This is a genomic window from Tardiphaga robiniae (assembly GCF_013359755.1).
Lineage (GTDB): Bacteria > Pseudomonadota > Alphaproteobacteria > Rhizobiales > Xanthobacteraceae > Tardiphaga > Tardiphaga robiniae.
Map to the genome: position 1 here is coordinate 112,649 of NZ_JABMCJ010000090.1, position 114,118 is coordinate 226,766.

At 62.5% G+C, this 114,118-nt stretch carries 110 protein-coding genes and 1 other RNA gene (2 of these 111 cut by a window edge); 71 read left to right on the forward strand and 40 right to left on the reverse strand.

What is annotated here, in order from left to right; genetic code table 11:
- Nucleotides 1-125, reverse strand: the 5' end (the start) of a protein-coding gene (locus HP556_RS20330) for a flagellar motor protein MotA (RefSeq protein ID WP_089265399.1). Its footprint begins 886 nt before the window's first position; the window shows 125 of its 1,011 coding nt (coding positions 1-125); its start codon is at nt 123-125; its stop codon lies beyond the left edge, outside the window.
- Nucleotides 126-166: 41 nt separating this feature from the next.
- Between HP556_RS20330 and HP556_RS20335 the strand changes: the two genes are divergently transcribed.
- The 3 genes from HP556_RS20335 (at nt 167) to HP556_RS20345 (ending at nt 5,149) form a co-directional block, all read left to right on the forward strand.
- On the forward strand, nt 167-529 hold the full coding sequence (locus HP556_RS20335; protein WP_175368319.1) for a hypothetical protein: 363 nt from the start codon (nt 167-169) through the stop codon (nt 527-529).
- Nucleotides 530-765: 236 nt separating this feature from the next.
- A complete protein-coding gene (locus HP556_RS20340) occupies nt 766-1,980 on the forward strand; it encodes an efflux RND transporter periplasmic adaptor subunit (protein ID WP_089265398.1) in 1,215 nt (404 codons plus the stop codon).
- 10 nt (nt 1,981-1,990) lie between these two features.
- The gene (locus HP556_RS20345) at nt 1,991-5,149 is read left to right on the forward strand and encodes a multidrug efflux RND transporter permease subunit (protein WP_175368320.1); all 3,159 of its coding nucleotides are present in this window, start codon (nt 1,991-1,993) and stop codon (nt 5,147-5,149) included.
- Nucleotides 5,150-5,214: 65 nt separating this feature from the next.
- Here the strand turns inward: HP556_RS20345 and HP556_RS20350 are convergent, their stop codons facing one another.
- The 9 genes from HP556_RS20350 to tkt all read right to left on the reverse strand — a co-directional run bounded on the left by HP556_RS20350 (nt 5,215) and on the right by tkt (nt 15,068).
- Nucleotides 5,215-6,006, reverse strand: a complete 792-nt coding sequence (locus HP556_RS20350) for an inositol monophosphatase family protein (RefSeq protein ID WP_089265396.1) — start codon at nt 6,004-6,006, stop codon at nt 5,215-5,217.
- Between the two features lie 102 nt (nt 6,007-6,108).
- Entirely contained in the window at nt 6,109-7,179 is a 1,071-nt protein-coding gene (locus HP556_RS20355) for a tetratricopeptide repeat protein (protein WP_175368321.1), read from the reverse strand.
- A gap of 7 nt (nt 7,180-7,186) precedes the next feature.
- On the reverse strand, nt 7,187-7,870 hold the full coding sequence (locus HP556_RS20360; RefSeq protein WP_175368322.1) for a thiamine phosphate synthase: 684 nt from the start codon (nt 7,868-7,870) through the stop codon (nt 7,187-7,189).
- A 2-nt stretch (nt 7,871-7,872) separates the two neighbouring features.
- On the reverse strand, nt 7,873-8,898 hold the full coding sequence (locus HP556_RS20365) for a class I fructose-bisphosphate aldolase (RefSeq protein ID WP_175368323.1): 1,026 nt from the start codon (nt 8,896-8,898) through the stop codon (nt 7,873-7,875).
- Between the two features lie 166 nt (nt 8,899-9,064).
- Nucleotides 9,065-10,132 carry a class II fructose-bisphosphate aldolase gene (fba, locus tag HP556_RS20370; RefSeq protein WP_175368324.1) on the reverse strand — a complete coding sequence of 356 codons (1,068 nt, stop codon included), beginning with the start codon at nt 10,130-10,132 and terminating at the stop codon, nt 9,065-9,067.
- A gap of 180 nt (nt 10,133-10,312) precedes the next feature.
- Nucleotides 10,313-10,570, reverse strand: a complete 258-nt coding sequence (locus tag HP556_RS20375) for a hypothetical protein (RefSeq protein WP_175368325.1) — start codon at nt 10,568-10,570, stop codon at nt 10,313-10,315.
- A 62-nt stretch (nt 10,571-10,632) separates the two neighbouring features.
- Entirely contained in the window at nt 10,633-11,826 is a 1,194-nt protein-coding gene (locus HP556_RS20380; RefSeq protein ID WP_175368326.1) for a phosphoglycerate kinase, read from the reverse strand.
- Between the two features lie 117 nt (nt 11,827-11,943).
- Complete coding sequence (gene gap, locus HP556_RS20385; protein ID WP_092144873.1) at nt 11,944-12,954, reverse strand: type I glyceraldehyde-3-phosphate dehydrogenase; 1,011 nt, start codon at nt 12,952-12,954, stop codon at nt 11,944-11,946.
- A gap of 128 nt (nt 12,955-13,082) precedes the next feature.
- Nucleotides 13,083-15,068, reverse strand: coding sequence for a transketolase (gene tkt / locus HP556_RS20390; protein WP_175368327.1), 1,986 nt, complete (start codon nt 15,066-15,068; stop codon nt 13,083-13,085).
- A 308-nt stretch (nt 15,069-15,376) separates the two neighbouring features.
- On the opposite strand from tkt, the gene HP556_RS20395 reads away from it, so the two are divergent.
- The 5 genes from HP556_RS20395 (at nt 15,377) to HP556_RS20415 (ending at nt 17,861) form a co-directional block, all read left to right on the forward strand.
- The gene (locus HP556_RS20395; RefSeq protein WP_120291703.1) at nt 15,377-15,706 is read left to right on the forward strand and encodes a DUF4164 domain-containing protein; all 330 of its coding nucleotides are present in this window, start codon (nt 15,377-15,379) and stop codon (nt 15,704-15,706) included.
- A 6-nt stretch (nt 15,707-15,712) separates the two neighbouring features.
- On the forward strand, nt 15,713-16,096 hold the full coding sequence (locus tag HP556_RS20400) for a cell division protein ZapA (RefSeq protein ID WP_068735170.1): 384 nt from the start codon (nt 15,713-15,715) through the stop codon (nt 16,094-16,096).
- 61 nt (nt 16,097-16,157) lie between these two features.
- A non-coding RNA gene (gene ssrS / locus HP556_RS20405) (6S RNA) lies at nt 16,158-16,317 on the forward strand.
- A gap of 130 nt (nt 16,318-16,447) precedes the next feature.
- Nucleotides 16,448-17,035 carry a 5-formyltetrahydrofolate cyclo-ligase gene (locus HP556_RS20410; protein ID WP_175368412.1) on the forward strand — a complete coding sequence of 196 codons (588 nt, stop codon included), beginning with the start codon at nt 16,448-16,450 and terminating at the stop codon, nt 17,033-17,035.
- A gap of 1 nt (nt 17,036) precedes the next feature.
- Complete coding sequence (locus HP556_RS20415) at nt 17,037-17,861, forward strand: TIGR00282 family metallophosphoesterase (RefSeq protein ID WP_175368328.1); 825 nt, start codon at nt 17,037-17,039, stop codon at nt 17,859-17,861.
- Between the two features lie 6 nt (nt 17,862-17,867).
- Here HP556_RS20415 and HP556_RS20420 read toward each other — a convergent pair whose 3' ends face one another.
- The 4 genes from HP556_RS20420 to ppk2 form a co-directional block, all read right to left on the reverse strand.
- Complete coding sequence (locus HP556_RS20420; protein ID WP_175368329.1) at nt 17,868-19,214, reverse strand: c-type cytochrome; 1,347 nt, start codon at nt 19,212-19,214, stop codon at nt 17,868-17,870.
- Entirely contained in the window at nt 19,211-21,415 is a 2,205-nt protein-coding gene (locus HP556_RS20425; RefSeq protein WP_246297831.1) for a xanthine dehydrogenase family protein molybdopterin-binding subunit, read from the reverse strand. The genes HP556_RS20420 and HP556_RS20425 overlap by 4 nt, the downstream gene beginning before the upstream one ends.
- Nucleotides 21,416-21,424: 9 nt before the next feature.
- Nucleotides 21,425-21,886, reverse strand: coding sequence for a 2Fe-2S iron-sulfur cluster-binding protein (locus HP556_RS20430; RefSeq protein ID WP_175368330.1), 462 nt, complete (start codon nt 21,884-21,886; stop codon nt 21,425-21,427).
- A 296-nt stretch (nt 21,887-22,182) separates the two neighbouring features.
- Nucleotides 22,183-23,109: a polyphosphate kinase 2 gene (gene ppk2 / locus HP556_RS20435; RefSeq protein ID WP_092144861.1), complete on the reverse strand. Its 927-nt coding sequence runs from the start codon at nt 23,107-23,109 to the stop codon at nt 22,183-22,185.
- Between the two features lie 238 nt (nt 23,110-23,347).
- Here ppk2 and HP556_RS20440 point away from each other — a divergent pair, with 238 nt between their 5' ends.
- On the forward strand, nt 23,348-23,614 hold the full coding sequence (locus HP556_RS20440; RefSeq protein WP_089265382.1) for a hypothetical protein: 267 nt from the start codon (nt 23,348-23,350) through the stop codon (nt 23,612-23,614).
- Nucleotides 23,615-23,713: 99 nt separating this feature from the next.
- On the opposite strand, the gene HP556_RS20445 is transcribed toward HP556_RS20440, so the two are convergent.
- Nucleotides 23,714-25,465 (reverse strand): methyl-accepting chemotaxis protein, encoded by a 1,752-nt coding sequence (locus HP556_RS20445; RefSeq protein ID WP_175368331.1) that lies wholly within the window; start codon nt 25,463-25,465, stop codon nt 23,714-23,716.
- Nucleotides 25,466-25,476: 11 nt separating this feature from the next.
- Here HP556_RS20445 and HP556_RS20450 point away from each other — a divergent pair, with 11 nt between their 5' ends.
- The 7 genes from HP556_RS20450 (at nt 25,477) to HP556_RS20480 (ending at nt 29,576) form a co-directional block, all read left to right on the forward strand.
- Complete coding sequence (locus HP556_RS20450; RefSeq protein WP_158596842.1) at nt 25,477-25,623, forward strand: hypothetical protein; 147 nt, start codon at nt 25,477-25,479, stop codon at nt 25,621-25,623.
- A gap of 27 nt (nt 25,624-25,650) precedes the next feature.
- Nucleotides 25,651-26,397 (forward strand): YebC/PmpR family DNA-binding transcriptional regulator, encoded by a 747-nt coding sequence (locus tag HP556_RS20455; protein ID WP_089265380.1) that lies wholly within the window; start codon nt 25,651-25,653, stop codon nt 26,395-26,397.
- Between the two features lie 85 nt (nt 26,398-26,482).
- Entirely contained in the window at nt 26,483-27,010 is a 528-nt protein-coding gene (ruvC, locus tag HP556_RS20460; RefSeq protein ID WP_093756789.1) for a crossover junction endodeoxyribonuclease RuvC, read from the forward strand.
- A complete protein-coding gene (gene ruvA, locus HP556_RS20465) occupies nt 27,007-27,624 on the forward strand; it encodes a Holliday junction branch migration protein RuvA (RefSeq protein WP_089265378.1) in 618 nt (205 codons plus the stop codon). The genes ruvC and ruvA overlap by 4 nt, the downstream gene beginning before the upstream one ends.
- Nucleotides 27,621-28,121 carry a hypothetical protein gene (locus HP556_RS20470; protein ID WP_246297832.1) on the forward strand — a complete coding sequence of 167 codons (501 nt, stop codon included), beginning with the start codon at nt 27,621-27,623 and terminating at the stop codon, nt 28,119-28,121. The genes ruvA and HP556_RS20470 overlap by 4 nt, the downstream gene beginning before the upstream one ends.
- Nucleotides 28,118-29,161: a Holliday junction branch migration DNA helicase RuvB gene (ruvB, locus tag HP556_RS20475; RefSeq protein ID WP_175368332.1), complete on the forward strand. Its 1,044-nt coding sequence runs from the start codon at nt 28,118-28,120 to the stop codon at nt 29,159-29,161. Before HP556_RS20470 ends, ruvB begins: the two co-directional genes overlap by 4 nt.
- A 4-nt stretch (nt 29,162-29,165) precedes the next feature.
- Nucleotides 29,166-29,576: an NUDIX hydrolase gene (locus tag HP556_RS20480; protein WP_175368333.1), complete on the forward strand. Its 411-nt coding sequence runs from the start codon at nt 29,166-29,168 to the stop codon at nt 29,574-29,576.
- A gap of 211 nt (nt 29,577-29,787) precedes the next feature.
- Here the strand turns inward: HP556_RS20480 and rocD are convergent, their stop codons facing one another.
- Nucleotides 29,788-31,005, reverse strand: coding sequence for an ornithine--oxo-acid transaminase (rocD, locus tag HP556_RS20485; RefSeq protein WP_175368334.1), 1,218 nt, complete (start codon nt 31,003-31,005; stop codon nt 29,788-29,790).
- Between the two features lie 239 nt (nt 31,006-31,244).
- Between rocD and HP556_RS20490 the strand changes: the two genes are divergently transcribed.
- From HP556_RS20490 to HP556_RS20500, 3 genes are all read left to right on the forward strand, one after another.
- Nucleotides 31,245-34,028 carry a UPF0182 family membrane protein gene (locus HP556_RS20490; RefSeq protein ID WP_175368335.1) on the forward strand — a complete coding sequence of 928 codons (2,784 nt, stop codon included), beginning with the start codon at nt 31,245-31,247 and terminating at the stop codon, nt 34,026-34,028.
- A 165-nt stretch (nt 34,029-34,193) separates the two neighbouring features.
- Complete coding sequence (gene ybgC, locus HP556_RS20495; RefSeq protein WP_175368336.1) at nt 34,194-34,640, forward strand: tol-pal system-associated acyl-CoA thioesterase; 447 nt, start codon at nt 34,194-34,196, stop codon at nt 34,638-34,640.
- 82 nt (nt 34,641-34,722) lie between these two features.
- Entirely contained in the window at nt 34,723-35,190 is a 468-nt protein-coding gene (locus HP556_RS20500; RefSeq protein ID WP_175368337.1) for a nuclear transport factor 2 family protein, read from the forward strand.
- Here the strand turns inward: HP556_RS20500 and phnF are convergent, their stop codons facing one another.
- Nucleotides 35,191-35,925: a phosphonate metabolism transcriptional regulator PhnF gene (gene phnF, locus HP556_RS20505; protein WP_068735417.1), complete on the reverse strand. Its 735-nt coding sequence runs from the start codon at nt 35,923-35,925 to the stop codon at nt 35,191-35,193. It lies immediately after the preceding gene.
- A gap of 125 nt (nt 35,926-36,050) precedes the next feature.
- Here phnF and phnG point away from each other — a divergent pair, with 125 nt between their 5' ends.
- The 10 genes from phnG (at nt 36,051) to HP556_RS20555 (ending at nt 43,573) form a co-directional block, all read left to right on the forward strand.
- Nucleotides 36,051-36,512, forward strand: coding sequence for a phosphonate C-P lyase system protein PhnG (gene phnG / locus HP556_RS20510; protein WP_175368338.1), 462 nt, complete (start codon nt 36,051-36,053; stop codon nt 36,510-36,512).
- A gap of 2 nt (nt 36,513-36,514) precedes the next feature.
- A complete protein-coding gene (gene phnH / locus HP556_RS20515) occupies nt 36,515-37,123 on the forward strand; it encodes a phosphonate C-P lyase system protein PhnH (RefSeq protein WP_175368339.1) in 609 nt (202 codons plus the stop codon).
- Nucleotides 37,124-37,125: 2 nt separating this feature from the next.
- The gene (locus HP556_RS20520; RefSeq protein ID WP_175368340.1) at nt 37,126-38,232 is read left to right on the forward strand and encodes a carbon-phosphorus lyase complex subunit; all 1,107 of its coding nucleotides are present in this window, start codon (nt 37,126-37,128) and stop codon (nt 38,230-38,232) included.
- On the forward strand, nt 38,229-39,113 hold the full coding sequence (locus HP556_RS20525) for an alpha-D-ribose 1-methylphosphonate 5-phosphate C-P-lyase PhnJ (RefSeq protein ID WP_175368341.1): 885 nt from the start codon (nt 38,229-38,231) through the stop codon (nt 39,111-39,113). The genes HP556_RS20520 and HP556_RS20525 overlap by 4 nt, the downstream gene beginning before the upstream one ends.
- A gap of 22 nt (nt 39,114-39,135) precedes the next feature.
- A complete protein-coding gene (gene phnK / locus HP556_RS20530) occupies nt 39,136-39,930 on the forward strand; it encodes a phosphonate C-P lyase system protein PhnK (RefSeq protein ID WP_175368415.1) in 795 nt (264 codons plus the stop codon).
- A 7-nt stretch (nt 39,931-39,937) separates the two neighbouring features.
- A complete protein-coding gene (gene phnL / locus HP556_RS20535) occupies nt 39,938-40,636 on the forward strand; it encodes a phosphonate C-P lyase system protein PhnL (protein WP_120291666.1) in 699 nt (232 codons plus the stop codon).
- An 11-nt stretch (nt 40,637-40,647) separates the two neighbouring features.
- Nucleotides 40,648-41,802, forward strand: coding sequence for an alpha-D-ribose 1-methylphosphonate 5-triphosphate diphosphatase (locus tag HP556_RS20540; RefSeq protein WP_093756775.1), 1,155 nt, complete (start codon nt 40,648-40,650; stop codon nt 41,800-41,802).
- Complete coding sequence (gene phnN / locus HP556_RS20545; RefSeq protein WP_175368342.1) at nt 41,799-42,377, forward strand: phosphonate metabolism protein/1,5-bisphosphokinase (PRPP-forming) PhnN; 579 nt, start codon at nt 41,799-41,801, stop codon at nt 42,375-42,377. Before HP556_RS20540 ends, phnN begins: the two co-directional genes overlap by 4 nt.
- A 23-nt stretch (nt 42,378-42,400) precedes the next feature.
- Complete coding sequence (locus HP556_RS20550) at nt 42,401-43,021, forward strand: pyridoxamine 5'-phosphate oxidase family protein (protein ID WP_175368343.1); 621 nt, start codon at nt 42,401-42,403, stop codon at nt 43,019-43,021.
- Nucleotides 43,022-43,273: 252 nt separating this feature from the next.
- Nucleotides 43,274-43,573: an HU family DNA-binding protein gene (locus HP556_RS20555; protein WP_068735221.1), complete on the forward strand. Its 300-nt coding sequence runs from the start codon at nt 43,274-43,276 to the stop codon at nt 43,571-43,573.
- A 148-nt stretch (nt 43,574-43,721) separates the two neighbouring features.
- Here HP556_RS20555 and HP556_RS20560 read toward each other — a convergent pair whose 3' ends face one another.
- The 3 genes from HP556_RS20560 to HP556_RS20570 form a co-directional block, all read right to left on the reverse strand.
- Nucleotides 43,722-44,069 (reverse strand): 5-carboxymethyl-2-hydroxymuconate Delta-isomerase, encoded by a 348-nt coding sequence (locus tag HP556_RS20560; protein WP_175368344.1) that lies wholly within the window; start codon nt 44,067-44,069, stop codon nt 43,722-43,724.
- 143 nt (nt 44,070-44,212) lie between these two features.
- Entirely contained in the window at nt 44,213-44,998 is a 786-nt protein-coding gene (locus HP556_RS20565; protein ID WP_175368345.1) for an IclR family transcriptional regulator domain-containing protein, read from the reverse strand.
- 16 nt (nt 44,999-45,014) lie between these two features.
- A complete protein-coding gene (locus HP556_RS20570; RefSeq protein WP_175368346.1) occupies nt 45,015-46,235 on the reverse strand; it encodes an NAD(P)/FAD-dependent oxidoreductase in 1,221 nt (406 codons plus the stop codon).
- Between the two features lie 243 nt (nt 46,236-46,478).
- On the opposite strand from HP556_RS20570, the gene HP556_RS20575 reads away from it, so the two are divergent.
- The 9 genes from HP556_RS20575 to HP556_RS20615 all read left to right on the forward strand — a co-directional run bounded on the left by HP556_RS20575 (nt 46,479) and on the right by HP556_RS20615 (nt 57,380).
- Nucleotides 46,479-48,179, forward strand: coding sequence for an amidohydrolase (locus HP556_RS20575; RefSeq protein ID WP_175368347.1), 1,701 nt, complete (start codon nt 46,479-46,481; stop codon nt 48,177-48,179).
- Between the two features lie 36 nt (nt 48,180-48,215).
- Nucleotides 48,216-49,583, forward strand: a complete 1,368-nt coding sequence (locus tag HP556_RS20580; RefSeq protein WP_175368348.1) for an aromatic ring-hydroxylating dioxygenase subunit alpha — start codon at nt 48,216-48,218, stop codon at nt 49,581-49,583.
- Nucleotides 49,584-49,614: 31 nt separating this feature from the next.
- Nucleotides 49,615-51,051: a glutamine synthetase family protein gene (locus HP556_RS20585; RefSeq protein ID WP_175368349.1), complete on the forward strand. Its 1,437-nt coding sequence runs from the start codon at nt 49,615-49,617 to the stop codon at nt 51,049-51,051.
- A gap of 108 nt (nt 51,052-51,159) precedes the next feature.
- A complete protein-coding gene (locus HP556_RS20590; RefSeq protein ID WP_175368350.1) occupies nt 51,160-52,335 on the forward strand; it encodes an ABC transporter substrate-binding protein in 1,176 nt (391 codons plus the stop codon).
- 79 nt (nt 52,336-52,414) lie between these two features.
- A complete protein-coding gene (locus tag HP556_RS20595; RefSeq protein ID WP_175368351.1) occupies nt 52,415-54,049 on the forward strand; it encodes an amidohydrolase in 1,635 nt (544 codons plus the stop codon).
- Nucleotides 54,050-54,057: 8 nt separating this feature from the next.
- Nucleotides 54,058-54,927 (forward strand): branched-chain amino acid ABC transporter permease, encoded by an 870-nt coding sequence (locus HP556_RS20600; protein WP_175368352.1) that lies wholly within the window; start codon nt 54,058-54,060, stop codon nt 54,925-54,927.
- Nucleotides 54,924-55,925, forward strand: coding sequence for a branched-chain amino acid ABC transporter permease (locus HP556_RS20605; protein WP_175368353.1), 1,002 nt, complete (start codon nt 54,924-54,926; stop codon nt 55,923-55,925). Before HP556_RS20600 ends, HP556_RS20605 begins: the two co-directional genes overlap by 4 nt.
- Nucleotides 55,922-56,686, forward strand: coding sequence for an ABC transporter ATP-binding protein (locus HP556_RS20610; protein WP_089265353.1), 765 nt, complete (start codon nt 55,922-55,924; stop codon nt 56,684-56,686). The genes HP556_RS20605 and HP556_RS20610 overlap by 4 nt, the downstream gene beginning before the upstream one ends.
- Nucleotides 56,667-57,380, forward strand: coding sequence for an ABC transporter ATP-binding protein (locus HP556_RS20615; RefSeq protein WP_175368354.1), 714 nt, complete (start codon nt 56,667-56,669; stop codon nt 57,378-57,380). Before HP556_RS20610 ends, HP556_RS20615 begins: the two co-directional genes overlap by 20 nt.
- Nucleotides 57,381-57,408: 28 nt before the next feature.
- Here the strand turns inward: HP556_RS20615 and HP556_RS20620 are convergent, their stop codons facing one another.
- A complete protein-coding gene (locus HP556_RS20620) occupies nt 57,409-57,582 on the reverse strand; it encodes a DUF1328 domain-containing protein (RefSeq protein ID WP_175368355.1) in 174 nt (57 codons plus the stop codon).
- 353 nt (nt 57,583-57,935) lie between these two features.
- On the opposite strand from HP556_RS20620, the gene HP556_RS20625 reads away from it, so the two are divergent.
- From HP556_RS20625 to HP556_RS20645, 5 genes are all read left to right on the forward strand, one after another.
- Nucleotides 57,936-60,248: a GumC family protein gene (locus HP556_RS20625; protein ID WP_175368356.1), complete on the forward strand. Its 2,313-nt coding sequence runs from the start codon at nt 57,936-57,938 to the stop codon at nt 60,246-60,248.
- Nucleotides 60,248-61,402, forward strand: coding sequence for a glycosyltransferase family 4 protein (locus HP556_RS20630; protein ID WP_175368357.1), 1,155 nt, complete (start codon nt 60,248-60,250; stop codon nt 61,400-61,402). Before HP556_RS20625 ends, HP556_RS20630 begins: the two co-directional genes overlap by 1 nt.
- Nucleotides 61,403-61,472: 70 nt before the next feature.
- Complete coding sequence (locus tag HP556_RS20635; RefSeq protein WP_175368358.1) at nt 61,473-62,972, forward strand: lipid II flippase MurJ; 1,500 nt, start codon at nt 61,473-61,475, stop codon at nt 62,970-62,972.
- 54 nt (nt 62,973-63,026) lie between these two features.
- Nucleotides 63,027-64,049 carry a polysaccharide deacetylase family protein gene (locus tag HP556_RS20640; RefSeq protein WP_175368359.1) on the forward strand — a complete coding sequence of 341 codons (1,023 nt, stop codon included), beginning with the start codon at nt 63,027-63,029 and terminating at the stop codon, nt 64,047-64,049.
- Nucleotides 64,042-65,208 (forward strand): glycosyltransferase family 4 protein, encoded by a 1,167-nt coding sequence (locus HP556_RS20645; protein WP_175368360.1) that lies wholly within the window; start codon nt 64,042-64,044, stop codon nt 65,206-65,208. The genes HP556_RS20640 and HP556_RS20645 overlap by 8 nt, the downstream gene beginning before the upstream one ends.
- Before the next feature lie 15 nt (nt 65,209-65,223).
- Here the strand turns inward: HP556_RS20645 and HP556_RS20650 are convergent, their stop codons facing one another.
- Together HP556_RS20650 and HP556_RS30505 are read right to left on the reverse strand one after the other, a co-directional pair.
- Entirely contained in the window at nt 65,224-66,402 is a 1,179-nt protein-coding gene (locus tag HP556_RS20650) for a glycosyltransferase family 4 protein (RefSeq protein WP_175368361.1), read from the reverse strand.
- A 452-nt stretch (nt 66,403-66,854) separates the two neighbouring features.
- On the reverse strand, nt 66,855-67,778 hold the full coding sequence (locus HP556_RS30505) for a helix-turn-helix transcriptional regulator (RefSeq protein WP_175368362.1): 924 nt from the start codon (nt 67,776-67,778) through the stop codon (nt 66,855-66,857).
- 149 nt (nt 67,779-67,927) lie between these two features.
- Between HP556_RS30505 and HP556_RS20660 the strand changes: the two genes are divergently transcribed.
- The 6 genes from HP556_RS20660 to HP556_RS20685 are packed head-to-tail and all read left to right on the forward strand — an operon-like array spanning nt 67,928 to nt 73,938.
- On the forward strand, nt 67,928-69,154 hold the full coding sequence (locus HP556_RS20660; RefSeq protein ID WP_175368363.1) for an amino acid ABC transporter substrate-binding protein: 1,227 nt from the start codon (nt 67,928-67,930) through the stop codon (nt 69,152-69,154).
- A gap of 30 nt (nt 69,155-69,184) precedes the next feature.
- Complete coding sequence (locus HP556_RS20665; protein WP_092144790.1) at nt 69,185-70,054, forward strand: branched-chain amino acid ABC transporter permease; 870 nt, start codon at nt 69,185-69,187, stop codon at nt 70,052-70,054.
- Nucleotides 70,051-70,998: a branched-chain amino acid ABC transporter permease gene (locus tag HP556_RS20670; RefSeq protein WP_120291626.1), complete on the forward strand. Its 948-nt coding sequence runs from the start codon at nt 70,051-70,053 to the stop codon at nt 70,996-70,998. The genes HP556_RS20665 and HP556_RS20670 overlap by 4 nt, the downstream gene beginning before the upstream one ends.
- A complete protein-coding gene (locus HP556_RS20675) occupies nt 70,995-71,738 on the forward strand; it encodes an ABC transporter ATP-binding protein (RefSeq protein ID WP_120291624.1) in 744 nt (247 codons plus the stop codon). Before HP556_RS20670 ends, HP556_RS20675 begins: the two co-directional genes overlap by 4 nt.
- Nucleotides 71,731-72,453 carry an ABC transporter ATP-binding protein gene (locus tag HP556_RS20680; protein ID WP_120291622.1) on the forward strand — a complete coding sequence of 241 codons (723 nt, stop codon included), beginning with the start codon at nt 71,731-71,733 and terminating at the stop codon, nt 72,451-72,453. The genes HP556_RS20675 and HP556_RS20680 overlap by 8 nt, the downstream gene beginning before the upstream one ends.
- A 33-nt stretch (nt 72,454-72,486) precedes the next feature.
- Entirely contained in the window at nt 72,487-73,938 is a 1,452-nt protein-coding gene (locus HP556_RS20685; protein ID WP_175368364.1) for an aldehyde dehydrogenase, read from the forward strand.
- Nucleotides 73,939-73,960: 22 nt separating this feature from the next.
- Here HP556_RS20685 and HP556_RS20690 read toward each other — a convergent pair whose 3' ends face one another.
- Nucleotides 73,961-74,767, reverse strand: coding sequence for an IclR family transcriptional regulator (locus HP556_RS20690; protein WP_170849559.1), 807 nt, complete (start codon nt 74,765-74,767; stop codon nt 73,961-73,963).
- 141 nt (nt 74,768-74,908) lie between these two features.
- On the opposite strand from HP556_RS20690, the gene HP556_RS20695 reads away from it, so the two are divergent.
- From HP556_RS20695 to HP556_RS20725, 7 genes are read left to right on the forward strand one after another with little or no spacing between them, the layout of a single operon-like run.
- Nucleotides 74,909-75,787, forward strand: a complete 879-nt coding sequence (locus tag HP556_RS20695) for an FAD binding domain-containing protein (protein ID WP_175368365.1) — start codon at nt 74,909-74,911, stop codon at nt 75,785-75,787.
- Entirely contained in the window at nt 75,784-76,281 is a 498-nt protein-coding gene (locus HP556_RS20700) for a (2Fe-2S)-binding protein (RefSeq protein WP_175368366.1), read from the forward strand. Before HP556_RS20695 ends, HP556_RS20700 begins: the two co-directional genes overlap by 4 nt.
- Entirely contained in the window at nt 76,278-78,572 is a 2,295-nt protein-coding gene (locus tag HP556_RS20705; protein WP_175368367.1) for a xanthine dehydrogenase family protein molybdopterin-binding subunit, read from the forward strand. The genes HP556_RS20700 and HP556_RS20705 overlap by 4 nt, the downstream gene beginning before the upstream one ends.
- 9 nt (nt 78,573-78,581) lie before the next feature.
- The gene (locus HP556_RS20710; RefSeq protein ID WP_175368368.1) at nt 78,582-79,586 is read left to right on the forward strand and encodes an amidohydrolase family protein; all 1,005 of its coding nucleotides are present in this window, start codon (nt 78,582-78,584) and stop codon (nt 79,584-79,586) included.
- A gap of 52 nt (nt 79,587-79,638) precedes the next feature.
- Nucleotides 79,639-80,667, forward strand: coding sequence for an ABC transporter substrate-binding protein (locus HP556_RS20715; RefSeq protein WP_120291610.1), 1,029 nt, complete (start codon nt 79,639-79,641; stop codon nt 80,665-80,667).
- A gap of 34 nt (nt 80,668-80,701) precedes the next feature.
- Nucleotides 80,702-81,520: an ABC transporter ATP-binding protein gene (locus HP556_RS20720; RefSeq protein ID WP_175368369.1), complete on the forward strand. Its 819-nt coding sequence runs from the start codon at nt 80,702-80,704 to the stop codon at nt 81,518-81,520.
- On the forward strand, nt 81,517-82,290 hold the full coding sequence (locus tag HP556_RS20725) for an ABC transporter permease (protein WP_175368370.1): 774 nt from the start codon (nt 81,517-81,519) through the stop codon (nt 82,288-82,290). Before HP556_RS20720 ends, HP556_RS20725 begins: the two co-directional genes overlap by 4 nt.
- On the opposite strand, the gene HP556_RS20730 is transcribed toward HP556_RS20725, so the two are convergent.
- From HP556_RS20730 to hemP, 7 genes are all read right to left on the reverse strand, one after another.
- Nucleotides 82,287-83,645, reverse strand: coding sequence for an FAD/NAD(P)-binding protein (locus tag HP556_RS20730; RefSeq protein WP_175368371.1), 1,359 nt, complete (start codon nt 83,643-83,645; stop codon nt 82,287-82,289). The two genes, HP556_RS20725 and HP556_RS20730, sit on opposite strands and share 4 nt — an antisense overlap.
- Before the next feature lie 36 nt (nt 83,646-83,681).
- Nucleotides 83,682-84,971 (reverse strand): amidohydrolase family protein, encoded by a 1,290-nt coding sequence (locus HP556_RS20735; protein ID WP_175368372.1) that lies wholly within the window; start codon nt 84,969-84,971, stop codon nt 83,682-83,684.
- A 115-nt stretch (nt 84,972-85,086) separates the two neighbouring features.
- Complete coding sequence (locus tag HP556_RS20740) at nt 85,087-85,452, reverse strand: response regulator (RefSeq protein ID WP_175368373.1); 366 nt, start codon at nt 85,450-85,452, stop codon at nt 85,087-85,089.
- Between the two features lie 144 nt (nt 85,453-85,596).
- On the reverse strand, nt 85,597-86,418 hold the full coding sequence (locus HP556_RS20745; protein WP_175368374.1) for a heme ABC transporter ATP-binding protein: 822 nt from the start codon (nt 86,416-86,418) through the stop codon (nt 85,597-85,599).
- Nucleotides 86,419-86,423: 5 nt separating this feature from the next.
- On the reverse strand, nt 86,424-87,521 hold the full coding sequence (locus HP556_RS20750; protein ID WP_175368375.1) for a FecCD family ABC transporter permease: 1,098 nt from the start codon (nt 87,519-87,521) through the stop codon (nt 86,424-86,426).
- Between the two features lies 1 nt (nt 87,522).
- A complete protein-coding gene (locus HP556_RS20755) occupies nt 87,523-88,503 on the reverse strand; it encodes a heme/hemin ABC transporter substrate-binding protein (RefSeq protein WP_175368376.1) in 981 nt (326 codons plus the stop codon).
- A complete protein-coding gene (hemP, locus tag HP556_RS20760; protein ID WP_068735289.1) occupies nt 88,500-88,694 on the reverse strand; it encodes a hemin uptake protein HemP in 195 nt (64 codons plus the stop codon). The genes HP556_RS20755 and hemP overlap by 4 nt, the downstream gene beginning before the upstream one ends.
- A 255-nt stretch (nt 88,695-88,949) precedes the next feature.
- Here hemP and HP556_RS20765 point away from each other — a divergent pair, with 255 nt between their 5' ends.
- The 3 genes from HP556_RS20765 (at nt 88,950) to hutX (ending at nt 92,322) form a co-directional block, all read left to right on the forward strand.
- Complete coding sequence (locus HP556_RS20765; protein WP_175368377.1) at nt 88,950-91,331, forward strand: TonB-dependent hemoglobin/transferrin/lactoferrin family receptor; 2,382 nt, start codon at nt 88,950-88,952, stop codon at nt 91,329-91,331.
- Nucleotides 91,332-91,429: 98 nt separating this feature from the next.
- Nucleotides 91,430-91,768 (forward strand): heme-degrading protein HmuQ, encoded by a 339-nt coding sequence (gene hmuQ, locus HP556_RS20770; RefSeq protein WP_068735293.1) that lies wholly within the window; start codon nt 91,430-91,432, stop codon nt 91,766-91,768.
- A 47-nt stretch (nt 91,769-91,815) separates the two neighbouring features.
- Complete coding sequence (gene hutX, locus HP556_RS20775; protein WP_175368378.1) at nt 91,816-92,322, forward strand: heme utilization cystosolic carrier protein HutX; 507 nt, start codon at nt 91,816-91,818, stop codon at nt 92,320-92,322.
- A gap of 5 nt (nt 92,323-92,327) precedes the next feature.
- On the opposite strand, the gene HP556_RS20780 is transcribed toward hutX, so the two are convergent.
- Complete coding sequence (locus HP556_RS20780; protein WP_175368379.1) at nt 92,328-93,233, reverse strand: LysR family transcriptional regulator; 906 nt, start codon at nt 93,231-93,233, stop codon at nt 92,328-92,330.
- A gap of 239 nt (nt 93,234-93,472) precedes the next feature.
- Between HP556_RS20780 and HP556_RS20785 the strand changes: the two genes are divergently transcribed.
- The 6 genes from HP556_RS20785 to cnbZ all read left to right on the forward strand — a co-directional run bounded on the left by HP556_RS20785 (nt 93,473) and on the right by cnbZ (nt 98,763).
- A complete protein-coding gene (locus tag HP556_RS20785) occupies nt 93,473-94,609 on the forward strand; it encodes an amino acid ABC transporter substrate-binding protein (protein ID WP_246297833.1) in 1,137 nt (378 codons plus the stop codon).
- A gap of 80 nt (nt 94,610-94,689) precedes the next feature.
- On the forward strand, nt 94,690-95,556 hold the full coding sequence (locus tag HP556_RS20790; protein ID WP_068735300.1) for a branched-chain amino acid ABC transporter permease: 867 nt from the start codon (nt 94,690-94,692) through the stop codon (nt 95,554-95,556).
- On the forward strand, nt 95,553-96,503 hold the full coding sequence (locus HP556_RS20795) for a branched-chain amino acid ABC transporter permease (protein ID WP_175368380.1): 951 nt from the start codon (nt 95,553-95,555) through the stop codon (nt 96,501-96,503). Before HP556_RS20790 ends, HP556_RS20795 begins: the two co-directional genes overlap by 4 nt.
- Nucleotides 96,496-97,257, forward strand: a complete 762-nt coding sequence (locus HP556_RS20800) for an ABC transporter ATP-binding protein (protein ID WP_175368381.1) — start codon at nt 96,496-96,498, stop codon at nt 97,255-97,257. The genes HP556_RS20795 and HP556_RS20800 overlap by 8 nt, the downstream gene beginning before the upstream one ends.
- Nucleotides 97,258-97,264: 7 nt before the next feature.
- Nucleotides 97,265-97,981 carry an ABC transporter ATP-binding protein gene (locus tag HP556_RS20805; RefSeq protein WP_175368416.1) on the forward strand — a complete coding sequence of 239 codons (717 nt, stop codon included), beginning with the start codon at nt 97,265-97,267 and terminating at the stop codon, nt 97,979-97,981.
- 26 nt (nt 97,982-98,007) lie between these two features.
- Nucleotides 98,008-98,763, forward strand: a complete 756-nt coding sequence (gene cnbZ / locus HP556_RS20810; protein WP_120291590.1) for a 2-amino-5-chloromuconate deaminase CnbZ — start codon at nt 98,008-98,010, stop codon at nt 98,761-98,763.
- 5 nt (nt 98,764-98,768) lie between these two features.
- On the opposite strand, the gene HP556_RS30510 is transcribed toward cnbZ, so the two are convergent.
- The 6 genes from HP556_RS30510 to HP556_RS20840 form a co-directional block, all read right to left on the reverse strand.
- A complete protein-coding gene (locus HP556_RS30510) occupies nt 98,769-100,982 on the reverse strand; it encodes a SulP family inorganic anion transporter (RefSeq protein WP_175368382.1) in 2,214 nt (737 codons plus the stop codon).
- A 130-nt stretch (nt 100,983-101,112) separates the two neighbouring features.
- Nucleotides 101,113-102,534, reverse strand: a complete 1,422-nt coding sequence (gene glgA, locus HP556_RS20820) for a glycogen synthase GlgA (protein WP_175368383.1) — start codon at nt 102,532-102,534, stop codon at nt 101,113-101,115.
- A 198-nt stretch (nt 102,535-102,732) separates the two neighbouring features.
- Entirely contained in the window at nt 102,733-104,124 is a 1,392-nt protein-coding gene (locus tag HP556_RS20825; RefSeq protein WP_175368384.1) for an MFS transporter, read from the reverse strand.
- Between the two features lie 179 nt (nt 104,125-104,303).
- Nucleotides 104,304-105,710, reverse strand: a complete 1,407-nt coding sequence (locus tag HP556_RS20830; protein ID WP_246297834.1) for an MATE family efflux transporter — start codon at nt 105,708-105,710, stop codon at nt 104,304-104,306.
- Nucleotides 105,707-106,210, reverse strand: a complete 504-nt coding sequence (locus tag HP556_RS20835) for a helix-turn-helix transcriptional regulator (RefSeq protein WP_175368385.1) — start codon at nt 106,208-106,210, stop codon at nt 105,707-105,709. Before HP556_RS20835 ends, HP556_RS20830 begins: the two co-directional genes overlap by 4 nt.
- 260 nt (nt 106,211-106,470) lie before the next feature.
- Entirely contained in the window at nt 106,471-108,033 is a 1,563-nt protein-coding gene (locus HP556_RS20840; protein ID WP_175368386.1) for an AMP-binding protein, read from the reverse strand.
- A gap of 188 nt (nt 108,034-108,221) precedes the next feature.
- Between HP556_RS20840 and HP556_RS20845 the strand changes: the two genes are divergently transcribed.
- The 3 genes from HP556_RS20845 to HP556_RS20855 are packed head-to-tail and all read left to right on the forward strand — an operon-like array spanning nt 108,222 to nt 110,233.
- Complete coding sequence (locus HP556_RS20845) at nt 108,222-108,830, forward strand: LemA family protein (protein ID WP_089265314.1); 609 nt, start codon at nt 108,222-108,224, stop codon at nt 108,828-108,830.
- Nucleotides 108,831-108,854: 24 nt separating this feature from the next.
- A complete protein-coding gene (locus HP556_RS20850) occupies nt 108,855-109,736 on the forward strand; it encodes a TPM domain-containing protein (protein WP_175368387.1) in 882 nt (293 codons plus the stop codon).
- Nucleotides 109,736-110,233, forward strand: a complete 498-nt coding sequence (locus tag HP556_RS20855; RefSeq protein WP_175368388.1) for a TPM domain-containing protein — start codon at nt 109,736-109,738, stop codon at nt 110,231-110,233. The genes HP556_RS20850 and HP556_RS20855 overlap by 1 nt, the downstream gene beginning before the upstream one ends.
- Before the next feature lie 2 nt (nt 110,234-110,235).
- Here HP556_RS20855 and HP556_RS20860 read toward each other — a convergent pair whose 3' ends face one another.
- Nucleotides 110,236-110,847: a glutathione S-transferase family protein gene (locus HP556_RS20860; RefSeq protein ID WP_175368389.1), complete on the reverse strand. Its 612-nt coding sequence runs from the start codon at nt 110,845-110,847 to the stop codon at nt 110,236-110,238.
- 174 nt (nt 110,848-111,021) lie between these two features.
- Here HP556_RS20860 and HP556_RS20865 point away from each other — a divergent pair, with 174 nt between their 5' ends.
- The 3 genes from HP556_RS20865 (at nt 111,022) to HP556_RS20875 (ending at nt 113,770) form a co-directional block, all read left to right on the forward strand.
- A complete protein-coding gene (locus HP556_RS20865) occupies nt 111,022-111,996 on the forward strand; it encodes a hypothetical protein (protein WP_175368390.1) in 975 nt (324 codons plus the stop codon).
- A 94-nt stretch (nt 111,997-112,090) separates the two neighbouring features.
- Nucleotides 112,091-113,599: a hypothetical protein gene (locus HP556_RS20870; protein ID WP_175368391.1), complete on the forward strand. Its 1,509-nt coding sequence runs from the start codon at nt 112,091-112,093 to the stop codon at nt 113,597-113,599.
- Nucleotides 113,600-113,611: 12 nt separating this feature from the next.
- Complete coding sequence (locus tag HP556_RS20875; protein ID WP_175368392.1) at nt 113,612-113,770, forward strand: hypothetical protein; 159 nt, start codon at nt 113,612-113,614, stop codon at nt 113,768-113,770.
- A gap of 71 nt (nt 113,771-113,841) precedes the next feature.
- Here the strand turns inward: HP556_RS20875 and HP556_RS20880 are convergent, their stop codons facing one another.
- A protein-coding gene (locus HP556_RS20880; protein ID WP_175368393.1) for a fasciclin domain-containing protein crosses the window boundary here: on the reverse strand, nt 113,842-114,118 show its 3' end. The gene runs 290 nt beyond the window's last position; 277 of the gene's 567 nt are visible here — the last part of the coding sequence; its start codon lies beyond the right edge, outside the window — the gene reads right to left on this strand; the stop codon is at nt 113,842-113,844.

Below are 114,118 nucleotides of genomic sequence, written 5' to 3' on the forward strand. Positions count from 1 at the left end.
AGCACGGTCATGATCAGACCGCAGAGCACCAGAAACACCAGCATTCGGACCAGGAAGATCCGGGGCGATGAGAGCTTGGTCAGTTCGATTTCCATCGCGGAGCGGGAGGAGGAGCCAGGCGCCATGTGCTGATCATCTGCATGCGAGGAAAGGTTCGACGCGCAATATGGCACAGCCCCGCGACAAAAAAAGATCGGATACCGCCGGAATCAGCGATGTCACCGGGAACTTCCAGTTGAAACCTGGCGCGATCTGCCGCGTATTTAGAAAAGACCTTTTTGTTGAGCCCTTTGTGGAGAAGGAGTGGCGCTGGAGCGGCACGCGCTACGCACGCATGGCGAATGACTGGCTCGACAATTTCGATCGCCATCGCGATGAGATCGAACGGATCCTACGTCTGGTCCATGAACGCAACTCTGCATATGGACGCGGCGCCGGCCGCTGGCTTTCTGCGACCGCGGGGTTGTTTGTCCATGCGGATGGAAGCAAATGGGGCGTGAGTCACTATCGAACGGCCGCCGTTAACTAAACATGTGCCGGTTCCATCTGATTCACGTTCGCGTGAGCCTCGAAAGCCTTTGTGAGTTCAATACGATAGGCCGTGTGGCAATGCGCCGCCTCGATATGTATTGCGCCGCAGCACCGCGGTTTTTATTCTAAGCTATCAAAGAAGTTCGATGAATCCGGCTACGCGCATGAAGACCACAGAGGTCCGGCGTATTCGTTGATGCATGTTCGAATTCGCAACTTGGGATATCAAAGTAAATGACGATGTTGAACGCACGCTCTGCAGGCTTCGCGCTTCTGCTGGCGGGACTCGCGCCCGTGCTCGCAGGATGCAACGAACCCAAGGACGCGGTGGCGTCAGCGCCGCCGCAGGTGAGTGAGCCTGAAGTCAGCATCATTTCCGTCACGCAACAGCGACGTGCGCTGGTTCGCGAATTGCCCGGACGTATCGCGCCGACGCGCGTTGCCGATGTGCGGTCGCGTGTGTCGGGCATTATCATCGAGCGCGCGTTTCATCAGGGCACCGAGGTGAAGGCGGGCGACACGCTGTATCGCATCGATCCGAAGCCGTTCGAGGTGGAATTGCAGTCCGCAAAGGCGTCGCTTCACAAGGCGGAAGCTGCCTATGATCTCGCGTCGATGCAGGCCAAGCGCGTGTCGGGTCTTGCACTGCAGAAAGCAGTCTCCGAAGCGGAAGCCGAGAAAGCAGTCGGTGCGCAGCGTCAGGCTGAAGCCGAGATTGCATCCAAGAAAGCCGACGTCGCGCGTGCGCGCCTCAATCTGGACTATGCAACCATCCGCGCGCCGATCGACGGCATTGTCGGAGCCGCTCTGGTGACCGAAGGTGCGCTGCTTGCGCAGAACGACAATACGAATCTCGCCACCATTCAGCAGCTCGATCCGATCTATGCCGATTTCACGCAGTCGGTGTCCGAATTGAATAACTTGCGCCGCTCTTTCGAGACCGGCGATCTCGAGCGGATCGCGCCTGGCGCGGCCAAGGTGAGACTGATGCTTGACGACGGCACGCTCTATTCGCTGCCGGGCAAGCTGCTGTTCTCCGAAGCCAAGGTCGACACCTTCACGGGTCAGGTAACGCTGCGCGGCGAATTTCCGAACCCGAAGCGTGAGCTGTTACCGGGCATGTATGTCCGCGTGCAGATTGAGCAGGGCATCGACACCGATGCCATTGCGGTTCCGCAGCAGGCAGTGCAGCGCAATGGTGGCGGCGGAGCCGAAGTATTCGTTGTCAAGGATGACGGTCATGTTGCGGTCCAGATGGTACGAACAGGTGCCGTGCAGGATGGTCAGTGGTTCGTGACCGAAGGCCTGAAGGGCGGCGAGCGCGTCGTGGTCGAGGGCTTCCAGAAATTCGCTGCTGGCGACAAGGTCAAGGCGACCGCCTGGACTGACGCGAATGCCACTGCGGGCCTTCCGCCCGAGGGGCAGAAAACCACTCAAGCGCGTCCCTGAGTAAATCGACATGGCTAGTTTTTTCATCGACAGGCCGATTTTTGCCTGGGTCGTCGCGCTTTTCATTTGTCTTTTCGGCGCCATCGCGATTCCGCAGCTGCCGATTGCGCAGTATCCGATCATCGCGCCGCCATCGATTTCGATCTCGACGAGCTATCCGGGCGCGTCGCCAGAGAATCTCTACAACAGCGTGACGCGGCTGATTGAAGAGGAGCTCAACGGCGCTGCGGGCATCCTGAACTTCGAATCGACGAGCGATTCGCTGGGTGCCGTCGAAATCATCGCGAACTTCCAGCCCGGCACCGATACCAGCCAGGCGTCGGTCGAAGTGCAGAACCGCCTGAAGCGCGTGGAAGCGCGTCTGCCGCGTGCCGTGATCCAGCAGGGCATCCTGGTCGAGGAAGCTTCTGCCGCGGTGCTGAACATCATCACGCTGCGCTCCACCGATAACAGCCTCGATGAAGTCGGCCTCGGCGACTTCATGATCCGTAACATCCTCGGTGAAATTCGTCGTATTCCCGGCGTCGGCCGTGCCTCGCTGTATTCCACCGAGCGCTCGCTGCGCGTCTGGGTCGATCCCGCCAAGCTGGTTGGCTACAATCTGACCTCCGACGACGTCAACAAGGCCATCACCGCACAGAACGCCCAGGTTGCCTCCGGCAGCGTCGGTGCCGAGCCCTCGACAGCGACCACCAAGACGTCGTCACTGGTGCTCGTCAAAGGCCAGCTCTCCACGCCGGAAGAATTCGGCGCCATTGTGCTACGCGCCAATTCCGATGGCTCGACCGTGCGGCTGCGCGACGTCGCCCGGATCGAGATCGGCGGCCTCAGCTACCAGTTCACCACGCGCCTGAACGGCCAGCCGACGGCCGGCCTGTCGGTGCTGATGTCCCCGAAGGGCAACGCGCTGGCGACGGCCTCGGCTATCGAAGCCAAGATGAAGGAGCTATCGAACTTCTTCCCTGCTAACATCGCTTACGACATTCCGTACAACGTCACGCCGGTGGTCAAAGCATCGATCATGAAGGTGGTGATGACGCTGATCGAGGCGGTTGTCCTCGTCTTCATCGTGATGTTCATCTTCCTGCAGAATTTCCGTTACACGCTGATCCCTACCATCGTCGTACCCATCGCGCTGCTCGGCACCTGTACGATGCTGTTGTTGGCCGGCTATTCGATCAACATGCTGACCATGTTCGGCATGGTGCTGGCTGTCGGCATCCTCGTCGACGATGCAATCGTGGTGGTCGAGAACGTCGAGCGGATCATGAGCGAGGAGGGACTTCCGCCGAAGGAAGCCACCAAGAAGGCGATGGGCCAGATCTCCGGCGCCATCATCGGTGTCACGCTGGTGATGATCGGCGTGTTCGTGCCGATGGCGTTCTTCCCCGGCTCAGTGGGCATCATCTACCGCCAGTTCTCGGTCACCATGGTCGCCTCGATCGCGTTCTCCGCGCTGCTGGCGCTGTCGCTGACGCCGGCGCTTTGCGCAACCTTCCTGAAGCCGATCAAGGAAGGACACGGCCATGCCAAGAAGGGCGTGTTCGGCTGGTTCAACCGCAAGCTCGACGCTACCCGCGACGGCTATTCGAGGACGGTGAGCTGGTCGATTCAGCGCACCGGACGCTTGCTGATCGTCTATGTCGCGCTGCTCGTCGGACTGACCTGGGGCTTCATGCGGATGCCCGGCGGCTTTCTGCCGATCGACGATCAGGGCTTCATCACCACTGACGTGCAGACGCCGTCGGACTCCTCGTTCGCTCGCACCGAGGGCGCCATCGAGAAGGTCGAGGCATATCTGAAGAAGCGTTCCGGCATCGAGAGCGTCGTGTTTCTCACCGGCTTCAGCTTCCTCGGCCAGGGCATGAACACCGCGCAGGCCTTCATTACCCTGAAGGACTGGGCTGAACGCCCGCCCGGCGATTCCGCCGCGGCGCTTGTCAACGATATCAATCGGGAATTGTCGTCGATCCGCGACGCCAAGATCTCCGCTTTGCAGCCGCCGCCGATCGATAACCTCGGCAACTCTTCAGGCTTCAGCTTCCGCCTCCAGGACCGCGGCCAGAAGGGGTTCGTCGCGCTTAATGCTGCATCCGACAAGCTGATTGCTGACGCCAATGCCAGCCCGGTGTTGCAGAAGGTGTTCGTCGAAGGTCTGCCACCAGCGCCATTGGTCAATCTGATGATCGACCGCGAAAAGGCAGGCGCCTTCGGCGTCACCTTCGAGGATATCAACAGCACGATCTCGACCAATCTCGGCTCGAACTACATCAACGACTTTCCCAACCGGGGCCGCATGCAGCGCGTCGTAGTGCAGTCCGAGGCCGCCAACCGGATGAACGCGGCCGACATCCTGAACTACAATGTCAAGAACAGCCGCGGACAACTGGTGCCATTCTCGTCATTTGCCACAGTGGAATGGGCAAAGGGACCGACCCAGATCGCCGGCTTCAACTTCTATCCGGCAGTTCGCATTTCCGGCGAAGCACGGCCCGGCTTCACGTCCGGCGACGCCATCAAGGAGATGGAGCGTCTGTCGGGCCTGTTGCCGCGCGGTTTCGGTTTCGAATGGACCGGCCAGTCGCTGCAGGAGAAGCTGTCCGGCTCGCAGGCGCCGTTCCTGCTCGCGCTTTCGGCGCTGGTGGTGTTCCTGGTGCTCGCAGCGCTTTATGAGAGCTGGACGATCCCGGTGGCCGTGCTGATGACGGTGCCGCTCGGCATCGTTGGCGCCGTGCTGGCGGCGAATTTGCGTGGCCTGCCGAACGACGTGTACTTTACGGTCGGTCTGATTACGATCATCGGTCTCGCGGCCAAGAATGCGATTCTGATTATCGAATTCGCCAAGGACCTGCGCGCGCAGGGCAAGTCACTGGTGGATGCCACGATGGAAGCCTGCTTCCTGCGCTTCCGCCCGATCGTGATGACCGGCCTCGCCTTCATCTGCGGCGTGTTGCCAATGGTCGTTGCATCGGGCGCCGGCGGTGCCAGCCAGCAGGCGCTTGGTACGTCGGTGACCGGCGGCATGATCGCGGTGGTGATCCTGGCGCTGCTGATGGTGCCGGTGTTCTTCGTGTCGGTGCAGCGGCTGTTCTCGCCGGACAAGGCGCCGAAGACGGAAGACGCAAAGCAGGACGCGCCGACCGCATCGCCGTCCGTGTCGCACAGCTAAGGCAATCAAACGAAAAGCCCGGATGGCGCAACGCCATCCGGGCTTTTCTATTCGAGCGATCAATCTTACTTCGTCAGCGGCCGCAGGATCTTCGTCAGAGCGCCGTGGACGAACTCGTTGCCGGCAACGACGTTGCCGGTCGTCAGCACATCACCACCATTGATATCGCCAACAGTACCGCCGGCTTCCTTGATCAGGATCAGGCCGGCAGCGATATCCCAAGGCTGCAGGTTGCGCTCCCAATAGCCATCGAGGCGACCGGCTGCGACGAAGGCCAGATCGAGCGAAGCCGCGCCGAAGCGGCGCAGGCCGGCGACCTTCGGCTGCAACGCGGCCATTTCGTTGCGTGACAGTTCGAAGTCGCCGCGGCCGATATGCGGCAGGCCGCAGGCGATGACGCATTCGTTGAGCTGCTTGCGGCCGGCGACGCGCAGGCGGGTGTCGTTGAGGAACGCGCCCGAGCCCTTCTCGGCCATATAGAGCTCGTCATTTGCCGGATTGTAGATCAGGCCGGCAATCACCTGACCTTCGCGCGCCAGACCGATCGAGACTGCGAATTGCGGGATGCCGTGCAGGAAGTTGGTGGTGCCGTCGAGCGGATCGACGATCCAGGTATGGCTCTTGTCAGTACCCTCGCGGTTGCCGCCTTCCTCGCCGAGGAAGCCATAGCCCGGGCGGGCTTTGTTGAGGTCCGTATAGAGCATCTCCTCGGCCCGCTTGTCGGCGAGGCTGACGAAATTGGCGGGGCCCTTCATCGAGACTTGCAGGTTCTCGATCTCGCCGAGGTCGCGCTTCAGGCTGCGGCCGGCGCGGCGCGCGGCTTTCACCATCACGTTCATAAGGGCTGAATTGATCATGCGTTCGTCTCACGACGACCTGACGGCAGGTCTGATTGGGGGTTGCTGAGGCGATGGGTGCCCTGCGGGCGGCATCTCGTCAAGGCAAGATCGCTACAGGGGTCATTTCTGGGTCGTGCCCAGCCACTTCTTGGCGGCTTCCTGGGCCTTGGTCTTTTCCTCGGGGGTGGCCTGGGCCAGAAGCTCGTCGAGCATCAGGTCCCCCTTTCCGGCGGTTTTGGCGACGATGTGCCATTTCAGACCTTCCAGCCGGTCGTCTGTATTGGTGCGGAGCGCCAGCACCCGGGCGAGGCGATTCTGGGCGATCGGGCTGTTCTGTTTGGAGGCTTTGCGGAGCAGGGCGATGGCCGCAGCCTCGTTCTTGGGGGTTCCCGTGCCGTTATAGAGCGCAATGGCATATTCGACCTCGGCGTCGACATTGTCGGCCAGCGACGCCGCTTGGAGCAGGCGGACCGCCTTGTCGATGCTTTTCTCGACGCCGGTGCCTTCCTTGTAGAACGTCGCCAGCGCGTATTGCGCTTCGGGGTTACCGGCATCGGCGGCAACGCGGAGCAGTTCGGCCGAGCGCTTGACGTCCTGTGGCAGCGTCTGCCCATCGAGATAGAGCAACGCCAGATTATAGGCGGCCTTGGGATTGCCGAGTTTGGCGGAGGACGCTAGCAGCTTCACGGCCTCATCGCGTTTGCCGACATTGCCGCGATCCGACAGTCGCAGCATCGCCAGCGCGAACATGGCCTCGCGGTCGCCGCGCTCCGACGCGCGCTGATACCATTCTGCAGCTTTCGCATAGTCGCGTTTGACGCCCAATGCATTGGCATAGAGTTCACCAAGCATGGTCATCGCCTTCGGGTCGTTGTTCTCCTGCGCGCGCTTGCTGGCGAGGTCGAAGGCGGTCTTGTACTGGCCGCGCTGATAGGCGCCATAGACCAGGTCGGCATTGGGGTCGGTTGGTGCGGCTTCTGCAGGCTGCGCGGGCTTTTCAGCAGGCGGCGTAGGAGCTTTCTTCGCTGCTGTTGGCGCTTTCGCCGGTGCCGGCGCCTTTTTTGGAGCTGCCTTGCTTGCAGCCGGTGGTGGCGTTTGCACCCCCGGCGGTGTCAGCGAAATCTGCGCGGTCGCGCTGGCTGCCCAGGTCAGGCAGCCGGCAATTACAGTGAGGGAACGCAGAATTTTCATTCCGGCGTTATTCCTGTTCGACCTTGGACTGCCCCGAGACGAGCGTCGCGTATCCCTGCTGGATTGCCTTCTCTGCGTCCATCAAGGCTGCAGCAGCACCGCGCGCGTCGTTCCAGATGACGTCGCCGACCAGCACGAAGTCAGCGCCGGCAGCTGCGAATTCCCTGGCCTCATCGAGCGTTGTGGCAAAGCCTACGCAAGGCGGTTCGAACAATTCGGCCCACCACTGAAGGCGCTCGACAATGGCGTCAGCCGATGGGCGCTGGCCGTTCGGGTCGGGTTCGCCGAATAGCACGTAATCGGCACCGGCCTCGCCCGCTGCCATCGCATTATGGCGCGTCGACAATCCGCCGCAGCCTGCAATGCGATCAGGCTTCAGCGAGGGGAGTGCATCCTGCAGGGGAGCGAGACCGGGCAGATGCGCGCCATCGGCGCCGCCGCGTGCGACGAGCTCGACATTGCCTTCGACCAGCATCGCGGCGCCGTTGGTCTGGATGACAGGCGCCAGCGCCTTGATGCGCGTGATCATGGTGCGCTGGTCGGTCGTCGCCAGTCGCACCAGGACGGCAGCGACATCTGCTTTCTCAAGAAGAGTAGGCAGGTTCGCGGCCAGCGCTGACGGATCCTCGACGACGGGAGTCGCGAGATAGAGGCGCGGCATCGGCGGCGGCGGGACGGGTTTGGAAGCCAAGATTATAGCGCCTTCTGTTCTTGATCAGTCGTCCACTCGCCCTTGCTGGCGAGTGAATTCATGTGTGCACGATGGGTGAAGGCCTGCTGACCGGCTGGCACATTGTTGGCTTTGCCGGACCATGCCTTTTGCGGCGCTGCCTGAAGCGCGCGGCCATAGGAGAATGTCAGTGGCCAGGGCAGGCTACCGATCCTGTTCATGGCGTCGAGATGCGCGGTCGCATCTTCGTCAGATTGGCCGCCGGAGAGGAATGCGATGCCGGGCACCGATGCGGGCACGCAGTTCTTCAGCATGTGCACGGTCTTCTCGGCCACTTCAGCCACACCAGCGTGCGTCTTCGACTTCTTGCCAGAGACGGCCATGTTCGGCTTCAGGATCATGCCTTCCAGCGCGACGCGTTGGATCCGCAATTCCTGGAACGTCTTGTTGAGTACGCGCTGCGTCACCTCAACGCAGCGGTCGATGTCGTGATCGCCGTCCATCAGCACTTCGGGCTCGACGATCGGGACGATCTGTGCGGCCTGGCATAGCGCGGCATAGCGGGCGAGCGCGTGCGCGTTGACGGAGATTGCGGTCATCGAGGGAATCCCGGCACCGATATCGATCACCGCGCGCCATTTCGCAAAGCGCGCGCCGCGCTCGTAATATTTGGCAAGACGCTCGGCCAGCTTGTCGAGGCCCGCTGTGACGAGCTCACCGGGACAGTTCGGCAAGGCCTGCGTGCCCTCATCGACCTTGATGCCGGGAATGGCGCCGGCTTCCTCGATAAGCCGCACCAGCGGCGTGCCATCCTTGGCGTTTTGCCAGATGGTCTCGTCGTAGAGGATCACGCCGGAAATGTAGCTGCTCATCGCCTCGCGCGAGCGAAACAGCATTTCACGATAATCGCGGCGGTTGTCCTCCGTCGACTCGACGCTGATCGCATCGAAGCGCTTCTTGATCGTGCCTGACGATTCATCTGCGGCAAGCAAGCCCTTGCCCGGCGCGGTCATGGCGCGGGCGATTTTGTTGAGTTCGGCGAGATTCATGGGCATGTCCTGAGCGGGCTAGTCCTGCAGGTCAATCTAGACCGTTCTCGGGCAAAATCCGAGCATCTGGCCGGCCAATGAGCCCGTCCGCATCCGATTCCGGCAAAAATTCAGCCTGCCATAGGCTGTATGGCAGGCTGAAACACAGTCAATTGGCAGTTTGGGCTCAGGCGATCTTCGCGTTCAGCTCGCCCGATGCGTAACGCTTGGCCATTTCGGCCGTGGTCAGCACCTTTTTGATCTTGCTGGCCTGGCCGGCGGTATTGAATTCCTGCAGGCGCTGCTTGCAGAGCTTCACCATCGCTTCCATCGCCGGCTTCAGATATTTGCGCGGGTCGAATTCGCTGGGGTTCTCGCTCAGCACCTTGCGGATCTGGCCGGTCATGGCCATCCGGTTGTCGGTGTCGATGTTGATCTTGCGGACGCCGTGCTTGATGCCGCGCTGGATCTCGGCCACCGGCACGCCCCAGGTCGGCTTCATCTGGCCGCCGAACTTGTTGATGATGTCCTGCAGGTCCTGCGGGACCGAGGACGAGCCGTGCATCACCAGATGGGTGTTCGGCAGCTTGCGGTGGATTTCCTCGATCACGTTCATGGCGAGAATGTCGCCGTCCGGCTTGCGGGTGAATTTGTAGGCGCCATGCGAGGTGCCCATGGCGATCGCCAGCGCGTCGACCTGGGTTTCCTTGACGAACTTCACGGCCTCGTCGGGATTGGTCAGCAACTGGTCATGGCTGAGCTGGCCCTCGGCGCCGTGGCCGTCTTCGGCTTCGCCCATGCCGCTCTCCAGCGAGCCGAGCACGCCGAGCTCGCCTTCCACCGAGATGCCGCCGAGATGCGCCATGTCGGTCACAGTCTTGGTCACGCCGACATTGTAGTCCCAGTCCGCCGCTGTCTTACCGTCCGCTTTGAGCGAACCATCCATCATCACCGAGGTGAAACCGGCCTGGATTGCGGTCATGCAGGTTGCTGCTTCGTTGCCGTGATCGAGATGCACGCAGACGGGAATGTGCGGATAGATTTCGGTGACCGCGTCCATCATGTGCTTGAGCATGATGTCATTGGCGTAGGAGCGGGCGCCGCGGGAGGCCTGGATGATCACCGGCGCATCGACGGAGTTGGCCGCGTCCATGATCGCCAGCGCCTGTTCCATATTGTTGATATTGAAGGCCGGCACTCCGTAATCGTGTTCTGCCGCGTGATCGAGCAGTTGACGCAACGTAATACGGGCCATGCAGGAAGCTCCTTGTAAATTGGGACAGGCGCAAACGCCGCGCCGAGGGATATATGGCTCTTAGCGCGAGGAGACGGCGAATCCAAGACGCCATCAGTCGCGCATACAGCCGACGTTAATCGCCACGATGGCCCAGCGTTCCAGCTAATGGAATTCCCAACGCGTTAGTACTTCCGAACGTCAGTGCTCGCTGGCGTCTAGCAAAGCGATCTGCTGCTCTACGGCTGCAAGCCGCTCTTCGAAATCACCGGCTGCTGAACGCATCATGACCAGCATCGCAGCGCCATCACGGCGTTGTTTGCGCACTAACGTCTCGACGCGCTCCAGACGGCTATCGACTTGCTCGAAACGTTTATCGGCCGCCCCGCGAAACGCAGCAACATCACCCTGAATTTTCTTCAGGATCTCGAACATTGCTGTTTGCACATTCTCGCTCATAGAAAGAACATACCATAAACATTGCGGTACCCACAAGTCTTGCGGGCAAAAATGTACCGCTGCTACTTCTTCAATACTTCCACGCCCGGCAGCGGCTTGCCTTCCATCCATTCGAGGAAGGCGCCGCCGGCGGTCGAGATGTAGGAGAAGTCATCGGCGACGCCGGCGTGATTGAGCGCGGCCACCGTGTCGCCGCCGCCGGCGACTGAAATCAGCTTCTTCGCCTTGGTGCGCGCTGCGGCATGTTTGGCGCCGGCAACCGTGCCGCGGTCGAACGGTGTCATTTCAAACGCGCCGACCGGACCGTTCCAGACCAGCGTGGCGGCATCGTCGATGGCCGAGTTGATGCGTTCGATCGACTGCGGACCAACGTCGAGGATCATGCCCTCATCTGGGATCGCATCAAGGCCGTAGGCGTGAGACGGGGTATTGGCGGCGAAGTGGAATGCGACGATGGCGTCCACCGGCAGGATGATGGCGCAGCCGGAGGCTTCGGCCTTGTCGATGATCCGCAGCGCGGTGGCGGCGAGCTCTTTCTCGCACAGCGACTTGCCGACCTTGACGCCTTGCGCATGCAGGAAGGTGTTGGCCATGCCGCCGCCGATGACAAGTGCATCGACCTTGGTGACGAGGTTTTCGAGCAAGTCGATCTTCGACGACACTTTGGCGCCACCGACGATGGCGATCACCGGCTTGGTCGGCGCGTCCAGCGCCTTGCCTAGGGCGTCCAACTCGGCCTGCATGGTGCGGCCGGCATAAGCGGGCAGCTTGTGGCCGAGGCCTTCGGTGGAGGCGTGGGCGCGATGTGCAGCCGAGAATGCATCGTTGACCCAGATATCGCCAAGCTTGGCGAGTTCGGCGACGAAAGCCGGATCGTTCTTTTCCTCAGCGGAATGGAAGCGCGTGTTCTCAAGGCAGAGAATGTCGCCGTCCTTCATGGCGCCAACGGCCTTGGCTGCGACGTCGCCAACGCAGTCGTCGGCAAAGGCGACCGACTTCTTGATCACATCGGCAAGTGCCGCAGCCACGGGCTTCAGTGAGTTCTTGTCGTCGCGGCCCTTGGGGCGGCCGAAATGCGCGAGCAGGATGACCTTGCCGCCCTTGTCGGAAATTTCGGTGATGGTCGGCGCGATGCGTTCAAGCCGCGTTGCGTCGGTAACCTTGCCACCATCCATGGGCACGTTGAGATCGACGCGCACGAGAACGCGTTTGCCCTTCACATCGACGTCGTCGAGGGTGCGGAAAGAATTGGTCATGATGTTGTGTCCCAAACGCAGGTCAGCGCAGAGCGGCGCGCCGCGAAGCGGGGACCGCTACATTCGTTGGCTCCCGGACGCGGCGTCTTATGCTGCGCCCGGGATAACGCTCTTGCCTTAGAGCAGCTTGCCCATCGCGACGGCGGTGTCGGCCATGCGGTTGGAGAAGCCCCACTCGTTGTCGTACCAGGAGAGTACCCGCACAAGCGTGCCGTTCTGCACCTTGGTCTGGTCGAAGGCGAAGGTCGACGAATGCGGATCGTGATTGAAGTCGATCGACACGTTCGGATGCGAAGTGGTGCCGAGCACGCCCTTCAGCTCGCCGGCCGCAGCCTTCTTGATGGCTTCGTTGATCTCTTCCTTTGTGGTGCTCCTTTTGGCGATGATCTTGAGATCGACCACCGAGACGTTCGGGGTCGGTACGCGGATCGAAACGCCGTCGAGCTTGCCGGCCAGTTCGGGCATCACGAGGCCGATGGCCTTCGCGGCGCCGGTCGAGGTCGGAATCATCGACATCGCAGCGGCGCGGCCGCGATAGAGATCGCTATGCAGCGTGTCCAGCGTCGGCTGGTCGCCGGTGTAGGCGTGGATCGTGGTCATGAAGCCGGTTTCGATACCGACGGTCTCGTTCAGCACCTTGGCGACAGGCGCCAGGCAGTTGGTGGTGCACGAACCGTTGGAAACGACCAGATGCTCCTTGGTCAGGGTCTTGTGGTTGACGCCGTAGACGATCGTGGCATCAGCACCATCGGACGGAGCCGAAACCAGCACGCGCTTGGCGCCTGCAGTCAGATGCGACGTCGCCTTCGCCTTGGCGCTGAAGATGCCGGTGCATTCGAGAGCGATATCGATGCCTAGATCCTTCCACGGCAGCGTGTTCGGATCGCGCACCGCAGTGACTTTGATCTTGTTGCCGTTGCCAAGCTGGATGCTGTCGCCGTCGACGGTGACGTCGCCGGGGAAGCGTCCATGCACGCTGTCGAAGCGCAACAGGTGAGCGTTGGTTTCAACCGGCCCCAGATCGTTGATGGCGACGACTTCGATGTCGGTGCGTTTGGACTCGTAGATCGCCCGCAGGACGTTGCGGCCGATGCGGCCAAAACCGTTGATCGAAACCCGGACTGCCATTCAACTTCTCCCTTTTATTAGGCTCAAACCTCGCGTGAGGGCCTTCATATAGTGACGTGTGACGGGCGTTTCATGCCCTGAATGGAACGCTGGTGCAATGTGTCAAATTTACCAGCGTTCCGATAGAGTTAAGCCGCGTTGTGCTTGCTGGTTGCAGCCTCGACCACGGCCTCGGCCGTGATGCCGAACAGCTTGTAAAGCTCCTTGGCTGGCGCGCTCGAGCCGAAGCCCTTCATGCCGATGAAGGTGCCGTCGTGTCCGATCACGGCATCCCAGCCGAACCGGACCGCGGCTTCGACGGCGATCTTGATCGGCGCGTCGCCAATGATCGCCTTCTGGCGCTCTTCGGGCTGCTCCAGCAGTAGTTCGAGCGAGGGGACCGATACGACCCGCGTCGCGATGCCCTTGTCGGCCAGTTGCTTCTGCGCTGCGACGGCGATCTCGACTTCCGAACCCGAGGCGAAGATCGACACGGCGGCTTTGCCCTTGGCCGCGATCAACTCATAGCCGCCGGTGGCGCAGAGATTGTCGTCATGATGCGTGGTGCGCACCGGCGTCAGGTTCTGGCGCGACAGGGCCAGCATGGTTGGGCCGTTGGTCTTCTCCATGGCGAGCTGCCAGCATTCGGCAGTCTCGACCGTGTCCGCGGGGCGGAACACGCGCATGTTCGGCATCGCGCGCATCGCGGCCAGATGCTCTACCGGCTGGTGGGTCGGGCCGTCTTCGCCGAGACCGATCGAGTCATGGGTCATGATGTAGATGACCGGGATCTGCGCCAGCGCCGAGATGCGCATCGCCGGTCGCGCATAGTCGGTGAAGCACATGAAGGTCGCGCCGGCCGGGATGAAGCCGCCATGCAGCGCGATGCCGTTCATGGCTGCGGCCATGCCCATTTCGCGAATGCCGTAGTGAATGTAGCGGCCCTTGAATTCGCCAGGCTTCACTTCGATGGCGCCCTTGGTGCGGGTGTTGTTCGACGGCGTCAGGTCGGCTGAGCCGATCACCATTTCCGGCACGACCTGGACCAGCGCTTCGAGCGCGAGCTCGCTCGCCTTGCGGGTCGCGACGGTCTGCGGCTCGGCGATCAGCTTCTTCTTCAGCGTGAGAATCGCATCCGCCATGGCTGTCGGTCGAACGTGATCGTTGCGGCGGGTGAACTCGCTGCGCTTGTCGTCCGGAAGGGCATCGAAACGCTTCTGCCAGTCCGCATGCGCCGATGCGCCCTGCTTGCCGACGTTGCGCCAGGCCTGCAGGATATCATCGGGCACCTCGAACGGGCCGTAATTCCAGTCCAGTGCCTTCTTGGCGCCTGCAAGTTCTTCCGCGCCGAGCGGTTCGCCGTGGGCCTTCGAGGTACCAGCGCGGGTCGGTGCGCCAAAGCCAATCTTGGTCTTGCAGGCGATCATCGACGGACGGTCGGAGGCCTGCGCCTGCTTGATCGCTGCGGCGATAGCGGCCTGGTCGTGGCCATCGACATGCACGGCATTCCAGCCATGGGCCTTGAAGCGTGCGACCTGATCGACGCTGTCGGCAAGCGACAGTGGACCGTCGATGGAAATGCCGTTGTCATCATAGAGGAAGATCAGCTTCGACAGCTTGAGATGACCGGCCATGGCCAGCGCCTCGTGGCTGACACCTTCCATCAGGTCGCCGTCGGAGCACAGCACGTAAGTGTAGTGATCGACCACGTCGCCGTATTCGGCGGCCAGCATGCGTTCGGCGAGCGCGAAGCCAACGGAGGTGGCGACGCCCTGACCGAGCGGGCCGGTCGTGGTCTCGACGCCCGAGGTGTGGAAATTCTCGGGATGACCCGGAGTTTTGGAATGCAGCTGGCGGAAGTTCTTCAGCTGGTCGAGCGTCATCTCCTTGTTGCCCGTCAGATAGAGCAGGGCATAGAGCAGCATCGAGCCGTGACCGGCCGAGAGGATGAAGCGATCGCGATCCGGCCACTTCGGATCGGCTGCGTCAAATTTAAGGAACTGTGTGAACAGCACGGTGGCGACGTCGGCGGCGCCCATCGGCAGCCCAGGGTGACCGGATTTGGCCTTTTCCACGCCGTCCATGGCGAGGGCACGAATCGCGTTGGCCATTTTCGAGTGATCAACCTGCGCCATGTCGGTTTCCGTCTAAATTGAAGGGAATGGAATATTCTGCGTCCGCGAGAGGGGCGGTCTGCAGCGAGATGTTGGGATCGCTTAGGAGAAACTGGTGGATAGCATCTGGGTTCCTGGGAGTCCAAGGTCTCCCGGACAGTTCTGGTCTGTGGATATCTACCGGCGGTTTTTGTCGGCTTTGCGGTGCATAGCTTTTAAGCTTTGTTGCGTCTGGCTCGCTTGCAACCTAAGTTTCAGGGCCTAAAGGCTTGCGGAGCCGTGGTTTTTGAGCTCCGGTCGCATCACACCCAAGGTCCGCGTAACCCAGTATGATCGAACGCCCCGCCCATCTCACAGCCTCCGATCCCGCCAATGGCGCTGCGGCCGAGATCGACGCTGCCACGCGGCGGTTGATGGCGGCGCTGGATGCTCTGGAAAGTGCGGTCGAGCGCCGTCGTGAGGCGGATCGCGACGAGGATGAGCTGGCCACCCGCATTCAGGCGCTTGGCGCCGACCGGTCCCGGCTGGCGGATGAGCTTGATGGCACGCTGGTGAAATCGCGCCGGCTGGAGCGTGCTAACCGCGAGATCGCCGACAAGCTCGACACCGCCATTGGCACCATCCGTGCGGTGCTGGCGACTGACAATGCGCATGAGTAAAGCGAGATGAGCCACGTCAACGTTACAATCAATGGCCGGCAATATCGAATGGCCTGCGAGGAGGGGCAGGAGACCCGCCTGCTGCGGCTGGCGGAAAGTCTTGAATCCCGCGTCGAAAACCTGCGTGGCAAATTCGGTGAGATCGGCGATGCGCGGCTGACGGTGATGGCGGCGTTGACCATTGCCGACGAACTGGTCGATGCCAATCAGCAGATCCGTGCCCTGCAGGAAGAACTCGCCGCATTGCGCGATGTGCGCGTTGTCGCCGCAGATCGCGCACGGGCGACGCAGACGGCGGTTGCCGCGGCCCTGAATGCTGCGGCAGAGCGGATCGAGAAGACCACCCAGGTGCTCAACCGCACCATCGGCGGCGGCGTTGCTATTGGATAACGCAGGCTTTGATGCCAAGCGGGCACTGGCGCATCCGTCTCATAACCCCTACATTGCTCAGGCGAGGCTGCGTCGCGCGTCAGGAGCCATATATCCCCGGGGCCTTATCGATCCTTCAGGGAACTGTCCCTGACCAGGTCCGTGGACCTGGTCACATGGTGCCCACCTACTTTCGTAGGTGCTCCGGGATCGAGTGCTTCAACGGCCATCGTGGCTTCGCACTTTCACTTTCTTGACGGGGGCGGCCCTTTGCGTGGCGTTTGCCGTGCAATCTTGGCCTCGCTCGCCAAAGATGATCGCGAAGACCGGTCCTGCGCTTCCGCAGGCTCTGCGGACAGCATATCGTGCGGCATGTCCGACACGCCGCCCACTCCGACAAAGATTGAGCTCCGCATCGCCGCGCTGGCACGCCGCACGGCGCTAAGCGAGGCCGAACGGTCGGCAGCCGCACAAGCCGTCGCAGCGCGGAGTCTGCCTTTCCCGGTCAGGGCCGGTAGCATCGTCGCCGGCTATTCTCCCATCCGCAGCGAAATCGATCCGATCCCGCTGATGCAGCATCTCGCCGCTCAGGGGGCGCGACTGGCGCTCCCGGTGATCATCGCCCGTGATGAGCCCCTGATGTTCCGGATCTGGAGCCCGAGTGATGCGCTGGTGCGCGGTTCACTGGGCATTCCGGAACCAGCACCGGAAGCGCCACCACTGATTCCCGATATCCTGCTGGTACCACTCGCGGCATTCGACCGCGCCGGCCACCGCATTGGCTATGGCGCGGGGCATTACGATCGCACCTTCGCGCAACTGCACGCCATCAAGCCATTTATCGCCGTGGGCGTGGCCTTCGACACCCAGGAAATCGAGGCCATTCCCATGCAACCACACGACGTGGCGCTGGATTATGTGCTAACCGAAACCCGGACGATCGATTTTCGGAGCATCTGACTTGCGTATTCTCTTCATCGGCGACGTGGTCGGCAAAACCGGCCGCGTGGTGATCCTCGAAAAACTGCCGGGCCTGATCCGCGACTGGAAACTCGATCTTGTCATCATCAATGGCGAGAACGCCGCCGGCGGCTTCGGTATCACCGAGACGATCTATAATGATCTTATCGACGCTGGCGCCGATGCGGTGACGCTCGGCAATCACGCCTGGAATCAGAAAGAGGCGCTGGTCTTCATCGAACGCGCGCCGCGTCTGATCCGTCCGTTGAACTTCCCGCGCCACACCCCGGGCCGCGGTGCTGCGCTGATCGATGCCAAGAACGGTGCGCGTGCGCTGGTGATCAATGCCATGGGCCGCGTCTTCATGGAGCCGCTCAACGATCCGTTCAGCGCTGTCGGCAAGGAGATCGATGCCTGTCCGCTGGTGGAAGCCGCGGACGCCATCGTGGTGGATTTCCATGGCGAAGCCTCGAGCGAAAAGCAGGGCATGGGTTACTTCTGCGATGGCCGCGTGAGCCTCGTCGTCGGCACGCATACGCATGTGCCGACCGCCGATCATCAAATCCTGTCCGGCGGCACAGCTTACATGACCGATGCCGGCATGACCGGCGACTATGATTCCGTGATTGGCATGCAGAAGGAGGAGCCTGTCAGGCGCTTCACGACCGGCATTCCCTCCGGCCGTTTCGAGCCCGCCTTCGGCCCGGCGACCTTGTCGGGCGTTGCGGTCGAAACCGATGACAAGACCGGCCTCGCATCACGCATCGCGCCGGTGCGGCTCGGTGGCCGACTGTCGCAGGCCGTGCCCGAGTTCTGGCTGAACTAGTTCGGCCTACTGCTCCGTCTGTTTGCGCAAATCCGCGACATCGCTTGCCGTGATCTGCGATCCCTTGCTGCCGAAGCGCGCGGTCACGTAATTCGCGACAGCCGCGATCTCCGTATCTGAATGGCTCTTGCCGAAAGCTGGCATCGACAGTGCGCCTTGCGGCGTATGCCGCTTGGTGCCGGAGATCACGATCTGCGCGACGTTCGTCGCGCCGGGATCGTTAACGGCCCACGCGCCAGTCAGCGTGGCCATGGGCGAGAGTGCGCTCTCGCCTGTCCAGCCATGGCAGCTCACGCAGGCGCCCTGGAAGACCGTCTTGCCAAGCGCGTTCGCCGTCATGCCGTCCCTGTGCGAAGGCGGTGCGGGTGGCGCGAGTTTCGCGGGCAGATCAGGTGAGGGCACCGCCGGCACCGTGCGCAGGAATGCGACCATCGCCTTGATATCCGTCGGCGCCATCTTGCTGAAACTGTGGTCCACCGCTTCGCCCATCGGCCCCGACGCGGTGCCGTGACCCTTGGCATGCCCGATCGACAGATAGGAAACGACATCGTCGTCGCTCCAGCTGCCAAGGCCTGTCGTCTTGTCCGAAGTGATATTGAAGGCCCGCCATCCGGCGGTCAGGGCGCCAGCGAATTTCTTACGGTTGTCGAGCGCGAAGCCGAGATTGCGCGGCGTGTGGCATTCGCCGCAATGCGCCAGCGCCTCGACGAGATAGGCGCCCCTGTTCCATTCCGGGCTTTGCGACGTATCGGGTTCGAAGCGCGTATCGGGATTGAAAAGCGCCGACCAGAATGTCATTGCCCAGCGCTGATTGAACGGAAAGGCCAGCGTATTCTCAGGCGGCGCTGCGCGCACCGGTGCGAGGCTGAACAGATAGGCCTTGACCGCGAGCGTATCCGCATCGGTCATGTAGGTGTAGGACGTATAGGGCATCGCCGGATAGAGCCGGGCGCCGTCGTGGCGCTTGCCGCTTCGAACGGCGTCGAGAAACTGCTGATCGGTGTAGTTGCCGATGCCTGTCTCTTTGTCCGGCGTGATGTTGGTCGAGTAAAGCGTGCCGAACGGCAGTTTGAACGCGAAGCCGCCGGCATATTCCCTGCCGCCGGGTGCCGTGTGGCAGACCATGCAATCCGCCGCACGCGCGAGATATTCACCGCGCTCGATCGGGCTGGCGCTGGTCATGTTGGCGGGAACGCCGGTGGGATTGGGACCCTTGTAATCGGCCAGCGCCACCTTCGGGCCGCCCGAGAAGGCCATGGGTCCGGGGCCGCGCACATAGAGCGCAGCGCCGGCGGCGCCGACAACACCGATAAGGATGACGCTGCCGAGAATGCGACGTGCGGCGGGCGTCATGACTTCTTCCTTTCGGCGATCGCATCGCGGTCGATTGGCATCCTCCTCAGCGCAACGCCAGTCGCAGCATAAATTGCATTGCGGAGTGCCGGCGGTCCGCCGATCACGCCGCACTCGCCTATGCCGCCAGGCGCTTCGCCGCTCTTGATGAGGTGGACATTGATTTTCGGCATCTGGTCGATCCGAAGCATGCGGTAGTCATGGAAATTGGACTGCTGCACGCGTCCCTTCTCGATAGTGATGTCGCCATAGAGCGCGGCGGTGAGGCCGAACACGATGCCGCCTTCGATCTGCGCCACGATGGTGTCAGGATTGACAGCGATGCCGGTATCGACCGCCACGTTGACCTGACGCAGACGAATTTCTCCCTGTGAATCGATCTCCGCTTCGACCACAGTCGCGATCGAGGTATCGAAGGTGGGCTGGATGCTCACGCCGCGTCCGACGCGCGCTGGCAGCGGCTGACCCCAGTTGGCCTTCTCCGCCGCGAGATTGAGGGCCGCCAGCATCCGCGGCGCCTTGCCGAGCAATTCACGCCGGAACACGACGGGATCCTTGCCGGCCTTGCGAGCGAGCTCATCCATGAAGCTCTCGATCGCGAACACGTTATTGTTCGGGCCGACGCCGCGCCAGAAGCCGGTCGGCACCGCCGGCGGTTCGACACGGACATATTCACACTGGAAATGCGGGAAGTCGTAGGGCTGGTCCGCGGCACTATCGATGGCGTCGATGTCGATGCCCTTCTGGAACGCAGGCGGCAGCCAACGTGCGATCACGGCCGAGCCTGCGATCTTGTACTTGAAGCCGACCACTTTGCCGTTGGACAGTGTCGCCGAAATGTTGTCGCGATAGACGGGGCGATAAATGTCGTGCTGGATGTCCTCTTCGCGGGTCCACACCACCTTGACCGGTCCATTGACCTGTTTGGCGATGCGCACCGCCGCCACGACCATGTCGGGCTCAAGCCTGCGGCCGAAGCCGCCGCCAATCATGTGCTGATTTACTGTGACCTTGTCGATCGGCAGGCCCGCGGCCCTGGCGGCTTCGGATTGCACCCGCGACATGATCTGCGTGCCCGTCCAGACCTCGCAGGAATCTCCCTTGAAGTGCACCGTGCAATTCAAGGGCTCCATGGTCGCGTGCGCAAGGAACGGCATCTCGTAGGACGCGTCGATCCGTTCGCCGGTGGCGAGACCCTTGGCGATGTCGCCGACGGATTTGGCGATTACGCCGTCCGTCTCGCTGGCCGTGCGCAAATGCGCCCAGATGTCCTTCGAACTGATCTTGGCGTTGGGACCTTCATCCCAGGTGATATCGAGCGCTTCGAGCCCGGACTTGGCGGCCCACATGTGATCGCCGACCACGGCCACGAGGTCGTCGAGCACCACGATCTGCCGCACGCCCGGAATCTTCTTCGCCGCGCGGTCATCGGCCTTGGCGAGTTTGCCGCCGAACACCGGGCATTGTGCCAGCGTCGCGAATGACATGCCCGGCACCATCGCGTCGATACCGTAGATCGTCTTGCCGTTGACCTTGTCCGGTGTGTCGAAGCGCTTCAGCGGCTTGCCGATCACCGAGAAGTCTTTCGGGTCCTTAAGCGCGACCTCCTTCGGCGGCGTAAGTTTGCCGGCGGCGTCGCACAACTCGCCATAGGACAGTTTGCGTCCGCTGGCCGCATGCATCACTTGCCCGTTCGACGCCGTGCAGCTCGCAGGTTCGACCTGCCACTGTTCAGCTGCGGCTTGCACCAGCATCGCACGCGCGGTTGCACCGGCATTGCGCAGAGGTTTCCAGAATGCGCGCACCGAAGTCGATCCGCCGGTCGCCTGGATGATGAAAATTGGATTGCCGTAAAGCTTGTCGCTGGGCGGCGCATGTTCCAGCGTGATCTGCGCATAGTCGGCGTCGAGCTCTTCGGCGAGGATCATGGCGATGGCGGTATAGATGCCTTGCCCCATCTCGACTTGCGGCATCACCAGCGTCGTCTTGCCGGTAGTGTCGATGCGGATGAACGCGTTGGGGGCGAATTTGCCCTCCGTCGTATCGGGAGGCTGCGTCGGCTCATTGGCCGCGCGGACCGGAAGCTGGAAGGCGAACATAAAGCCGCCGGCAAAGGCGCCAGCGAGCAGATTGCGCCGTGAAAGGCCAGAAGGCTTGTTTGCAGGACTGGCCGCAACAAGCATGTTGTCTGCAAGTTTCATGGCCGACTCCTAGGTTTGCCGTTCGGAGGCAGCATGTTTGATGGCTTCACGCACCCGGACATAGGTGCCGCAGCGGCAGATATTTCCGGCCATGGCGGCATCGATGTCAGAATCGTCGGGGGTCGGCGTAGCAGCGAGGAGCGCCGCCGCCGACATGATCTGCCCGGACTGGCAGTAACCGCATTGAATGACTTCGAGATCGAGCCATGCCTTCTGAACCCTGGCGCCGACCGGTGTGGTGCCGACGCCTTCGATCGTTGTGATGGCGCGCCCGCTCACCGCACTGACCGGCAGCAGACAGGAGCGCACGGCCTTGCCGTCGATATGCACGGTGCATGCCCCGCATAGCGCAACACCGCAGCCGAATTTTGTGCCGGTCATGCCGAGAATATCGCGCAGCACCCAGAGCAGAGGCATGTCTTCTGGTGCGTCGAAGGACTTCTGCTCGCCGTTGATATTGAGATTTGCCACAGTGAGACCCCCGTTTGCTCGACTCGATGATGCAATGGCGAATGGTTCGTCATCGACCAACAACGGTACTATAGGCGTACGATCATCATTTCAAAAGCAGCAATAAGATGCAGCAGGACTATACATTGGTTTGTATGTCGCGCGAGCGTGTCTGTCGGATAAATCGCGGTAAAATCTGCGCGACGTCATCCGACGCCCTCTTCGTGGGCGTCGGATGACTTTTATTCAAAAGAATATTGCGGTTGCGTTAGGCTCGGCCTGCCCGAAAAACGTTACGCGATCTGCCGACTGTGGGGCTAGTACCGCTCCGGCACATACATTTCGGCTGGCACCGGCGTGCGGTGATAGTCGGGATTGCGCACGCGTGCAGGCAGGACCACAGGCGGATGCTCGACCTCCTGATAGGGAAGCTGTTCGAGCAGATGCGCGATGCAGTTCAGGCGGGCCTTCTTCTTGTCGACGGCCTGCACCACATGCCACGGGGCTTCCGGAATATGCGTATGCTCAAGCATCGCTTCCTTTGCCTTGGTGTATTGCTCCCAGCGGGTGCGCGCCTCGACATCCATCGGGCTGAGCTTCCACTGCTTGAGCGGATCGGCGATGCGCATCGAGAAGCGCAGGTGCTGCGCTTCATCGGTGATCGAGAACCAGTATTTGACCAGGATGATGCCCGAGCGCACCAGCATGCGTTCGAATTCCGGCACCGAGCGGAAGAATTCCTCCACGTCATCCTCGGTGCAGAAACCCATCACGCGCTCGACGCCGGCGCGGTTGTACCAGCTACGATCGAACAGCACGATCTCGCCGCCGGCGGGGAGGTGCGAGACGTAACGCTGGAAGTACCATTGGGTGCGTTCGCGCTCATTCGGCGCGGGGAGTGCGGCAACGCGGCAAACGCGTGGATTGAGCCGCTGGGTGATCCGCTTGATGACGCCACCCTTGCCAGCGGAATCGCGACCCTCGAAGATCACCACGACCTTGAGCTTGTTCTGCTGCACCCAGCTCTGCAACTTCACCAATTCGCCCTGCAGGCGGAAGAGTTCCTTGAAATAGAGGCGTCGCTCGATGGTCTCCGCCGGGCTGTGGTCGGACATTTCGTTGGTCAGGGCGTCGAGACGATCGTCATCGATCTCGAGCTCGAGTTCTTCGTCGAAGCCGTCCAGCATCTCTGCACGAATGCGGTCGTGGATTGCTTGCGCGTCGTCGAGGGAATGTTCGGTCATGGCAGCTCCGCTTGTATCGAATGGGTCCACGGTTATGGACCGATGCAAATGTCAGCGGTGTGACACTGCCTCCCATGCCCGGAGCGAATGGGCAAATGGCCCCAATGGGTCTCGCCGCCGCTGTCCATGCAGGACGGGGTACCGCAAGCCGAAATTCAACTACGCGTGATTGGCGCTACCTTGAGAGCCAAACGTGCGCATCTGAGGTCGCGGGGCTCGTTGACCAAGGAAAAATGTGATGAATAAATTCATTCTGTTGGGCGCCGCTTTACTGATCGCCGGCACTTCGAGCTGGACCGCGCAGGCCAAAGACGGGCATAGCGCTGCCAGCAAGCATCGACGGATCATGTCCTCTCACGCGCGGTATGAGGGAAGCGCCCCCGTAACGGTCTATCGCGGATTTGGTGCCGGCCCCGGTTCATATGGATACAGCGCGCCATATGGATATGGCGGCGGTTCATACGGCGGAGATGACAATGCGGAGGGCCGAACGAGCGGCGGCTAGGACGCCTTGGCAGTTTCGGCTGCTAGCCCACTCGCAGACGGAATAGGCGGCGCTGCGCCAGGTCTCAGGTGGCAGCGCAGCGCCGTTTACAAACCCAAATCATAATTTGTATGCCGTGCGGAAGCCGCCCCAATGGCGTCCCTGTATGCGCACAGGCACGTCTATCTCGCGCATCATCACGGTCTGACCGTTGCCCATGTCGCGGGCATAACTCTGGATCAGGTAGGAACGTGTATTGCGACCGGCGGCCAATCCAGCCGGATCGTTGAAGATGCGGCGGTTGCGGCAGTTGGCAGTGTTCCAGCTCACATCGCCCGGGCGCTGCGGCTTCGAATAGATGCTGTTATGCACCGGTAGATAGCCGTTGCGGTCGATCATGGCGCAGAATGCCATACGGGAGTCCTTGGCCAGAAAGGCATCCTGGAATTCGGGCAGCGCGCGGTCGGCCCAGCCGAGAATCTTCGTCCGATATTGCACCGGATTGGAGCCGGGGATCTCGACGTAGTTGTCGTCGAACATGTCGTCGATGCTGATAGCGCCGGATGCAATACCGTCGGCAAAGATCTTGTTGAGCACGGCGCCGGCGTCGATGGCGCGGGTGACGAATTCGGTATTCTCGTCGTGGATCGCCCATAGTCGGTCTTCGATCCGGCTGATGAGAGCGCCGTCGGGCGCGACGAACAGTGCCTGTGCGCCGGCGGGGGAATGTTCGGCAATGCGCAGGCGGCAGGGGCCGACCTCGCTGAGTTCAGCAGCAACGATGTCGTGCAACGGAAGCCGGGTCGCGTCCGGTCCGCCGATGAGAATGCCGTCCATCGAGATTTCATAGACCGGCGCGCCGATCTGGCCGGCGCGCGCCTGAAGATCGACGTTGAGGTGACATGGCAGCTTTTCGCGTCGTCGCTCGTCTTCCCGCTCGCTTTGTTTGAGCAGCACCGCGCAACGCGACTTCAGCCGCGAGGCAAACATCGTCACGGCCTGGCCGGCCTGCGCGACATGCTCGCCATGGGCAGCCGCTTCCTTCGCAGCGCTATCGATTTCCGCGGCGCTGTCGCCGACCGAGACGATGAACTGCGAGGCGGTGGTGGCATTGTGCGACATCTCGCTGGTCGTCGCGTTCTGCTCGGCGACTGCGCCATTCACATTGGCAAACACCGGGCGGATCGCGTCGATGGCGGTGGAGATGCGATGCACCGCATCGACCGAACTCGCAGCGTCGCGCTGCAGGGTGTCGATCTTCTTCCTGATCTCTTCGGTGGCGTTCTGCGTCTGCACCGCCAGCGCCTTGACCTCGGTGGCGACGACCGAGAAGCCGCGGCCTGCAGCGCCGGCGCGTGCTGCCTCGATGGTCGCGTTCAGTGCGAGCATCGTTGTCTGCCGGGCAATCTGCGCGATCAACTCCAACACATTGCTGATTGCAGCGGAGGAGTCGCGCAGGCGGTCCACATTGGCGCTGGCTTCATGGGCGGCGGCGCCGGCCTCGTCCGCAAGCCGGCTGGCATCGCGCACCTGGGTGCCGATACCCTCGGCCGAGTGGGTGAATTTGTCGGCGGCCTGCGCGAAGGTCGTGGCCGTGGATTGCGCGGCGCTGCTGCGGTCGGCCAGTACGTCGGTGCGGGCGCGGATGGCAGATAGGGTGGCGGCGGTCGATTCGGCGCCTCCGGCCACCGAAGTTGCCGCGCGCTCGAGCTGGCGGATAAGCGCGCCCAGCTCGAGTTCCAGCAACTCCAGGATGTCGCGAGCGGTATCTGGTTCAGGATGCTGCGGTGCCACAGAAGGTGCTGTGTTTTCAGCAATCACCACCACTTCAGCCGCTTCCGGCTGCCGCTTGCGGAACAGTCCAAACGCCATCGGTGACCCCAATGAATACAATCTATGCGGGTAACCTTGCACCTCGGCGTGAAGTGATGGTTAAGGTCGGTCGCGGTATTGCGAAGATCTGCCGGATTCGGCTGCAAATTTTTGATTTTGCCGATTTCGCGGCCTATAACCCCGCGCCGCAGCCCTAACTACCCTGACGCTTCAAGAGAGACCGCATGGCCGGACATTCCCAATTCAAGAACATCATGCACCGCAAGGGCCGGCAGGATGCCCAGAAGTCCAAGCTGTTCAGCAAGCTGGCGCGCGAAATCACCGTCGCTGCCAAGATGGGGACGCCGGACCCGTCGATGAATGCCCGGCTGCGCTCCGCCGTGATCGCCGCCCGGCAGGAGAACATGCCGCGCGACAACATCGAGCGCGCCATCAAGAAGGCGATCGGCAGCGACGGCGAGAACTACGATGAAATCCGCTACGAGGGCTATGGCCCCGGCGGCGTCGCCGTCATCGTCGAGGCGCTGACCGACAACCGCAACCGCGCCGCGTCCGACATCCGTTCCTACTTCACCAAATCCGGCGGCAATCTCGGCGAAACCGGCTCGGTTTCCTTCATGTTCGACCATGTCGGCGTGATCGAATATGACGCCGACAAGGCCTCGGCCGATGACATGCTCGAAGCCGCCATCGAGGCTGGCGCCGACGACGTCGTGTCGGGCGAGGGCGGCCATGAGGTCTATGCCTCGCAGGAGACGTTCCGCGAGGTTGCCAAGGGACTGGAAGCCAAATTCGGCGAAGCCCGCAAGGCGGCGGTGATCTGGAAGCCGCAGAACACGCTCTCGGTCGATGACGAGACCGGCGAGAAGCTGATCAAGCTGATGGACCTGTTGAACGAGCATGACGACGTGCAGAACGTCTATGCCAACTTCGAGGTATCGGACGCGCTGATGGCCAAGATGGGCGGCTGAGCAGGGACTCAGCTTCCCTCTCTTTCCTTTGGGACGGCTCCGCGTTTCTATTTCGTTCCCTGCCGTCCGGCGTTATCCCTGTGGGATGACAAACCCTCCGATTCGCCCTCCTGTCCGCATCATCGGCATCGATCCGGGCCTGCGCCGCACTGGCTGGGGCGTGATCGAGATCGATGGCAACCGGCTGACCTATATCGGCTGCGGTTCGGTGGAACCGCCGGACAATCTGCCGTTGGCAAGCCGGCTGCTCGGCATTCATGAGGGGCTCGCCAAGATCCTCGGCGATTTCCAGCCGGCAGAGGCAGCGGTGGAGCAGACCTTCGTCAACAAGGACGGCGTCGCGACGCTGAAGCTCGGCCAGGCGCGCGGCATCGCCATGATGACGCCGGCGATGTTCGGCATTGCCGTCGCCGAATATGCGCCCAATCAGGTGAAGAAGACCGTGGTCGGCGCGGGCCACGCCGACAAGAACCAGATCCAGATGATGCTGAAGATACTGCTGCCGAAGGCCGAGCCGAAATCCGCCGATGCGGCCGACGCGCTGGCCATCGCCATCACCCATGCGCATCACCGTCAGAGCACGGCACTGCGCCTCAAGGTCGTCGGCGCGTGATCGGCAAGCTCAAAGGCCTGATCGACAGCTATGGCGAGGACTATGTGATCCTCGATGTACAGGGCGTCGGTTATCAGGTGCATTGTTCCGCTCGCACGCTGCAGGCACTGCCGCAGGCGGGCGAAGCTGCGGTGCTCGCCATCGAAACCTATGTCCGCGAAGACCAGATCAAGCTGTTCGGATTCCGCAGCGATATGGAGCGCGAATGGTTTCGTCTGCTGCAGACCGTGCAGGGCGTCGGCGCCAAGGTCGCGCTTGCCGTGCTCAGCACGCTGCCGCCGGCCGACCTCGCCAATGCCATCGCGCTGCGCGACAAGACGGCCGTGGCGCGCACGCCGGGCGTCGGTCCTAAAGTGGCCGAACGCATCGTCAGCGAATTGAAGGACAAGGCGCCGGCCTTTGCGTCCGTCGATCCGGTGGTCGCGCAACTCGCCGGCGCGATGGACGACAACCGCGCACCAGGCGCCGTCAGGGATGCGATCTCCGCGCTGGTCAATCTCGGCTATGGCCAGCCACAGGCGGCGGCCGCCGTCGCAGCGGCGTCGCGCAGCGCAGGCGAGGGTGCGGAAACGGCGCAACTCATCAAGCTCGGGCTGAAGGAATTGGCGAAGTGAGCCTTGCCAGAATCGCCCGCGTGATCGGCATTGTCGCGATCTTCGGTATTGTCGGTTCGCTATCCGTGGCTGCACTTGTGTCGTTGCTTGTGGTCGGTCTGGGTGCGTCGATCCTGCAATTGATCTTCTTTGTCGCCGATCTCGATGGTTTCAGATCGCTTGTGTCGATTGCACTGTGGTTGCTGGCATTCGTTGCTGCATTGGCGGCGCTGCTGCCGTCGCTCGGTGCCGGCGTCGTCTTTGCGCTGCTCGCCGTCTATGCCGGGCAAAACACGATCTGGATGGCGTGGCTCGCTGCGGGCGTCGGCATTGCCGGCTTCATCGGGTTTGGAATGTTCGTTCAGCCCTCGGAATCGTCGGCGGTGATTTTGCCAGGCGTTCGATCGTTTACGCAGGCGCTGTCGCTCTCGATATTGCTCGCGGGTATTGCCGTGATTCCAGCCAGCCTGTGCTGGTGGTTCGCGCGGCCGTTGCACCGTGGTAACGTCGCATCATGAATACGCCACCCGATCGCATGGTTACACCTGAGCGCCGCTCTGACGATGTCGGCGACACCACGCTGCGCCCGCAGTCGCTGTCCGATTTCGTCGGCCAGGCACAGGCGCGCGCGAATCTGCAGATATTCATCGATGCAGCTCGTAAGCGCGGTGAGGCACTGGATCACACATTGTTTGTGGGCCCGCCCGGCCTCGGTAAGACCACGCTGGCGCAGATCGTGGCGCGCGAGCTCGGTGTCGGCTTTCGCGCGACATCGGGGCCGGTGATCGCCAAGGCCGGCGATCTAGCGGCATTGCTGACCAATCTCGAAGAGCGCGATGTGCTGTTCATCGACGAGATCCACCGTCTCAGCCCTGCAGTCGAGGAAGTGCTCTATCCCGCGATGGAGGACTTCCAGCTCGATCTCATCATCGGCGAAGGCCCTGCGGCGCGCTCTGTGAAAATCGAGCTGTCGAAATTCACGCTGGTCGGCGCGACAACCCGTGCGGGTCTGCTGACCAATCCGCTGCGCGATCGTTTCGGCATTCCGCTGCGGCTGAATTTCTACACGATCGACGAGCTCGAAAAGATCGTCACGCGCGGCGCCCGCGTGCTGGACATCGGCATGACCCCTGATGGCTCTAACGAGATTGCGCGCCGCGCCCGCGGCACGCCGCGCATCGCTGGGCGTCTTTTGCGCCGTGTGCGCGACTTTGCCTCTGCTGCGGATGCGTCTGCGATCGATCGCAAAATCGCCGACCACGCGCTGTCCGCGCTGGAAGTCGACAGCGCGGGTCTCGATGCGATGGATCGCCGCTATCTCACCACCATCGCCATGAACTATGCCGGTGGTCCCGTTGGTGTCGAGACCATGGCGGCCGCGCTGTCCGAGCCGCGTGATGCCATCGAGGACATCATCGAGCCCTATCTGATCCAGTGCGGCTATCTGCAGCGCACCCCGCGTGGGCGCTTGCTGACGTCGAATGCATTCAAGCATCTAGGATTGAGTGAGCCGAAGCGAGATGCGAGCCAGATCGGATTGTTTGGCGAGGAGGAGTAGCGCAATGACCGACAAGATTATCGGCGTGGTCGCCGCGCTGATCCGTGACGATGCAGGGCGCATGCTGGTGGTGCGCAAGCGTGGCACCGAGGCCTTCATGCAGCCGGGCGGCAAGCGCGATGCCGGCGAAGACGATCTGGCCGCGCTGGAGCGCGAGATCAGCGAAGAGCTGGGCTGCCGGATGGTGCCGGGTTCTGCGCAGGCGCTCGGGCAATTCAACAGCGTTGCCGCGAATGAACCGGGGTGGCAGGTGCAGGCCAGTGTCTATGCGGTGAAGGTGGATGGAGCGATCGCACCCCAGGCCGAGATCGCCGAAGCGATTTGGATCAATCCAACTGCGCCTGAGGCTATCGTCTTGGCGCCATTGACGCGTGATCACGTGCTGCCACTCGCAGCTCACGGCTTTTCGTTATGACCGGTTCTACGACCTTCCATCTCGACGGCGCCATCGCCGACGGCCTGCATCGCATGCAGGTGCGGCGCCATGGCCTTTGTGGGGTCTTTTAAGAGCCAAGAGATCGAAGGGGTGCTCGGACGGACGCCGGCTTCGCGAGCGCTTTGATCTCGTCCTTAGCACAGGCGCAATTGTCGCCGCGCGGATCAGCCTTGCCCAACATTGGTGGCCGCTAGGCCTGAACCGTCGATGCGGCGATCTCGTCCAGTACTTCGGTCAATCGGTCTACGGCCCAATCCACCTGTGACTCGTCGATAATCAAGGGGGGCGCAAAGCGTATCGTGTTCCGGTGAGTATCTTTGGTCAGCACTCCCGCCTGAAGCAAGCGGCTGATCACCGTACCGGCACTAGCCATGTTACGGTGTAACTCGACCCCCGCAAACAAACCGCGACCGCGCACCTCGCGGATGATTGGATTTTTGATCGCAGAGAGCCGATCGAGGAGATGCGCGCCGACAGTCGCGGCACGTTCAATCAATCGCTCGTCGATTAGTGTGTCGAGGGCGGCTAATCCAACCGCTGATGCAATCGGGTTGCCTCCGAATGTGCTGCCGTGGTCACCGGGAGTGAAAACCTGCATGACCTCGCGACGGGCGAGGAAAAGCGAAACCGGTAACATCCCGCCGCCGAGCGCCTTGCCGAGCATCAGACCGTCGGGTGTTACTCCTTCATGCTGACACGCGAGCAGACGTCCGGTGCGTCCCAGACCGCTCTGGATCTCGTCGCACAGCAGCAGCACGTTGTTCGCCTTGCAAATGCGCGCGGCCTCAGCGAGATATCCAGGGGGCGGCACATTGATCCCGCCTTCGCCTTGAATTGGTTCGACCAGAAAGGCCGCGGTGTCAGGGGTAACGGCCGCGGCGAGCGCCGACGCATCGCCGAACGGCACGCGCGTGAAGCCGGGCGGGAACGGCCCGAAGCCGTCGCGATATTGGGTTTGCGAAGAAAAGCCGACGATCGAGATGGTACGGCCGTGGAAATTTCCCTCCGCGACGATGATTTCGGCCCGGTCAGTCGGCACTCTCTTGACCCTGTAGGCCCATTTACGTGCCGCCTTGAGCGCCGTCTCGACGGCTTCCGCGCCGCTGTTCATCGGCAACGCGGCGTCCATACCGGTAAGTGCACAAGCCTTCGCGAGGAAAGGCCCCAGCCGATCGCTGAAATAAGCGCGCGAAATCGTATCCAGGCGTTGTGCCTGTTCTGTCAGCGCCTTGACGAGGCGCGGATGGCAATGGCCGAAGCTCGCCGCCGAATATGCGCCCATCATGTCGATGTAGCGTCTGCCAGCCTCGTCCCACACGTAGACACCAGCCCCGCGGACGATCGTGACCGGCAACGGTGCATAGTTTCCTGCGCCAAAACGGGCTTCGAGACCGGCGAAATCAGTCATGACAAGCGCTCCTGCCGCGTTCCTCCCCCGCACCGGTTCGGCATGCCATCCCGACCGTTGGTGAGGGCGCACAAGCAGAACTACATCGTGAGATCACCGCTCATGGCGCGCTCTCCCGATTGGGCGCGCGTAAGGCGATGCGCACCTCAGTTCTGATGTAGGAAGGCCGACGCAGAAAAAACAGGTGCGAGGGCTCAAGACAGGCACCGCCACCTCTCCCATTCTGCTATAATCCGTTCATGACGATCGGGATTACCGGGCCCGAACGGAAGACGCCAGGGCGAAACGCCGTGGTCGGGGTGATTGTGACTGCCATCTTCTCCGGAATTTGCCTGATCCTTCTCGCGATTGTCGGCGACTTCTTGGTCGACTGGATGTGGTTCTCCGCGGTCGGCTATTCGCAGGTTTTTTGGACATCGATCGGCGCGAAAGCCGCAGTCTTTTCTGTCGTCTTCGCGGCAACTGCCGTCATTGCGTGGGCAAACGCCCGGCTGGCACTTTTTCTTGTCCGACGGCGGCGAGGCCGGCTTCCCGTCGACTTCGACTGGAAGCTCGCGGCCACCGCGGTGTCGCCCGATCCGTTCGAATTCATACGCGATCGGTTGCCATGGCGCCTTGCCATCGCTGGCGGCGCCGGATTCCTCGCTCTGCTTGTTGCATGGGAGGAGGTCGGCAATTGGAGCATCATTCTGCAGTTCCTCTATCAGGTGCCATATGGCGCGAATGATCCGCTGTATGACAAAGATATTGGATTCTATCTGTTTTCTCTGCCCGCCTATATCGGCATCAAGAATTGGGCATTGCTAACGCTGTTCATGAGCGCGCTTCTCGCCGCAGTGATCTATTGGCTGCATGGTCAGATCGAATACCAGGTCCAGCGGTGGTCGATATCACCGCCAGTGGTTGCTCACGGCTCGGCGCTGCTCGGCTTGCTCTTTGTGGTGAAGGCATGGTCCTACGGACTCGACCGCTATTTGCTGCTCTACGGAGACAATGGCGTAGTGGTCGGCGCGAGCTACACCGATGTCCACGTGCAGCTACCCGTTCTCTGGTTGCTGCTCGGGCTTTCGATCGTTGCGGCATGCGCCGCGTGGGCGAACCTGTGGGCGCGTACCTACTGGCTCCCCACTGCCGCGACGTTGCTCGTCTTCGGGGGCGCTTTCCTGCTGTCCGGCGTGATCCCGATGCTGTTTCAGCGGTTCTACGTGAAACCGAACGAACTGGAACTGGAGCGGCCCTACATCGAACGCAGCATCCGTCTGACCAGGGAAGCCTATAATCTCGACAACATCGCCGCCAAGCCCTTTCCTGCCGAACAGGACCTTACCTTCGCGACACTCGAAGCCAACAAGGCGACCATCGAGAACATCAGATTGTGGGACGGGCAGCCGCTAGCCGATACCTACGCCCAGCTGCAGGAGATACGCACCTACTACAAATTAAGTGACCTGGATGTCGACCGCTACTGGCTTCGCGGCACCTACCAGAGCGTGATGCTGTCGGCACGCGAGCTCAGATCCTCACTGCTACCGCCGAACGCCCAGACGTGGGTCAACCTGCATCTGCTGTTCACCCACGGCAATGGAGCGGTGATGAGCCCGGTAATGCACAAGAGCTCTGAAGGGCTCCCGTTGCTTTACCTGCGGGATATTCCTCCCGTTGCGGACGGAGGCCCCGAAATCCGCGAACCGCGCATTTATTATGGACAAGAGGAGAGCAACTACGTTGTCGTCAGGACGACCACGCCGGAATTCGACTATCCGAAGGGGAGTGAAAACGCATACACGGTCTACGACGGTGCCGGTGGCGTACCGCTGACGGGTATGGTGCGAAAAATCATCTTCGCTCACCACTTTAACGACATGAATCTGCTGCTCTCCAGCTACATCACCGACGACAGCCGGATCATGATCCGGCGCAATATCGGGGAACGGCTACGCACGATCGCCCCGTTCCTCAGCCTCGACCACGATCCCTATCTGGTCATCAGCGAAGGGCGGATGTTCTGGATCCAGGATGCCTATACAACCAGTAACTATTTTCCCTCTGCGCAGCCTGCGCCCGGCCGCAATCTGAATTACATCCGCAATTCCGTGAAGGCCGTCGTCGACGCCTATAACGGCAGTGTCGACTTTTATCTGATGGACCAGGAGGATCCGATCGTAGCCACCTACCAACGAATCTTTCCGGGGCTATTCAAGCCGTTTGCGGCAATGCCGTCCGATCTGCAAAAGCACATTCGCTATCCCGAGGACCTCTTCCTGATTCAGGCGCAGCTTTACCAGACCTATCACATGGCATCTGCCGACGTTTTCTATAACCGGGAGGATCTTTGGCAGTTTCCGCGCCAGCCGGCCGGCGACGGCGTCGCGCCGATGGTCCCTTACTACATCGTGATGCGGCTGCCCGGCGAAACCCAGGCCGAGTTCTTTATCATGATCCCCATGGTGCCAAGCCGACGCGACAACATGATCGCATGGCTGGCAGCGCGCTGCGACGCTCCCGACTATGGAAAATTGATCGTCTACGAATTTCCCAAGGAGAAGCTCGTCTACGGACCGTTCCAGATCGAGGCGCGCATTCATCAGAACACGGAGATCTCCCAGCAAATATCGTTGTGGAACCAGATGGGTTCACGGGTGATCCGCGGAAACCTGCTGGTGATCCCGATCGAGAATTCGATCCTGTACGTATCGCCGCTGTACCTGCGCGCGGTCCACGGGCACTTGCCGGAGCTCAAGCGTGTGATCGCCGCCTACGGCGAGCATGTCGTCATGAAAGAGACGCTTGCCGAGGCCTTGTCCGCGCTTTTCATCGAAACTAACGCGTCACCGACATCGCTGGGTGCTGCGACGGAAATGCCACGTGCGAGCCCTGCGGAAAACAGGGCGCAGGAGGCGTTTGATCGCTATAACGAGGCAATGAAGCTGTTGAGGTCTGGGGATTGGGCAGGCTTCGGTGTGCAGATCGACGGGATGCGCGGTCTTTTGGAGAAAATGAGCCGGGAATCGGCCGGGCACTGACCAGCGCCGGCTAATTGCCATTCGACAAAGAGATGCGCGTCCCCGCAACCAAGATTCCAGGTGCATCCCAAGCAAGGTTCCAGCCCAAAGCGATTGGCGCTTGCTGAGGAAGGTGCCTCTGTGCAAGACGATTACTCCCCGGAGTGTGATAAGAGGAATCTCCCTGTGACAGCCTCTCTTGATGGCGAAATTCGCGACGGTCGTCATCATATGCGGGTTCGCGTTTATTTCGAAGATACTGACGCCGGCCAGATTGTTTATCACGCAAACTTTCTGCGTTTCATGGAACGCGGCAGAACGAATTACTTGCGTTTGCTCGGAACCAGTCAACAAGAGCTGCTGAAAGAAGCGCGAGAGGATGCGCCCGGCTTTGCCTTCGTTGTTCGTTCGATGAAAATTGATTTTCTAAAACCGGCAGTCCTGGACGATCTGCTTGACGTCGTCACGGTTCCACAAGAGGTGAGGGGCGCCTCGATCATGCTGGGTCAGGAAGTGCGCCGCGGCGATGAGTTGCTGCTTGAGGCCAAGGTCAAGGTGGCCTTTGTCTCCGGCGGCCGCGCCAAGCCGATCCCGAAAGCGCTGCGGATTGCCATGAAGGCCGATCAGATTTAGCAATCGCCCAATAGGCGGAATGGCATCGACTCCGCATGCGGCAGGGCTACAATCCCTGCAACATCGCAAAGCCGAGGGTCCCATGTCGCGTCCACCGTTTCCGCCCTTCACCCGAGAGAGCGCCGCCCAGAAGGCCCGCATGGCCGAGGATGCCTGGAATTCACGCGATCCGGTGAAAGTGTCGCTCGCCTATACCGAGGACTCGACCTGGCGCAATCGCGGCGAGTTCTTTCAGGGGCGCCCGGCGATCGTCGAATTCCTCACCCGTAAATGGGCGAAGGAGCACGAATACCGGCTGATCAAGGATTTGTGGGCGTTCGACGGCAATCACATTGCCGTGCGCTTTCAATATGAATGGCACGATGACGCCGGCAACTGGCATCGCTCCTATGGCAATGAGCAATGGGAGTTTGACGAGGCCGGCCTGATGCGCCGCCGCGAGGCGAGCATCAACGATGTGGCCATTGCCGAGAAGGATCGCCGTTTCCTGTGGCCGGCGCCGGGGCCGCGTCCGGCCGATGTGCCGGGTCTCGGCACCGACCCGTTCTAACTAAAGCGAACCGCTATCGACCACGAATTCGACGCGCTCGGCGACGAAGCGCGAATGCGTAGCGCTGAGCGGCGTGCCGTCGGCATCCACATCGATGGAATCGACAATCAAGATCGGACGCCCGAGTGCGACACCAAGCCGTGTCGCATCGGTCGCGTCGATGATCCCCGCGGTGACCTTCGTCGAGGCGCGGCGATAGTCCTTGATGCCGTAATGCGCCAGGGCCTTGGTCATCGAGCGCACGCGCTCATAGACCTTGCCGAAATCGGGAAAGCGTTCGGCCGACAGCCAGTTGGTGCCGACGCAGATCGGCGTCTTGTCCGCCAACCGCAAGGCTTCAATGCGGATCAGCGGAGCGCCGGCTTTGAGGCCAAGCTGCCTTGCGAGATCGCGTGTTGCCACATCGTCCCAGGCTCCGATCAATTGCGCTTGCGGCTCGCGCCCGCCGGCACCGGCAATTTCCGAGAAGCGCGTGCGTGATCGCAGGGGATATGCAAGCTTTGGCGATTCCACATAGGTGCCGCTGCCGCGCTCGGCGCGCACCAAGCCGCGTTCGGCCAGGGTCGCGAGGGCGCGGCGCACGGTGTGGCGATTGACGCGGTAGATGTCAGCCAGTTCGGTCTCGCCGGGCAGCTTTTCGCCAGCGCCATAGCGGCCATCTGCAATGCCGCGCTCGATGCCGTCGGCGACGTGCCGCCACAATGCAACGCCTGTTGGCTTGTCCTGAATGGTCACAAAATCGGTCCCGGAATGATGTCGACCACGCATTAGCGAAAAATCGTGCCGCTGTCACGAAACGGTCATTGCCTCCGCCTATAAAGTTGTCTAGTAAATCATACAACTTGTTGAGCGACGGTGACATGACTTCATCCTCCCTGAACCACCAGCAGGCCCGGCGCCGTGAGGCGATGGGGGTGCTTGGGCACTGCGCCACGGCGGATATCGCCGGTTATCTCGATGCAGTGGCTGTTCCCGCCTATGAACAACTGCGTCAGCCGGAGAATGGCCTAGTGATGCTGCGCGGCCGGATCGGCGGCGATGGCGCGCCATTCAATCTCGGCGAAGCGACGGTGTCGCGTGCCGCTGTACGGCTTGCCAGCGGCGAGGTTGGCTTCGGTTACACACTCGGTCGTGACGGCGCGAAGGCGCAGCTGATCGCGCTCTGCGATGCACTCATCCAGACCAGTGAATTTTCAGATGCTGTCGAGACCAAGGTGCTCGCGCCGCTGCGCGCGCGCGTCGTCGCCGATAGCAAGCGCAAGGCCGCAGAGACGGCGGCAACCAAAGTCGATTTCTACACGCTCGTGCGCGGGGAGGGCTGATCATGACGACAGTTGCGGAAATGCCGGCCGGTTTCGCGGATAAGGTGCTTGCAGCGCAATCGACCTTCCGTTCGGTGATGGATGCGATGGCGCGTCCCGGCACCGTGCAGCGGATTCAGGCTGTTTCGGGCGTACCTGCGCCGATGATGCGCGGCGCGGCCGCTATCGCGCTCACGCTGTTCGATCAGGACACGCCGGTGTGGCTCGATAGCAAGTTGGCGGCGACGATGGATGTTGCCAAGTGGATCAAGTTTCACACCAGCGCGCCGGTCATCGCCGATCCCGCCGTGTGTGCCTTCGCCGTGGTGGCTGATGCTGCCGCGCTGCCGTCCTTCGAGCACTTCGCCTTCGGCACCGGCGAATATCCGGATCGCTCCACCACGATCATTCTGCAGGTGGCGAGCCTGACTGAAGGCCCTGCCTATGAGCTGCGCGGCCCCGGTATCGATGGTGCCACAATCCTGCGTGCTGCGATCGGCGTGCCGGATCTGCTGGATCGCCTTGCGCTGAATGCCTCGCTGTTTCCCCGCGGCATCGACCTCGTGCTGGTGTCCGGCGAATCCATTGTCGCGCTACCGCGTACCACGCGTCTTGTCGCGAAGGAGGGCTGAGCATGTATGTCGCCGTCAAGGGTGGCGAACGCGCCATCGAGAATGCGCATCGTCTGCTCGCTCATGAACGCCGCGGTGATCGCGATGTGCCGGAAGTATCGCTGGCACAGATCTCCAATCAGCTCGGTCTCGCCGTCGATCGCGTGATGACCGAAGGCTCGCTCTATGACCGCGAGCTCGCGGCGCTGGCCATCAAGCAGGCACGCGGCGACATGATCGAGGCGATCTTCCTGCTGCGCGCCTTCCGCGCGACGCTGCCGCGGTTCGGTTCGAGTGAGCCCGTCGATACGTCGCAGATGCAGGTGCGTCGCCGCGTCTCCTCGACCTTCAAGGACATGCCGGGCGGCCAGGTGCTTGGCCCGACCTTCGACTATACGCATCGTTTGCTCGATCCGGTGCTGACCGGCGAATCCTCGCCCGAGCAGCCGGCCATGACCGATGCAGAGCCGGGTGTGATGCCGCGCGTCACCGATATTCTTGGCCGCGACGGCCTGATCGAAGCCTCGCCCGCAGAAGATCCCGAAAAGCCTGTCGGCGATCTCACGCGCGACGCGCTGAGCTTCCCGGCAGACCGTGATCTGCGCTTGCAGAATCTCGCGCGGGCCGATGAAGGCTTTCTTCTGTCGCTCGGCTATTCATCGCAGCGCGGTTATGGCCGTAACCATCCTTTCGCCGGCGAGATTCGCCTCGGTGAAGTCGAGGTCGAATTCATGGCCGAGGATGTCGGCTTTGCCGTGCCGCTTGGCTCGATCACGCTGACCGAGTGCCAGATGGTCAATCAGTTCAAGGGCTCGGATACCGAGGCGCCTTGCTTTACCCGCGGTTACGGTCTCGCCTTCGGCCAGTCTGAGCGCAAGGTGATGTCGATGGCGCTGGTCGATCGCACGCTGCGTGCACGCGAACTCGGCGAGGACATCAAGGCGCCGGCACAGGACGAGGAATTCGTCATGTCGCATTCCGACAATGTGCAGGCGACCGGCTTCGTCGAGCATCTGAAGCTGCCGCATTATGTCGACTTCCAGTCCGAACTGGGCTTGCTCCGCAAGCTGCGCAAGGAATTCGCCGACGCCAACGAGACGCCCGTTGCTCTTCAGGAGGCCGCGGAATGAACGCGCCGACATATAACTTCGCCTATCTGGACGAGCAGACCAAGCGGATGATCCGCCGCGCCATTCTCAAGGCGATCGCGATCCCCGGCTATCAGGTGCCGTTCGCCAGCAGGGAAATGCCGATGCCCTATGGCTGGGGCACCGGCGGCGTGCAGGTCACGGCGGCGATCCTTGGCCCCATCGACAAACTCAAGGTGATCGACCAGGGCTCTGACGACACCACCAACGCGATCTCGATCCGTAAATTCTTCGAGAAAACTGCCGGCGTTGCCGTGACCACGAGCACGGGCGATGCGACTGTGATCCAGACACGGCATCGCATTCCCGAAGCGATGCTGCAGGCGCATCAGGTGCTGGTCTATCAGGTGCCGATCCCCGAGCCGCTGCGCTTCCTCGAGCCACGTGAGACAGAGACGCGGCGGATGCATGCGCTCGCCGAATACGGCTTGATGCATGTAAAGCTGTATGAAGACATCGCGCGCTTCGGCCATATCGCCACGTCCTATGCCTATCCGGTGAAGGTCAATGCGCGTTACGTGATGGACCCGTCGCCGACGCCGAAATTCGACAATCCGAAGATGGACAATTGCGCGGCGCTGCAACTGTTCGGTGCCGGCCGCGAGAAGCGCATCTATGCGATCCCGCCTTACACATCGGTGGTGTCGCTGGATTTCGAGGATCATCCATTCGAGCCCTACAAGCACAAGGCCTGCTGCGCGCTGTGCAATGCCGAGGATAGCTATCTCGACGAGATCGTCACCGACAACAAGGGCAGCCGGATGTTCGTCTGCTCCGACACCGACTATTGCGAAACGCGGCAATCACAGGGGCATCGCGGCAGCGAGAATGCTGCGCCTTATGCGGAGAGCGCAAATGCTTGATGTGACAGTGAATTCGATTGAGATGAACACGCGTAGTTCTGCGAGTGCTGAGCCGTTGCTTGTTGCGGCAAACCTGGGAAAATCTTATGGCCGTCTTGCGGCATGCCGCGATGTGTCGTTCGGATTGTACTCCGGCGAAGTGCTGGCCATCGTCGGCGAGTCCGGGTCCGGCAAATCGACACTGCTGCAGATGCTCTCCGCCCAACTGGCGCCGACCAGCGGCCGCGTCTCCTACCGGATGCGCGACGGCGTGACCCGCGATCTCGCGACGATGGGCGAAGCCGAGCGGCGCTTCCTGTTTCGCACCGACTGGGGCTTTGTGCATCAGGACCCGGCGATGGGGCTGCGCATGGCGGTCTCGGCCGGAGCCAATGTCGGCGAGCGGTTGATGGCTGTGGGCCAGAACCACTACGGCAAGATTCGTGACACGGCGACCTCGTGGCTCGAGCGTGTGGAAATTTCGCCCGAGCGGATCGACGATGCGCCGCGGACTTACTCTGGCGGCATGCGGCAGCGGTTGCAGATCGCGCGCAACCTCGTCACCGAACCGCGTCTCGTCTTCATGGACGAACCGACCGGCGGTCTCGATGTCTCCGTGCAGGCGCGCTTGCTGGACATGATGCGCACGCTGGTCAGCGAGCTCGGTCTCTCGGCCATCGTTGTGACGCACGATCTCGCGGTGGCGCGGTTGCTGTCGCATCGCGTGATGGTGATGCAGGGCGGCCGCGTGATCGAAACGGGGCTCACCGATCAGGTGCTCGACGATCCCAGAGAGCCCTATACGCAATTGCTCGTTTCCTCGATCCTGCCGGCGTGAGGTCCACATGATTCCGATGATCGATATCCGCAACGCCGAAAAGACCTTCGTGATGCACCTGCAGGACGGCATTCGCCTGCCGGTGGTGCGCAACGTCTCGTTCCATGTCGCGCCCGGCGAATGCGTGGTGCTGTCCGGTCCCTCGGGGGCGGGCAAGTCGTCGATCCTGAAGATGATCTTCGGCAATTATCGCTGCGACGGCGGCACCATCGGCGTACGCCACAACGGTGATGTCATCGATATCGCCACCGCCGAGCCGCGCGAGATCCTGGGTGTGCGCCGCGACACCATCGGCTATGTCAGCCAGTTCCTGCGCGCGGTGCCGCGTGTCGCCGCCATCGATGTCGTGGCCGAGCCGCTGCTCGCTGCCGGCGTAACGCGCGAGGAGGCGCGTGCGCGTGCGGGGGCGTTGCTCAAGCGCCTCAACATTCCCGAGCGGCTGTGGAAGCTGCCGCCCTCGACCTTTTCCGGCGGCGAGCAACAACGCGTGAATATCGCGCGCGGTTTTATCTCCGATCTGCCGATCCTGCTGCTGGATGAACCGACTGCGTCGCTCGATGCCGCCAACCGAGCCGTGGTCGTTGAACTGGTCGCCGAGAAAAAACGTGCCGGCGTCGCCATGGTTGCCATTGTGCATGACGACGAAGTGCGGCACTTGATCGCCGACCGGCTGGTGGACGTCGCATCCTTCGCCGCTGCTGCCTGAGAAAGAGAACCATGACCGCATCATCGACCGAAACCGTCATCGGCAACGCCAGGATCGTTCTTGCCGACCGCGTCATCGACAAGGGCTGGATCGCCTTCGCTGGTGGACGCATCGCCGAATTCGGCGAGGGTGATGCGCCACGCGGTAGCGACGATGCGCGCGGCGATCTGATTATGCCCGGCCTGATCGAATTGCACACCGATCATCTCGAAGCCCATTTCATGCCGCGGCCGAAGGTGTTCTGGGATCCCATCGCTGCCGTCGTCTCCTATGACGGTCAACTTGCCACGTCCGGCATCACCACGGTGCTCGACTCGGTGCGGGTCGGCTGCGAGGACTCAAGCCAGGGCATCGACAGCTACGCCGGCCTGCTGGTGGATTCGATTGCCTCTGCCGGCGAAGCCAGTCTCCTGCGGGTCGATCACTTCCTGCATCTGCGCTGCGAGATTCCGATGCCAACCGTGGTCGAGGAAGCGAAGGCGCTCTTGGCGAAGCCGAACGTCCGGCTGATGTCGCTGATGGATCATACGCCCGGGCAGCGCCAGTTCCGCGACGAAGAAAAGCTGCGCACATACTATCGCGGCAAGGGTGGCAAGAGCGATGCCGAGCTTGATGTGATGTTCGCGCAACGTCTGGCCTGTCAGCAGCAATATGCGGCCGGCAATATGCGTGCGATCGTGGCGCTGGCTCACGGGCGCAATATTCCGCTGGCGAGCCATGACGACACTACGGAAGACAACGTGACCGAAGCCGTTGGAGACAAGGTCTCGGTGGCCGAATTCCCGACGACGCTGGAAGCGGCCCAAGGCCTGCACAAGGCCGGCATCGGCATCCTGATGGGGGCGCCGAATGTCGTCCGCAACGGCTCGCATTCCGGCAATATCGCGGCTATCGATCTCGCCCGCGAAGGCATGCTGGATATTCTGTCGTCGGACTATGTGCCGTCGAGCCTTCTGATGGGAGCCCTGCAGCTCTCGAGCAAGGTGCCCTCCATCGATCTCGCCAGCGCGATCCGAACCGTGACCAAGCGGCCCGCGGAAGCCGTCGGGCTCATGGACCGCGGCGAGATTGCGGTCGGCAAGCGCGCCGACGTGATCCGCGTCCATGTGGCGCATGAGGTACCGGTGGTGCGCAATGTCTGGCGCGAAGGACATCGGGTGGCATGACCGACACCGCGGCGATATCCGAAGCGCAAGCAGGCCGGATCGGCCCCGGCCGGTTGGTGCTGGTGGTCGGCCCGTCGGGTGCCGGCAAGGATACGCTGATCGGTCTGGCGCAGGCCGCCTGCGCGGATGACGACAATGTGGTGTTCACGCGCCGCGTGGTGACTCGCGAGGCGTCGGAATTCGAAAATAATGCGCAGGTCACGCCGGAGGCGTTCCGTCACGCCCAGGCCAGCGGCGCCTTCGCCGTCCACTGGGAAGCGCATGGTCTTTGTTATGCGCTTCCGCGCTCGATCGATGATGCGCTTCGCGCCGGCCGCAATGTCGTTGCCAATATCTCGCGGACGGTTATCCCGGCGCTACGTGCCGCTTATGAAGATGTCGTCGTGGTGTCGATCACGGCGCCGCCGGACGTGCTTGCGGCGCGACTTGCGGCGCGGGGACGCTCAAGCGATGGGCCGATCGGCGATCGGCTCAAGCGCAGCGTCGAGACATCAGGTGCGGACGTCACGATCAACAATATTGGTGTCGCGGAAGATCATGCGGATGACCTGATACGGGTCATCAGGGGTCAATAGATACGGCGGAGGGGAGTGCGGCCATGTCGGTGATCGAAACCATCGAGCAGCTCGAGGAGATCTACGGCCGTCTCGATGACATCGGCGAAGCATCCACCGCCAAGGTAGCCGACTGCGTAACGGCGCAGTATCGGCGGCTGATCGAGGTCTCGCCCTTCGCCGCACTGGCGACCACCGGCCCCGAGGGGCTGGATTGCTCACCGCGCGGCGACAAACCGGGCTTCGTCCGGATCCATGACGAGCGCACCTTGATGATGCCGGACCGCCGCGGCAACAATCGCGTGGACTCTCTGCGCAACATCGTGCGCGATCCCAAGATCGCGCTGCTGTTTCTGATCCCTGGTGCCGGCACCACGCTCCGCATCAACGGGACGGCGCATCTCTCAACGGACCCGGACCTGCTGGCGTCCTTCGCCGTGGAGGAGAAGGCGCCCCGCACGGTGATTGTGATGACGGTCGGAGAGATCTATTTCCAATGCGCCCGCGCCATCGTGCGGTCCGATCTCTGGAACCCTGATAAACGCGTCGATCCGAAGACTCTGCCGACGCCCGGCGAGATCCTGGCGGAGATGAGCGAGCGCCGGGTCGGCGGTCCGGAATACGATCGGCAATGGCCGGAAAGGGCGCGCCAGACCATGTGGTGAGGGGGCGAATCTGGGGGTGATTTTTGCAGTGCGTTTCTGTCGCCTGCCGCGACTCCGTAGGCCCCTTGTTTCAAGTATTTTGCGCTTGCGAGGGTCCTGAAACCCTGCCGTACAAGTCGAATCGGGGTTTGATGGTCAAAAAACATCATTTTTCCCGGCAAAATCTGTGAAAATTTCATTGAGCACGGGTTTTTTCCCGTAATTCCTCATAGTGTCTGTCTCACCGAATCACGGCAAACCAAAAGGTGCAAAATGGCAGACCAAATGACGAAGTCGCAGCTCATCGAGAAAATCGCTGAGACCACTGAGCTCTCGAAGAAGGACGTCAAGGGCGTTATCGAGACCATGGCGACCCTCGGCTATAAAGAGCTGAAGAAGAGCGGCGTGTTCCTCGTTCCCGGCTTCGCCAAGTTCGTCGTCATCAAGAAGCCCGCCACCAAGGCACGCAAGGGCACCAACCCCTTCACCGGCGAAGCAATGACCTTCAAGGCCAAGCCGGCCCGCAAGATCGTGCGCGCCCGCCCGGTCAAGGCTGCGAAGGACGCGGTCTAAGCGGACCCTCGGCGCGGTCGCCCATGAGGTGACCGCAGCCGACCTGAATTGAGAACGGCGCGGCATTCCCCAGGGGATGCCGCGCCGTTTTCGTTTTGGGAGTGCCTTACCTCTCCCCGCCTGCGGGGAGAAGGCAGTCAGCGCGGCTCTAATCGTTCACGCGCTTCTTGTAGGCGACCGCGTCCATATCCCTGATATCGACGCTGAGGCTTTTGGTATGCGGCAGCAGCAAAACCATTGCCGCGCGCAACGCCTCGCTCACGGCGACTTTCTGCTCGGGTGTGCGGCCCTCGAGCATGGAGACCGACAGGTGGCAGAAGCCTTCGGCCCGGCCGGCCATCAGGTGATGCGCATACGGGATCGCGCGCACCTTGATGTCGGCGGCCTTCATTACCCCGGTGGCGGCGCCGGCATTGTGCAACGCCTGCATCAGGCTGGCGACGTCGAGCGCGTCGCCATGGCCGTCGGTGGAATGTTCGATGACGATATGGGGCATGAGACGACAATTCCTGGTGCGTGTTCAATCTCGGACCTCATGGTGAGGAGGCGCCACTTGGCGCCGTCTCGAACCATGAGTGTAGGGCTCCTCATCCTTCGAGACGCGGCCAAGTGGCCGCTCCTCAGGATGAGGGGACGGCGTTAAAGAAGCAGCGGCTTCACCGAATCCGCGGCATCGCGCAGCAGCGGCAGGAAGCGATCGATCATTTCGCCGGTCGAGACCCGGTCCACATGGGCGCCCATATTGATGGCGGCGACGATGGCGCCATCGTAGCGCCGCACCGGCACCGAGATCGAGCGGAAGCCCGGTTCGGCCTCGCGGTCGACCAGCGAATAGCCTTTCTCGCGGTCGGTGATGATGGTGGCCTTCAGCAATTCCTTGTCGGTCACCGTGAAGGGCGTCATTGCCACGAGGTCCATGGCATCCAGCGTTGCGGTGAGATCGTCGTTGGAGTACTTGCCGAGCATGGCGCGCCCCACCGACGAGCAGAAGGCGGGCAGCCGGTAGCCGAGATCGATGCCGGCGGAGAACACGCGCGCCGGGCTGGCGCGGGCGACGAAGATCACCTCGTGGCCCTCAAGCACCGCGAGCGATGAGATCTCCTGCGCGTCGCTGGAGATGCTGTCGAGCACGGGTTGCAGGATGGTGACGACCTGATTGGACGTCATGTAGGAGCCGGCCAGCGCCAGGACGCGCGGCGATAGCGCGAACAGCTTGCCGTCGCTGGTCACATAGCCTTTGCGTTCCAGCGTGAACAGGATGCGGCGCGCAGTGGCACGCGGCAGATCGGCGGCCTTGGCGACATCGCTCAGCGTCATCGGGCGCGATTGCGTGCCGAACAGTTCGAACACCCGCAACCCCCGATCGAGGCTCTCGATGAAGTCGGTATTGCCGCGTTCGTCGTCGGGGCGCTTGATCTTTGGCATAAGCCGTGGGTCCGCCCTATTTGCCTGCTTCGAATTTTTTCAGATCGAATGACAGGTCGGCGGCCTGTTCTGGTGTTGGCGACAGTGACGCGGTGATCAGGCGACGCGCGATCATCTGGTCGCCGGGCCGGTTGATACTGTCGACGGCCGTGAGCTTGCCGTCGCGATAATAAAACACCGAGAACTTGCCATCATCCATCGACCCGCGGATCACCGCGCTGTCGGTCGGCGCAGAGAGGCCGACAATCTGCAGCTTGGCGTCATATTGATCCGACCAGAAACGCGGCACTGCGTCATAGGCTTCCGGCTTGCCGGCGATCATCGCACCCACAGCCTTGCCCTGATCGGTGGCGTTCTGCACGGCTTCCAGCCGCACGCGACGGCCGGCGAAGCCGTTGTGGTGATTGCTGACGTCGCCGGCCGCATAGATGTTCGGCGCGCTGGTCAGGCCATGTTCATCGACATCGATGCCATTGGTGCAGGTGATATCTGCCTGCGCGGCCAGCTCGTCATTGGCGATGCCGCCAATGCCGGCGACGATCAGGTCCGCGCGCACCCGCAGGCCGCTGGAGCAGACGACCTCATGCACCGCGCTGTTGCCTTCGATGGCAATGACGGATTCGTTGAAGCGGATGTCGAGGCCATGGGAGCGATGGCTATCCAGAAGGAACTGCGAGATCAGCGGCGATACCGCGCGCTCCAGCAGGCGCGACTGCGCCTCGATCAGCGTCACCTTCTTGCCGGCCTTGGCAGCAGTCGATGCCACTTCGAGGCCGATGAAGCCGCCGCCGACGATGACAACATCGTTGGCTGCTTCGAGCCGCGGCTTGAGATGCAGCGCGTCATCAAGGGTGCGCAGATAGACGATGCCGTCGCGCTCATGGCCGGGCACGCTGAGGCGCCGCGCGCGCGAGCCGGTGGCGATGACAAGCTGATCGAAAGGCAGGCTGTCGCCGCCGTCCAGCGCGATCCGGCCGGCTGCACGATCGAGCCCGATGGCGCGATGGCCCAACACCAGTTCGATGCCCTGGGTCTTGAAATAGTCCTCGCCGCGGAGGAAAAGACTGTTGTGCGCGACGTCGCCGGACAGAAATGCCTTGGACAGCGGCGGTCGCTGATAGGGCAGATGGATTTCATCGGCGACGATGCGGATCGGCGCCTGATAGCCCTTCTCGCGCGCGCTGATGCCGGCCTGGACGCCCGCGTAAGAGGCGCCGATGATCACGAGGCCGCTCACGAGCGCTCTCCCTGGGTCCGATCCGCACGCGAATTCAAAGTCTTCGACATCATCAGCTCCTGAATTGCGTGCGTATATTGAACAAGTGTTCGTTTTGCGCAAGGTGATGCTTTGGGCGCGAATTGCTGCATTTGCTCAGTGACGCGGCAAATCCTGCTGCAAAATTCTGCTTGCCTGGAATTAGTCTAACGATAATATTCGCACATTCGTTCGTCTATTGAACATTGTTGATGGAGCGGCGAGATGCATCTGGGTGCGAAATGTCTGATTGCAGGAGCCATTGCAATTGGTGCCTCCGTCTTGCCGGCGGTGGCGCAGCAATCTGACCCGAACGCGCCCCAGGTCGTCCTGACGGGCGGCAAGATCCTCACTCTCGACGGCCAATCGACGATCGCGCAAGCGCTGGCCATCCGCGACGGCAAGATCCTCGCGGTCGGCAGTGACGCCGCGATCAAGCCGCTGGCCGGTCCGCAGACCCGGGTCATCGATCTCGCCGGCAAGTCGGTTGTCCCCGGCCTGATCGACACCCACGCGCATTTCAAGGCGGCCGGGCTCGGCGACTATGTGGTCTATCTCGGCGGCGCCAAGGACGTGGCCGGCGCCCTCGATCTCATTCGGGCGTTCGTTGCGAAGAAGCGGCCCGGCGCGTGGATCACGACCGGCGGCTGGCATCCGCCGTCGCAGCTGGCGGAAAAGCGCTACCTGACCCGCCAGGAACTCGACAGCGTGTCCCCCAACAATCCGGTCTATCTGCGGACCGTCGGTCATTTTTCGATGGCCAATTCGCTGGCGTTGCAGAAGGCGGGCATCAGCAAGAGCACGCCGGATCCAGCCGGCGGCGCGTTCGAGCGGGACGCGAGCGGCGACATCAATGGCGTGCTCGTCGAGACGGCGATCCCGCTGGTTGAGAACATCGTGCCGCCCTACACCGAAGACGAGGAGTTGCGGCAATATCGTCTCGCCGAGGCCGCGCTCAACCGCCTCGGTATCACCAGCGTCGTCGAGGGGGCGACAAGCGCGCGCGACACGCAGATTCTGCAGAAGCTCGCTCTGGCCGGCGATGCGACAGTGCGGGTCGGAACGATGTTTCGACCGGAGCCGCCCGCGGACTCCGCCGGTTGGGACGCCATCATGAGCGGCAACGGCGCCACTTCGGGTTTCGGCGACGATTGGTTGAAGCTCGGCGGCATCAAGATCTTCTACGATGGCGGCATGACCCTGAAGACGGCCATGATGCGCGACGCCTATCCGGACTCGCATGACGATTATCATGGGATCGCGCAGGTTACGCCCGAACGGCTGAAGCAGCTGGTATCGATCGCCAACCTTCGCGGCTGGCGGGTCGGCGTTCACGTCGTTGGCGACCTCGGCGTCGATCAGGTGCTGGATGCGTTCGAAGCCGCCGACAAGGAAAAGTCGATCAAGGATCGCCGCTTCGTTTTGATCCATGCCAGCCTGATCCGCCCCGAACAGATGGAGCGGGCACGCCGCGTCGGGGCGCGGATCGATTTCCAGAACGCCTTCATGTGGGACAAGGCGGCGACGGTCGCGCGTTTTCTCGGCAGGCCGACCGCGGATCGTGCGGTCCCGACGCGCACTTTAATCGAGAAAATGGGACTGGAGAATCTCGGCGCCGGCACCGATTTCCCGGTCAATCCGCTGAACCCGTTCCTCACGATGTATATCATGGTGACGCGGAAGGACCCGGCCGGCCAGGTCTACGGCGCATCCGAAGCGATCGGGCGCGAACAGGCGCTTCGCCTCTATACTAGCGCGGCATCGCGCTACATGTTTGAGGAAACGCGGAAGGGAACGCTGGAGGCCGGCAAGCTGGCCGACCTCGTGGTGCTCTCCGCCGACTTCATGACGGTGCCGGACGACCAGATCAAGGACATCACCGCCGATATGACGATGGTCGGCGGCAAGATTGTATTTCAGCGATAAGCGGCGCATCGCCAGAGTTATAAAGGACATTTTGCCATGATGAGCCAAGAGCAGAACGATCTGATCACTCGCATCGGGCCCAAGGCGCCGGCGGGCAAGCTGATGCGCCAATACTGGCAGCCGGCGGCACTGGTCGATGAGCTCGAAGGGGATCGTCCGATCCGTCCGGTCAAATTGCTCGGTGAAGATTTTGTCCTGTTCCGCGACGAGCAGGGCCGCTACGGCCTGCTGGATCGCGACTGCCCGCATCGCGGCGCAGATCTGGCGTTCGGCCGTCTCGAAGGCGGTGGCGTCCGCTGCGCGTTTCATGGCTGGCTGTTCGACGTCGAGGGCAAGTGCCTGGAGACGCCGGCCGAGCCGAAGACCTCCAAGCTCTGCGCCGGCATCAAGCAGCGGGCTTATCCCGTGGTCGAGAAGGGCGGCATCCTCTGGGCCTATCTGGGCGAGGGCGAGCCGCCGGCATTCCCCGAGCTCGACTGTTTCGCCGCACCCGGCCAATACACCTTCGCCTTCAAGGGCCTGTTCGAATGCAACTGGCTGCAAGCGCTGGAAGTCGGCATCGATCCCGCCCACGCGTCGTTCCTGCACCGCTTCTTCGAGGACGAGGACGTCAAGGCATCTTATGGCAAGCAGTTCCGCGGCGCCTCCGCGGGCACCGAACTGCCGATGACCAAGATCCTGCGCGAATATGATCGCCCGATCATCAATGTGGAATCGACCGAATACGGCCTGCGCCTGATTGCGCTGCGCGAGCTCGACGAGGAGCGTACCCATGTGCGCGTCACCAACCAGCTATTCCCGCATGGCTTCGTCATCCCCATGAGCACGGAGATGACGATCACCCAGTGGCATGTGCCGGTGGATGACGAGAACTGCTATTGGTATGCGATCTTCACCAGCTACACGACGCCGGTCGACAAGAAGAAGATGACCGACCAGCGGCTCGAACTCTACGAGCTGCCGAATTACACCTCGCGCAAGAACAAGACCAACGACTACGGCTTCAATCCGCACGAGCAGAAGCACGAGACCTATACCGGCATGGGCGCCGACATCAATGTCCACGACCAGTGGGCGGTGGAATCCATGGGCAAAATCCAGGACCGAACCCGCGAGCATCTCGGCTCCAGCGACAAGGCGATCATCGCCTATCGCAAGCTGCTGCGTGCGGAGATCGAGAAGGTCGCCGGCGGCCAGAAGCCGATGATGTCGCTCGACGCGGACACCGCGCGCAGCATTCAGGGCCCGGGCACCATGGACGGCATCGGGCCGACCAAGGGCTGGGAAACCTACTGGATGGAAGTCGACGTCGCCCGTCGTCGCGGTGCGCCATGGATGGCGGCGGCCCCGGCCGACCAGACCGAGCCGGGGTCCAACGTCATCCATCTGCCGGCGGCAGAGTGAAGATCGATCAGAACAGCCGCGGGAGAGTGCGTTGAGTTTTGTTGAACGTCACGGTTTGTGGTCCGCGGAGCAGAAGGAAGCAGCCGTCCGGCTGCGCAGTATGGTCGAAGAGCATAAGCTCGAAGTGATCCGGCTGTCGTTTCCGGATCAGCACGGCATCCTGCGCGGCAAGACGCTGATCGCCAGTGAGGCATTGCGCTGTCTCGAAAGCGGCTGCTCGATCACCACGACCATGTTCGCCAAGGACACGTCGCACAAGACGGTGTTTCCGGTGTTCACCGCCGGCGGCGGCTTCGGCATTCCCGAGATGCAGGGCGCGGCCGACGTCCTGATGATTCCCGATCCCAGCACGTTCCGGATATTGCCCTGGGCGCCTGAGACCGGCTGGGTTCTGTGCGACGTGCATTTCGCCGACGGACGTCCGGTGCCGTTCGCGACGCGCAACCTCTACAAGAAGGTGCTCGGCGATCTCGGCGCACGTGGCTATGATTTCGTCGCCGGTCTTGAAGTCGAATTTCATATTTTCAACGTCGAGAACAACCGCATGAAGCCGGAGGATGCCGGCCAGCCCGGCAATCCGCCGGAGGTCAGTCTTCTCTCGCACGGCTACAACTATCTCACCGAGCAGCGCTACGACCAGATGGAGCCGGTGCTCGAAATCATCCGGCGCGACGTGATTGCGCTCGGTCTGCCGCTGCGGTCTGTCGAAGTCGAATACGGCCCGAGCCAGTGCGAATTCACCTTTGCGCCGACTGTCGGCCTGACACCGGCCGACAGCATGGTGCTGTTCCGCTCGGCCGTGAAACAGATCGCGCATCGCCACGGCTACCACGCCACCTTCATGTGCCGGCCGAAGATTCCGAACGTCGTGTCGTCTGGCTGGCATTTGCATCAGTCGATCGTATCGCGTGCAAACGGCGCAAACGCGTTCATGCCGACCGAGGGCACGCAGCCGCTGTCATCGTTCGGGCAGGGCTATCTCGCGGGGCTTCTTACGCATGCGCGTGCGGCGACCGTGTTCACGACACCGACCATCAACGGCTACAAGCGTTATCGCTCCTATTCGCTGGCGCCGGATCGTGCGATCTGGGGCCGCGACAATCGCGGCGCGATGCTGCGTGTGCTCGGCGGTGCCGGCGATTCCGCGACGCGTATCGAAAATCGCGTCGGCGAACCCGCCGCCAATCCCTATCTCTATATGTCGTCGCAGATCCTGTCGGGTCTCGACGGCGTCGATCGCAAGCTCGATCCAGGGCCATCAGCCGATACGCCTTACGAGACCAATGCCGATCTGTTGCCAAAGTCGCTGCGCGAGGCGACCTTCGCGCTCAAGGAAGATCCTTTCTTCCGCGAGAAGATGGGCGCGACGATGGTTGACTATTATACGCATATCAAGAATGCCGAGATCGATCGCTTCCAGGCGGAAGTCTCCGACTGGGAGCAGCGCGAATATTTCGAGATGTTCTGACGCGTCATTTCGGCGCGCTCACGCCGGATCAAACGGGCCATCTCGGCACGTTTATTGAATACAGGTTTGCCGAATAGTTTTCTTAACTTTCCAATGGGGACAATCGCAATGAACAGACGCAGCCAATCCATTCTTGCACTGGCCATTCTCGGCCTGATGACCGGCACGGCCTCCGCCGACACCATCAAGGTCGGCGTGATCGGCACCATGTCGGGCCCTTACGCGCTGTTTGGCAAGAACTTCAAGATGGGCATCGACGCCTGGGTCGCCGAGCATGGCACCAAAGCTGGCAAGCATGATGTCGAATTCATCTATCGCGATGAAGAGAGCCCGAATCCCGCCAAGTCGAAGGCGCTGGCGCAGGAGCTGCTGGTCAAGGACAAGGTGCAATATCTCGCTGGCGTCTATTTCACGCCGAACGCGATGGCCATCGCGCCGCTGCTGGAAGAATCCAAGACGCCGCTGATCGTGATGAATGCGGCGACCTCGTCGATCGTCGAGAAGAGCCCCTATATCGTCCGCACCTCCTTCACCATGTGGCAGAACACCGTGCCTGCCGCGAAAACTGCGTTGAAGAACGGCGCCAAGAAGGTGGCCATCGCGGTCAGCGATTACGGTCCGGGTGTGGATGCTGAAGCGGCATTCAAGAAGACGTTCGAAGGTGAGGGCGGCGCGGTGGTCGAAGCGGTTCGCATTCCGCTCGCCACCACCGACTTCAGCCCGATCATGCAGCGCATCAAGGATTCCGGCGCGGACACCATCTTCACCTTCCTGCCATCCGGCCCGCCGACGCTGGGTTTCGTCAAGGCCTATATCGACAACGGGTTGAAGGCAGGCGGTGTCAAGCTGATGTCGACCGGTGACGTCGTCACCGAGCCGGATCTGCCGAACATTGGCGATGCCGGCATCGGTATCCTCTCGACCTATCACTATTCGGTGTCGCACGATTCCAAGGAAAACGCGGCCTTCCTTGCCACCATCAAGAAGGGCGGCGGCAACCTCGACGAAGTCACCATGACGTCGGTCGCGGCCTATGACGGCGCGCGCCTGATCTACAAGATGATCGAGGCAACTGACGGCAAGCGCGATGCCGCCAAGGCGGTCGACGCCGTCAAGGACATGAAGTGGGTCAGCCCGCGCGGTCCGGTGTCGATCGATCCCACCACGCGTCACATTCGCCAGAACGTCTATCTGCGCAGTGTGGAGAAGGTGGACGGCAAGCTGATCAACAAGGAAAGCCAGACCTTCGCCGATCAGCCGGACTGGGCGCTGAGCGCCAAGTAGGCAATGCCGGGGATTCCGCCTCGTTGCGGAATCCCCCTCTTTCTGCGACATCGTCGCGCGAGATGAGATTTCCTTTGACATGACCAGCCGCGCGCGCTCGCTTCGACTGATCAATGCCCGCATCTATCGTTCTGCCTGGGATGAAACCCCCGCGGACAGCATCGTCGTCAGCGATGGCAAGGTGGTCTGGATTGGTGCAGCGGATGTTGCGCCATCCGCCGACGAGACGATCGATCTCGCGGGCGCCACCGTCATTCCCGGCCTGACCGATGCGCATATCCATCTGTTCGCGATTGCGCATGCGCGCTTGCAGGTGCCGGTGACGCCGCGTGACGCGCCCACGATATCCGATGTGCTTGATTTGCTGGTTGCGCGTGCGCGCGCCATTTCCTGTGATAAATGGGTCTACGGCGCGGGCCTCGATGAGAACGGACTGGCCGAGCATCGACTGCCGACACGGGCCGAGATCGACGGCGCCATTCCCGATCATCCGGTGCTGATCCGCCGCTTCTGCGGTCATGTCGCCGTCGTCAACAGTGCCGCGCTGCGACTGCTGGGCATCGACGATGCTGCCGCCGACCCGGAAGGCGGCACGTTCGGCCGCTCCGAGGATGGCCGACTGGACGGCAGCGCCAAAGAAAGCGCAGCCGAACTGATATTCCGTGCTGCACCGCCGATGGATCGCAATGAGCTCACCGCAGCTCTGCGCGCGACAATTGCCGATAGCGCCAGGTTAGGTCTTGTTGCTGTCGTAGAAGCCGCGGTCGGATTCACCGTCGGCTTCGATGATGAATTCGCGATCTGGAACGAGATCCGCGCAAATGGTGATGTGCTGCCAATGCGGCTCGGCTTCATGAACCAGCTCGACCCGGCTGAAGCGGCGGCGCGTGGGCTGGTGCCGACGCACGACGCCGACTGGCAGTCGATGACGCTGAAATATTTCGCCGATGGCATCGTCGGCGCGCGAACTTCGGCGGTGAGCGAGGATTTCTTCGATACGCCGTCCCGCGGCATGTTCATGCGCGATGAAATCGAACTGCAACGCGTGGTCGCGGAGGCCCATGCGGACGGCTGGCAGGTTGCCGTTCATTGTACCGGCGATCGCGGTATCGACTGCATCATCGAAGCCTATGAGAAGGCGCAGGCGGCACATCCCCGCGCCGATGTCCGGCACCGCATCGAACATTACTTCGTGCCGCCCGCCGGTGGGCTGGCACGGATGAAGGCATTGGGCGCACTCGTCGTCACCCAGCCAAGTTTCCTCACCCGGATGCGGCGCTCGATTGCCGGCGCATTCGGTCCGCGCGCCGATCGTTGCTATCCCGGCCGCTCCGTGATCGACGCGGGTGTCACTTACATCGCCAGCTCCGATGCGCCGACCGGGTCGTGGTCTCCGTGGGATGGCATCGCCGATGCGGTGACCCGCGCCTCGGACAATGGTGCGCCGATCGGGCAGGGTGAAGCCATCAGCGTCCGCGAAGCCATTCACAGCTATACGGTCGGTGGCGCCATCGCGATGAGGCAGGAAGACTGGCGCGGCACGCTGATGCCGGGTACGGCGGCCGATCTGATCGCCCTTGATCGCAATCCCTTCGCCGCCAACTGCCTCCCTCTGAAAGAGACGAAGGTGTTGCTCACCATAGTGCGCGGCGCCGTCGTCCATGACGCCATGCCGCAGTTTCCGGAATGGCGCTCGGGCGCTGCTTCGGCATAGGATCAATCATGCGTACCGTCTTCAGCATCATGATCGACGCCGTCGCCTACGGGATGGTGCTGTTCATCATTTCCATCGGCCTGTCCATCATGATGGGGCTGATGCGCGTCGTGAACCTCGCCCATGGCGCTTTCGCCATGATTGGCGGCTATCTGGCCTCCTATGCGATCCGCGACCTGCATGTGCATTACAGCGTCGCGATCCTGATGGCAGTGGTCGGCACCATCATCGTGTCGATCCCGTTCGAGATTCTGTTGTATCGTCGAATCTACCGGAAGTCCGATCCGCTGATTCAGGTGCTGATGACCATCGGGATCACGTTCTTCATCATCGGCATCGTCAATTTCATCTTCGGCCCGTCGCTGAAATCGATTCCGCTGCCACAGACCCTCAGTGGTCCGCTCGATATCGGTTTCCGCATGCTGCCGACCCATCGCATCTTTGTCATCGCCTGCGGCGTGGTTACGGCGCTGGCGCTGTGGCTTCTGATCGAGAAGACGGAGTTCGGAATCAAGCTACGCGCCTCGGTCGATCATAGTGGTATGGCGGACGCCTTGGGCATCCGCACCGAAATCATCTATGCGGTGACCTTCGCGCTGGCGATCGGGCTCGGCGCATTCGGTGGCGTGGTCGGCGCGGAGATCCTGCCGATCGAACCGTTCTATGCCCTGCGCTATATGGTGACGTTCCTCGTCGTCGTCTCTGTCGGCGGCGCAGGCTCGATCCTTGGCGCTCTGTCGGCGTCGCTCCTGCTCGGCCTCGCCGACACCACCGGCAAATATCTCGCGCCGGAGTTCGGCGACTTCTTCTTCTATCTGTCGGTGATCGTCGTCGTGTTCCTGTTTCCGCATGGCCTATTTGGCAGGTCGCACGCATGAGCGAGATCGTCGCGACCCAGGTTCCGCACAAGCGCAGCATTCCCTTCGGTCAGGAGGCGGCAGGTGCGCTGAGTATCATCGTGCTCGGTGCCATCGGCTACTTCCTGTATCCGGACGATCTGGCGTTCCTGACGCGGCTGATCGGCATCGCATTCCTGGTGCTGTCGCTCGATCTGGTCACCGGCTATTGCGGCGTCGCCACGCTCGGCCATGCCGCGCAATTCGGCGTCGGCGCCTATGCCGCCGGCATTGCTTGCGTGCGTGGCATCACCGATCCCATTGCGTTGCTGGCGATCGGCGTGTTTGCGGGTACCATCATGGGGCTGATCTCCGGCGCGCTGATCACGCGGTTTCGCGGACTGCCGCAACTGGTGCTGTCGATTGCTGTGGGGCAATTGGTCGCCGCACTTGCCAACAAGCTGTCGTGGCTGACCGGCGGCAGCGATGGCCTGTCAGGCATTACACCGGGCAAGGTGTTCGGCATCTTCAATTTCGACATGTACAGCCGCACGGCATTTTTGTTCTCACTGGGCGTGCTGGTCATTGTGTTCGTGCTGCTGCAGCGTTTCGTGCGCTCACCGTTTGGTCTGATGTGCCGCGGCATGAAGGACGACGATCTGCGCGCCAAGATGATCGGCGTCTCGATCTATCCGCGCCTTGTCGTGATGTATGGCGTCGCTGGTGCCGTTGCCGGGATCGGTGGAGCGCTGACGGCGATCAGCACCGGCGTCGTCGGTCTCGATAGCGTCAGCTTCGAGCGCTCGGCGGAAGTACTGGTCATGCTGGTGCTTGGCGGTGCAGGGCATCTGTGGGGCGCGCTGGCGGGGACGATCATCTTCATGATCTTCGAGCATATCGTGGCCGCCGCCAATCCGTTCCACTGGATGACGCTGGTCGGCCTGCTGCTGATCCTGATTGTGGTGTTCGCGCCGCGCGGGCTGATCGAACCGGTGTTGTCGCTGGCCTCCCGCTTCAAGCGCAAGGGAGAGGCGGCATGACCAATCTCCTCGAAGCCCGTGGCGTGTCGTGCTCGTTCGGCGGTCTGCATGTGACGCGCGACGTCAATTTCAAATTGACTGCCGGTGACCGCGTAGCGCTTATCGGTCCGAACGGCGCTGGCAAGACCACGCTGGTCAATCTGATCACCGGCGACATCGCGCCGAGCGAAGGCCAATTCTTCATGGGCGGCGACGAGATCACCGGTCTCAGCATTCCGGATCGCGTGCGTCGCGGTCTGGTGCGCACGTTCCAGACCACGCGGCTGTTTGCCAATCTCACCGTCGCCGACAATGTCGCGCTGGCGATCATGCAGCGCAAGCGGATCACACGCCGGTTTTTCTCGTCATCGACGGAACTGCCGGAGGTGCGTGCGGAGTGGAGCGAGATTCTTAGCCATCTAGGTCTCGACAGGCTGGCCTATCGCAAGGTGGTCGAGCTCGCTTACGGCCAGCAGCGCCTGATCGAGCTCGCCATCGGCCTCGCGCTGCATCCGAAGGTGCTCCTGCTCGACGAGCCCGCCGCCGGCGTGCCGCATGACGAGGCGCCCAAAATCCTTGAGGCGATCAATCGGCTGCCACCTGATATCGCCGTGTTGATGATCGAGCACGACATGGATCTGGTGTTCAAGTTTGCCAGGCGCGTACTGGTGCTGGCGGCCGGGCGGTTGATCTTCGAGGGATCACCTGATCAGGTCACCGCCGATCACGAAGTGCGCCGCGCGTATTTGGGGAGCTATGCCGATGCCCGCCGCGCCACTTGATATCCAGAACCTGAGCGCCGGCTACGGCCCGACGCGGATCATCGAGGGCATTTCGTTCTCGGTGAAAGCAGGTGATCGTCTCGCCGTGCTCGGCCGCAACGGCATGGGCAAGACCACGCTGCTGGCGACGCTGATGGGCCTGACGACTCGTCACGGCGGCGAGATCAGGATCGGCGACCAGGACGTCACGGCCAAGCGGACCTCGGCGCGCGCGGATCTCGGGATCGGCTATGTGCCGCAGACCCGCGACATTTTCGCCTCGCTGACGGTGGAGGAGAATCTGCGCACCGGGCTGAAGGGGCGGTCGACGTCGGCGCTCGATGAAGCCTATGCGATGTTTCCGCGGCTGCGCGAACGCCGCGGCAATTACGGCAAGCAGCTGTCAGGCGGCGAGCAGCAGATGCTGTCGATGGCCCGGACACTGCTGGGCAAGCCGTCGATCCTGTTGCTGGACGAGCCGCTGGAAGGCCTCGCGCCCGTGATCTGCGACGAGCTGATGGCATTGCTGGCGAAGCTGGCCGCCACCAGTGAAGTCACCATCATTCTGGTCGAGCAGCAAATCGAGCGCGCGCTGGATTTCGCGAGCAGCGTCATGGTGATGGAGCGTGGCCGCAACAGCTGGAGCGGTACGCCGGATGTGCTGACTGCCGACCGCGCGCTGGTCGATCGGCTGGTCGGCGTCGGCATTCACTAGACCCCGGATTGGCGCGCCGCCCGGCGCGTCAGGCCCGAAAGATCGTGATCCCCAATACCAGCAGCACGATGCAGATCACCAGGAAGATATAAAAAAGCACGCGCGCGACGTCCGCCGTGGCGGCGGAAATGCCGGTGAAGCCGAACAGGCCGGCGGCGATGGAAATCAGAAAGAAGATCAGCGCCCATTTCAGAAGGCTCATCGGGGAACTCCGGTTGCAGCAATTCCGGAACGCCGCGCTGCGAGATTTGGTTCCGGCTCGCAACCAAAGCTGCCGCACCTACCTAGCTCGCTAATGCGGCACCGGTCCGGGGGAGGCGTAACAGCCTACTAATTAGGCAGCGCAAAGGTATTGGTTAGCATTTTAAACCCGCCCTTAACCAAAACATCCCTAATGAATGGATAGTAGACCTGCTCCCCGCAGTGGATTTGTGGTTCGGGGGACAAAGGGTTCAGTATGCGTGTCGCGGTCGGTCATGGGTGGTTGCGCTGGGTGAGCACCGTTACGGCGCAGGGATGTGCGGTGCCAGCGCCCCGTAGTAAAGTCTGACGCGCATGTTCACCAAACGCGCCATCGTTACGAATACGGAAGCCGCCGATGGCGCGGCGGGCGAGAGTCCGCTGCTCAGGGTTTGGCGCAATCGTAGCCTGTTCGGCGCGGTGTTTCTCGGCGTGATGATCCTGACAGTCATTGCGCTGGTTGTGCTGCCCGTGCGCTATCTCGCCACAGGTTCGGTGATCGTCGCCGAGCAGGAGCCCAGCAACAGCAACGCCTCGGCCGCCTGGGCGCAGAAGATCGGCGATCCCGCCGACGTCGAGAGCCAGCTGCTGATTGCGCGCTCGCCGCGGGTGATGCGGCTCGCCATGCAGCAGCCGGGCGTCACGGAAGCCGCGATTGAAGAGTGTCAGAGCAGGAGCAGCAGCTCCAGCTGCGAAAAGATGAAGACCGATACGGCGGCGCTGATCGACTATGTGTCGGGAAATTTCGCTATCGGTGCTGTCGGACGTTCGCGCGTCATCAATATCTCCTACACTTCGTCGATCCCCGAAGTCGCGCAGAAGATGGCGAATGCGTTGACCAATGCGTTTCTCGACGAGCAGCGGACATCGGGTGCGAGCAGCCGCGAGGTTGCCGCGTCATATCTTTGGAAGGAAGCCAAGCAGCTGGATGCAGAGTTGCGCGATGCCGATGCCAAGATCCAGGCATTTCGCCGCAACAAGGGCCTGATGCGCGGATCGCTGGCGCCGATCAGCTCGGAGCGGCTGAGCAGTATCAGCCAGCAGCTGTCGACCGCCGAGACCGCGCGTGCCGATGCGCTCGCCCGCCTGCAGGAAATCAAGACCAATCAGGCGCGCGCTGCCGACTCGCCGTCTGTGCTGTCGAACCGTTCGATCGCCGATCTCAAGCAGCAGCTCACGGTTGTCACTGCGCAGCTCGCCAGCCAGGCCAATGTACTGGGGCCGCGGCATCCGTCGCTGCGTGCGCTGGAGCAGGAGCAGTCCGCGATCAAGGAGCGTATGGCCACGGAAGTGGCGAGCATTGCCGCCAGCGCGCAGAAGGCGTTCGACGCCAATGATGCCCTCGTGAACGCGCTCAAAAAGCAGATGGATGCCGTGAAGGCTGAAGTCGGCTCGGCGACATCGGACGAGGCCTCGATCGAGAGCATGGTGCGCAGCACCGAGATCAAGCGCCAGCAATATGCCGATCTCTACAAGCGCGCCAGCGAACTCGAAACCGAGCGGCGCGTGCTGATTGGCAATACACGGCTGGTCAGCCTTGCCGAACTGCCGACCAAGCCGTTTTTCCCGAAGAAAATTCCGTTCCTGGCCGCTGGCGGCACGCTCGGCCTGCTGCTCGCATTCGTCGCAGCCTTCTTCGGCGATCGCGTCAATCTTGCGGGTCTGTCCCGGCTGCGGACGGCAACCATTCGCCCCGCGCGCGCAGCCACGCCTGCTGCCGCTGCGCCTGCCGCCGTAGCTGCACCTGTCGCAGTCGCTGCACCAGTCGCTCCGGCCGCTGTTCAGGCGACTGCCCCCGTGACGCCGCGTCCCGGACCGCCACTGCCGACGTCGTCATCGGAATTGGCCGTCGTCACCGGCGCGCCCGTTCTGGCACGATTGCCGACCGTCAAGCGCGATCCATCGGAATCGCCGATCGGTGCGATCCTCACGGCGCAGTCCGGCGCCTCGCTGTCGCGTGCGCTGCCGCTCGCGCTGCAGGATCGGCACTATCAGGATGCACTCCGCGATCTGGCGACGGGCCTGCTGACGTCGAATGACACCAGGACACGCCGCAAGATTCTGGTCGCGTCGCCGACGACGGCCGAGGGCAAAACGTTTCTGACCCTGACCCTGGCGCAATATCTCGCAACGGCTGGCCGCAGTGTGCTGGTGATCGAATGCGATTTCGGCGCGCCGAAGTTCGAAACAGCCTTGGGCTTACGCAGCAGCATGGGGTTGCAGGGAATTCTGCGCGGCGACATCACGCCGCGCGAAGCGGTGGCCCGCACCGCGACTCCCAATCTCGACGTCATTCCGGCCGGGCCGTTCTCGGCATCCGCCGAACTGCTGATGCGTAAGCCGCTCGGTGATCTCCTGCTCTGGAGCCAGATCTACGACGTCGTCCTGATCGACGCGCCGTCGCCGGGCATCCAGACCGATCTGGGCGTGCTGGCCAGGCAGGTCGATGGTGTGCTGCTCTGCATGCGTTCCGGCCGCTCCTCGATCGGGCAGGCAGTGGCGACATCCAGCGCGATCCGTGTCGCGGGCGGCAGCGTCTTCGGCATTGCCGTCACCATGATGCCGGACGCCAATACGCCGAGCGGCACAGACCGGGTTTCGAATAATGCCTATGCCGGAGCGACGTGATGCCCGCTCCCAGCGTTCTGTTCGTCTGCCATACGGGCTCGATCTCCGGCGCTGAGCTCGTTCTGATCGATCTTGTTCAGCCATGGGCGGGCGAGGCGGCCTTCCTGTTCGAGGATGGCCCGCTGCATCAGGCGCTTGCAGCCAAGGGCCTGAAGGTGCGTGTGTCGCGCTGGGGCGAGGGGCTCTCGGATGTCAGGCGCGATAGCTCAATCCTGAAAGCCTTTCCGCTGATTGGTCGGCTCGGGGCCATCATTGCCGAATTGACGCGCGAAGCGCGCCGTCATGACGTCATCTATGCGAATTCGCAGAAGGCCTTTGTGTTATCGGCCGTCGCCGCCACGCTGGCGCGGCGTCCGCTGATCTGGCACCTGCACGATATCATCAGCAGTGAGCATTTCGGCGCCACGCAGCGCCGCGTGCAGGTGGCGCTGGCGAATTATTGTACGGCAAAGGTGGTCGTTCCTTCGCAAGCTGCTGCAGATGCCTTCATTGCCCAAGGCGGCCGCAAGGAGCTGGTCGCGATCGTGCCCAACGGTCTTGATGTGCCGCCGGACGCCAGCACGCCGCTCGAGATCAGGCGCGAGTTGAAATTACCCGAAGGGCCGCTCGTCGGCGTCTTCAGCCGCCTCGCGGCGTGGAAGGGGCAGCATATCGTGTTGCAGGCTCTGGCAAAGACGCCGGGCGTCAGCTGTATTATTGCAGGGGCTGCGCTGTTTGGCGAAGAGCCTTATGCCGAGAAGCTCAACCGGATGGTGGCGGATCTCGGTCTCGGCGATCGCGTGCATTTCCTTGGCCAGCGCAACGACGTGCCGCGGCTGATGCGCGCCGTCGATGCGATGATCCATCCCTCGATCGATCCCGAACCGTTTGGCCGAACGCTGGTCGAAGCCATGCTCGCCGATGTGCCTGTGATTGCGACGGATGCCGGTGCGGCGTCTGATATTCTCGAAGCCGGCAAGGCCGGGACGCTGGTGCCGCCAGGGGACGCCGATGCGCTGGCCGCCGCTATTACCAAGGTCATGTCGCGCCCGCCTGAACTGGCGGGCCAGTTGCACTACGCCGAAGCGCGGGCTCGGTCGCATTACAGCGTCGATCAGATGCTGCAGACGGTTTCAAACCTGATCGGGCGAGCGGCCGCGGGAGCGCCCGTGTGACCGCGCATCGCTGCTCAGTTTGCAATTTGAGTTCCTGGACGGCCCCTGATCGGGCCGTAGCGGCGCGCTTATGAGCGGCGCCCGGCATTCGACGCGCAAGTTTACGGCGATTCTCATCAGCGGTGCGCTGACCAGCAAGCTGCTGGGCTTCGGCCGCGAGATCTTGATGGCGCAAGTGCTCGGCGCCTCGCTGGTCGCCGACGGCTTTCGTGGCGCGATCACGGCGGTGATGCTGCCGCTGGCCTTCCTGCAGAACGAAACTGTGCCCGCCGTGATGATCCCGATGCACCGGGATGCGCTGAAGGACGGCAACGGACCTCAGCGCCTCGGTGCCATGACGGTGGCGATCACCGGCATCGCCATGATCCTGATGGTTGGGTTACAGGCGCTCGGCGAGCGGGCTGTGGACGCGCTGGTCGGCGGCTTTTCGGCGGAGGGGCGTAGCCTCACTCTCGACTTCATTCGCATCATGGCGCTGGGCATGCCGGCCTCGGCGATGATCAACGTGCTGGCTGCAGGCGAAATCGCGCTCGGTCGGACCCGCTTGACGAATATCCGCGCCAGCATCCTGAACGTCGCCGTGCTGATGGGCATTGCCCTCGTTGCTGTGTCCGGCAACTTTCATACACTGGCCTGGTCGTTCTCGGCTGCCTTCAACGCGCTCGGCGCCTGGGGGCTCTACACGATGTGGCGCGAGGGCGTGCTCAGCTTCAAGGGCCTGTCGCTGTCATCAGTGCTGGCGTCAGGCCGCGAATTCTTTCGTCGGCTGCGACCGCTGCTCGCGCTACCGGTCGCCGAACAGGCCAATGTCTGGATCGAACGCCTGCTGGCATCGCGGGTCGGGACCGGTGCAGTGGCCTCGCTGGACTATGCACGCACGCTGACCGAAAGCGCGTTGCTGCTGATCAGCCAGCCGGTCGGGCTGGCGGTGTTGTCCAGCCACCCGCCGAAGGACGTCGGCGCGCAGATCGAAGGGATCGCTCGGCCTATTCTCGCACTCGCGGTGCCGGCATCGGTCTTTCTCGCCATGTTCGCGCCGGAGATCGTGCGGCTGGTTTTTCTGCGCGGCGCCTTCAACGAGCAGGCGCTGTTCCTGACCAGTCAGGCCTTGCGCGGCATCGCGCTTGGCCTATGGGCTGCGACGCTTGGCTGGATCCTGATCCGCATCCTCAATGGCGCAGGCCGGAATTTTGCGGCCGCTGCCATCATCGTCACTGCCTATCTGGTTAATATCGTAGTTAACCTTCTCACCTCATACCTGCCCACGGCGCATGAATGGGGCACCTTGTTGCTTGGACTGGGCGAAGCCGCCCGTGGTATCGTTCTTCTGGCTGGCGTCATGATCGTCCTGGGGTCCCGGCGTAAGCTGCTCTACCTGATGTTTCTCGCGTGTTTCCCGGCAGCGCTGATGGCACTCTTCAGCTGGCAAATTCACGAGGTTCTGACGGGCCCGTGGCAGCGGCTTTTCGCCGGTGGCTTCGCCTATCTGGTCTGCCTCGCGCTGTCTGTCGCGATGCTGATGCCGGGCGTCTACATTGCGGCATTTGCGCGCGTCCGGGGGCGCTTATGATTTTGATATGTGTTTTTGTATTAGAGAGTGCCTTGATCGTCTGAGGACTTTTCGATGAAGCACCTGTTATCCAGCGCCGCCCGACGCATGGCGTCTTCCGAAGCGCTGGTTCGCCCGATCAGCATGGCTGCCGATATGTTCATGGGCACGCGTGGTTGCCTAATGACCTTTCATCGCGGCGCCTCCGCTCGGGCCTGGGAAAAACTGCCGAACCGCGATTTCTATCTCGATACGAATTTTCTCGATCAGTTCCTGTCGCATCTGAAGCAACGCGGCTGGGATGTCGTGACGATGGAAGAAGCGATCCAGCGCTCGAAGGCCAGAAAGTCCAACGATCGCTTCGTCAACTTCTCTGTCGATGATTGCTATCGCGATACCTATGAGGAGATCGTGCCGCTGTTTCGCCGTCACAACGTGTCGGTGACGTTATTTGTCACGACGGGCATTCCTGACGGCACGCTTCCGCTATGGGCCGCAGGTTTGGAAGATACATTGCTCAACAACGACCGGGTCATTCTCGAAGATGGTGCGATCGACGTGCCGACGTCTGACGCCAAGCGTGCGGCGTTCCATCGTGTTGCAGAGCGTTGGGACGGTCCGCAGGCTGCGGCTTCTTACAAGAAGTTTTGCGAGCTCAATGGTGTCGACATCGACGTGATGCACTGGAAGCATGCGATCACCTGGGAGATGCTCGAAGAGTTGCGCGACGATCCGTTGGTGGAGATCGGCGGCCACACCGTGACGCATGCCCGTATTTCGTCGTTGTCGCCGGATGGGGCACGCTTCGAACTCAAGGGTAGCCGTGACCGGTTGGTCGAGCGCCTTGGCATTCCCGCCAGGCATTTCGCATTTCCCTATGGACGTTCGGGCGATTGCGGTCCGCGCGATTTCGCGATCGCGCGCGATGCCGGTTATGCGAGTGCAGCGACAACGCGCAAGGGCCTCGTGCGCAACGGCCAGGATGCCTACAACCTGCCACGCTGCACGATCAACGGCGCGGATCGCAGTCTCGCGACCATGGAGCTCCATCTGTCTGGCCTGACGGGTGTGGCCGCGAGGATGACGGGGCGTGTCTAGCAGTCGTCGTCTCAAGGTCCTCTCAATTGCACATTCCGCCGTCAGCCGCGATGCGGGGCGTCTGCGATACTATCCACTCGTCGGGCGCGATGACGTCGATATGCATCTCGTCGTTCCGGCTACGTGGTATCAGTTCGGCCGTACGATTATTGCGGATCCATCCGACGATCCCGGAATGACCGTGCATGTGATGCCGATCCGCTTGCCGCGCGCCGGCCCGATGAGCTGGTATCTGCATTTTTATCCGGGCTTGCGGCGTCTCATCCGTGAGGTCGATCCCGATGTAATCCATCTCTGGGAAGAGCCGTGGAGCGTCGTCGCGATGCAGGCGCGCATCCTGAAGGGCCGGGCCGCGATGGTCCTGGAAGTCGATCAGAACATCCTGAAGCGCTTGCCACCACCGTTCGAATTCATCCGCAAGGTCGTGTTGCGGAACACGGATCATATCCTCTCGCGCAGTCCGGAGGCGACAGCAGTCGTCCGCGCGCGCGGTTATACCGGGCCGACGTCGCCGATTGGCTATGGCGTCGATCTTGCGACCTTCAATCAGACCGGCGAGCGCCAGGCGCCGATTGCGCCCGGGCGGGGACTACGCATTGGCTATGTCGGGCGTCTCGTCGAGGAGAAGGGTCTCGACGACGCGCTCGACGCCATGAAGCGCGCCACGGCGAATGTGACATTGGCGATCATGGGCGAAGGTCCGCATGAGCCTGCGTTGAAACTGCGCGTCAACGAACTGGGACTGACCGATCGTGTCACATTCCGGGGCTGGGGCAAACCGGCCGATGTCGCGTCATTCCTGAGCGGTCTCGATGCAATGATCTTGCTGACACGCACCACCAGCGCCGTGCGTGAGCAGTTCGGCCGGGTGATCGTCGAGTCGCAGGCTTGCGGCGTGCCGGTGATCGGTTCGACGGGCGGCGCTATTCCCGATGTTGTCGGCAAGGGCGGCTGGACTATTCCCGAACGGGATCCCGATGCACTGGCGACACTGCTGGATCGGCTTGCTGCCCACCCGCAGCAGTTGCTGGACCGCGGCGCGGCCGCGCGCGACAACGTGCTGACGCGTTTTACTTACGAGGTGGTGGCGAATGCGCTGGTGTCGGCCTGCCAGCAGGCCGCCGATGCAAAGCGGGGGGCTGATCGGCCGCGCCCTTGAAGCAGGCGCTTGCGATCAGGCGCCGACCGCCATAGCGCCCGGCGCAAATTCGTTCTTCGACGCCTGCACCTGCTCCAGCAGCTCGATGTAGCGCGAACCGACATAATCCCAGCCGTAATTCAGTGCCGTGGCATGCGCGCCTTCGCACAGCCGGGCCAGTGTCGCCGGATCGGAGAAAGCCATCGCGATCTTGTCGGCGATGTCTGCGCCGTCCATCTTGATCTGATAGCCGTTTACGCCATCGACGAGATAATCCTCGATGCCGCCAACCGGCGTTGCAAAAACCGGCGTCGAGCAGGCCATGGCTTCCATGCAGACCAGCGAGAAAGTTTCATAGGCAGTCGGCAGTACAAAGGCGTCGGCCGCAGCGTAGAGGGCCGGCATATCGGTACGCGATCCCGTAAAGACCAGCCGATCGGCGGAGGTCGTCGCCAGTTTGCGATAGGGCGCGGGATTATCCGAGCCCACCACAAGCATCCAGACATCCGGGCCGAGGCGTTCGAGCGCGCCGATGGCATGTGCCAGACCCTTGCGGCGGAATTCATGACCGGCGAACAGAAGCAGCTTTGCGTCCACCGGGATGCCGAATTCCTGACGGATCCTGAGACCGGCCGCGGTGTCGCGGGCGAAGCGATTGAGGTCGATGCCGTTGGGGATCACGCGGATGCGCGACGCTGGCACCTTGTAGATCTGTTGCAGTTCAGTTGCGACGCGCGGCGAGACCGCGACATACATGCGATAGCGCAGGCCGCCGATCATCCAGCGATCACGCAGGGCCACCCACAGATGCATGGGATTCAGCATCCATGACCAGGAGCCGGCGTTGCGCTTTTCGGCAAGGCTCTGCGCGTTGACCGCGTGCACGACCAACACGTCGCCCGTCAGGCTGTCGCCGTGGCTGATGATGACGGCCTTGGGATGATGATAGGCGGCGCGCGTCGCCAGTAATGTGAAGGTGGGAACGACAAAAGCGCGACCAAGATAGCGCAGGATGCCGCGCGTCTTGATGTGCGAAAGCCAGGCGCCGACGCGCTCGATGCGCGTACCTGGCGTTGCCTTGTCGCCGACGGCGCTGGCGAGAACTGTGTTGGCGATTTTGGCGCGACTGAATGCGCATGCGAGTTCGCTGGCCACGCTTTCAACGCCGCCGACCGAACTCAACTCCTGGACGATCTGGACGATCTCGATGGTCATGGGCCGACACTATGAAAACGGGTGAACGCCAATACCGTAGGTGCGCTGATAAGTCGCAATTTCATCAATATCCTGCTTTCGCAGGCTTTTGTCACCAGCACAACGTCTAAGATTTGACCTTCGCGATAAGGGATATCAGCGGAAACACTCGGACACAGTCGAGCAAATGCAGCCCTGCCGCGCCAAGTAGTATTCCGCTCCACCTGGAGTCGGTAATTGGCGCCGTCGCATGCGTCTTATGGGTGCGATCCTACGTCGACGACGATCTCGTAGGCACCTTTCACCAGCGCTTTGGGCCGAATAGTGAACGGCGTCTTGAAGTGACATCTGAAACAGAGCGCGGAAATGGATATTGTGACCCCACTTCAATATTGAGTCATGCTTAACGCGCGCTGTTTCAAATTGATCACGCGGGTTTCAAAGAGACACAGCACTGATCGAGCGTGGGACAGTTACGGCCAGGCTGCATAGGACGGACCGTGCTGACTTGGATCGAGCCGTGCGCGACGCCGATAGGCGCCTGGCGACGCATTCTGATACTTGCGGAAGAAGCGATTGAAATAGCCGGGATCGCGGAAGCCGAGGCCATAGCCGATCTGCTCGACTGGCAGATCGAGCTGTCGCAACCGCATGCAGGCTTCGTGGATCAGGCGCTGATGCACGATGGCGCGCGGGCTGTAGCCCTTCTCGCGCTTGCAGTGCGCATGCAGCTTGTCGTCAGTGACGCCGAGTGCGGCCGCATAGCGTGCGATGGGCCAGCCGTCGCGATAATGCAGTTCGACCATCTGTAGGAAATTGCCGACGAGGCGCGGGCCGTCGCCGCGCTGTGCAGCATCGTCGGGGGCTTCCTCCGAAATCACCGATCGCCAGATGTGGAGGCACAGCAACAACACATGCGTCGATGTCATCGTCGCGCTGCCGCGGCCCGGCGTATTCAACTCACGCACCAGCGTGCTGCAGGATTCCGTGATGGCCGCAAAAGTCGTCGCGAGTTGCGCGCCTTCGCGCAGGACCAGCCGGTCGATGGTTCGCCGCAGATGCAGCGCCTCGGCACTGCCGGCGACGGTGCGGGTGAGGACATCGTCCGACACTGAAATCAGATAGCCTTGCGCGCCGGCTTCGACCTCCAATGTGCCTTCGTGATCGCCTGGAAGCCACAACAGGCCGGCGGACTGAATGGCAACCGTGGTGCCGCGCATGGTGGCGGTGCCGCGCCGGGTTTCGATCACCAGCAGGTGCGAGCGCCTGGCAACCGACTGCCGGATGATCCAGCTGCGCGGCGCCAGTCCGGGTGCGAATCTTTCCGCATGCAATGCCGGAAGCGGCTTCTCCCCAAAGCCGGTGGGACCCGAAACGATGTGTGCGGTCTCAAGCACTGGGACAATCCGTCGCGTGAAATAGCTCGCCTACACGGATCAATACAATCTTTCCCCGGATGCGTCCAATTCCCAGCCCCAAACGCTGGACTAGTCTCCGGCCATCGAACGCCACAAGGCGTCGGTGAAAAGAATTCGGGGAGGATAACATGGTGTCAGCAGTCAAGCGCCTTGCGGCGGGACTACTCGCAGTGGCCGGTGCGGCGTCCGTCGGGTGGGACGGTGCAGCGGAGGCCCAGACGTCGGTCAAGATCGGTTATGCCATCTCGCGCACCGGCCCCGCCGCCGGCGGCGCCGCGGTGACGACGATTCCGAACTACGAGCTGTGGGTCAAAGAGGTGAACGCCGCCGGCGGGCTCAAGCTCGGCGACAAGCGCGTCCCAATCGAGGTCGTCCAGTATGACGACCGGTCGAGCGCCGAAGAAGCCGCCAAGGCGCTGGAGCGGCTGATCACCCAGGACAAGGTCGATTTCATCCTGCCGCCCTGGGGCACCGGCCTGAATCTCGCGGTCGGCCCGATCCTGAACAAGGCCGGCTATCCGCACATTGCATCGACGGCCGTGACCGACCGTGCGCCCGAACTGGCGAAGCGCTGGCCCAACAGTTTCTGGCTGCTCGGCACCAGCGCGGACGCCGCGAAGACCCTGGTCGAGCTGCTGGTGAAGCTGCGCACCGAAGGCAAGATCGGCGACACCGTGGCGATGGCCAGCATCGCCGACGGCTTCGGCATCGATCTCTCTGGTGCCGCCAGACCAGCTCTTACAGCCGCCAAGTTCAAGCTCGCCTATGACAAGACCTATCCGGTCGGCACCCAGGATCTCAGCCCGATCATCAATGAGGTGAAGGCGCTGAACCCCGACGTGTTCATCGCCTTCAGCTATCCGCCGGACACGATCGCCATCACCGAACAGTCACGCATCTCCGGTTTCAATCCGAAGATCTTCTACACCGGTGTCGGCACGGCATTTCCGCTGTTCAAGCAGAAATTCAGCGCCAACGCGGAAGGCGTGATGGGCATCGGCGGCTGGAATGGCGACAGCCCGGCCATCAAGGACTATCTGGCGCGGCACAAGGCGTCGGCGGCGAATGGCGCGGAGCCGGATCGCTGGGCCAGTGCGGTCACCTATGCCGGCCTGCAGATGCTGCAGCAGGCGATCGAGCGGGTTGGCAAGGTCGATCGCGCTGCGGTCATCAAGGACCTGCAGAGCGGCACCTTCGACACCGTGATCGGCAAGGTGAAGCTCGAGAACAACATGCCGACCAAATACTGGTGGGTCGGGCAGTGGCAGGACGGCGAGTTCTACGGCGTCGGCCCGTCGGGTAACGAGGGCGCGCGTGCGCCGGTCGTGCCGAAGCCGGCATGGAAGGCGCAGTGATCGCGTCCCTCCCGTATCTGGTCTGACAGAATGACAAACGCGGTTCTCACCGGCCTCGTGCTGGGTGGCATGTACGCGCTGATCGCCATGGGGCTCACCCTGCAATATGGCGTGGCGCGGATCATGAACCTGTCCTATGGCGAGTTCCTGATCGGCGCGGCCTTTGCGTCCTACTGGCTGTTTACCGGCTGGGCGCTCAATCCGCTCGCAGGACTGGCATTTGTCATTCCGGTCAGTTTCGGCATCAGCTATCTCTTGTACCGCGTGTTGCTCACGCCGCTGGTGCGCCGCGCGCGCACCCGCGACGCCCTTGAGGTCGACAGCATTCTCGCCACCTTCGGCATGATGTTCATCGTGCAGGGCATCATGCTGACCATGTTCGGTGGTGCTTACTTCAGCTATTCGTTCCTCGCCATTCCTGTGAAGATCGTCGGCGAGGTGCTGGCACTCAATCGCCTGATTGCATTCGGGCTTGCGGTCGTGGTCGGCCTTGCGCTCTATCTGACGCTGACCCGCACACGGATCGGGACGTCCATCCGCGCCGTAGCCGTCGATCCCATCGCAGCGCAGCTTGTTGCCATCGATGTCACCAGGACATCGGCGCTGGCCTTTGCGCTCGGCGGCGCGCTGGTGGCGTCTGCCGGCGTGCTGATCAGCATGTTCCTGACCTTCAGCGCCACTTCCGGCGTGGTGTTCACCATGAAGGCGCTGATCGTGGTCGTGATGGGCGGCGTCGGCAATTTGCTGGGCTGTCTCGTCGCCGGACTGGCGCTAGGATTGAGCGAAGCGCTGGTGGCGACCTTCATCGATCCCGGCCTGACGCTTGCGGTGAATTTCGCGCTGTTCCTCGGTGTGCTGCTGGTGAAGCCGGCCGGCATTTTCGGGAGGGCGCAGCGATGAGCCGTACCCAAATGACGACTGGCGCGATCTGCCTCGCAGCCGTGGTTGCGCTCGCATTCGTCCCGATGATTGTCGATGCCTATCACCTCGCGCTCGCGATCAGTCTCCTGCAATTCACGGTGCTGGCGACGGCTTGGGGCATGTTCTCCGGCCCGACGCGCTATGTGTCGCTGGCGACCACAGCCTTCTTCGGCGTTGGTGCATACACGGTCGCTGTTCTCGGCGAACAATTGCCGTGGTCGCTGGTGCTGCTGATTGCGGCCGTGATCGGCGCGGTCATGGCCGTCATTGTCGGCTTGTCGACGCTGCGGCTGAGCGGCGTGCATTTCGTCATCTTCACCTTCGGTCTCGCCGAACTCGTGCGCCAGATCGTGGTCTGGTACGAGGTCAACAAGACCCGCGTGCTCGGGCGTTACGTCTTTGTCGATATCACCCAGAACGACATCTACTGGCAGCTGCTGGCGCTTGCCGTCATCGTGTTCGGCTCCGGCTGGCTGATCGCCCGCTCGCGCTTCGGCTTCGCACTGCGCATCATCGGCGAAGACGAGACTGTAGCACGGCATTGCGGCATCAATGTCACCATCGCCAAGGTTGCGCTGTTCACCATCACGGCCACCTTCATGACGCTGGTCGGTGCGATCATGGCGCCGCGCTTCACCTATATCGAGCCGTCGATCGCCTTCAACGCGACCATTTCGTTCGAAGTGGTGATCATGGCACTGCTCGGCGGCGCGCATCGGTTATGGGGCCCAGCGCTCGGCGCCATTCCGCTGACGCTGTTGTTCGACTTTCTGTCCGCGCGCTTTCCCAGCACATCGACCCTGATCATGGGCGTGGTGTTCCTGCTGATCGTCTATGCGCTGCCGTCGGGTGTCGTCGGCCTCTGGGAGAAGCTCAAAGCCTGGCGACCCTCAGCCTCGAACGTGCGGGGAGCACAGGCATGACAGCCAGTGCAATGCCGGTGCTTCGCATCGAAGGCCTGACCCGCGCCTTTGGCGGTCTCGTCGCCGTCAACGGAATCGACCTGACGGTGCATGCCGGCGAGATCGTCGGGCTGCTCGGTCCCAACGGCTCCGGCAAGACCACGGCGCTCAACCTGATCTCCGGCGTGCTGTCGCCGAATACGGGCGTGATCGCTTTTGCTGGCCATGACATCGCGGGATGGCCGACCCATCGCATCGCGCGACTCGGTTTGGCGCGTACGTTCCAACTGGTGCGCGTGCTCGACGGCATGACCTGCGGGGAGAATGTGGAGGCCGGGCTGGCCTTTCATCATGCGCCGCTTGCACGCGACGCGATGGCTGCGGCTGCGGCCGGCCTGCTCGCGCGGGTCGGTCTCGCCGGATTTGGCGGACGGCCCGCATCGGAGCTCACTTATATCGACCGCAAGCGGCTTGAACTGGCACGCGCGCTGGCGCTGCAGCCGCGCCTGCTGCTGCTCGACGAATGGCTCGCCGGTCTGAACCCGTCCGAATTGCTGATCGGGATCGAGCTGATCCGATCGCTCAAACAGGAGGGGCTGTCGATCCTGCTGGTCGAGCATGTGATGGATGCGATCCGTTCGCTCTGCGATCGTTGCGTGGTGATGAGCAGTGGCCGCAAGATTGCAGAAGGGCCTGTAGCTGCTGTGCTGAGCGACCCCGCGGTGATCGAAGCCTATCTGGGAGTGCCGGCGGATGCTTGAGGTCTCCAATATCAGCGTCACCTATGGCCAGCATCACGCGCTGAGCGATGCGGCGCTCCATGTCGAGCGCGGCGAGATCATTGTCATTCTCGGCGCCAATGGCGCGGGCAAGTCATCGTTGCTCAAAGCCATCGCCGGCTTGCTGCCGTCACCAGCCAAGATCGTCAAACTCGCCGGTCGTGATCTGTCCCGTCTGCCGCCTCATGAGATCGTGGAAGCCGGGCTTGCGCTGGTGCCGGAAGGTCGCGGCGTGTTCGGCGAATTGACAGTGGCCGAAAACCTGTTGCTCGGCGCCAACCCGAAGCGTGCGCGGGCGGTCGAGGCAGCGCAGCGTGCCAAGGTGATGACGCTGTTTCCGCGGCTTGGCGAACGCTTGGCGCAGACCGTGCGCACCATGAGCGGTGGCGAGCAGCAGATGGTAGCAATCGGTCGTGCGCTGATGTCGAACCCCGACATTCTTCTGCTCGACGAACCGTCGCTCGGTCTGTCGCCGTTGCTGGTGCGGGAATTGTTCGCCGCCTTGCGTAAGGTGCGCGAGACCGGCGTCGGCCTGTTGCTGGTCGAACAGAACGCACGCGAGAGTCTGGCTATCGCCGATCGCGGCTATCTGATCGAGAACGGCAAGATCACCGGCAGCGGCACCGCCGCAGCCCTGCAATCCGACGACGCCGTGCGCCGCGCCTATCTCGGCGGGCTCGCCAGCGGCGCGGCTTGAAATTCAAAGAAACATCCAACGGAGGACATCATCATGAACCAGATCAATCTGCTGCTCGAGAACCAGGATGTGCAGGCCATCGACGGCGCGACATTCGATCGTCTCAATCCGATGACCGGCGATATCGCCTCGCGCGCCGCGGCAGCCCAAATCGCCGATGCCAAGCGCGCTGCCGATGCTGCCGCCGCTGCTTTCCCTGCGTGGTCGGCGACCGGCCCGGGCGCACGCCGCGCCGTCCTGCTCAAGGCGGCCGATATCCTTGCCAGCAAGGCGCCTGATTTCATTGCCTTGATGGCGTCGGAAACCGGCGCGACTGCCGGCTGGGCCGGCTTCAATGTTCATCTCGCCTCCAACATGCTGCGCGAAGCGGCATCGATGACGACGCAGATTTCCGGCGAGGTCATTCCATCGGACAAGCCCGGCTGCATCTCGATGGCGATCCGCCAGCCCGCGGGCGTCGTGCTCAGCATCGCGCCGTGGAATGCGCCGGTCATTCTGGGCGTGCGGGCTGTGGCGTTGCCGCTGGCCTGCGGCAATACGGTAATCCTGAAGGCATCGGAAATCTGCCCGGGCACACATCGGTTGATCGGCGAGTGCCTGCGCGAGGCCGGTCTGCCGCCTGGCGTACTTAATGTGATCACCAACGCGCCGGAAGATGCGCCCGCGCTGATCGATGCACTGATCTCGCATCCCGCCGTGCGCCGGATCAACTTTACCGGTTCGACCCGTGTCGGCCGCATCATCGCAGAGACCGCCGCCAAATATCTCAAGCCAGTGCTGCTTGAACTCGGCGGCAAGGCGCCGCTGGTGGTGCTCGACGATGCTGATCTCGATGCAGCAGTGGCGGCCGCGGCCTTTGGAGCATTCATGAACCAGGGGCAGATCTGCATGTCCACCGAGCGGCTTGTTGTCGATCAGAAGATCGCGGACACCTTCGTGGCTAAGCTCGCGGCCAAGGCGGGTAGCCTAGTCGCCGGCGATCCGCGCAAGGGCGATACACCGCTCGGTTCACTGATCGGCAAGGATGCTGCGGATCGCATGCAGGCGCTGATCAAGGACGCCGTGGGCAAGGGTGCCCGTGTTGTGGCGGGGGGCAGCGTCGATGGCACGCTGATGTCGGCGACAGTACTCGATCACGTTACCTCGACGATGCGGATCTACAATGAGGAGTCATTCGGGCCGATCGTGAGTGTCGTGCGCGTCGATGGCGTGGACGAAGCCGTGCGCGTTGCCAACGATACCGAATACGGACTATCGGCGGCGGTATTCGGCCGCGATATCGCCCGGGCGCTGGAAGTCGCCAAGCGGATCGAGTCCGGCATTTGCCACATTAACGGCGCGACCGTGCATGACGAGGCGCAGATGCCGTTCGGCGGGGTGAAGGCGTCGGGCTACGGTCGGTTCGGCGGCAAGGCCGGCATTGCCGAATTCACCGAACTGCGCTGGATCACCATCGAGACCGGCCCGCAGCACTATCCGATCTGATCGTGTCCGTTACACGCGGCCGTCAGAAGCTGACGGCAGCGTAGGCCTTGCTGATATCTGCAGCTGCGTGCTGCAGATGCTCGCGCAACCTGATCTGGCTGGCTTTCGGCGTGCGGAATGCCGGCGTCACGAAAGAGATTGCGGCGATCACGCCACCGGAATCGCGGACGGGAACGGAGACGGCATAAACATGCGGTGTGATTTCCGCGCGCGACTCCGACCATCCCTGCTCGCGGATCACGGCGAGCTCGCGCACCAGCAGCCTGCGATGGGGTGCGAAGCCGGGATCGCGCCGAACGGCGTCGTCGAGGATTGTCTCGCATTCAGCTTCGGGCATATGCGCGAGCAGCATTTTCGGTCCGGCACCGCGGTGCAGCGGCAAGGCCGTTCCAACCTCGAAGGTCAGGCGAATGCGTGACGACGATTCGGCGCGCTCGATACACACGGCGCGATCGGCCGAGCGGCGCAGCAGGATGATGGTTTCTCCGACCTCCTGAGAGACGCGCTTCATGAAGGGGCGCGCAATGGAGGCAAGGTCGGTGCCGGCGCGGGCCGCCTGAGCCAGGCCGATGACGCGTGGCGCGAGCACGAACGAGCCGCGGCCGTCTTCGTCGATGAGGTCGGCTTCGCGCAAGATGCCAATGTACCGATAGGTCGACGACAGTGGCACCCCGATCTGTTCAGACAGGCTTTCTGCGGAATGCCTCGGACGATCGGTGGAGAAGGCCAGCAAGGCGCGAAGTATCTTTCGCGAACTGCCATCCGCAGCAGCAGGACGGTCCGTCTGGTCGACGCGTTTCGACGCAGTTGCGGCTCTCTTGATGGCCAACGGAACCTCCATTCGGTAATGCTTGCCAATGGAAACGGCAGCATGTGGATATCATTTGCGCACCAACAAACATTGCCGTGCGCGTGCCTTCTTATAAGATAAGATAGTGTTCTCAGCAATTGAGAAGTAGCAAATCAGCCCATGAAGCTTCCGCCGCTGGACTATATTTGCCCTGCTACGCTGCCCGAGGCGATCGCCGCGCTCGCGGTTCATGGCGGCAATGCCAAGGTGATCGCGGGTGGGCAGAGCCTGATGCCGATGCTTGCTTTCCGGCTGGCGGCGCCAAGCGTGCTGGTCGATATCGGACGGCTGCCAGATCTCAAAAGTATCAGTATTTCCGCTGAGGGCATCGACATTGGGGCCCTCGTGACCTGGCGGGATATCGAGCGCGATGCGCAGCTCGCACAGGCGCATCCGCTACTGGCGGCGGCCATCGCCCATGTCGCGCATTACCAGGTCCGTAACCGCGGCACCGTCGGCGGGAGCATGGCCCATGCCGATCCGGCCGCCGAAATGCCGGGCATTGCGGTGACCTGCGATGCGATGCTGACGATCGTCGGATCGACCGGGACCCGCATCTTGAGCGCAAACGAGTTCCTCACCGGCGGCCTCAGCACGGTTCTGGGGGCCGACGAAATCTTGACCAGCATACGTCTGCCGCTCTGGAAGAAGGCGCGGCGCTGGGCCTTCGAGGAACTCGCACGCCGCCGCGGAGATTTTGCGCTGGCGGGTGTTGCCGCATTCTACGACATCGACGCGCAGGGCCTGGCGCATAATGCGCATATCGGGGTGATCGGCGTTGCCGATCGTCCGATGCGGCTGCCCGGTGTCGAGGCCATCCTCGATGGTCGTCGGATCGATGCCGACGTGATTTTGCAGGCCGCGGCTGTCGCACGGGATGCGGTCGATCCCGCCGATGATATCCACGCGGAAGCCGCCTATCGCCGCGATCTTCTCGGCGTGTTGCTGGAGCGGGCGCTGGCGCGCGCAGCCAATATCACTCTGCCGGAGGCCGCATGACGTCGGCCCGTCCCGTCCATTTCACCGTCAACGGTGCCGCGGCGACCGTCACAGTCGAACCTCGCACCACGCTGGCGGATGCGCTGCGCAACGAGCTCCGCCTGACCGGCACGCATCTGGGTTGCGAGCACGGTGTCTGCGGTGCCTGCACGGTCATCGTCGATGGCGCCGCAGTGCGCGGCTGCCTGGTGCTGGCGGCGCAGGCAGAAGGACGCGAGATAACCACCGTCGAGGGTCTTGGCAGCGCCGCACATCTCAGTGCGTTGCAGCTTGCGTTCCGCAAGCATCACGCTTTGCAGTGCGGCTTCTGCACTGCCGGTATTCTCACGACGGCGCATGCATTGCTGACCGAAGAGCCGCATGCGGACGAGGACCGCATCCGCGAGGTGATTTCCGGAAACCTATGTCGCTGCACCGGTTATCTGCCGATCATCGCGGCGATCATGGAAGCCCGTATTGCCTATCGCGACGTGCAATGCGAGGCGGCGCAATGAGCGATGTCGCCAAGCTCCTGGTCGGTAGCGCAGTCGAGCGCATGGAGGATGCGCGCTTCCTGTCGGGATCCGGCAATTTCGCTGACGATCTCGCCGTCGAGGGCATGCTGCATGCGGCGATCCTGCGCAGCCCGATCGCGCATGCGCGGATTGTCGCCATCGATGCATCGGCGGCACTAGCGATGCCGGGCATTCATGCCGTGATCACGGCTCGCGACATCAGCGACACCATCCCCATCATCCCGCTGCGCCTGGCGCCGCTGCCCGAATTCGAGCCATTCCGCCAGCCCGTCATCGCAAGCGACAAGGTGCGCTATGTCGGTGAGCCCATCGCTGTCGTGATCGCCGACAGCCGCGCACTGGCCGAGGATGCGCTGGAGAGGATCGGCATCGAATTTGAAGCGCTGTCCGCAGTCACTGAGCGCGGCGCAAGTGAAACCCCGCTGTTCGACTTCGCCGAAGATAACGTTGCGCTGCGCTACGATGCCGGGTTTGGCGATGCCGATGCGGCCTTCGCGTCGGCGGACTATGTGCGCACCGAGCGCTTCAGCGTGCAGCGCCATACGGCGCTGCCCATGGAGACGCGGGGCCTCCTCGCAGAATGGAATTCATCGGCCGGTCGGCTCGTCGTCACAGGCGCGACAAAGGTTACGTTCTATAACCGCCGCGCGCTGGCGCAGATGCTGGGCCTTCGCGAGGATGATATCGATCTGATCGAGATCGATGTCGGTGGCGGCTTCGGCGTGCGCGGCGAATTCTATCCCGAGGATTTCCTGATCCCCTTCGCTGCCCGCAAAGTGGCACGCCCGGTCAAATGGATCGAGGATCGCCGCGAACATCTGATGGCGATCAATCACTCACGCGACATCGCTTGCGAATTGTCGCTCGCCTGCCGCAGCGACGGAATGATGCTGGGTTTGCGCGGCCAGGTATTCGCCGATATGGGCGCCTATATCCGCACCAATGGCGGCGTGGTGCCGGCCAAGGCGGCACAGTTTCTGCCCGGCCCTTACCGCATTCCCCATGTCAGCGTCTCTGTCGAAGCTTTCATGACCAGCAAGACGCCGGTCGGCACCTATCGCGGGCCGGGCCGCTTCGAGGCGAATTTCTTTCGCGAGCGGCTGATCGACATGGCCGCGACCGATCTCGGCATCGACATCGCCGAATTCCGGCGCAAGAACCTGATCACCGAACAGGAATTGCCCTACCCGATCGATGGGCTCGTACCCTATGAAGGTCCGACATCCTACGACACTGGCGACTATGTCGAGGTGTTCGAGCGTGCCTTGAAGGAGATAGGCTGGCACGAGAAACGTCATCTGCAGGGCAAACTGGTGGATGGCGTACGTCATGGCATCGGGCTCGGCTGTTTCGTCGAAAGCGGCGGTGCCGGCCCGAAGGAAAACGCGGCGCTTACCCTTGAAAAGGACGGCTCGCTGACGGTGGCCGTCGGCTCATCTGTGCTGGGGCAGGGATTGGAGACGGTGCTCGGCCAGATCGCATCGGATACGCTGTCGATCCCGTTCGATCGCATCCGCGTGCTTCATGGTTCGACCACGCTGCTGGATGAGGGCTTCGGCACCTATCATTCGCGTGCGGTGGTGATGGGCGGTTCGGCCGTGCTCGACGCGGCGATCCGGCTGCGCGAAAAGATTCTACAGCAGGCGTCCAATCACCTGGGCAGGCCGAACAGCGAGTTGAAGATCATCAATGCGAACGTCGTCGCCGATAACGGCGCGTCAGTGTCATTTGCGGCGCTCGCAGCCGGTTGCGAATTGCAGGCTGACGGCACATTTTCCAACGAGGTGCGCACCTATAGTTACGGCACCCACGCGGCGCATGTCACCGTCGATCCGCGCACGGGCGCGGTGAAAGTTCTCGATTACATCGCGGTCGAAGATGTCGGTCGCGCCATCAATCCGGCCATCGTGCACGGACAGGCGATCGGCGCCATCGTGCAGGGACTGGGTGGCGTTTTCCTCGATCATCTGATCTATGACGATCAGGGACAGCTCTTGAACGCCTCTCTGGCCGATTATCTGGTGCCGACCGCGAGCGACTTTCCGGTGCTGCGCGCGGTAACGCTGGAATTGCGGCCGTCGCCGAGCAATCCGCTGGGTGCCAAGGGTGCGGGCGAGGGCGGTATCGTTGCCGTGGCCGCAGCGACGGCCAATGCGGTGGCGGCAGCGCTGGCGCCGCTCAATGTCGAGATTCATCACTTGCCGCTGACGCCGCCGCGTCTGTGGCGCCTCATCAAGAATGCGCATGCGCGCGCAATCACCGCTGCATAGGGACTGATCGTGCCGATCGATATCCATGCCCATTACGTGCCGCCGCAGCTGCTGTCCGCCATCGATGGCCGCGGCGCCTATTGCGGCGTGAGGCTGCTGCCAGCCGGGAATGGCAAGCCGCCAGCCCTCGGCTTTGACTATGGTTTCAGGGTTCGGCCGTTCTTCCCGCAACTGGTCGAGCCGGTTGAACAACGCCGTGCCAGCCTCGACCGCCAGGGTCTCGACCGGCAACTGGTTGCCACATGGCCGGATATTTACGGTTACGGCCTTCAAAAAGATGCCTGCGCGCATTGGCACCGCATGCTCAACGATACGCTGGGCGAGTGGTGCCATACGAACAGCGACCGCTTTTCATTCGTCGCTTCGGTGCCTTTGGTCGATGCTGCCGACGCTGCGGCTGAACTCGATCGCGCCGTTGGCCTTGGCGCTGTTGCGGTCATGGTCCCGGCCAATGTTGAAGGCGTCAATATCGGCGAGAAGCCGCTCGATCCGTTCTGGGCTAAGGCGGAAGCGTTGGGACTGCCGGTCATCCTTCATCCCGTTCTGGTGGATGCTGCGCCGCGTGCCGCGAAGTTCGCGCTGACGCAGATTGCGCAATATACGTTCGACACCACGCTCGGCATTGGTTCGATCATCTTCTCGGGTGTGCTCGATCGCTTCCCGGCGCTCTCGATCGTCCTCAGCCATGGCGGCGGCACATTTCCTTATCTGCTGGGTCGTTTCGATGTGATGCATGCGCGGATGGATCGCGCGGGGCAGGGCGATGTCGCGCAATGCGACCCGTCGGTCTACGCATCGCGCATCGGCTATGACAGCATCGTGCATGCGCCGAAAGCGTTGCGTTTCCTCGCCGATACCGTGGGTATCGAACGTGTAGCGCTCGGTACTGACGAGTCCTTCCCGCCGGCGGATCGCGATCCTCTCGCCAGCGTCAAGGCTGCGGGCTTTTCCGCTACCGATATCGAACTGATTACCGAAACCAATCCGAGGCGTCTGTTTCCACGTTTGCCCTGAGCTGCGGCGCGTTCTGCCGTATCATCTTCATGCGAGATAAAGAGGACCGATCATGCTGAAACGTCTGCTTGTTGCCGCCGGTGTTGCGATGTCGATGCTGGGTCTTGCGAACGCCCAGGAGATGAAGACGGTCAAGGTCGGGACGACCAATCTGTCATCGGATATCGGTCTGTTCCTCGCCGAGAAGCGCGGCTACTTCAAGGAAGAGGGTGTCAAGGTTGAACTGATACCGTTCGACTCCGGCGCCAAGATGGTTGCGCCGCTCGGCGCAGGCGATCTCGACGCATCGGCAGGCGCGGCCTCCGCCGGGCTCTATAATGCCGTCAATCGCGGTCTCAAGCTGAAGATGGTCGCGGACAAAGGCACCAATATCGCGGGCTATAGCTACAAGGCGCTGATGGTGCGCAAGGATCTGATCGAGTCAGGTGCATTCAAGTCGCTTGCGGATCTCAAGGGCAAGAAGGTCGCGATCATCGCCAATGGCGCGGCCGATGAGTCGGTCATCAATCAGGCGCTGAAAAAGGCCGGTTTGAAGGACGAGGATATCGAAAAGGTCTTCCTTCCGTTCCCGCAGCATCTCACCGCCTTCGCCAACAAGGCGATCGACGCGGCGATTTCGGCGGAGCCAGGCGTGACGGCGATGGTGCGCAACAATGTCGCTGTGCGCTTCACCGGCCTCGATGATTTCTATCCGGTGCAGCAGACAGCCATGCTGCTGATCAATGGCAAGTTTGCCGAAGACCGCAAAACAGTGACGGCGTTCCTCAAGGCCTATCTGCGCGGGGTGCGCGCCTATGCTGCGACGCTGAAGGACGGCAAGATCGCGGGTCCCGGCGCCGAGGACATGATCAAGGACATTGCCGAGATGACGGGCATCAAGGACACGGCGCTGCTGCATCAGATCGTACCGGTGTTCATCGATCCCGACGGTCAGATCAATCTGCCCAGCGTCGAAACCGATCTCGCCTATTTCAAGTCGCGCGGGCTGGTCACCAGCGACATCGAGGCAGCCAAGGTCGTCGACATGTCCTATGTCGATGCACTGAAGCCAGTCCTGGGGCCGTTCGCACGGCCCAAGTGAAACGGTGAAGAGAAGTGTGGCGATGACGGTGCAGATGTCGACAGCAGCAATCGGGGATAGCGGGCCGGTGCCCGCGCCGAAGATCAGTCTGCGCGACGTCACCAAGCGGCACGATACGCAACTGGCGCTGGACCGGATCACGCTCGATATCCCGGCCAGCACCTTCTTCGTGGTGGTTGGCCCGAGCGGCTGCGGCAAGACCACGTTGTTGCGCATGCTTGCCGGGCTGGATGCGCCATCGGAGGGCCGGATCGACATCGCCAATCCGCAGCCCGGCCATCCGCAGAATTCCATGGTGTTCCAGGGGGACTCGTTGTTTCCCTGGATGACCGTCTGGGACAACGCCGCCTATGGCCTGACGATGCGCAATGTCCCGAAGGCGCGCATCGACGACGTGGTCGGGCACTATCTGAACAAGACCGGCATGTATGGCGCGCGGACGCTCTATCCGCATCAATTGTCGGGCGGCATGCGCCAGCGCGTCTCCATCGCGCGCGCCTTTGCCAACGATCCCGACATTCTCTTGATGGACGAGCCGTTCTCGGCGCTCGACGAGCAGAACAAGACATTGCTGCACGAAGAGCTGTTGCGGATCTGGGAAGAGACCCGCAAGACCGTGGTCTTCATCACCCACAGTGTCGATGAAGCCGTGACGCTCGGCGATCGCATCATGGTGATGACGGCTGGCCCCGGCCGCATCAAGACTATCGTGCCGGTCGATCTGCCGCGGCCGCGCAATGTCGTAGAACTCCGGCACACACCGGCCTATGGCGAACTGGTCTATGATATCTGGGCGCAGCTGCGTGAAGAGGTCGATCGCGCGCGCAGCCGCGAGCCGGGGAGCAAGGCATGAGTTCGGTTCGCACCCGTTCACTGTGGAGCGACCGCGCCATCAGCATCCTGTCGCCGCTGGTGCTACTGGGCTTGTGGGAAATCTGCGCGCGCACCGGCATCGTGGATGTCAGGTTTTTCCCGGCGCCTTCTAATATCATTGGGCATCTGTTTGAACTCGCTTCCTCCGGCGCGCTGTGGCGTCATGTGGGAGCCAGCCTCTATCGCCTCGCTGCCGGTTTTGTCGTCGGCTGCGTGCCGGCCATCGTGATCGGACTCGCTATCGGCCTCTATCGGCCGATACGTGCGGCCTTCGATCCCCTGATCTCCGCGACCTATCCAATTCCGAAGAGCTCTCTGCTGCCGCTGATCCTGCTGATCTTCGGTCTCGGTGAAAGCTCGAAGATCGCCATGGTCGCGATCGGCGTGTTCTATCCGGTGGTGATCAATACAGCCGCGGGCGTGCGCCAGATCGCGCCGATCTTCCTCGATGTCGGCCGCAACTTCGGCGCCAGTCGGTTCAACATGTTTCGCACCGTGGCGCTGCCGGGCGCATTGCCGCTGATCATGACCGGCATCAAGCTCGGCGCCGGCATGGGCCTCGTGCTGATCGCCATCGCCGAAATGGTCGGCGCCAAACAGGGGCTGGGTTACATGATCTGGAATGCTTGGGAGCTGTTCGACGTCCAGACCATGTATGTCGGCCTGTTCGTCATCGCGATCATCGGCTTCGTGATGAATGCCGGCTTCGACGCACTGGAGCGGGCCATCGTGCCGTGGCGGAAGGGCTAGAGCGTCTTCAACTGCTCGCTCACGGCCAGCAACTGCCGCCGAATATTGGATGCCGCAGTCACTTCCCAGAACGCGCCGCGCGTCGCCGGGCCGATGGCATAGAAGCCGGGCTGAACGTGGCCGGTGCTGTCACGCAGCTCGCAGGTTGGGGCGACATCGAGGCCGAGGCCGTTGAAGCCGGTCCGCACTTGCCCGGTTTCGAGCAGCGACTTGATGAGCGGATCGCCCAGGCGATCATAACGCTCTTCCGGGCCGGTACAGTTCAGGATCCAGTTGGTGGCGAGGTTGACCGTCTCGCCGTGTCCGCGCTTGCGGATAGTGACGTCATGTCCTGATGGTGTCGCAACTGCGCTGGTGATGCGACCTGCGATCACATCGAGTCGTTTATCGCGTTGCAACTGCTCCAGCAGTTCGGCGACGTCGGGCGCCAGCCGATGCCGATGCACCATCCAGATCGCGCGCAGATGCCGCGCGAAGCGGGCACGTTCGGTCTCGGAGGCATTCCTGTAGAGTTCACCGATCGACAGCCGAAACGTATCGACCATTGTCTGCCATGGAATGCCCGCGGCCACCTTGCGCCGGGTGTCCCTGAGCAATGCCGCCAGAAGCCCACGCGCGGTGGGCACCGGGAATGAGTTCATTGGATCGGGATCGGTCTGCGCCGGCACGTCGATCAGCGGCAGCAACCCGCGCCGCGAGACCATCGTGATGGGCGCGCGCATGCCGCGATGGACGAGATCGATCACCATATCGACGGCGGTGGCGCCAGTGCCGATGACCAGCACGCGATCGTCATTGCCGATCGGATCGAGCGCGCCCGGCGCCCAGACATTCGTGATCGAGCGCGGCGATGCCTCGATGCCGGGAAATGGCGACGGCGGCTGGTTGCCAAGACAGAGGAACACCAGATCGGCGTCGATGGTCGCACCCGATGCTGTCGCAACGCGATAGCCATCGCCCTGCCGTGTCACACTCAGAGCCACATCCTGCCGCGGCGTCACGCGTCCGCTGCCCGTCAATTCGTTGAACTTCGTCGAGATGTAGTCGCCATAGACCCGGCGGGGCACGAAAGAGGTTGAATAGTCCGGCCAGTTGGCCTGGCCCGTCTCCGTCAACCATTCGACGAAGCCGTTATCTTCGGCGCCGAGTCCGCCCATCTTTGATGCTGGGACGTTGATGCGGTGCCACTTGGCTTTCGCGGAATAGGCGAGCCCGCGCCCGAAGGCGCCGTCGCGATCCAGTACGGTGATCGTCCCGATCTGCGGCAGCTTCGCCAGAATGAGCGCGGCAAACGCACCGGCCACGCCGCCGCCGATGACGGCAACGCGTAGGGATTTGGGGGAAGATGATGTCATGCTACCGGACGATGTGAGGAAAGGATGTCGAATATATCAGCTCGGCGGTGCGTAAGCGGCGGGATCGACCGATGCCGGACGGCCATCGAGCGCGAGTCGGCCGATCCGTGCTGGCGTTTCGGCGATCACCTTGCCGCGGCGCACGACCGCGAGCCGTGTCGCCTTCAGCCGGATTGCCTCGATAGGGTCGCGTGCCTGTAGCAGTACGAGGTCGCCGTTGCAGCCGACATCGAGGCCGTAACCTTCGAGGCCCATGATGGCAGCGGGATTTGTCGTGACGGTGTCGAAGCAAAAGCGCATCGCATCGCGGCTGGTCATCTGCCCGACATGTAGGCCCATATGCGCGACCTCCAGCATGTCCGCCGAGCCCAGCGAATACCATGGATCCATGCAGCAATCCTGGCCGAAGGCCACGTTAATGCCGTAGGGCCGCATCTCCGGCACGCGGGTCTGGCCGCGGCGCTTGGGGTAGCTGTCGTGGCGGCCCTGCAGCACGATATTGATCAGCGGATTCGCGATCGCGGCAACGCCGGCTTCGGCGATCAGCGGCAGCAGCTTCGAGACATAGTAGTTGTCCATCGAATGCATCGAGGTCAGATGCGAGCCGGCGACGCGACCCTGCAATCCCAGCCGCTGGGTCTCATAGGCCAGCGTTTCGATGTGGCGCGAGAGCGGATCGTCGCTCTCGTCGCAATGCATGTCGACGCGCAGGCCACGGGCTGCGGCGATCTCGCAGAGCGCCTTCACCGATGCGGCGCCATCGGCCATGGTGCGCTCGAAATGCGGAATGCCGCCGACGATGCTGACGCCCTTGTCGAGGGCACGGGCGAGATTTTGAGCAGCCGTCGGCGAGCGGAAATAGCCGTCCTGCGGGAACGCGACCAGTTCGAGGTCGAGATAGGGCGCGACCTGCTTCTTGACGTCGAGCAGCGCATCGACAGCCAGCAGCCGGTCGTCGCAGATATCCACATGGGTACGCACCGCGAGCAGGCCCTGTGCCACCGCGAGATCGCAATAGCGCAGAGCCCGTTCGACCAGTGCCTCATAAGTGAGGTGTGGTTTCAACTCGCCCCACAGCGCGATGCCTTCGAGCAGGGTGCCGGACACATTCAGCCGCGGCAGGCCGAGCGATAGCGTCGCATCCATATGGAAGTGAATGTCGACGAATGGCGGCGAGACCAGATGCCCGGCGGCATCGATCACCCGTCCGGCGTCTCCCGGCAGATCGGGCTGCACCGCGACGATACGGCCCCCTTTAATGGCGATATCCTGGCCCGTGCGGCCGTCGGGAAGCGTGGCGTTGCGAATGAGGAGGTCGAACGGCATGAAACCCTTGCTGCTGCAGGTGTGATCGCCGAATTATCGGCGTTGCGCTGCAGCAATGCAAGACGGTCCCACGCGGGCGGCATCTACCGGTCCGCGCGGACCGATTTGACCTGTATCAGTGAAACGATTGTTGTGCGGCGCGGAGCAGATCGATCGGGCTCCATGGCTTGGCCATGAACAGCGTGCCGTCGGGCAGCCGACGCACGCGAGGCGCGCCCGACGTCACGATCACATGCATATCGGGGAATCGTTGCTTGGCGAGATAAGCGAGCTCGATGCCGTCCATCAGGCCTGCGAGTTCCACGTCGGTGAAGACCATCGCAACATTGTCGCCGGATTCCTCCAGCACCAGCACGGCGGCCTCCGCGCTTTCGCATTCGATAACGTTCATCTCGCTCTCTTCGAGCAGCAGGCTGACCAGTGTGCGTTGTGCTTCGTCGTTCTCGACCACCAGCGCTGTCGACCTGTGTGCATAACCCATGGGGGAGCCTCCGTGGTTTGGTTGCGACAGGAGGGCAATGCGTGAGTTCATCAGCGGTTCAGATAAAAGTGAGTTCCCGTGAGCAACAATGTTACTCACGCAAATTACGTGCCTGCGCAGGATGATGTGCCGGCAGAAATGCAGTTAACCCACTACGGAAGTTGAAGCCGCAATCTGTTGCATCATCTGCGGCAGCAGATAGGGCGCGCCATCGTCGGTGCGGGCGACGACGACGTCGATATCGAACACGCGGCGGATCACATCGCTGGTGATCGTTTCCGCAGGCGTTCCTTCCGCTGCAACAGCGCCGTTGCGCATCACGATGATGCGATCCGCAAACCGAACTGCGAGATTGAGATCGTGCAGCACTGCGATCACGGCCGTGCCGTTGCGCGCACGTTGCCGCGAAATTTCCACCAGCTCGATCTGATGGCGCAGATCGAGAGATGATGTCGGCTCGTCGAGCAACAGGATGCCTGGACCATGGGCAGCTTCGCCGCAGGCGAGCTGCACGAGGATGCGTGCGAAATGCGCGCGCTGTTGCTCGCCTCCTGACAGCGTTGGTAATTCGCGATGACGGAAGTCGCCAAGGCCCACTTCATCGATGGCGGCATCAACCAGCGATTGCGCAGAAGCCAGCGGCAGGTTGCCCCGACCCATCTGCACGACTTCCTCGACCGTGAATGGAAAGCTCACACTGACATGTTGCGACAGCATCGCGCGCCGCATCGCCAGTTCGGCGGGCGACCAGGCGTGGAGGTCGCGGCCTTTCAGAGTGATGGCGCCGCGCGACGCGCGCAGATCGGCCGACAGCAAGCGTAGCAGTGTCGACTTGCCGGCGCCGTTGGGGCCGACGATGGCGACCATCTCGCCGCTGGTGATGGCGAGATCGACATGATTGAGCAGCGTGGCCTGGCCGATGGTCAGTGAGATGCCGGATGCTGTGAGGACGGGAGCGTCGGCCATCGGTGTCACAGCCCCACCAGCCCGCGCTGACGCAGCAGAATCAGCAGGAATATCGGCGCGCCCACGGCGGCAGTCAGGATGCCGATCGGCATCTCGGCCGGCGCCACGATGGTGCGGGCCAACGTATCGGCTCCAACCAGCAGGCTCGCGCCGAGACCGACTGAGGCCGGCAGTAACAGTCGATGACCCGGTCCGATCATCAACCGCAGCAGATGCGGCACGACGATGCCGACAAAGCCGATCACGCCGCACACCGAAACCGCTGCGCCGGTCATAATGGAGATCAGCACGATGCAGATGCGCTTGAGGCGCTCCACATCGACGCCGGAATGGAAGGCCTCGGACTCGCCGAGGATCAGCACGTCGAGGCCGCGGCTGGTGAAGAACATGCCGATCAAGCCTAGCGCCAGCATAGGCGCAATCGTCGCCGCCTTGCTCCAGGTCGCGCCGCTGAGCGAGCCGAGCAGCCAGAATGTGATGTCGCGCAATTGTCGGTCGTCGGCGATGAACACCAAAAGGCCGATGCCCGCATTGGCGATCGCAGCAATGGCGATGCCGGCGAGCAGGAACAGCGCGATGGAGGTGCGTCCGCTGCGGCTGGAAATTCGATAAAGAATAATGGTGGTGAGCAGCGAGCCGATGAAGGCGGCTAATGGCAACAGAAACGGCTGCAGAAAAGTAACATAATGCGCAAAGCGGCTGTCGCTGATGACGATGGCGCCCGCTGCAGCAAATGCCCCGCCGCTGGAGACGCCGACCAGCGCCGGATCGGCGAGGGGATTGCGAAACAGGCCCTGCATAATCGCGCCGGCGGCGCCCAGCATGCCGCCGATCATGGCGGCGATGGCAATGCGCGGAATCCGGATCGACCACAGGATCAGTTGATCGCGCGCGGCAAATGGATTGGCGGGATCGGCGGCCGTCAGGCCAAGCGCAGCGGGCAGGCGGGTAAGGGGAATGCCGGCGGCACCCACGGTGGCGGCAAGCAGCACCGTCAGCAGCAGTGCCGCGAGCAGGCCGCACAACACGATAACGGTGGCAGGGCGACGCACCCGACCGGTCGTTCTGACAAACGCAGTCAGCTTGGCGTCGGCAGCGCTCATCTTATTGGCGGCAGTTGACGGCGAGCGAGACGGGCTTGAACGTTGCAGCCTCGGACGACAGCGCCGGGTCGAGCTTGACGGCGAGGTCGCGCGCGGCGGCGGCCGTGCGCGGACCGAAGCCGAGCAGATAGAGGCCATCCATGGCGACCAGGCTCCTGGTCTTCGCGGCCGGCGTCAGTGCGAATGCCGGGCTGGCAAACACGGTGTCGGCCTGCAGCGTATCCTTGCCGCGCTCCATCGAGAGCACGGTATCCGGCTTGGCTGCGGCGATGGCTTCATCGCTCATGATCTTGTAGCCGTCGAAGCTGTCCGCGACATTGACGCCACCGGCCAGCTTGATGATCTCGTTGGCTGCCGTCTTCTGGCCTGCGACCATAGTGCGGCCATCGAGGAAGGACATCACGAACATCACCCGTGGCGGGGTCTTCACCTTGGCGCGCAATTCACGCAGTGCGGTAAGATCGCCGGCCACGGCGTTGGCGAGACATTCGCCGCGTGCCTCGACACCCGCGACCTTGGCGACCAGCCGTATCTTCTCCACCATGCCGGCTTCGGTGAACGTATCCGGCACCATGATGAGTGGGATCTTGGCGGCGTCGATGACGTCGATGGTTTCCTTCGGGCCGGAGCCCGCGATGGCGAGCACCAGTTGCGGATTCAGCCCCAGTACGCCTTCCGCAGAGAGCTGGCGCATGTAACCGACATTGGGTTTGTCGGCCATGGCCTTCGGCGGATACAGGCTGGTCGTATCGACGGCGACGATACGGTCGTCAGCGCCGAGGGCATAAAGGATTTCGGTCACTGCGCCGCCGATTGAGACGATGCGGGTCGAGTGGCCGATGGTGACGTCGCGTCCGCGTGCGTCGCGCACGACGGCGTCTTCCGCCGCGGCCGCGGCTGACAGCGCCAGCGTGCCGGCAAGCACTACACATTGCAGCGCATGTGCGATGCGATGACGTCGAACGGGGAGGCCGGCGGTCATTTGGTGAGGATCAGCTTGTTCTGGAACGTCAGGCGCAGGCGATAGGTCTCGTCGCCATGCGTAATCAGCAACTCGCGCTGATCCGCGAACAGCTCCTTGCTGTCCATCCGGTCGCCATTTATGACCACATTGCGTCCGGCTGAGGATTTGGCGTGAGCGGCAGCGCTGCCGTCGTGAGAACCCGTATCCATAGCGCCGATCTATCCCATCCGTAAAAGTCTCTGTCATCGTTATAGGTTTTGTCGCACCTCATCGCCAAGCACTGCAGTCTATAATCAGTATAAACAGGGCGGGGATTGCTTGACCCCCCCGTTAATGAACCGTAATCGAAAATGGCAACTTGGTGGCAGGGGTCCCCGAGTCGCATTCGAGAGCCAGCAAGCTCACTGCCTCGTGCAGCGCCAGCCAGCCACGATCCGTTGAAATTTGTGTTTGGGGATTAGGCTATGGCTCTTGGGGGCATGACTACGCGCGCCTTGTTGTTGGGTGTGTCGATCGTATCAATGGGGGCGTTGGTCTCCGAGACCGCCTTGGCACAGGCCGCCGCGCAGGCAGGCGACGTGCAGCCGCAAAAGCCGAAACCCGCCAAGAAAAAGCGTGCTGCTGCCAAGCCGGCGGCCGTGCCGGCGCAGGTAGCTAACGCAAATGCGCAGGCCAGCCGCAGCGGCCAGTCACTCGATGAAATCACGGTGACGGCTTCGAAGACCCAGGAGCGCGCCATCGATGCGCTGGCGCCCGTCAGCGTCGTGACGCAGGAGCAGATCCAGCTGCAGCAGCCGAGCCGGCTGAGCCAGCTTTTCTACAATGTCCCCGGTGTCTGGATGCAGGATCGTGGCGATGATCCGTCCACGGCGATCAATATCCGCGGCTTGCAGGATTTCGGACGTGTCGCCGTTGTCGTTGACGGCGCTCGCCAGAACTATCAGCGCTCCGGTCACAATGCGAATGGCTCGTTCTTTCTCGATCCCGAGCTGATCGGCGGCATCGATATCACCCGCGGCCCGACTGCCAATATTTACGGCTCTGGTGCCATCGGCGGCGTGGCCTCGTTCCGCACCAAGGATATCAATGACGTTCTGCGACCCGGCGAGCGCTGGGGCGTGGATATGAGCGGCTCCTACGGCTCCAACAACAATCGCGGTCTCGGCTCCGTGTTCGGCGGCGTGCGTGTCGACCCGACGGTCGATGTGTTCGGCGGTGCGGTCTATCGCACCCAGGGCAACTACAAGGATGGCGCCGGTACCGAGATTGGCAATACAGGCAACGACATCGCTGCGGGCCTGATGAAAGTTACGGTTCGCCCGGCCGACGGCCATGAGGTGAAGTTCGGCGGCCTGTTCCAGGACTACAGCTACACGATTGGTCAGTTGAATCGTGGTCCAACTACAACGCCGGCCTTGATCGCTCTGAATCAGGGCTCGTCCGTCTATGCCTCCAATGCAAAGAACTATACCGGTACGGTGACGTGGAAATACGCGCGTCCGGAGGACATGCTGTTCGATTTCAATGTCTCGCTTTACGGCAATCGCGTCGACAACGACCAGACCAAGACCTACCACTATTCGACGGCCGGCACCGCGCTCTGCGGTGCTGGTAGTGCCGGTAACAACATTTCTGGTTGCGTTGGCGATCAGCGCGGCTACTTGCTGGATACGTTCGGCGTCGACGTCAACAACACGTCTCGCTTCAATATCGGTGAGTGGCGCAATGCTGTGACCTATGGCTTCGACGTCTTCAACGACAAGGTGAAAACATTCGACTCGCGCGGAAACTCCAACATCACCACGCCGAGCGGCGAGCGCACAGTCTCCGGCGGCTTCGTCCAGCTAAAGACCAACTATTCGAGTTGGCTCGAAGTCATAGGCGCGCTGCGTTATGACCACTATGAGCTCAATTCAAGCGGGACAGCCGTGGGTGTTAACAATGTTTCATCCAGCGGTGACCGCCTGTCGCCCAAGATCACACTCGGCGTGACGCCGGTAGCGGGCTTTACGCCCTATGTGAGCTATGCGGAGGGTTATCGTGCACCATCCATCAGTGAAACGCTCATTGCAGGTGGCCACGCTTCCGGCGGCGGACCGACTTTCGTCACCTGTGCTGATGGTACCGCTGGCCTGTTCTGCTTCTTGCCGAACCCGAACCTCCGGGCAGAAGTCGGCAAGAACAAGGAAGTCGGCATCAATCTGAAATACAACGACGTCTTTACGTCTGGCGACAGTTTCCGCGCCAAGTTTAACTTCTTCCGCAACGACGTTGATGACTACATCGACCTCGTCGCCTCTACGCCAGTTCTCGTCAACTATGTATTCATGGGGCGTCCTGGCACCATCCTCAACAGCAACTTCTATCAGTACCAAAACATTGCCAATGCGAAGATCGAAGGCTTCGAGGCCGAGACGGCCTATGACGCGGGCCTTTGGTTCCTGGGCGTCGGCGCGACGGTTCAAAGCGGCAAGAACACCCAGACCAATGTTGGTCTGGCGACAATCCAGCCGCGCAAGGTCACGACCACCGGTGGCGTCCGCCTGCTCGATCGCAAGCTGACAATCTCGGCTCAGTGGGCTTCGGTCGCGGCCAATACCGACCTTCCGGCCGGATACGTGCCATCGACCTCCTACGATCTCGTCAATCTCTACGTCGCCTATCAACCGACGCAGGACATCACCTTGAATTTCGGGGTCGACAATATCCTGAACCAGTATTACCGCCCCTATGCTATTCCCGGGTCGACCAGCGATGGCACAACGCAGAACGACGCGTTGTGGACCGCCCCTGGTCCGGGCATCGTTTACAAGGGTGGCATCAAGGTGCATTTCGGCGGCGCATAATCGCCATCTGCATCCACCAGCCTCCAAGGAATCGCGCTCATGTCCGGGCGCGATTTCGGTTATGATAGGTTCTCGACGTCACGAAAGGAAAGACATCCATGTTCATCGCCATGAACCGCTTTCAGGTCAAAACCGGATCCGAAGCCGCTTTCGAAAACATCTGGGCGACCCGCGAATCCTATCTCTCGGAATTGCCGGGCTTCATCGAGTTCAGCCTGCTGAAGGGGCCGGTGGCTGAGGATCACACGCTGTATTCGTCGCATACGGTCTGGGCCAGCAAGGCAGACTTCGAGGGCTGGACCAAGTCCGAGCAGTTCCGCAAGGCGCATGCCCGCGCGGACAATAAGTCGGAAGGCGCCAGCCTCTATCTCGGTCACCCCAAGTTCGAGGGTTTCGAAGTGATCCAGTCCGAGCGCCGCAAGAGCGCTGCGGCCTGATTGCAGGCACTGCGTCTCACATCAATGATCGATCACGGAGCCATCTCATGCTGAATACGGATCTCGCCGCGCTGAAGACCTATATGGCGGAGAATCCCGGCGCCGTGGTCGAGACCGTTGCGCGCGAGCGGGGCGTCACGCCGCGTGCGGTGCTGGAAGCGCTGCCCGAGGGGATGGTGACCATCGGTGGCGGCGCCGACACGTTCGTCACGGCGATGACGGATATCGCCGAGTGGGGCGAGGTGACGCTGATCGTGCATACCGAGGACGGCATCTTCGAGACCACAGCGCCGCTGTCGCCGGGTGCCATTGGCCACGGCTACTACAATCTGACGCAGCCCAAGGGGTTGCATGGCCATCTGCGTCATGAGCGCTGCGGCGGCGTGGCTTTCGTCGAGCGGCCGTTCATGGGCAAGTCGTCGGCTTTCGTCGCATTTCTCAATGTCGATGGCGGTGTGATGTTCAAGGTCTTCGTGGGCCGCGACGAGACCCGTGCGCTGAAGCAGGATCAGCTCGAACGTTTCCGCGTACTGGCTGGAAAGCTCGCTGCTTAAGGCGTCTACCCTTCTTCACTGTCCTTCATCTGCGCCACCAGCATCTCGGCGACCAGTCGCGTTGATGGCGATGCCATGCGCGCGGCCGACTGCACCAGCGTCACCTGTGTTGACTCCAGTCTGCGGTCGCGCGGCGGGATCGCGACAAGTGTGCCGGCATTGATCGCCGCCGTCGCCGAGACCATCGGCAGGAACGTCGCAAGATCGGTGCGGGCAGCGACGGTCTGGGTGAAGGCCAGCGAGTTGGTCTCGCTGCACATTTCCAGCCGCACACTGGCCTGTGCGCAGGACTTGTCGAGTTCCTGACGAATGCCGAATGATGGGTCCGGAAGGATCACGCGCAACCCTGCAAGATCCTTCATCGCGTATGAGTTTTGGCCGGCGAGCGGATGCGTGGGCGCGACGATCAGGCAGACCGGTTGCCGCATGCGTCCGAGTTCGATCAGATCGCGTCGCGGCGCACGACCGAAGATCAGGCCGAGATCGACCTCGTTCTGGCTGACCATCTCGACCACATCGCGAGCGCCCACGGCGGTGACAGATAGCGCGATCCCGGGATATTGCTGCGACAGGTCAACGAAGGAGTTGGGCAGGAAGCTCGACAGCATGCCTTCGACGGTGGCGATCTTCACCTGGCCGCGGCGCAGCGATGCGAATTCCTCGACCTGGCTGCGCAGCCCGTCGAGCTGGCTGCGGTTCTCGACTGCATAGCGATAGAGCACGTGGCCGGCATCGGTCAGGTTCATGCCGCGCGCGCCGCGCTCGAACAGCTTGACCGCAAGCTCCTCCTCCAGACCCTGCACCTGCCGGCTAATGGCGGAGGGGGCGATGCGGAGCGCTGCGGCGGCCTGTTTGATCGATCCGGACTCGGTAACCACGCGAAAATAGCGAATGGCGGTGGATTCGATCATGGTCAGTCCCTCGCTGCTGGCTGCCCAGCGCGATGGCAGGACCTGACTAGCGTTCTGATTTTCAGACCTCTCACATCGAAATTCAATGCTTTTATTCGAAATCTAAATTTGACAGAGTTTTGATCAGGTCACGGTCCCGTCATCGATGGAGAATTTGGATGTTTCATCCCCGGCTTGCTGTCTCGGCTTTTTCCGCATCCCTCCTGCTGGCTGCGGCCGGTTTGGGAGCGACCTCCTCAATGGCTTCGGCGCAGGATGTGATCCGCTTCGGCGCGCCGCTGCCGATTACCGGGCCGCTGGCGCCGGAAGCCGTGAAGCAGCAGCAGGGCTACGACCTCTGGGCCGAACAGGCCAACAAGGCCGGCGGCATCGATGTCGGCGGCAAGAAGTACAAGGTCGAGATCGTCTATTCGGACTACCAGTCCAACACGCCGCGCTCGGTGCAGACCACCGAACAGATGATCACCCAGGACAAGGTGAACTTCATGTTCGGCCCGTTCGGCTCGGGCGCCGCCAAGGCCGCCAGCACGATCGCCGAGAAATACAAGGTGCCGATGCTGGCCGCGACGGCGTCGTCATCCCAAGTCTATGATCAGAACTACAAATATCTGTTCGGCACCTTCACCCCGAACGACACGCTGACGACGCCGCTGACGCAGCTCGTCAAGGCCAAGGCTGCCGACGTCAAGAAGGTTGCCATTCTGGCGCGTAACGATCTGTTTCCGCTGGCCATCGCGCAGGAAATGGAGAAATCCGCCAAGGCCAACGGTCTCGAAGTCGTCTATTTCGAAAAATACGCCATCAACACGCTCGATCACTCCGCAACCCTGTCGCAGATCAAGTCGTTGAATCCGCAATGGGTGTTCGTCACCGGCTACACCAACGACCTCTTGCTGATCCGCAAGCAGATGGTCGATCAGCAGATGAAGGCCAATGTCGTGACCATGATCGCCGGTCCGGCCTATCAGGAATTCATCGAATCCGCCGGGCAGAGCGCCGAGAACATCTCCAGCGCCTCGTGGTGGCATCCGGCCGAACAGTACAACGGCAAAGACATTTTCGGCACCACGGCCAACTTCGTGAAGCTGTTCAAGGACAAGTACAAGCTCGAGCCCGACTACGCCCACGCCTCGGCTGCGGTCTGCGGCGCGCTGTTCCAGATGGCCATCGAAAAGGCCGGTTCGCTGGATCGCGACAAGGTGCGTGACGAACTCGCCAAGATGGACGTCGTGACCTTCTGGGGCCCGGTGAAATTCGGCGCCAACGGCCAGATCAACTCGCTCGAACCGCCGGTCTTCCAGATCCAGGCCGGCAAGCCTGTTGTGCTGTTCCCGGACGCCATCAAGCAGGGCGACTTCAAGCTCGGCGTGAACTGAGCATGATCCCGAAAAGTGGATACCGGTTTTCGGACAAGATCATGCTCAAGCAAGTCTGCTAAGACCGGCGGGGAATCCACATGCTGGCCATCCAGGTCCTGATCAATGCACTCGTGCTTGGGTGTCTCTATGCCTGTATCGCGATCGGTTTCTCGCTGGTCTGGGGCGTGCTCAACGTCATCAACCTGATCCACGGCTCGTTCATCGTGCTCGGCGCCTATCTCGCCTGGGGCGCCTATAATTCGCTCGGCCTGTCGCCGTGGTATGCGCTGCTGATCGCCGCGCCGGCGTTCTTCGTGTTCGGCTATCTGTTGCAGCGGCTGCTGCTCAACCGCGTCATCACTGCACCGGTGCTGGTGACGCTGACGCTGACCTTCGGGCTCGATCTGATCCTGAACAATGCGATGATCTATTACTTCAAGGCCGATTACCGGAAGCTGATCCTCAATCCGCCCACGGGATCGATCTCGATCTTCGACGTCGTCGTTCCCGTCGACCGTCTGATCGCCACCGCCTCAGCGCTGGCGCTGACCTTTCTGCTCTATCTGCTGCTGCGCCGCTCCAAGGTCGGCCGCGCCATTGTCGCCGTCCGGCTCGACCGCGATGCTGCCGTGCTGATGGGCGTCGATGTGAAATCGATCTACGCCATCGCCTTCGGTCTCGGCGCTGCGCTCGCCGGCTGCGCCGGTGTGCTGATGGCGCTGATCTTCCCGATCTCACCGCTGACCTCATCGGCCTATCTGGGCAAGGCCTTCGTGGTCTGCGTGCTCGGCGGACTCGGCAGCGTGTCCGGCGCATTGGCGGGCGGCATCTTGCTGGCTTTGGTCGAAGGCGTGGGCTCGGTCTATCTCGGCCCGGCCCATGCGGTGACGCTGTCCTTCGTCCTGCTCATCATCTTCCTTGTGGTCAGGCCGCAGGGCTTGCTCGGCCGAAAGGGTTTTGAATGACCCGGACCAATATCGCGCTTCTCGTCCTCATTGGCTGCGTGGCGGCACTGCCCCTGTTTGGCGATGCCTATGCGCTACGTCTCGGCACCATGGCCTGCATGTATGCGATCTTCGCGTTGTCATGGAACATCGTCGGCGGCTTCGCCGGTTACCCGTCTTTTGCGACGGCCGCCTTCTTCGGGCTCGGCGCCTACACGACCGGCATTCTCATGAATAAGGGCGTGCCGCTGCCCCTGTCGCTGCTGGGGTCGCTGGTATTGTGCCTGTTGCTTGCTGCGGCTCTCGGTGTGGTGCTGCTGCGCCTCCGCGGCCATTACTTCGCCATCGCCAGCCTGTCGCTGGTCGAAGTGTTCCGCGAACTCGTCAACAACGCCACCGACCTCACCGGCGGCGGCATGGGCCTGAACATTCCGCTGGTCTCCGGGTCGAGCGTGCTGTCCGACGCGACGTTCTTCTTTTACGCCATGTGGGGACTGCTGCTGATCACCGCGCTCGTCGTCATCGCAGTCTCGATGTCGAAGCTCGGCTTCGGTCTCAACTGCATCCGGCAGAACGAGACGGCCTCGAACATGGTCGGTCTCAATTCCACGCTCTACAAGGCCGTGGCTTTCGGCCTGTCCGCCTGTTTCGTCGGTGCCGCCGGCGGGCTCTATGCGGCCTGGGTGCATTACATCGATCCGTCCGACGTGTTCGACATCTTGTATTCGGTGAAGCCGATCGTGATGGCGCTGATGGGCGGGCTCGGCTCGCCGCTCGGCGTGGTCTGCGGCGCCTTCGTCTATCTCGGCCTCGAGGAAGTGGTCTGGCGCAATTACATCCAGATCCATTCGGGCGTGCTGGGCGTGCTCATCATCCTGCTGCTGCTGTTCCTGCCGCATGGGTTGGTCTCGCTGCATGCCGGCAAGATCTGGCGCGGGCTCAGCGGACGAAAGGCAAAGCATGTCTGAGATCCGTCAAGAAATCCTGCATCTCAGCAGCGTCTCGCGAAACTTCAGCGGGCTGAAGGCGCTGAGCGATGTCTCGCTGTCCGTTAACAAGGGCGAGGTGGTTGGCCTGATCGGCCCGAATGGCGCCGGCAAGACCACGCTGGTCAACACCATCTGCGGTGTCACGCCGGCGAGTTCCGGCGTGGTCACCTTCGATGGCCGCGACATCACGCGGATCAAGACCTATCAATCGGCGCGGCTCGGCCTGTCGCGCACCTTCCAGATCGTGCAGCCCTTTGCGGAATTTTCGGCGCTCGACAATGTCGCTGCGGCCGCGTTGTTCTCGCAACCGGGCGAGAGCCTGAAGTCGGCGCGCGAGGCCGCTCGCGCGCATCTCGCATTCGTTGGCCTCGACGCGCAGGCCGACCAGTCCGCAGCAACGTTGACACTGGCGATGCGCAAGCGGCTGGAGCTAGCCAAGGCGCTGGCGATGAAGCCGAAGCTGCTGTTCCTCGACGAGGTCAATGCCGGCCTCAACAGCGCCGAGGTCGAACGCGCCACCAAGCTGATCCATCAGCTCGCCGCCGACGGCATCACCATCGTGATGATCGAACATCTGATGAAGGTCGTGCTCAATGTCTGCACCCGCATCGCGGTGCTGCATAACGGACGGCTGATTGCCGACGGCGCGCCGCGCGACATCATCAAGGATCCCGCCGTCGTCGATGCCTATCTGGGCCAGCAATATGCACAACGGAACGCCGCCCGTGGCTGATCATTCGATGCTCGAACTCAATCAGGTCTGCGCCGGTTACGGTGAAATCCAGGTGCTGTGGGGCATCGACATGGTGGTGCGTTCCGGCGAGATCACCGCGTTGATCGGCTCCAATGGCGCCGGCAAGACCACGCTGATGCGCGCACTGTCCGGGCTGATCCCGTTGGTCTCGGGCAAATATGTTTCCGAAGGCGTCGATCTCTCCAAGGCGACAGCTGCGCAGATGTTGGCACATGGTATCGTCCATGTGCCGGAAGGGCGCCGTCTGTTCGGCGCCATGAGCATTGAGGACAATCTGCTGATGGGCGCCTATTCGCGCAGCGTCAGCCGTACCGAGCTCAATCGCGATCTCGATCGGGTTTACACGACCTTTCCGAAGCTCCGCGAGCGCCGCAATCAGGCCGCGGCTACGCTCTCCGGCGGCGAGCAGCAGATGTGCGCCATCGGCCGCGGGCTGATGAGCGCGCCGCGCCTCCTGATGATCGACGAACTCTCGCTCGGCCTGTCGCCATTGCTGGTGGAGCAACTGGTCGCGGCACTTCGGCAGTTGAACAGCGAAGGCATGTCGATCCTTCTGGTCGAGCAGGACGTCACCACGGCGCTCGATCTCTGCCATCACGCCTACATCATGGATATGGGCCGCATCGTGCGCACCGGGCAGGGCGCCGAATTGCTGGCCGATCCCATCATTCGCGACGCCTATCTCGGCGTCCTCGAAGATTGATTTTCACTTCATCCAAAGAGGCAAGCATGATCGAGACCGTCGAAGCCCCCAATAGCGGCTACCGTTACATGCCGGGCGTGTTCCAGTATTCCTGCGGCGTCGGCGCGCTGCCCGGCTTCGCGCTGGAGCGCGTGCGTTTCTCCAAGGTCGTCCCGCTGAAGGAAGGCTTCGCCAGGGTTGCCGAGATCATCAAGGCAGCCGGCCGGCCGCTGACCGCCTTCGCAGCCTGCGAACTGCGCTCGCCGGCACCGTTCACGGAGCAAGGGTTTATCGACTTCAACGAGATCTACATCAAGACCCTCGAAGACTGGGGGATCATGAAGGATCGCGTGAATCCCATCGCGCGCAGCAATGTGTGTCCGAAGATCGATCCGCCGTCGGAGCCTGGCTTTCATGCCTTCTCCTTCACCACCGTCGCGCCGAATGCGCCAGCATCCTTCGTCATCGCCGGCAGCGGCGAGGCCGCGGAAGGCAAGGGCGACTATCGCGACAACACGGTACGCCTCGGCGACATCAGCCCGTCCGGCATGCTGGAAAAAGCCAAGTTCGTGCTCGACGAGATGGAGCGCCGCATGAGCGCATTCTCCGGCACCTGGGACCAGACCACCGGCGCGCAGCTCTACACCGTGCGCGACGTCTATGCTCTGCTGGAAAGCGAACTCGGCCGCCGCGGCGTATTCCGCAACGGCCTGACCTGGCACTTCAACCGCCCACCGGTCGTCGATCTCGAATACGAGATGGATTGCCGCCGCGTGCATGTGGAGCGCGTGGTCGAGGTTTAACCGCCTCAATGATGACTGATGCGCAGATCTTGCGAGGTCTGCCGTAGTCGCCGGGTGAGTTCGCGCGCCAGGTTGCCCAGCAGCCTGGTGGCGAGCACCGGATTTTTCTTCAGGATCAGGTCGAAGCCGTCGCGCGGGAATTCGTAACAGACCACCGCGTCGTCGGCGACGATGGTCGCCGAGCGTGGCACCGATTCCACCAGCGCCATTTCTCCGACCGTCGTGCCGCGGCCAAGTCCGGCGATGCGGCGTCGCTCGTGATGTCCGTCGGTGCGCAGCAACACGCTGACGCTCCCTTTCAGGATCAGCCACATCCGGTCGCCGGCGTTGCCTTCGCGGCAGATCGTATCGCCACATGCGAATTCGCGTCTGGTCATTACTGCAGTCAGTTCGGCCATCTCGTTGGTGGAAACGCCATCGAGAAAGTCGATCTGCTCGAGCGTGAGTTCATCCGCTTGCCCCTGCCTCGCAGCGGAGCGGTCGAGCACGGTCTGCTCCATCCACTCCAGTGCGGAGTCGAGATCTTGTGTCATTGGCGGCGATGCCGCGTCGTGCTCGATCCCGTTGCCGATGATGGCGGCATGGACGGGCCGGACATTGCAGTAGATCAGTCGCCGTTTCTTTTCAGTCGCCTTCTGGCGCAGGGTTCGCAATGCGTTGATGCCGGACACGTCGAGGTCGGAGATGGCACCCATGTCGAGCAGGATCATATCCGTGCTGTTGAACAAGTCCTTGACGCGGAGCGAGAGGTCGTCGGCATTGCCGAAGAACAGCGCGCCTTCGAGCTGCAGGATGGCGCGCTGCTGTCCGGTCTGCTGCAGGATCGCGAGATCGTCGGCCGAGCGAATGCGCTTGGAGAACAGTGTGTCGCCGAGATGGGCGCGGCGCACCAGCGGCCGGCTCATATTGATGACGAAGATGATGCAGGACAGGATGATCCCGACAATGACTCCGGAAACCACCGAGCTGAACACGGTCACGGCCATCACCGCGAGTACAACGATCAGATTATAAACGGCGTGGCGGCGAACCTGCGGCTCGCTTTTGTGTCTGACATCGGCCAGCAGTTGCAGATTCCAGCGATCGAACAGCACGATGCCGATCACCAGAAGCAGGCCGGCGAACACCGCGCGCGGCACCTGTGCGAGCACCGACGACAGCGCGAATGTGATGGCCAACAGGCTGAGAGCCACGAAAATGCTGGTCCAGCGCGTGCGGCCGCCCATGCGATAGCCGAGCAGAATAACGGAAGGGATCGCCGATCCGCCGATGCCGCCGCCCAGCGCTGCTGCCGCATTGGCGATGCCCTGCGCGGCGAGGTCGCGCACCGGATGGATATGCGTATCGTCGAGCTGCTGTGCCACGCGAAACGCCAGCATGGTCTCCACAGTGCCGATGATCGCCAGCACCAGCGATACCAGCACGACATGCGGAAGCACGGCGGTCAGTTCCGGAGTGATCGAGCCGTCGAACACTGCACCGAGCGGCATGGCCGGAGGGAAGCTGACATGGATCTCACCGATGGTCGGCCCGAGATCGAGACCGGTCGGGACGCTGATCAGATAGTAGAGCGCGGTGCCGGCGATGAAGCCTGCAAGCGATCCCGGTATCTTCCGCAGCCAGTCCGGCAGCCGCAGCCAGCCTGCTATTGCCGGATAGTTCAGAACAAAGAGCGCCAAGGCCACGACGTAAGCCAGCATCGCCGGCTTGTTCGGCCACAGCGTATGCGCGGCAAAGAACGGCTTGAACTGGGAAATCACGATCAGCATGCCGACGCCATTGAGCAGGCCGGTGAGTACCGGGTGCGGCGCGAATTTGATGGCGCGTGTCAGGCCGAGCAGCCCGAACAGGACCTGCCACAGCCCGGCCAGAAACAAACACAGCATGATCGCGGTCACGATCATCGCGGGCTGGCTCGCAAGCGTGGCGTCATTGACCAGCGTCGTGGTCAGGCCGGCCTGCACCAGGGCCATGCTGACGCGGCTCGTCGTCACGATATAGGACGAGGTGGCGACCACGGCCGCGACCAGGCCGACGATGGCGCCGCCATACAGGCCGGCTGCAGCGCCGGCTGCGACATAGTCGGGGCCGAGCGGCGCAAACACCAGCAGTCCGCAAGCAAGGCAGAGCGGCAGGCAGACGAGGCTTGAGATCAGACCGGCGCTGATTTCCGATCGCCAGTCGACGAGCGGCTCGGCGGGAGGCGAAGCTTTGAGCACGGGCTAGCTTTCATCACAGGGGGTACCGGCCACGCCTTCATGGATGATAGTTGTTGCCAGCTTTTGCCATTATTGTGAAACGGAACTGATCCGCAAGCCAAGATCGGGGTTCGCCCGCCGATTTCCCGCGCTACACGCCGGCGACGATCGTCTTGCGATACAGCGCGCTGTAGCTGGCGGCAGAAATATTCCAGCTGAACGATTTCGACATGGCGCTGCGGCGCATCGAGTTCAGGCGATCCTTGGAGCCATAGGTCGCGAAAGCCCGCAGGATGCCGCCCAGAAATGACTCGGTGGAGGGCTGCGTGAACAGGAAGCCGGTCTCGCCATCGACGATGGTTTCGGCGAGGCCGCCGGTCTGGTGGCCGATCGGCAGCGAGCCGAAGCGCTGCGCATACATCTGGCTCAGGCCGCAGGGTTCGAAGCGCGACGGCATCAGCGTGAAGTCGCTGCCGGCGAAGATGCGCCGTGCCTCGCGGTCGTTGAAGCCGATGGCGACGCCGATCGCATCCGGACGGCGGCGATGCGCGTCCATCAGCGCGTTTTCGAGTTCGGTCTCGCCGCGGCCGGTGACGACGATCTGGCCGCCGGCGGACACGATGGCGTCGGCCGCCGACAGCACGAGGTCGACGCCCTTCTGATGCACGAGGCGGGCGACCAAACCAAAAATGGGCCCGCGGGAGAGTGCGAGCCCAAATTGTTGACGTACCCCGTCGGCATTGGCGCGTTTGGCTTCCCAGTCGCCCGCGCCGAACGGTCTCATGAGCTCCGCGCAGACGCGCGGATCCCAACTCTCATCGATGCCGTTGAGAATGCCTGTCAGACGCGACTCGTTGGAGCGCTTCGTCAGCAGGCCTTCCAGCCCGCAGCCAAGTTCCGGTGTGGTGATCTCGCGCGCATAGGTCTCGCTCACGGTGGTGAGGTGCGACGAGTAGATCAGCCCGCCCTTGAGGAAGGACAGCTTGTCGTAGAATTCGAGCCCGTCGATATGGAACGACTCCGCCGGTGCACCGATCCGGCGCAGCGAAGACTTCGGAAACAGGCCCTGATAAGCGAGATTGTGGATCGTCAGGATGGTCGGGATCTTCACGCCGCTCCAGGCGAGATAGGCCGGCACCAAGGCCGCCTGCCAGTCATTGGCGTGGACCAGATCGGCCGACCAGTTCTTGTCGAGCTTGCCGGAGGCGAGCAGTGCCGCTGCGGAGGCGAAGCGTGCGAAGCGGATGTCGTTGTCCGGCCAGTCGCGGCCGCCGGCATCGCCGTAAGGGTTGCCTGGACGATCGTAGAGCTGCGGGCAGAGCAGGATATAGATCGGCAGCCCGTCCTTGGTCGCGGCCAGGCCAACCGAGCACGCCGGCATTTCCGCCAGTGCCGGGCATTCGCCGACGATCTCGATGTCAGGAAACTGCGTGACGACGTCGCGGTAGCCGGGAAGGATGATGCGAACGTCGGTCCAGATGCGCAAGGCTCTAGGGAGGGCGGCGGAGACGGCTGCAAGGCCGCCCACCCGGATGAAGTCGTCAATCTCTGGAGTGACGAACAGTACCCTCAAGAAACGCCCTCGTGCCCGCCGCGACTACAAGGATACAAAACTGGTCCAGCGTCTTTGGGTACTTATGGAACCGAAGGGCAATGGAACTCAGTTTTGTTACTTGCGCTGCAAAATATCTGTCTCTGCACTGCAGTATATCACATCACTTAATACGGCATTGCAAAAGAGAAATGTGAGTTCGCTAAATTATCTCTGAAATCAGTGACTGGGTGACGACGGGACGATCAGCCGCAGGAAGCTCATGACGCAGCCGAGCGCGGCAAAACCGGCACCGAGCGCCAGCGCCCAGGTCGCGCCGCCATGGCCGAACAGGCCGAAGCAGAAGGCGGCAAGCGCTGCGCCCATGCTCTGGCCGGTCAGCCGGGCGGTGGCCACGATACCGCTGGCGCCGCCGCTACGGCCGGCCGGCGCGCTCGACATGATCGCCTTCATGTTCGGCGCCTGGAAGAAGCCGAAGCCGGCGCCGCAGATCACCATCCGCCAGACGATATTGGCGACGCTCGGGTCGGGCGGCAGGGTGGCCAGCAGCACCATGCCGATGCCGAGCAGGGCCATGCCGATACCGCCAAGAAGCCCGGCGGGATAGTGGTCCGACAACCGGCCGGCGATCGGCGCCATGATGCCGACGACCAGCGGCCAGGGCGTCAGGAAGAAGCCGGTCTCGACTGCCGAACGATGCAGAACTTCCTCGAAGTAGAACGGCAGCGACACAAAGGCGAGGCCCTGGACGGAGAAGGAGCAAACCGCCGTGGCCGCCGACAGCGCGAACAACGGGCGGCGAAACAGGTCGATCGGCAGCATGGGCGCAGGGTGATCGGCCTGCCGGCGGAGCAGCAGCCAGCCGAACAACAGGCCGGCAACCAGTTCGGCGACGACGATGGACGGCGCGGTGTGATGGGCGGCGCTGTCGATGCCGAGGATCAGCAGGCCGAGACAGAGCGAGGTCAGCAGGGCACCGAGAAAATCGAAACGATGGGTGGCGCGCGTGGTCTTTGGCAGCGTCTTGAGGCTGATGATAATGGCGGCGAGGCCGAAGGGCAGGTTGATCGCGAACAGCCAGGGCCAGGTTGCAACCGACAGGATGCCCGAGGCGATGGTGGGGCCGAGGGTGAAGGCCGTCGCGACGACGAGAGCGTTATGACCGAGCCCGCGGCCGAAATGGCTTGGGGGATAAACCACCCGGACCAGCGCGGCATTGACGCTCATGGCGCCGGCGGCGCCGAGGCCCTGCAGCACCCGCGCGAACAGCAAAGTGTCCAGCGACCACGCGAATGCGCAGGCGACCGACGCGATGGTGAACAGGATCAGCCCGCCGAGATAGATGCGCTGATGGCCGACGATCTCGCCCAGCGCGCCGAATGGCAGCAGCGTGGCGACCATGGCGATCTGGTAGACATTGACCACCCAGATCACATCCGCTGGCGTGGCATGGAGGTCGCTGGCGATGGAAGGCAACGCGATATTGGCGATGGCGGTATCGAGCGAGGCCATGGCAAGGGCGGTAAAGATGGCAAGCCGCGCCCAACGCTGCTGGCTCGGCGTCAGCCCTTCCGTCGGCTGGGGAGCCTGTGCCACGATACCGTCTGCCATAGCTGGGGATTCCTGGGTGCGGCCGAACTGACCGCCGATCCGCGCTATCTAGGATAGTTCGCTTTGCCCCTACAGGCGTGTAACTGCATGAGGCATATGCACATCTTTATTCCCAGTTTATTCCCAGCGGAAAATCCGCTTTCGGCTGATCACATCGCTGTCAGGCGATTACATCGCCGTCAGACCGGCTTGGTCTTGAACCAGGTCCCGGACGCCACCGCCGTGACGATGATAGTGCCGTAGACGACCAGCGCGAAGGCCAGGCAGGCGAACAGCCAGGTCAGCGATCCCGTCAGCCGCAGCGCCAGCCAGCCGCCGCCGATCGAGATCAGCAGCCGCAGCACGCCGGCGAGCAGGGGATAGAGCATCTTGCCGGCGCCCTGAGAGGCGAAATACAGCGACAGGCCGAGGCCGAAGAAGCCATAGGCCGGGCCGACAATCCGCAGATAGGCGCTGCCGGTCTCGATCATCTGCGGATCCGACCCGAACAGGCCGAGCCACGCGGCTGGCCAGATCGCGGCCGCCAGGCCGACGGTTTCGGTGATCACGAACACCATGCCGCCGCCGATCAGCGCCGCCCGCAGCGCGCGCTGCTCCTGTCCGGCGCCGATATTGGTGCCGACCAGGGCCACCAGAGGTCCGCCAAATCCAAACGCCAATGGCACCATCAGATATTCCAGCCGGACGCCGGTGCCGAAGCCCGCCACGGCGTCGCCGCCAGCGAAGCCGCCGACCAGTGCGGTGGTCAGCAGCACCGTGAAACTCGTCTGCAGCGAAATCACCGCAGCGATGGCGCCGACGCGCAAGATGTCGGCCGAGAGATCCCAGCGCAGGCGGGCCAGCTTGAAATGCACGATGCAGCGGCCGGAGAGGATGTATCCTGCGAGCACCGCGCCCACGGTGAAGGTCGACAGCACCACGGCCCAGCCGCCGCCGGCAATGCCGAGGGCCGGAATCGGTCCCCAGCCGAAGATCAGCAGCGGCGACAGCGGGATCAGCAGCACCACGCCGATACAGATCGACAGCGACGGCACCAGCATATTGCCGGTGCCGCGGATGATGCTGGCAAAGCCGTTCATCAGCCAAACTAAAACGCTGCCGCCGAACACCACGTTGGAATACTGCATGGCCGCGTCCAGCGCGCCGCCGCTGACGCCCATCGCCGTGTAAATCGCACGGCCCCAGATCAGGAAGATTGCCGAGCCGATCAGGCCGAGCAGGATATTGATGAGCGTGGCATGCATCACCAGTGCTTCGGCATCGTCGGTGCGGCGCGCGCCGAGCGCACGCGCGATCGCCGAGGAAATGCCGCCGCCCATGGCACCAGCCGACAGCATCTGCATCATCATGAAGCCGGGAAACACCACGGCCATGCCGGTCAGCGCGTCGCTGCCGAGATGCGACACCCACCAGGTTTCGATCAGGCCGGTGGAAGCCTGCGCCAGCATCACCAGCAGATTGGGCCAGGCCAGCTTGACCAGCGTGGAAGCGATCGGCGCCTGCAGCAGCATCCGGGTCCGCGGGTTCATCTCGTGGACGGGCGCGGCCGTAGCGGCGACGATGGCCTGCGGCGTTTCCAGTTTCATGGTGATCCGTCCTTCTGCGGGCGCGGTTTGCTGAGCCGCCGTTGCACGCGTGCGCTGGCGGCGGGGCCGGGCGCATTGGCGTGGGTGGCTTCGGTGATTGGTTTGCCGGTACGACGGTCGACCAGGATGGGATCGGCGGTCTCGCCGGTCTCCTTGTCGATCAGAACAACGCTTTCACCCTCCGGCGCGAAGTGACGGTTGCCCCAGCTTTGCAGCGACCACAGTACGGAGCGGAAATCCCGGCCGCGCGGGGTCACGATATATTCGTAGCGCGGCGGCTTTTCGCAATATAGCCGCTTCTCCAGCAGCCCGGCCTCGACCAGGACTGCCAGCCGGCGGGTCAGCATGTTCGGCGCGATGTTGAGGTTCTTCTGGAACTGGTCGAACCGCGTCATGCCGTAGATGGCATCGCGCATGATCAGAATGCTCCACCACTCGCCGACGCGCTCAAGGCTGCGGGCGACCGGGCATTCCAGTTTCTCGAAACTCTTGCGCTCCATGGCGGGAAGATAGGGGAGTAACTATCATCATGCAAGTCACTTGTCAGGACGGTTGTGTGTGGGGGCTCTGGCCTCTCAATTGTCGTCCCCGCCTAGCACGCCAATGGCGCGCGCGGGGCGGGGACCCATAACCACGATAGGAGTAAATGACGGAAAGGCCTCAACCACAGCGTTAGATTAGCTCTGCGGAGGCTATGGATCCCCGCCTTCGCGGGGATGACAACGGATAGGTTAGAGTCCGGGCCTGTGAGCTAAGCCCCTTACCCCACCATCCGTTCGCGTCCGACCCAGAAGCTTGCGCGCAGCGCCTTCTTGTCGATCTTGCCGACGCCCGTCATCGGCAACTCACTGACGAATTTGATGTGCTTCGGCGCATGGGCCGAACCCTTGCGGGTCTTCACCAGATTGATCAGCTCATCCGCATCCGGCTTCGCACCGCCACGCGCGACCACGATGGCGGTGACAGCCTCGCCCCATTTGTCGTCGGGCACGCCGACCACGGCGCACATGGCGACATCGGCATGGGTGGTCAACACATCCTCGATCTCGCGCGGGAAGATGTTGAAGCCGCCGGAGACGATCATGTCCTTCTTGCGGTCGAGGATGAACATGTAGCCGCGCTCGTCCGCGCGGGCGATGTCGCCAGTATGCAGCCAGCCGTTCTTCAGCGTTTCCGCCGTCTGCTCCGGACGTTTCCAGTATTCCTTCATCACATGCGGCGCGCGCACGCAGATTTCGCCGGCCTCGCCGGGCGACACTTGCTGATCGTCATCGTCGAGAATGCGGACGTCGCAGACGGCGATGGGGAATCCACAGGACAAAAACAGTTCGGGCTTCTTCGGATCGTGATCCGTCTTGCGCAGCACGGACACCGGATAGCATTCGGTCTGCCCGTAGAGCTGCGAGAACACCGGGCCGATGCGTTCGATACCTTCCACCAGCCGGCTGGGCGACATCGGCGATGCGCCGTAAAGCACCAGATCGAGTGATGACAGATCGGTCTTTGACAGCGTCGGGTTGTCGAGCAACACATAGATCATGGTCGGCACGAACAGCGTGAAATTGATCCGCTCGCGTTCGATGGTCTTGAGCACCGCCTCGGGATCGAACCCCTTCAGCATATGCACCGTGCCGCCCCGCATCAGCGTCGGCAGCACCTTGGTGCCGGCGACATGACTGATCGGCGCCACCGTGAGATAGCTCGGCGTGTCCGGAATTTCGAAGTCGGATAGAATGGCGCTGGCAAAACCCGACACTTCACGATGTCGGCGCAGCGCGCCCTTGGATTTTCCGGTGGTGCCGCCGGTGTAGTTCAGCACGGCGATGTCATCGACCTGTGCAAAGTCCCGCGCGGTGGCGCTGCCGCCTGAGCCGACGACTTTCAGCAGATCGATGCCGTAGTCTGCACGGCCCAGCGTGAATACGTGTTGCAGGCCCTGCGCGCGCGAGGCGAGCTCGCCGCCGCGCTGCAGGAAATTGTCGGCGTCAATGATCAGGATCGTTGCTTCGGCGTCCTCGATCTGGTCGATCTGGTCCTGCATCGAGCCCAGCGGATGCAGCCAGGAGATTGCGAAACGCGACAGTTGCGCCGCGACCCCGGCGCACCAGGTGTCGGCGCGATTGGCTGTGAGCAGCGCCACTTTCGTGCCGGGCTGTGCGCCGAGGTTCATGAACACATTCTGCAGCCGCGCGATCAGGTCCGTAGTGCCGCGATAGGTGATCGAGCCGCCGGGCCAACTGAAAGCGATGCGATCCGGATAGCGCGCCAGCGCCCGCAAGGTCTGCGCGCCAACGGTCGGAAACGTGTTCAGCACGTCCGTCATGGAAACCTCCCCAAATGTCCTCGGCTTCTGTGGGCCGATGGTTGCGGCAAGGCTAACAACGAATGCCGGGCATGCAAACATAAACCCGTATGGGCATTGCAGCATTCGCGATGAACTTGTGGCGGCTTTCGTCGTTTGCCTGTGCTAGAAGCGGTCGAGCCATTTGAGCCGCGTCACAGGAGAATTTCATGCGCAAGTTTTTGACCGTGCTGGCAGCACTGGCGACCCTCAGCCTGACCAATTGCGGTTACAACGCGATCCAGACCAATGATGAGCAGGTCAAGTCGGCCTGGTCGGAGGTGGTCAACCAGTATCAGCGCCGCGCGGACCTCGTGCCGAATCTCGTGAATTCCGTGAAGGGCTTCGCGCAGCAGGAGAAGGACGTTCTTCTGGGCGTCACAAATGCACGCGCCAAGGTCGGCTCGGTGCAGGCGACGCCTGATGTGGTCAACGATCCCGCCGCGCTGCAGAAATTCCAGGCCGCGCAAGGCGAACTCTCCAGCGCGCTGTCGCGCTTGCTCGTGGTCACCGAGAACTATCCGCAGCTCAAGTCGGACGCGCTGTTCAAGGATCTGATGTCGCAGCTCGAAGGCACCGAGAACCGTATCACCGTGGCGCGCAACCGCTACATCAAGTCGGTGCAGGATTATAACGTCGGCGTGCGCACCTTCCCGAACAATCTGACCGCCATGATGTTCGGCTACAAGGAGAAGGCGAATTTCTCGGTCGCCAATGAGAGCGAAATCTCGACCGCGCCGAAGGTCGACTTCAACCCGACGCCGGCGCCCGCGAAATAGGCCGGTGCCGATCAGGCCGATCCGATGAAGGCGATCAAAGCCTGTCTGCTGGCATTGCTGCTGTGCTGGAGCGCCGTCGCTCTGGCCGATGTGGCTGTGCCGGCGCTGACGGGGCGCGTGGTCGACCAGACCGCGACGCTGAGCCAGAGCGAACAGGCGTCCCTCGACAGCACGCTGCGTGATTTCGAGTCGCGCAAGGGCAGCCAGATCGTGGTGCTGATCGTGCCCACCACGGCGCCGGAAGCCATCGCGCAATACTCCATCCGCGTTGCCGAAGCCTGGAAGATCGGCCGCAAGAAAGTCGATGACGGCGCGATCCTGCTGGTCGCCAAGGATGATCGCAAGCTCCGCATCGAAGTTGGCTACGGCCTCGAAGGCGCGCTGACCGACGTGACCACGAAACGGATCATGGACGAGATCATCACGCCGCGCTTCAAGACCGGCGATTTCGCTGGTGGCATCACGGCCGGCGTCAACCAGATCATCAAGGTGGTCGATGGCGAGCCGCTGCCGGCGCCGGATGAATGGAAGGGCAATTCGAATGCCCTCGATCAGATCATGGAATATGCGCCGTTCCTGTTGTTCGGCGTTCTGATCTTCGGCAGCATCCTGCGCAACATTTTCGGCCGGCTGTTCGGCTCGCTGGTGACCGGCGGGCTCGTCACCGCGGTGGTCTGGTTGGTCGCCGGCAGCCTGCTGTTCGGCGGCATTCTCGGCGCGGTCGCGTTTTTCTTTACGCTGATCAGCGAGGCCCTCATGTCGGGTGGCGGAGGCGGTGGACGTCGCGGCGGTGGCTATATCGGGGGCGGCGGCGGTTCCTGGTCATCAGGGAGTTCATCGAGCAGCGGCGGCTTCAGCGGAGGCGGCGGCAGTTTCGGTGGCGGCGGCGCTTCGGGGAGTTGGTGATGAGCTTGAAACGCATCGGCAACCATCTGCTCGGCAATCGCTCGCGCGTCCGCAAGGCGTTCCCGCCGGAATCGCTGGCGGCGATCGAACAGGCCATCAAGGCCTCCGAGGCCAGCCATGCGGGCCAGATCCGCTTTGTCGTCGAGGGCGCGCTCGACGGCGCGCCGCTGTTCCGCAATCAGTCCGCGCGCGAACGCGCCATCGACGTGTTCGCGCAACTGCGCGTCTGGGACACCGCGCATAACAACGGTGTGCTGATCTATCTGCTGCTCGCCGATCGCGATGTCGAGATCGTGGTCGACCGCGGCATCGATGCCCGCGTCGGCAAACCCGGCTGGGAAGCGATCTGCCAGATGATGGAGGCGGAGTTTCGCGCCGGGCATTTCGAGCGCGGCGTGATCAAGGGGATCGACGCGGTGACGCAGCATCTGGCGGCTCACTTCCCGCGCGATGCCGGCTCGGTGAATGAACTGCCAGATGCGCCGGTGGTGCTGTAACGCTACGCCTTCGCTGACTCCCGCGCGCCGACGCGCTCGAACCACGCCGCGATCTTCGCATTGCCCCGGTCCCACGGCTGCTTCACCTTGTCGGCGAAATCGAGCCAGCAGAACAGCACGATATCCGCCATCGTGAACCGTTCGCCGCAGATGAAGGTCTTGCCGCCCATCTGTCCGTCGAGCCAGCGCAGCCGGTCGATGGCGATTGTCTTCAGGCCCGGCGCGCCTTCAGGGACGCAGACGATGCGCGTCTCGAAGCGCTTCAATCCCTCGGCGAAGCGATAGCCGTTGGCGATGTGCTGGCAGATGTTGAGATCGACGCGCTGCCGCCACATCCGTGCCTCGGCGCGCTGCTCGGGCGTGGTGCCGATCAGCGGCGGCGTCGGATGCGTCTCCTCGACATATTCGCAGATCGCGACCGTCTCCGAAACATAGGCGCCATCGTCGAGCTCGAGCGTCGGCATCTGCCCGTGCGGATTGCGCGCCAGATGCGCGCGTTCGCGGTTCTCGCCACCAGCAAGATCGACGGTCTGGACGGGGAGGCTGATGCCCTTCTCGGCCAAGAACATGCGCACCACGCGCGGATTCGGTCCGATGGAATCGTAGAGCTTCATGGCATTTCCCCGATTGTTCTGTTTGCTGGTGTTGTGCGGGCGGGGCGCGTGCGCGTCAAGCAACGGTTCCCATCGCCGGACAAGAGGTGAAATTTTCGTAAGCACTGCACCCGGTAAGGATTTGGCAAGCAATGAAAGTTACCAAAGTGTTCATCTATTCTGGAGAATTTGATCGTGAGCGAGCACAAGGCCGATTCCACCCCAGACGTCAGCGGCGATCACGTCGACACCGGCGCCGCGGCGGCGGCCGGTTCCCACGATGCTGACATTCACGTGGATTCGCCGAAGCTCGCACCGGAGCAGGGCGACGATCGCAGCGGTGCTGACCGCCCCGCCCAGATGCCAAAGAGGGAAGCGCCGAAGCTCGGAGCGCCCGGCCGGATCACCATCATGGCTCCTTCCCGCGACAGCGGCCCGCATGAGGGCGCGTCCCGTGAGAATGCGTCGCGCGAGCGCTCCTGGGAAGACTTCGTCAATTCCGAGCCGAAGATTGAGTCGGCAGAGAAGGCTGGCCGTAGCCGGATGATGGCGATTGCCGCGATGATCGCGCTGGGTATCACCGTCGGCGCAGTCGGCGGTTCGGTGGCCATGTCGGGCCTCGGCAAGCTGTTTGCCGCCGACGACACCAAGTCGACCAACCAGGCACTGGAAGAACACATTGCCCGTCTCGACGGCGAACTCTCGGCGCTCAAGGCCGAGGTCGACCGCAACGCCAAGCAGTCCATTGCGGCGCGCGCGAAGTCTGCCGAGCGTCTCGACAAGCTTGAGAAGGGCCAGGCCGAACCGGCCGCGAAACTCGCGAAGCTGAGCGAGACCGTCGAAAAGCTGCGCACCACGCCGCCGCCCGCTGCTGCGCCCGCGCCGGCCCCTGCACCGGTTGCCTCGGCACCGGCCAAGGAAGTGACAGGTTCGATCAACGCCCCGGTGCCGACCCCGGCACCGAAGCCCGAAGTTGCGCGCCTGCCCATGGTCGAAGGCTGGCGTATCATCGACATCGCCGGCGGCGGCGCCACCATCGAGGGCCGCGCTGGAATCTTCGAAGTCTATGCCGGTGATCCGGTTCCGGGTCTCGGCCGCGTCGATGCGATCCGCAAGCAGGATGGTCGCTGGACGGTGGTCACGAGCCGCGGCCTGATCGTTGCCCGCTGATCCGCTCTTTCTGCGATGAAAGCGTTCAGGCCGCTGCTGGTGCAGCGGCCTTTGTTTTGGGCTAGCCTCCTGACGTGACGTCTGGGATAGCGCCGTGCGACTTCGCTTGAGCTTCATTGCCGTGCTGCTCTGCCTCGTGGCTCCCGTCGCGCGGGCGGATGAGGGCAATGGTCTCGCCGTCACCGATCCCGGTGTGTTGCGGACACTGGAAACGCACAACACCCACGGTCTCAGCCTCGCGCAGCTGCTAGATCCCGCGCGGACAACGCCGATCCCCAACGACGCGCTGTTTGCTCTGCCTGCGATGACACAAATCCGCGCCGCGCTGGATGATGCCTTTGCGCGCTATCTCGCCGATCATCAAAAGCATCAGCCGCGTGTGAGGATCGGAGTCGGCCCCGGCCACGATGTGCAACTGTTCGACCAGGCGACGCTGACATCGCCGGACGTGCGGTTCGTTCTCGCCGGGATCGTCAATCGCATGGACCGGGCCTATGTCGCGCCGGAGACCTGCGGCGAGATCAGGCTGATCTATCGCCTCACGCGCGCGGCCGCTGGCACAACGCCGCCGCGTCTGCCGATGACGCTCAATCTTGTGCTTCGTGCGAAGGACCTGAACGATGCGTCGGTGACATGCGCGGATCTCGCCGGGCGCTGGCTCGACTCTGCGTCATTCATCGAGACTGGCGCAGCACGCGCAGATCGCTTGCTGAAACCGGATGGTCCGCTTGCGACAATCACAGCCGCGCATGTCGATCGCGTCGAGACCAATCTGCAGATTGTGCATCGACCGAAGTCCGAGACGCAGGAATTCCGCACCGACTATTTGCAGAAGGTGTTTCGCTTCGATGCCACCGTGAAGCAGTTTCGCGAGGCACCCATGGAGAACCAGATCGACCGTGACCGGTTGCTGGCTGATGCGGCGCTCGGTCGCGCGTTTCGCGACTGGCTGCTTGCGCCCGTCAATCTCCTTGCTTTCGATCGCGGTACAGTTTTGATCCCCGAGAAATTCCTTGCGACCACGTCGCTGTCGTCGACACCAGCCGGCTTTGCACCGTCGGCCCTGCAGCCGGAATTCGGGCTGATAGACAGCAAGGGGAAGGGCGTGTTCAGCGAGCGTGACGTCGTCGCCGCGCTGGAGCGGGCAGTGGCGCAGGGCGGCGCCTTGGAGAATATCCGTTCGCCGGCTGGCTTCGCGCGGCGGCTGAACGACATCACCTGCGGTGGTTGCCACCAGATCCGCGGCATCGGTGGCTTCCATTTTCCGGGCGCGGACACGCTGGCAGACCAATCGCAGGGAACGGTTGCCGCATCGCCGCATTTCATCGGTGACCAGCCCCGCCGTCGCGATATCGTCATGGCGATACGCGATGGAAAGGCGCCGGATTTTTCGCGCGGGTTTTCGGATCGTCCGCAGATGCGTGGTAACAATGAACTCGCGGGATCGCCTCTCCTCGATGGCTGGGGTGCGACATGTTATCGACCGAAGCAGAAGGGCGTCGCGGACAAGAGCTTCGCGTCCTGGACCTGTGCCGAAGGTCTCGCCTGTCAGCAGGTTGGCGCGGATGCGTCGTCTGCGATCGGCATGTGTTTTGTGAAATGAAATGAGGGCGCGATGAACGAGACCGACCAAGAGATCAAGGAACGGGATATCGCGATTGCCGAGAACGAGAGCAAGCAGCAGACGACAAGCAGTATCCGCGTCAGCGTCTGGGCGATCGGTGTGGCGGTTCTGCTCGGGCTCGGCTTCTTCGGATGGCTGCTGGCGCGCTAGTCGAAAAATATACCTCTCCCTGCGGACAGGGAGAGGCGAGATGCGTCAATTCGGACTGTGCGTTGGAACGATCAGCCCGGCATCAGCACAGTATTGACGACGTGGATCACGCCGTTCGACTGGTTGACGTTCGGGATCGTCACGGTGGAGGCGCCACCCTTGGCATCGACGATCGTGACCTTGCCGCCCGAACGCTTGACGGTGAGCTGCTCGCCTTCAACAGTCGTCAGCTTCTTGCCATCGGTGAGGTCGGCCGCCGAGAGCCGTCCGGGAACCACATGATAGGTGAGGATCTTGGTGAGGGTCATCTTGTTCTCGGGCTGCACCAGCGTATTGACCGTGCCCTTC

Coding starts and splice junctions, on each gene's coding strand:
- HP556_RS20725 (WP_175368370.1), top strand. CDS start 81,517: ATGAGTTCGGTTCGCACCCGTTCACTGTGGAGCGACCGCGCCATCAGC.
- phnK (WP_175368415.1), top strand. CDS start 39,136: ATGAACACGCGTAGTTCTGCGAGTGCTGAGCCGTTGCTTGTTGCGGCA.
- hutX (WP_175368378.1), top strand. CDS start 91,816: ATGCTGAATACGGATCTCGCCGCGCTGAAGACCTATATGGCGGAGAAT.
- fba (WP_175368324.1), bottom strand. CDS start 10,132: ATGGCCCGTATTACGTTGCGTCAACTGCTCGATCACGCGGCAGAACAC.
- HP556_RS20750 (WP_175368375.1), bottom strand. CDS start 87,521: ATGAGCGCTGCCGACGCCAAGCTGACTGCGTTTGTCAGAACGACCGGT.
- HP556_RS20425 (WP_246297831.1), bottom strand. CDS start 21,415: ATGAAACTTGCAGACAACATGCTTGTTGCGGCCAGTCCTGCAAACAAG.
- HP556_RS20835 (WP_175368385.1), bottom strand. CDS start 106,210: ATGGAGCGCAAGAGTTTCGAGAAACTGGAATGCCCGGTCGCCCGCAGC.
- HP556_RS20365 (WP_175368323.1), bottom strand. CDS start 8,898: ATGAATCTCGCCGAACTCAACAAAATCGCCCGCGCCATGACCGCGCCG.
- HP556_RS20705 (WP_175368367.1), top strand. CDS start 76,278: ATGAGCGATGTCGCCAAGCTCCTGGTCGGTAGCGCAGTCGAGCGCATG.
- HP556_RS20730 (WP_175368371.1), bottom strand. CDS start 83,645: ATGACATCATCTTCCCCCAAATCCCTACGCGTTGCCGTCATCGGCGGC.
- HP556_RS20345 (WP_175368320.1), top strand. CDS start 1,991: ATGGCTAGTTTTTTCATCGACAGGCCGATTTTTGCCTGGGTCGTCGCG.
- HP556_RS20565 (WP_175368345.1), bottom strand. CDS start 44,998: ATGCCAAAGATCAAGCGCCCCGACGACGAACGCGGCAATACCGACTTC.
- HP556_RS20555 (WP_068735221.1), top strand. CDS start 43,274: ATGGCAGACCAAATGACGAAGTCGCAGCTCATCGAGAAAATCGCTGAG.
- HP556_RS20440 (WP_089265382.1), top strand. CDS start 23,348: ATGAATAAATTCATTCTGTTGGGCGCCGCTTTACTGATCGCCGGCACT.
- HP556_RS20575 (WP_175368347.1), top strand. CDS start 46,479: ATGCATCTGGGTGCGAAATGTCTGATTGCAGGAGCCATTGCAATTGGT.
- HP556_RS20720 (WP_175368369.1), top strand. CDS start 80,702: ATGTCGACAGCAGCAATCGGGGATAGCGGGCCGGTGCCCGCGCCGAAG.
- HP556_RS20525 (WP_175368341.1), top strand. CDS start 38,229: ATGAACGCGCCGACATATAACTTCGCCTATCTGGACGAGCAGACCAAG.
- phnH (WP_175368339.1), top strand. CDS start 36,515: ATGACGACAGTTGCGGAAATGCCGGCCGGTTTCGCGGATAAGGTGCTT.
- HP556_RS20480 (WP_175368333.1), top strand. CDS start 29,166: ATGACCGACAAGATTATCGGCGTGGTCGCCGCGCTGATCCGTGACGAT.
- HP556_RS20595 (WP_175368351.1), top strand. CDS start 52,415: ATGACCAGCCGCGCGCGCTCGCTTCGACTGATCAATGCCCGCATCTAT.
- HP556_RS20850 (WP_175368387.1), top strand. CDS start 108,855: ATGAAGGCGATCAAAGCCTGTCTGCTGGCATTGCTGCTGTGCTGGAGC.
- HP556_RS20380 (WP_175368326.1), bottom strand. CDS start 11,826: ATGACCAATTCTTTCCGCACCCTCGACGACGTCGATGTGAAGGGCAAA.
- HP556_RS20610 (WP_089265353.1), top strand. CDS start 55,922: ATGACCAATCTCCTCGAAGCCCGTGGCGTGTCGTGCTCGTTCGGCGGT.
- HP556_RS20860 (WP_175368389.1), bottom strand. CDS start 110,847: ATGAAGCTCTACGATTCCATCGGACCGAATCCGCGCGTGGTGCGCATG.
- HP556_RS20845 (WP_089265314.1), top strand. CDS start 108,222: ATGCGCAAGTTTTTGACCGTGCTGGCAGCACTGGCGACCCTCAGCCTG.
- HP556_RS20790 (WP_068735300.1), top strand. CDS start 94,690: ATGCTGGCCATCCAGGTCCTGATCAATGCACTCGTGCTTGGGTGTCTC.
- HP556_RS20600 (WP_175368352.1), top strand. CDS start 54,058: ATGCGTACCGTCTTCAGCATCATGATCGACGCCGTCGCCTACGGGATG.
- HP556_RS20615 (WP_175368354.1), top strand. CDS start 56,667: ATGCCCGCCGCGCCACTTGATATCCAGAACCTGAGCGCCGGCTACGGC.
- phnN (WP_175368342.1), top strand. CDS start 41,799: ATGACCGACACCGCGGCGATATCCGAAGCGCAAGCAGGCCGGATCGGC.
- phnG (WP_175368338.1), top strand. CDS start 36,051: ATGACTTCATCCTCCCTGAACCACCAGCAGGCCCGGCGCCGTGAGGCG.
- rocD (WP_175368334.1), bottom strand. CDS start 31,005: ATGACTGATTTCGCCGGTCTCGAAGCCCGTTTTGGCGCAGGAAACTAT.
- HP556_RS20630 (WP_175368357.1), top strand. CDS start 60,248: ATGCCCGCTCCCAGCGTTCTGTTCGTCTGCCATACGGGCTCGATCTCC.
- HP556_RS20675 (WP_120291624.1), top strand. CDS start 70,995: ATGACAGCCAGTGCAATGCCGGTGCTTCGCATCGAAGGCCTGACCCGC.
- HP556_RS20490 (WP_175368335.1), top strand. CDS start 31,245: ATGACGATCGGGATTACCGGGCCCGAACGGAAGACGCCAGGGCGAAAC.
- HP556_RS20740 (WP_175368373.1), bottom strand. CDS start 85,452: ATGGGTTATGCACACAGGTCGACAGCGCTGGTGGTCGAGAACGACGAA.
- HP556_RS20830 (WP_246297834.1), bottom strand. CDS start 105,710: ATGAAACTGGAAACGCCGCAGGCCATCGTCGCCGCTACGGCCGCGCCC.
- HP556_RS20695 (WP_175368365.1), top strand. CDS start 74,909: ATGAAGCTTCCGCCGCTGGACTATATTTGCCCTGCTACGCTGCCCGAG.
- tkt (WP_175368327.1), bottom strand. CDS start 15,068: ATGGCGCAGGTTGATCACTCGAAAATGGCCAACGCGATTCGTGCCCTC.
- gap (WP_092144873.1), bottom strand. CDS start 12,954: ATGGCAGTCCGGGTTTCGATCAACGGTTTTGGCCGCATCGGCCGCAAC.
- HP556_RS20500 (WP_175368337.1), top strand. CDS start 34,723: ATGTCGCGTCCACCGTTTCCGCCCTTCACCCGAGAGAGCGCCGCCCAG.
- HP556_RS20400 (WP_068735170.1), top strand. CDS start 15,713: ATGAGCCACGTCAACGTTACAATCAATGGCCGGCAATATCGAATGGCC.
- HP556_RS20680 (WP_120291622.1), top strand. CDS start 71,731: ATGCTTGAGGTCTCCAATATCAGCGTCACCTATGGCCAGCATCACGCG.
- HP556_RS20635 (WP_175368358.1), top strand. CDS start 61,473: ATGAGCGGCGCCCGGCATTCGACGCGCAAGTTTACGGCGATTCTCATC.
- HP556_RS20560 (WP_175368344.1), bottom strand. CDS start 44,069: ATGCCCCATATCGTCATCGAACATTCCACCGACGGCCATGGCGACGCG.
- HP556_RS20445 (WP_175368331.1), bottom strand. CDS start 25,465: ATGGCGTTTGGACTGTTCCGCAAGCGGCAGCCGGAAGCGGCTGAAGTG.
- HP556_RS20550 (WP_175368343.1), top strand. CDS start 42,401: ATGTCGGTGATCGAAACCATCGAGCAGCTCGAGGAGATCTACGGCCGT.
- HP556_RS20350 (WP_089265396.1), bottom strand. CDS start 6,006: ATGATCAATTCAGCCCTTATGAACGTGATGGTGAAAGCCGCGCGCCGC.
- HP556_RS20665 (WP_092144790.1), top strand. CDS start 69,185: ATGACAAACGCGGTTCTCACCGGCCTCGTGCTGGGTGGCATGTACGCG.
- HP556_RS20410 (WP_175368412.1), top strand. CDS start 16,448: ATGTCCGACACGCCGCCCACTCCGACAAAGATTGAGCTCCGCATCGCC.
- HP556_RS20590 (WP_175368350.1), top strand. CDS start 51,160: ATGAACAGACGCAGCCAATCCATTCTTGCACTGGCCATTCTCGGCCTG.
- ruvC (WP_093756789.1), top strand. CDS start 26,483: ATGACAAACCCTCCGATTCGCCCTCCTGTCCGCATCATCGGCATCGAT.
- HP556_RS20340 (WP_089265398.1), top strand. CDS start 766: ATGACGATGTTGAACGCACGCTCTGCAGGCTTCGCGCTTCTGCTGGCG.
- ruvB (WP_175368332.1), top strand. CDS start 28,118: ATGAATACGCCACCCGATCGCATGGTTACACCTGAGCGCCGCTCTGAC.
- HP556_RS20685 (WP_175368364.1), top strand. CDS start 72,487: ATGAACCAGATCAATCTGCTGCTCGAGAACCAGGATGTGCAGGCCATC.
- HP556_RS20800 (WP_175368381.1), top strand. CDS start 96,496: ATGTCTGAGATCCGTCAAGAAATCCTGCATCTCAGCAGCGTCTCGCGA.
- HP556_RS20450 (WP_158596842.1), top strand. CDS start 25,477: ATGAATACAATCTATGCGGGTAACCTTGCACCTCGGCGTGAAGTGATG.
- HP556_RS20420 (WP_175368329.1), bottom strand. CDS start 19,214: ATGACGCCCGCCGCACGTCGCATTCTCGGCAGCGTCATCCTTATCGGT.
- HP556_RS20625 (WP_175368356.1), top strand. CDS start 57,936: ATGTTCACCAAACGCGCCATCGTTACGAATACGGAAGCCGCCGATGGC.
- HP556_RS20660 (WP_175368363.1), top strand. CDS start 67,928: ATGGTGTCAGCAGTCAAGCGCCTTGCGGCGGGACTACTCGCAGTGGCC.
- HP556_RS20855 (WP_175368388.1), top strand. CDS start 109,736: ATGAGCTTGAAACGCATCGGCAACCATCTGCTCGGCAATCGCTCGCGC.
- HP556_RS20765 (WP_175368377.1), top strand. CDS start 88,950: ATGGCTCTTGGGGGCATGACTACGCGCGCCTTGTTGTTGGGTGTGTCG.
- HP556_RS20795 (WP_175368380.1), top strand. CDS start 95,553: ATGACCCGGACCAATATCGCGCTTCTCGTCCTCATTGGCTGCGTGGCG.
- hmuQ (WP_068735293.1), top strand. CDS start 91,430: ATGTTCATCGCCATGAACCGCTTTCAGGTCAAAACCGGATCCGAAGCC.
- HP556_RS20395 (WP_120291703.1), top strand. CDS start 15,377: ATGATCGAACGCCCCGCCCATCTCACAGCCTCCGATCCCGCCAATGGC.
- HP556_RS20825 (WP_175368384.1), bottom strand. CDS start 104,124: ATGGCAGACGGTATCGTGGCACAGGCTCCCCAGCCGACGGAAGGGCTG.
- HP556_RS20520 (WP_175368340.1), top strand. CDS start 37,126: ATGTATGTCGCCGTCAAGGGTGGCGAACGCGCCATCGAGAATGCGCAT.
- HP556_RS20785 (WP_246297833.1), top strand. CDS start 93,473: ATGGCTTCGGCGCAGGATGTGATCCGCTTCGGCGCGCCGCTGCCGATT.
- HP556_RS20715 (WP_120291610.1), top strand. CDS start 79,639: ATGCTGAAACGTCTGCTTGTTGCCGCCGGTGTTGCGATGTCGATGCTG.
- HP556_RS20780 (WP_175368379.1), bottom strand. CDS start 93,233: ATGATCGAATCCACCGCCATTCGCTATTTTCGCGTGGTTACCGAGTCC.
- HP556_RS20580 (WP_175368348.1), top strand. CDS start 48,216: ATGATGAGCCAAGAGCAGAACGATCTGATCACTCGCATCGGGCCCAAG.
- HP556_RS20620 (WP_175368355.1), bottom strand. CDS start 57,582: ATGAGCCTTCTGAAATGGGCGCTGATCTTCTTTCTGATTTCCATCGCC.
- ppk2 (WP_092144861.1), bottom strand. CDS start 23,109: ATGACCGAACATTCCCTCGACGACGCGCAAGCAATCCACGACCGCATT.
- hemP (WP_068735289.1), bottom strand. CDS start 88,694: ATGGATACGGGTTCTCACGACGGCAGCGCTGCCGCTCACGCCAAATCC.
- HP556_RS20755 (WP_175368376.1), bottom strand. CDS start 88,503: ATGACCGCCGGCCTCCCCGTTCGACGTCATCGCATCGCACATGCGCTG.
- HP556_RS20875 (WP_175368392.1), top strand. CDS start 113,612: ATGAACGAGACCGACCAAGAGATCAAGGAACGGGATATCGCGATTGCC.
- HP556_RS20735 (WP_175368372.1), bottom strand. CDS start 84,971: ATGCCGTTCGACCTCCTCATTCGCAACGCCACGCTTCCCGACGGCCGC.
- cnbZ (WP_120291590.1), top strand. CDS start 98,008: ATGATCGAGACCGTCGAAGCCCCCAATAGCGGCTACCGTTACATGCCG.
- HP556_RS20455 (WP_089265380.1), top strand. CDS start 25,651: ATGGCCGGACATTCCCAATTCAAGAACATCATGCACCGCAAGGGCCGG.
- HP556_RS20745 (WP_175368374.1), bottom strand. CDS start 86,418: ATGGCCGACGCTCCCGTCCTCACAGCATCCGGCATCTCACTGACCATC.
- phnL (WP_120291666.1), top strand. CDS start 39,938: ATGATTCCGATGATCGATATCCGCAACGCCGAAAAGACCTTCGTGATG.
- HP556_RS20355 (WP_175368321.1), bottom strand. CDS start 7,179: ATGAAAATTCTGCGTTCCCTCACTGTAATTGCCGGCTGCCTGACCTGG.
- HP556_RS20335 (WP_175368319.1), top strand. CDS start 167: ATGGCACAGCCCCGCGACAAAAAAAGATCGGATACCGCCGGAATCAGC.
- HP556_RS20840 (WP_175368386.1), bottom strand. CDS start 108,033: ATGACGGACGTGCTGAACACGTTTCCGACCGTTGGCGCGCAGACCTTG.
- HP556_RS20700 (WP_175368366.1), top strand. CDS start 75,784: ATGACGTCGGCCCGTCCCGTCCATTTCACCGTCAACGGTGCCGCGGCG.
- HP556_RS20670 (WP_120291626.1), top strand. CDS start 70,051: ATGAGCCGTACCCAAATGACGACTGGCGCGATCTGCCTCGCAGCCGTG.
- HP556_RS20605 (WP_175368353.1), top strand. CDS start 54,924: ATGAGCGAGATCGTCGCGACCCAGGTTCCGCACAAGCGCAGCATTCCC.
- HP556_RS20650 (WP_175368361.1), bottom strand. CDS start 66,402: ATGACCATCGAGATCGTCCAGATCGTCCAGGAGTTGAGTTCGGTCGGC.
- HP556_RS20375 (WP_175368325.1), bottom strand. CDS start 10,570: ATGAGCGAGAATGTGCAAACAGCAATGTTCGAGATCCTGAAGAAAATT.
- HP556_RS20540 (WP_093756775.1), top strand. CDS start 40,648: ATGACCGCATCATCGACCGAAACCGTCATCGGCAACGCCAGGATCGTT.
- HP556_RS20640 (WP_175368359.1), top strand. CDS start 63,027: ATGAAGCACCTGTTATCCAGCGCCGCCCGACGCATGGCGTCTTCCGAA.
- HP556_RS20805 (WP_175368416.1), top strand. CDS start 97,265: ATGCTCGAACTCAATCAGGTCTGCGCCGGTTACGGTGAAATCCAGGTG.